Genomic DNA, 115,343 nt, shown 5'->3' with positions numbered 1-115,343 from the left:
AATCACCACATTTTTCTATTTAAGTTCTGGGTTAACTGCGACAATCGACTTCCCCATCTTAGGGGTCGTGTGATTTAGAACTCCTTCAACTTCGTCAAGCTTTAAAATATTATCCTGGAACGGAGTGGTCTTAACGGCACCGGATGCCAGTAAAGCAATCGCATCTTCAAAGGCATGGGGATTAATAATCGATCCCTTAATCGTTAACTGTTTCTTAAAGACGTTGTAAGTATTCATTGAGAAGGTCTGATCAGGTTTACCGACTCCAAACATCAGCACTTGAGCACCCTTGTTGGTGTGCTCAGCAGCTTCTTCTTGAGTCTCAGGACGACCAACGGCTTCAACCACAAAGTCATAATTTTCTTTAATCGGGGTCTTCGTCGTGTTAATCACGTTGTCTAACTTTAATTCAGACTTCAAACGGTCAAGCACCGAGTCGTCTAGAATCCCAGCTAAATCAATTCGTTGAATCCCATAGTCACGCAGGATTTGAGCGAACAGACGAGCCATGAAACCATCACCAATGATTAAAGCGTGTTGGTAAGGGGTAATGTTCTCGGTAATCTTCATTGCGTGAACCACACAAGAGATTGGTTCAAGTGAACATGCAGCTTGAAGTGAGACTGAATCTGGTAATTTGTAAACCACTTTTTCAGGTGCTGTAAAGTATTGAGCAAGTCCACCATTACGAGTTACTCCAATGGCTGACAAGTTGTCACAAAGTTCATAACGACCAGTTCGACAATAGAAACACTTGTCACAATAAATATTGGGGTCAACGGCGACTCGATCACCCTTTTTAAATTCTTGGACGTTTTTACCAACGGCGGCAACAATCCCAGAATTTTCGTGACCTAACACGATTGGCGGGGTAGCGTCAGTGGAGCCAGGTAACCCATTGAACAGCCCATTATCAGTCCCACAGATTCCGGCATAGGCCGTTTCAACCAAAACTTCATCGTCTTTAGGAGTTGGAGTGTCAATCTGCTCCATCTTCATCTTTTGTTTGGCAGTCATTACTAAAGCATTCATTTTATCGTTCATAATAAATAGCCTCTTTTTATCATGTTAAATTTAGTATTAATTAATAGTAAGTAAAATAAGCGCTTGTTTTTATTTACACATTCAATATATACTCGGAATTTTAATAATGCAACCGCTTACACTATTGGCATGGCAATAAATAATAACTTCACAAGCACTTCTGAATCAGCAAATATACTAAGATCAATATTTCAAATCATTTTGATTCTCATTTTATTCTGAAATAAATTAACATAAATAATAATTTCACAATAATTGTTTTGATAAAACGAAATAAAAATGAAAATCACACGAATTGTTCGGAAATAAAATCATCCCCACACCACTAGAAGATGTAGCAGTGGTCAAGGAATGATTATCAAATGAAGCTCTTTAGATTAACTACATGATCAAAGTACTGTAGTTCAGACTTATTATGAACGACCGAAATAATGGTACTGTTTTTTAAATATTTTCTCATTAATCCATAAAATATATTAACCGATTGTGGATCAAGTCCACTACTACTTTCATCAAACAAAACCACCGATGGGTCTTGAATAAAAGTTCGCAAAATTAGGATTTTCTGTTGCTCACCGCCAGAAAAATGACTCTTAAATTCTTTGGTAGAATAATTTTTCAAAGCATCATCTTTTGAAATTTTCCCTAATCCGATTTCGTCAAAAAGTTGATTAATTAAGTCAAACGATGTCCTCTGATTTCCTGGATACGTTAAATTATCGTATAACGATCGGTTAAATAACGGTGTATCCTGACCAAGATAAACAACATCAGTTGGACCTTCCGCTGGAATTATAATTTCACCCCTTTGTGGCACTATCAGTCCACCAATTATTTTTAACAACGTACTTTTCCCTAAGCCATTATCACCAACAATCGCCGTCTTTTCACCCTTATGAATGTTTAATGACAAATGGCTAAAAATGTTTTTGCTATTACGATAACTAAATTTAATTTTTTTAACCCTCAACCAATCACTACCTGGGGCAAAAATTCTGCCTTCATGAACCGAACCCAAAACAGGATAGTGTAAATCGTCTAATCCTGACCGGATACGATCAAAAAGCTCAATCATCTCCAGATACTCGGACCCAAATTGACTCAAACTAATGATTGAATACACTAAAATTAAAAGTCCAGAAATACTGTAATCCTTGTTCTTACCAACAATGCTGATAAATACAATAATTCCGAAAGCCATCACCACAATGAATAACTGCTGGATAATCGCAGATCCATTAATTTTATTTTGTAATTTATAATAGATTCTTCTCTCATTATTTAGTAGGTTATTAAAAATACCGTTTTCGTAGCTTAAACTTCTTAGTGAATAAATTGTTTCTTTATTATTATAAAAATCCAAGATGTATTCATTCACTTTGGAAGTTTTACTTAAAGAGTCGCGGACATATTGCCGATTTTTTCCCGATAATTTAACGGAAAGTAAAATATAGAGGAGAAAGACAATTAAATATGAAATCCCAATCATTAAATTCATTTTAGCCAAAATGACGGTATACAAAGAAAGTAAGGCAACTCCCTTAATTCCTGCTGGCATCACCTCTTGAACCAACTTACGACATGAAAATGATACCTCATCAACGTAACTTTGAAGTTTGCCCACTTTTTCTGCTTGAAAGTACTTGTAACCACCCTTTTCGATGTTTGACCAGATCTCCTGTTTAGAATACTTACGGGTAGCTTGTAAAAAATAATTACTAACATAAGTGGTAATCGAAGGAATCATTAGCGTTAAAAACAATAAACAACTCGTAAAGATGACTTTTTTACCATTTGAATTAATGATGTTACTCAATAAATACGGCTGCAAATAGAAGATGGCGTACGATACAAATAAAAATAAAAGATAAATGATAATCTTCAAAATACCAATTCGTTTAATCAAATGTTTAGCAAAATATTTCATCGACCTGCTCCCAATAATTGTCGTTAATCTTCATGTGATTCAAATAAATTGAGACAATCATAGCACCACCAAAAAAAGATGTTGAACTTAATGTTCAACATCTAAAACAAATCATTTATAAAATCTATTCATTCTGAATCTCTTCATTTTTCCTCAAAATATTGATTATCATAGATCCGATGAAGAAAATTAACACAACTACATTTAAAACCATCATTAAATTACTATTCGATACAAAAGCAGCAATAAACCACAAAGTGAGAGCGGCAACAATCATTGATAAGAACTCCATGATAGAAATAAAAGTGGACATCATCTTACTATTAACGTAATGCTGAAATTCAATATTAAGTTGATATGAATAGACATTGAACGGAATCTGTAAGAGCGTCAAAAAGACGACGGGCATAAAATCAAGCCTGAACACATTACACAATGCAAATAAAATCAGAATAAGTATTAGATTAATAACATAAGATATCTTTGAAATTTTGATGTGTTTTAACATCATATTTCCAATAATTGAAAAGAGTTGAAACAACACATACACAATTCCAAAGTAAGCTTTAGAGATATGGTCTTGTAACAAGATAAATTGCCAATATTGATAGAACACTTGGGCAAACATCTGCAGAAAGCACATCAGTACAATGATTACTGATAATTTACTGTTATCTTTAAGACTTTTAAGTCCGCCTACCATTTGACTTAAGGTGATCCGATCTTCCATCTTGATGTTTACTTTTGGAATTAAGCCTTGAATTAGTATAAAGGCAAGCACAAATCCTAATAAAGACACAATGTATATGTTAATTCCGATGTAGTTATAAATGGTTGCACCTAGTCCGCCACCAATTAATCCACTAAACAAAATCGCATAGTTGTTTTTCACGTTGAATTTTTTGATACTACCGTCATGATTTTTAATGGTTTTCACAAAATAGGTGTCTAAAGACCCTGTCATGCCCGCTGATGACATCCCATACAAAAACCATGCCACGCTGATTAGCAGAAATGATTTGGTCATAAAAGTTAAAAAATAAGAAATAAAAATCAAAATTAGGGAAAGTTGGTACATGTTCTTCTCTGAAATAATATCTGAAACAATACCAGATGGAATCTCCATTATGAGAGCTGCAACCATAAAAATACTTTGAATGATAGATATTTGACTGATAGAAAATCCCTTATCCAACAGAATTACGGATAAGATCGCATGCGGGAGGACCCTGGAAAAATTATACATAAAGTTTCCGGTTAAAAAGCTTTTTATTTGAGTACTTAAAGCATCGATGGGATCTCCTCCAATCAATCAGATTCTAAAAAAGGGAAGAATAGTTCTTCCCTTTTTTACTATTAAGTTAGCTCTATTAAACAACTTCCATTCTTATTGTTCAAACACTTTTACTATTTATCGCCCCCACAAGCTCCTTTGCCACCGCTTTCGGTGATTGCGGATTTTGTCCCGTAATTAAGCGTCCGTCTCTTACGACATGGCTTTTAAATGGTCGTACTTTTTCAAAATGAGCGCCGTGTTTGTTGGCAACCTTCTCATTTAAGAACGGCACCCTTTTATAGTTGCCACTTAAAACTTCCTCAGCAGTCGTAAAACCAGTAATCTTTTTATTAGAAATCAGATATTTCCCATCTGGCAGCTTAATGTTAAGGATTCCAGCAATGCCATGACACACCGAACAGATGTATCCACCGTTATTGTAGATTTCCAAACTGATTTTCTGTAACTGCGGGTCATCGGGGAAATCCCACATTACTCCGTGGCCACCAGTATAGTAAATCGCCAAATAGTCTTCGGGGTTGATGTCGACTGGTTTCAGAGTGTTAGCCAATCCATGATTCTGATAGTCGCGATCTTGATACATCCTTAGAGTATCAGCATCAACGTACGACGACTTCATACTTCTTGGATCAATCGGAACGTACCTTCCCTTCGGACTAAGATAATCCACGTCGTATCCAGCCCTTTGAACTTCCGCCACAAACTCAACTGATTCACCCAACCACAGACCAGTCAGTCGATTACTATTAGGGAAATTAGTCGTGTTAGTCTCGACCACTAAAATTTTTTTCATCGCAGCATCCTCCTATTTATCTTGACTCAGATATGGCATTAAAATCGCCTTCACTCTCTTAGCCAGTTCACCCTTATCAACCTGTTCATCTGATAAAACTAGCTCTTCGATGATGCCATCAATCCCGTAGCAAATGAAGTCTAGTTCCGTTTTACTGATGTCTTTAGTGACAAACGCCAGCTGTTCCCTGGTAAAATCGTTGAATTCTTTTCTGAACTGATACGAATCTTGACTTTTTAATAGATTACGAAAGAAGTTACGGTCCTGAGTGAAGAAATTAATCCAAAGTTCAATCTTTTCTTGGACTTTCGTGTCGTCGACATTCTGACAGGTCAACCTCAACTCTTTGAAATATGAATTCATAAAGTCCAAAACCAGCGCCGACTTGTCAGAATAGTGGTCGTAAAAGGCTTTTCTCGTAATGTCGGCTTGATCGCAAATCATTTTCACCGAAATTTGATCTAAACTAGGCTTCTCCTGCAATAGTTCACGAAAGCTGTCTTGAATGGCTTTCTGGGTCTTTCGAACTCTTCTGTCAATCTTTTTTTCCATTAATAATCACCTTTTTTGAGTTCATAGTTGCAAACGCAACAGTTGTATTATAATATACTCGTGTAACTTAATCAACGAAACTTATATCATTTAGGAGGTAACTAATGAAAACAATCTTAATCACAGGAGCTAGCTCCGGAATGGGATATCAAACCGCTAAACTGTTGGCAAACTCCGGCTATCAAGTTTTTGGAGCTGCCAGAAACACGGACGCAATGGAACCCTTAAGGGCTTTTGGGGTTACTCCAATTAGCATGGACGTTACCGACCAAGATTCGATGCAAAAAGGTGTTCATCAAGTTATTCAAACCGCCCGTAAGATTGACGTCTTAATTAACGGGGCTGGTTATGGTTCTTTTGGCGCCATCGAAAACGTCAGCACTGAGGAAGCCAAACGCCAATTTGACGTCAACGTCTTCGGGTTAGTTACCCTAACCAAACTGGTTCTACCCTACATGGAAAAACAACACGCGGGCAAAATCATCAATATTTCTTCAATGGCGGGCCGGTTCAGTAGCCCACTCGCCGGCTGGTACTTCGCATCCAAACATGCACTTGAAACCTTAAGTGATTCACTTCGAATGGAAGTAAGAAGGTTTGGCATCCAGGTGGTCCTAATTGAACCGGGGGTCGTTAAAAGTAACTGGTCCAACATCGCTATGAACAAGCTGGTTAATTCCTCTAAAGGAACCAAGTACGAAGCAGCCGCGAAAGAAATGGCCAAGAAAACTAATAAAATTTATGCCTCGAAATTAGCGTCACAACCCACTCTGATTGCCAAAACAATTCAAAAAGTCGTTTTAGCCAGAAATCCCAGACCACGATATCTCATTGGGTTCGGTGCGAAACCAACTGCGTTCTTCAATGCCGTTTTACCAACGAGACTGATGGATCGCCTGATCCCCAAATTTATGTAAGAGGTGCCTAATATGACTAACATCCCCAAACAAATGACCGCGCTGCAACTGCTGAAATACCGAACGCCCTTTGTAAAAGACACCATTCCCGTTCCTCAAATCAATGACAACGAGGTCTTAGTGTCAATTGCGGCCTCGTCACTCAACCCAATCGACTATACGATTCAATCTGGTAAAGTAAAAATCATCATGCCTTACAAATTACCGATCACCGTTGGTAATGACTTTTCCGGAACGGTGGTCAAAGTCGGCAAAAAGGTAACTAAATTCCAACTGGGTGACCAGGTGTACGGGCGTCCTGATGATTATCAAAGTGGCACTCTAACCGAATTCATCGCGATTGACGAGAACGACATCGCTAAAACGCCAAGTAACTTGAGTCTAGTAGACGCCAGTGCCGTTCCCCTAACCGGATTAACGAGCTACCAGGCCTTAATTGAAATTGGCAAACTGAAAAAGGGCCAAAAAGTCTTCATTCAGGCCGGGTCTGGTGGCGTTGGTACCATGGCAATTCAGATTGCCAAAGCGCGAGGTGCCTTCGTTGCGACAACCACGAGTCAAAAGAACGTGGCGTTAATGCGCTCTTTAGGTGCCGATCAAGTGATTGATTATCATACGACGGATTTTTCCGAGGTGTTAAGTGATTACGACATTGCTTTTGACAGTCGTGGCGGCAAAACCCTCAAAGATACCTTTAAAATCTTGAAATCAGGCGGCAAGCTAATCACAATCAATGGAATTCCAACCTTTAAATTTGGAATGGAACACCATCTTGGCTGGTTTAAATCAATTTTGTTTGGAATCGCTAGTGGTCCCCTGCGATTTTTAGCTAAAAAACATCACGTTGAATACACCTTTTTCATCATGCATCCCAGTGGACCTCAATTGGATATTTTAACCCAGATGATTGAAGACCAGCAGTTAAGGCCGATTATTGACAAGGTCTTCCCGTTTAGTGACGTGCTAGCGGGATATAAACTACTGGAATCACACCACGCTACTGGCAAGATAGTGATTGAAATGAAGTAAAACTATTTAATAAAAACCGTAAAAATAAAATGAAGTGCCAGATAAAGTTAAAATTCTATGTCTGGCACTTCATTTAATTTATTTAAATACATCAACAATTTCAGGAACAAACCATCCTATAAATCCTCCAAAAACGAACAACAGCCACCAATAATGAGAAATAAAATACCAAAAATTCAAAACCAATTAAGAGGTTCTAAATATATTAAAAAGTTTAATTAACAATAAAAAAAGAAAAACTATGTACTCTTATGTTCTTCAGTGTTACATGTGATACAATGTAATTGAGGAGATGATGTTGATGGAAAAAGTTAAAATCAGAAAACGTGGAAACTCAATTGGTATTAACTTCAATAGTGAGACTCAAAAAGAATATGGATTAGCTTTGGGACAAGAATACTTTCTAACTAAAGATCAACAGGGAGCACTTATGTTGGTCCCAAAAATAAAACAAATTTATGGCGACAAAAAATATGCCAACGGAAAACTTTACCAGTCTCCCATTAATAATAAAAGTCAACTAGAGGGACGTGAAATGATTTGAATAATCAATCGTATTGTCCAAATCAAGGAGACGTTGTTTGGATTGATTTTGATCCCAGTAGAGGAAACGAAATTAAAAAAAGACGTCCTGGCCTAGTAATCAGTACCAAAGCCTTTAATGACGCAACTCGTTTTGTTGTTGTTTGTCCAATTACGAGTACAATTCGGAACTATGCTGGTAATTTTAATTTAAATGGATACAAAACACATGGTCAGGTTATAACTAGTCAACTAGCAAGTTATGATTGGTCTAGTAACAGTGATAGAAATATTAAATTCATTGAAAAATTAACTCAATACGACTTACTAATCATAGAACAACTAGTAGGTCAGATCTTTAATTTCCCTAGCCAGGGATAAAACAAATAGTAATAAAAAACTGATACGCCACAAAAAGCCTCTAACTATCGCATTAGTTAGGGGCTTTGGTATCTACATTGTTAATACTCACAGTTTTATTATCTCAAATCATTCCACGTTTCAAAAACGCTAAAACCAATTTTACTCTTAGTCATGCCGCTTAATTGGTTTGGCCGGATCGCCTACGTAAGTTGAATTGGCAGGAACATTCTTATTGACAACCGAGCCAGCACCGATAATGGCATTCTCACCAATGGTAACACCTGGAAGAACAATGACACCAGTTCCAAGCCAAGCATTTTTGTGAATGTGAATGGCACCAGTAGTAATCAAATTCCGGTGGTCTGGTCGCGTATCGTGGTTAAGCGTAATCAGTGAAACTCGTGGTCCAATCAAAACGTTTTCGTCGAGATAAATTCCACCAGCATCGTCAAACAGACAATCAATGTTGATTAAGACTCCTGATTTTAAGAAAATGTTGCGACCAAAATCAGTCTGAAGTGGTGGAAAGACAATCACGTTTTCCGGTACTTCTCTGCCAGTAATCTTAGCCAAGATTTCCTGTTGCTTAACTGGATCTGGTTCACTGTTAAACTGTTTCAATAATTCAGCATTTTTAAAATGAATATCAAAGATTGGTTTAAACGACGGGTCACGAAAGTCAAACGTTCCACCGTTTAAGGCGGCCTTTAAAAGATCATCTTCTTTTGACATAGATATCTACCTCGATTTTTGTTTTTTAGAGTTATAAAGGCTCCTGTGACAATTGTATCATCATTATAATGAGAAACAGAAAATCACATAAATGCCTACCTATAATATCTAATAGCACTTTTTCTAATTTCGATACCATGCAGTTTTAGGCCAATTGTGATGTCGTTTCTTTTGACTCTCCATGATGAGCAATCTTTGACCCCATATCCATGCTCATTAAGTCCTTGCTAAAAATATTAATTGGATTTGAATTAATATTACTAAAAGCAACCAAAAACACCGAGAAAATTGAAATTACAACAAATAAAATCAGCTCATCCGTTTTCATAGGTGTTATGTTACATAAATAATATTTCGTGATAAAATATTATCACTAAAAATAATAAATTGAGGGGACTACAAAATGAAAGCTAAAACAATTCTTATATCAACATCACTCATTATCATTTTATCGATTGGTTTTCTTGCTTTTGACCTTTTATTTGCTGACCATGCAGCAGTAAGCATTCAAATGAGAGCAATAACTTTATCAAATACTAAAATTAAAAAGTTTAGCAAGAATTTAGCCACTTATAACTACATAAAACGCCATAAATATGAGACATTAAAAAATTTATCAGATGATCAAGGGTCAGGAAACTTAGATTATTACGTAGGATCGTTAGGGCAAAAAAACATTGGTGTTTACGGAAGACTCAATTATTCAGGTATTAGGATTTTATTCCCACAATTTCAAGTGAAGTATATAGAGCTAGAATAATCAAACTGAATAGACAATATTAACAATGTTAGTTTTAAAATGAAAAAAATAAAATCAAAAACGTGGTAATTCAATTGGCATTAGCTTCGATAGTAAGACAAAAAAGAGCCCACCAGCTTTAGCTGATAAGCTCAATCATCAGTTCACCACAAACTGGTGACTTGTGTATCTCTTACTGTTTTAATTATATCTAATATTATTATTTAGTCAATGATACACTAATTAAGGCGAGTATTTACACCACAATACTAACTATACTCGTCGGTGATTTGATGTATCTCTTACTATCAGTCATTATTCCAGTAATAATTAATTTATTAACTCATTTGATTGAAAAATTAATTGACTTTTTACTTAACTATTTTTCTGGAACTAAAGACTAGAGAAAAGCTCCTTTCACTTTAGGAAGGAGCTTTTTTACTTAATAGGCAAGCTACATAAAATTATTTTCTTTCATGTTATCCTAGCGATTAATCGCATCACAATCAATCCGTTCCTTATGCTCGCTCAGGTCTAGTCCCTTAGCCTCTTCTTCTGGAGTAACTCGCATCTTCGTAACGTGCTTTAGCACTAACACAATCAAGAAAACCATGACGGTCACAAACACGATACTGAAACCAGTTGCCAGCAGCTGAATCCAAAACTGATGAAGTGAACCACCAGCAAAGATGCCACTAAACTTCACCTGCGGATTAATTGCCTTACTAGCGAACAGTCCGGTCAAAAGACTACCAACAATTCCAGATACCCCATGACAACCGAACGCATCTAACGTATCGTCGACGTGCAAGCGGGGCTTTAAGTATTTAATGAAGGTGTAACTACATAACGTGGCAATGATGCCAATCGCAATCGCACTTCCAATTCCAACAAACCCACAGGCCGGAGTGATGGCAACCAGGCCACACAAAGTTCCGGTACATGCGCCCATCAGGGATGGTGCGCCTAGGATGAAGACGTCCAAAATAATCCACGTTAACATCGAGGTTGCCGTAGCAATCGTGGTCGTCAGCATCGCCTGAAACGCAATGTGATTAATGGCGAGTGCCGACCCACAGTTAAAACCGTACCAACCAAGCCACAAGATGACCGTTCCCAAAAAGACCCAGGTCAGGTTATAAGCCTTGTCGTTTTTGCCGCGCTTGTGTCGTCCAAGCATGATGGCCAGAACCAGGGCGGTAATCCCAGCGTTAATGTGAATGACCGTTCCACCAGCAAAGTCCAAGACTCCCATCTGTTGTAAAAATCCCCCACCCCATACGATGTGAACGAGTGGATAGTAAATCAAGATACACCAGGCAATCGTGAACAGGATTAGGAACTTAAACTTCATCCGGCCAACGATTCCACCAATCCAAAGGGCTGGCGTAATGATGGCAAACATCATCTGAAACAGCATGTATGAACCGTTGGAGATGGGACCGGCAGTTGCTGGGGCGGTAAAGTTGAAATTATGTAACATGAAATCATGCATCCCACCGATAACGTTGAAGTAGTTCCCCGAAAACGAGAGCGAGTAGCCAATGATGACCCACAAAAGAACGGGGATGCTGCACATGATGAAAACCGACATCAGGGTGTTCACCACGTTTTTTCTTGAAACCATCCCGGCGTAGAAAAACGCCAGTCCTGGTGTCATGAAGAACACCAAAATCGTACAAATAAATACAAAAACCTCGTTTGCTGCCATGTAAGTCACGCCCGTTCATCAATTTAGTATACCAATAGTCTAGGCTTTAATTCTCATTTGAACAGGTTTCATGTCTCAATATGTGACATGAAAGACGGAAAAGTTTCATCAAGTCGCCTTTCTTGACGTTTACGCCATATGAGGGTTTACCCTTTACCTGTATTAAGAAGGGAGTTGTTATGATGTCTGTTAAAGATAAAGTAGTTGTCATCACCGGTGGCTCTTCTGGAATGGGAGAAGCAACCGCTAAGTTGGCCCTTACACGAGGTGCCAAAGTGGTCGTTGGATCACGAAATGAAGAAAAATTAGAACGAATGGCCGATGAAGTTGACCATCCCGAAAACTTTGCCTACCAACAAACTGACGTTACGAAAAAAGACGAGGTGCAATCCTTAGTCGATTTAGCCATCAAAAAGTTTGGCAAGCTCGACGTAATTTATAACAACGCTGGCATCATGCCGCAGGGAATGGTTGACGATCCAGCTAAATTGAGCGAATGGCAGGATATTTTAAATACCAATATTATGGGAGTATTGAACGGCATTGTGTCCGCGGTTCCTCAAATGAAGAAGCAAGGTCATGGTTTAATCATGGCCACCGACTCGGTCGCTGGTCACGTGGTTTACCCTGGGTCAGCCGTCTACAATGGTTCCAAGTACGCCGTCAAAGCCATCATGGAAGGGTTGCGTCAGGAACAACACCAAAACGGCATCAAGACCGGGATTGTGTCACCCGGCGCTGTTGATACCAACCTGATGTCAACCGTTCACGACGATAAAATCCAAAGGAGTATTGAACAAAATAACAACACCAAGTATGGCTGGTTAGAACCTGACGACATCGCAGAAATTGCCGTCTTCATGATGAGTCAACCAGAAAATGTTGACATTAACGAAGTCCTGGTTCGCCCAACCGACCAAAACATCTAATAAAACTTTGATTTGACTCCTACTCAATGAGTAGGAGTTTTTTGTCACAGAATCTTAATCAATTTTGAAACCCATTTACTTGAATCAGGACTAAATTTAGCGTTAAATGATCTCGTATTGGAAGTCATAAGTTGGAAGAGGGGTTTTATTATGACAATCGAAAATAAAGTTGTAGTTATCACCGGTGGTAGTTCTGGGATGGGAGCTGCCACCGCCAAGTTAGCTTTGTCTCGGGGAGCCAAAGTGGTCGTCGGTGCTAGAAACGAGGAACAACTTGAAGAGCTTTCCACCGAAGTTGATAATCCAAAAAACTTTTCTTACAAAATTACGGATGTTACTAAGAAAGAAGACGTTCAGGAACTGACCGGCATGGCAATCGACAAGTACGGCCAGCTAGACGTCATGTATAACAACGCTGGCATTATGCCACAGGGACCTGTCGATGACCCGGATCGTTTAGCCGATTGGAAAAAAGCCATTGACACCAACATCATGGGCGTTTTAAACGGGATTATGGCGGCGGTCCCACAAATGAAACAACAGGGTCAAGGTTTAATCATGGCCACCGATTCCGTCGCTGGTCACGTAGTTTACCCTAATTCCGCCGTTTATAACGGTTCCAAGTACGCCGTCAAAGCCATCATGGAAGGTCTCCGTCAGGAACAACACCAAAATGGAATTCGGACTGGGATTGTCTCACCCGGCTTTGTCGACACGAACCTGATGAACACCATCAACGATGACAAGATTAAAAAACAGATTGAAGCTGACAAGCATGGCTGGTTGAGTCCCGAAAACATCGCGGAAATCGCGGTCTTCATGATGAGTCAACCAGAAAACGTTGATATTAACGAAGTCTTGGTTCGTCCAACCGACCAGGATGTGTAAGTGAATAGAGGGTCCTCACTAGTTAGTGAGGACCCTCTTGTTTTGTTATTCAGCAACTCTTTTAAAGAAACCACGGTAAAAGAAAAGAATCAAAAACGTTGAAATCAGTGTAATTGCGAGAAATACAAATGCATAAGCAAGTGAGCTGGACAGGATGTGACCCATGATGAAACTCCCCACCGGCATCGCAATGTTCAAGCAGAAAAACAAGACCGAAAAGACCTTGCCAATTAGTTCCTTATCAACGTTAATTTGAATAAACGTTTGACTAATCACGCCATAGCGCAAAAGAACGACGTTTGCGAAGAACGACAACGCATAAACCGAATAAATATTCTGGAAAATAAAATTCTCAATTAAAATTAGAAGCAAGATAAATATCAGGAAGAATTCACTTTTAAGATTATTAGTCGATTTGAAGAATTTAAGCGAAAAAGCTCCGAATATCCCACCAATCGCCTCAGCACTAATCACCGTTCCGTAGAGTGATTGAAGATCCAAGTTCTTTGACACAAAGACGGGAAAGAAAACGTTTAGTTCCGATGAAAAGAGAGACAGTAAAATACCAAGTAAAACAATAATTTGTAAATTAGAATTATTTAACAAATATTTGAGAGCAATGGCGTATCTGTTCTTGGTATGACCAGAAGCTTGATAGTGAACCAATTTCAATAAACACAAAAATGCGATTACAAAGGATGCTGCATTGATAGCAAGCGCGCCAATGATGTTTAAATACGAATGGGTAAATAAGTATGTACTAACAGCTGGAACAACCACCGTCGCAACCTGTCCCGCAATTGAAATGGATTGATTAAACCTAGGAATCCGATCGGTTTGAATGTACTGACTGATCGCTTTCTTCATCAACGGCGACAATAAAAATCCGTTAAAGTTCAGGACAAACAAAAACAAATTAACAACCCAAATGCTAGGCTTGACTCCACCAAGCGAAGAAAGGTACACAATGTTTAAAACCGAAAATAGAAAAGAAAGTAATTCGGACACTAATATTGCTTTTCCCATGTACTTTGAATCCGCTATGTAACCACCAAAGAAACTGGCCACAAAGTTCGCCGTGCTGGCAATTGCCAGACTAGTTCCTAACGTGGCAGACGAGTGAAATACATTCAAAATCCACAGATCAATCAGGGTATTAAAAACCAAATCGCCAATTTGAGAAAAAAGTCTTGAAAAAAACAATTTAAATTCCAAGATAATTCACTCCTATCTTTTTAATTTGTGTTATGATACGAAAAATCAAAATTATGTTGGCCCCATGTTACATTTTTAATTTAAAATTGCAAGAACAAATGTGAAGTCGATAGCATTTTAAAGGATAGTGAAACCAATGAACGTAGTAATCTTAGCGCCAATTAGTAATCAATTTATGAACTACTTTGATGCCGTTAAAAACGATCAAGATAATCAATATTTAATTTTTATTTTGAAACGCCATCGCAATAATTATCCAGCACAGTTGCCCAATAACATCAAAATTATCGAATTAACTAACTGGAACGAAACGTACATTGATTACGAAATACAACAGCACTTTAAAAATCAAATTGATGTCATCTTTGCTTACTCTGAAGAAGAAATTGAATTTGCTGCAAAGATGAGAAAGAAATATAACGTGCCAGGACAGACCGTCAGGAGTGCTAAGGAATTTAGAGATAAACTAATGATGATCGAAACGGCGCAAAAATCTGGGGTCAAAGTTCCAAGTTTTAAACCAATCAATTCGGTCAATGACTTAATTAATGCTTCAAACCAATTCGGTTTTCCTTTTATCGTGAAGCCACGTGATGGCATGGGATCGATGAAGTCTTACAAAATTCAAAACAAACAACAGTTGATGAAAATTGCCAAAGAACAGAACCTTACTAACTTTATTGCGGAAAAATATATCGACTGGGATTTGTATCACGTGGACGGAATGATATTGAATAATAAACTCGTTTATTTAATTCCATCTAAATACTTTCACAATTTACTCGAATTTCATCACGGAACTTCAACTGGTAGTGTACAGATTGATCCCAATACCAACATCTATCGACAAATTCATGATTTTACCGTTCAACTATTGAGTGCCTTTGAAAAACCAAACAATTTTCTGTTTCATCTAGAGGTTTTTGCCAATAGGAAAGATGTCTGCTTTCTTGAAATTGGTTCCCGCCTAGGTGGAGGACGCATTCTTCCAGAAATTCAAAACGAGTTTCACTTTAATCCAATTCAAGAACTGCTTAAGGCTGATATTTCTGAAGATCATACTCACGTTATTAACCACTCATTTACCACCAAAAACATCAGGGGATTTGTCTTAACCAGTCCTGAAAGCGGCAAGTTACTGCAATATCCTCAAAAAATTCCATTTAAAAACGTTTATGACGTTATCCCCTTCGGCAAAATCGGCCGGATTTATGACAACGCTCATAGTAGTGTTGATGCCATCGTTGGTGTATCAGTCGTTGGAAAAAATCCAGAAGATGTTCAAAGGGAACTGACTAAAATCGATCAGTGGGTTAAACAAAATACGCTTTATCAAAAATAATCACTCATCTACTAAATGAGTGATTTTTCATATAAAAAAAGAAGTAACCATCAAGTTACTTCTTTTAAATAATTATTTAGGTTCAATCTGCACCGTGGCACTCACCGGTCCGTCCGCTAACATTGGTGGCATGTACGGACTTCCAGCGTACTTTCGTTTATATTCGTCACTAACGGCATTTTTGATTTTGTCACTGTCATCAGCTTTAACGAAATTAACCTCGTAATCTTGGTTCGCTAGGTGAATCCGTCCAGCACCCTGCTTCATGGCTGACTTGTACCAGCTGGAATTCTGACCGTTAGCGGCCCGAACGTATAACTTTCCGTTTACCACAACCGACCAAATCCAGGTTGGCGTTCCGTAGGTCACCCCATCATCATAAAACGGTGAAACGTGCATATCATCAGCTTTTGAAAATGCATCTAATTGTTCTTTCGTCCAATCTTTTGCCATTCTTAAGCCTCCTCAACTAATCATTATCAACAATCAATAACGATTTAATGGCTTCCCGCTTATCCATGGCAGCGTAAGCATCCTTGACGTGATCTAAATCAAATTCCTTGGTAAAGACTTTTCCGGGATTAATCTTGCCGTCAAGAACCGCCTTCAGTAATACATCACGGTCGTAGGTGGTAACGGGCGCAATGCCACCACGTAAACCGGTATTGTTATAGAACAAGTTGTTGGTGTTCATCTCGGCCTTTTGCGGAATTCCTACTCGGCCAACGATGGCACCCGGTCTAGCAACCTTAGTTGCCGTATCCACCGACTGCTCGGTTCCAACACATTCAAGGATGGCATCAGCGCCAGCACCGTCGGTTAGCTCCATCACATGCTTAACCGCTTCATCCCCACGTTCTGGGACAATGTCAGTGGCGCCAAACTCCTTGGCTAACTTTTGGCGGTCCTCGTGACGACTCATGGCAATGATTCGTTTTGCGCCACGCAACTTGGCCGCAATTACACCACAAAGGCCGACGGCACCATCACCCATGACGACAACGGTGTCACCATCTTTCACTTCGGCGCTAGCAGCGGCGTGATAACCAGTTGCCATAACGTCAGAGAGGGTAACCAGTGACTTCAACATTTCATCCGAATAGTCCGATGGTTGACCGGGAATCTTGACGAGCCCCCAGTTAGCGTTGATGTATCTGAAGTACTGAGCTTGATAACCAATGTTGGCGCCTTTCTCCTGGTTCATACAGTTACCGTCAAATCCCGCCAAACAAGCGGCACAGTGACCACAACCATGGGTAAATGGGGCAATCACAAAGTCACCGGGTTGAACGTCCTTGACGTCGGACCCAACTGAATCGACAATCCCGATGGCTTCGTGACCAACAAAGGTATCGCGTTTTCGTTCGTCAATGCCACGATACCACCAGAGGTCGGATCCACAAACGCTGGCCCGTACCACCTTGATAATGGCATCGGTTGGTTTTTCAATCTTGGGTTTGGGCGTGTCAACGAGTTCAACATCGCCCGGTTTGATAAATTCCGTTGCTTTCATTTCAATTCCTCACATTCATTTAACTAAGCTTTTCGATTAATTCCTAAACTTTCTCTTACATCCAGCTGGTCATCTTGAAGCAGGCGCGTCGCTAGGTCAGCAATACTGGCAACGGCTACCCGATTACCGCTAACATCTTGACCTTTATACGTAATTTCGTATTCACCACTGCCGTTATCAAACCATCCCGGTCGAATTAACGTGTAATCTAAATCAGAACCTTCAATCACATCGGCCGCCTCTCGATACGGTGCCAGTCGTGGATTGTTCTTCAGGTTCCCACTTGCCGAGATTTCTTCAGGGACTTCATTATAAATACCCATTGACGTAATGAAGACCAGGCGTTTGACGTTTTCATCATCCATGGCGGCCACAATGTTCCTGGCCATTTCCGGTAAGTTGCCACTAAGCGCCACAAACACTTCGTCCTGACCATGCACAACTTTTTCAAGGTCAGATAAGTCATTTACGTTGCCGCTCTCGGCCCGCTCTCGACTGTCATCACTAAACTTTTGACCTGCACTTCTTGAGAAAAGGGTCAGAAAGTCATCGGTTTTTTCCAACAGGTTCTTTCTGACCTCTTGACCGACGTTTCCGGTCGCTCCAATAATTAAAATTTTCTTCATAAATTATGCCTTTCGCATTCTCATTACTTAACGAAATTTTGAATGGTCTTTGGATCACGGTGGTCAAAGAATTGGCTTTCACCCTTGTCTAACTTGGCGATCTCCTTCATATCATCGTCACTTAATTCAAAGTCGAAGATATCGATGTTTTCTTCCATCCGATTCTTATGAGTTGATTTAGCCAGGGTCACGATTCCACGTTGAAATTCCCAACGTAAGATGACCTGACCAACACTCTTTTTGTACTTAGCACCAATTGCTTTCAGGGTTTCGTTGTTAAAGATGGCGTGTTTGCCTTCCGCAAATGGAGCCCAAGCTTCAGGACGAACGTCAAATGATTCCAGATAGTCAACGGCCGTCTTTTGTTGTTCCCAAGGATTAATCTCAATCTGATTAATGGCGGGTTTAACGTCGTTAAATAGTGCCAAATTGGTAATCTGATCATCGTAGAAGTTGGAAACCCCAATGGACTTAATTTTGCCCGCTTTTTGAAGATCTTCAAGGGCCCGCCATGAACCGAAGGTGTCGCCGTAAGGCTGGTGAATCAGGTATAAATCAAGGTAATCCAGTCCCAATTTTTTGAGGCTGGTCTCAAACATTTTCATGGTTTTGTCGTAACCACTGTCAGTGAACCAGACCTTAGAAGTGACAAACAAATCCTCGCGTTTTACGCCAGACTTCTTCAACCCCCGACCCACGGCTTCTTCGTTTCGGTAGTATTGAGCCGTATCGATTAAACGATAACCCGATGCGATGGCGTCGATGACCGATTGTTCAGCCTCTTCTGGGTTGGTGATTTGAAAGGTCCCAAACCCAGTTGCGGGCATCTGGTTGCCGTCATTTAATGTAAAGTATTCCATGATAACTCTCCTTATTTGTTATTTATTGACTACCCATAATTTACACCTTTACTTGGACTTGAATGCAAGTAAAGCGTTTTGTCGAAAAGAAAAAACAACCAAAGATTGGCTGTCTTAAACCGATTCATCTTCAAATTTTGCCATCCAGTACACGTCATGGTAACTTCCGTTGACGTAAAACTGGTCTTTTAAGGTTCCCTCAATCTTAAACCCAAACTTTTCGTAAATATGAACGGCGGGCTTGTTTTGCACGTCAACGTACAAGAAAATCTTGTGGAGGTTTAACGTCTCAAATCCATAGTTCACACAAGCGTCAAACGCCGCCTGGGCAATGCCGTTGCCAACGAATTCGTCACCAAGCGCAATCTCAATCTCAGCGTTTCGATCGCGTGGATTAATATCAATCAATGCCACGATTCCAGCAAACTTGCCCTTGACGTCAATCGCAAAATTGCGAACGGCCGGATCATTGTTCTCACGTTCGTATCTTTCGTTAAGGGACGACATAGAAAGATACGGTTCGGTGAACCAGTAGTCCATGGCTCGTTTATCATTAAACAGTTCATGGAGTTTAGGTAAATCGGTTTTCTCTAAAGCACGTAATTTCATTAATTATTCCTCAGTTGTCTTTTAATTAGTGCCTAAATCTTATCAATCTTTAGCTACTTTGACAATTTATGAAGAAGAAACAGAAGTAAAACAAATGAACCCATAAAATCGACTTTTGGTCTACCTCTATGAGTTCATTCTGTTTCTAATTGTTAATATTGATTATCATTTTGCTTTATCAGGGTGTCCCTGCAAGTAGATGGTGTGGGTATTTAAGAATTCATCAATTCCATGTTTACCATCGTCACCACCAATTCCAGATTCTTTCCAACCAGAATGTGAACCATTAATGGCTTCAAAGTTGTAACGGTTAATGTAGGTTTCACCGTCTTCGAGTTCGTTTGCGGCTCGATGAGCGTTATCCAGATTCTCGGTAAAGATTGATGAAGTAAGTCCAAAGTCACTATCGTTAGCCATCTTGATGGCATCACTTAAGGTCTTGAAGGTCACAATTGGGAGAACTGGTCCAAAGATTTCATCTTGAATAATCTCAGAATCCTGTTTGACGTTCGTGATGACCGTTGGTTCGTAGTAAAAGCCACCTTCGATGTTCAACTTGTGACCACCAGCGGTAACCTTACCGCCAGCTTCAACGGCTCGGTCAACCATTTTCGAAACTTTATCCAAAGCTCCTTGGTTAATCAGTGGACCCATCTCAACGTTTTCGTCCTTCATCGGATCGCCAACCGTGATTTCTGACATTTTCTTCGATAATTTCTTGATAAATTCGTCGGCCACGTCTTCTTGGACGTATACTCGTTCACAGTTATTACAGATCTGACCGTTATTATCAACTCGGGAATCAATGATGGATTGAACCGCCAAGTCAATATCAGCGTCTTTACATACAATGGCGGGAGCTTTTCCACCAAGTTCAAGTGACACTTTGGCCAAATGGGTAGCGGCACTCGTCATGACTCGTTTCCCTGACTCAACCGAACCAGTCAGACTGATAATGCCAACCTTTTTGTTCTTTGATAATTCGTCGCCAACGACCGAACCTGGTCCCGTGACAATGTTAACAACGCCCTTAGGAATGCCAACTTTTTCAACGATCTTAGCGAATTCAAGCGCTAAGTTAGGGGTGTCAGAACTTGGTTTCATCACAATGGTATTCCCGGTGACTAGTGCTGGACCCATCTTTCTGGCAATTAAGAAGAACGGGAAGTTCCATGGTAAGATGCCGGCCGCAACGCCAATTGGCTGCTTTTCAATCATGATACTTTCGTCTTCGTTATCAGATTGAAGGATTTCTCCCTCATAGGTTCGACTGGCACTTCCCATGTAGTCAAAGTAATCGGCTGAGAATAGGATCTCAGTGGTGGCAAGTGACTTAATCTTGCCCTGTTCTTCTTGAAGCATGTAAATCAAATGGTCTTTTTGTTTACGAACTTCGTTTGCGACCGCGTGCAAATACTGACCACGAGTGGCAGCTGGAACCTTCTTCCATGATTCTTCGGCTTTAGCTGCGGCATCGATGGCTTGTTTAGTCTCTTCCTTACTAGCACTAGGAACGGTTGAGATTGCCTGTCCCGTCGCTGGATTGAGCACCGTTAATACTTTTCCTGAATCTGAATCTTTAAATTCTCCGTTAATGTACATTTGGTAATGTTTTAATTCAGCCATAATATGATGCTTCCTTTCAATAACATTTAATTTCAACAATCATGTTAAAGTGATTTAATCAACCTTATTTTCCGGGTTGGTAGTCCTTATCAATTACTAGTACCGGTTTAATCGTCTTTCCGCTGATGGAATCAGCATTGGCTTCGTTGATTTCATCAAATGGGTAGAACTTCTCGGTCTTATCAAAGTCGAACATGCCTAATTGGTAAAAACGAATTAAACGGGGAACGTCGACTTGCGGGATCGAATCACCCATGTTAACACCGACAACCTTGCGATCACTGGTACAAAGGTCGTTCCAAGTATCCAAGTTAATGTGCTGATCGGTTACGGCAATCGTAGCCGTTGTTCCACCTTGAGCCAAGGCTTGAATCGAACTTTCCATGACCTGTTTAACGCCAGTCGTATCAACGGCATAGTCGACTCCGTGCCCATTAGTTAATTTCTTGATGGCTTCAACGGGATCCTCGTCTTTACTGTTGATGGCATCAGTGGCGCCAAGTTCCTTGGCCAACTTTAAACGGGATGGAACGATGTCAACGGCAATCACACTGGTACATCCGGAAATGCGACCAGCCATCATGGCAGCTAACCCAACGGCTCCAGTCCCAAAGACCGCAATCGTTGAGCCGGGCTCGGGCTTTAAAGTATTAAAGACCGTTCCGCTACCAGTCACGTAACCACAACCTAATGGTCCTAACTTTCTCAAATCGAGGTCCTTTGAGACCTTAACGGCGTTTCGTTCACGAACCACCGTGGTCGTGGTAAACGATGATTGGTCAAACATGTCGGCAACATCGTGCCCATTTTCGGTAAAGTGCGCACTGCCGTCGGGACGAACCCCCGATAGGTTATTGGCCGCATAGTTTAAACATTGAGTGGGAATTCCCCTTAAACAGTTAATGCAGTTTCCACAACCATAAAATGACAGAACGACGTGATCGCCGGGCTTAAAGTCTTTTACTTCCGAACCAACCTTTTCGACAATCCCAGAACCTTCATGACCCAGAATAATTGGATAACCAATCTCGGCCGTGCCCTTTCTTAAAGCTTCATCTGAGTGACAAATTCCGGTTGCAACCATGTGAACTTGTAAATCATCTGGTTGCATTTTGGCTAATTCGACATCATCTTTAATTTCGAACTTGCCATTTTTCTTATTAACGACCGCTGCTTCAATCTTCATAAGTAAACCCTCCCATAATGTAAAATTGTTAATTATTGAGCAATTATGATCAAAGAAAAAGCTGATTTCATTAATCAACAATTGATTTTTTAAACTCTTTTCTATAAAACAGGATTGGAATTTTCGAAATGATTGGTTTGATCTGTAACCGCTTACAGATTGTTATACTCGTCTTCTAAAAAAATTCAAGTTATAACACATCAAAATCATAATTATCTAAGAAATTATTCTTCCAAACCCTTGTGTTTCTAGTAGAGTCAAAAGCCAAAAAAATCCCCCAATATTGTGATGGAATAAACTTTAATTATGTATAAAAAAGAGAACCCAAATAAATGGATTCCCCCTTACTTAATTATTTAATTTTTGCTGGATTCAAGATTGGCTTCTCCCAGAAATCAAGCGCACAAATCGAGTTGATAATGTAATAGATGTATTTGCCAACGTTTGCGAAGTTGCCCTGCACGATGGCCTTTAATAACTGGATCAGATTATAGACGAACCAGTATTTCCACTGAACGGTCAGTTTCATGGCGTTTAAAATGTTCGCAGTCAGCGACAAATCAAACGCAATCACAACAATCCAGAATAACAAATGCGTGTAACCATTAGGCCAACCAACCAGATTGGCTCCAAACGAAAATACCAGACTCAAAAGTAAAATGCTGGTCATGACGACCCACTTCTCGATTCCCGTATACGGTTTGGTCGCCTTGTACTTGGCGGTCTTCATCCACTTGTTAATCGCAAAGGTGTAGATGATAAACGTCACCGGATAGGTCACAACCGCCGCTTTATTACCTAAGACATAGTCAATAAAGCCGGACAACACTACGTTAATGATACCAATCACATTGCCGAGGTTATTCATTCTACCGGTCAGACGCGTTGAATAAATGGAGAGGACGGCGTTTACGATCGAAATAATTCCAAACGGAACAAAGACCGCCCATGATCCCCAGTGCGTGACGTCTGCCAGATTCTCCGTCAGATAACCACTCGCAATCGACGCAATCACCACGATTGCGACTCCAACTAGGTCAAACCATCGACTTTTTGCTAATGCATGTAACATTATGAACATCTCCTCATTGTTTTTAGCGAGGCGTATCGGAAGCAACCCTCGTTATTTAGTTTTTTGTTACAAACAATTGAACGGCTTGATTATAACACCATTATCATTACCAGAAGCCAAATTTTGAACGTAAAAAAAGACAACCCGGATGGATTGCCTAATTAATCTAGTTCGATTTGCTTTGACTATCTTTCGCTGTTTCTTGATGCTTAGTCTTAGAACTATCTTTATTCGTAAAATGATTAATGACCATGTGTAAAACAATAATAAACAGGATGGCACCAACTAGGACGCCGACAATTCGCTTTAAACTACCGTTAATGATGTACATCCCACCGACGATATAAATAATTGACTGTGGAATTGACCCAATCACGACCGCTAGGACCAGTAGTTTGCGTGATATTTTGAACCGTGAAGCCGCGTAACTAATTAAATAAACGGGGAAGAACGGGATGGCATAACCAATACACAGAATGATAAAGGGATGCTTAACGTTACTAAAACTCAATTCTTTATCTCGATAATTACTTGCGATATTACGGACGGACTTGATCAACTTAACACTGCATAGTCCACCAAGGGTTAACCCAATTAAATTAATAAAAAAGCCCAAAACGTTCCCGAAACAAATACCGGCTAGCACACAGATTACTTGATAAGGAACAAACGGTAACAGCGTCGCAAACGTTAAAACAATTAAAAACAGAGCCGCATCAATGACCCCATGCTCATGAATTTCTTTGACGGCCACGCCCCTCTGACTCGGATCAAAAAACATCCGAATCTGTGGAAAATAATCTTTAAACAGAATCACTAATCCAATAACAACGATAATCGCTAAAAGACAGTATACGATTTTCTTGTTTTCTAATTTTTTTATGATGATAAACTTCCCCTAACATTAATTGAATAGGGAGATTCTAACACATGTCACGAAACGATAAAACCGATTTTACAAAATTAAATTCGATAATACCATTTCTTTTCTAACTTTCACCACTAGTCTATAATCAATCCTAATAGTCACATTCAAGGAGGTTTTTACTTTGCACATTGATACAAAATTAATTCACGGAGGGATCACTGGTGACAAGGAAACGGGAGCCGTTTCCGTCCCGGTCTATCGCGCCTCAACTTTCAAACAAACTAAGCTGGGCGGCAATCCACGCTGGGAATACTCACGGACGGGCAATCCGACCCGTTACGCCTTTGAAACCCAAATGGCAGAACTTGAAAACGGAACCGCTGGTTTTGCCTTTAGTTCGGGGACCGCTGCCATCAATACCATCTTTTCGATGTATTCCAAGGGTGACCACATCATTGTCGGCCAAGACCTATACGGCGGGACGATTCGTCTAATTAATCAAGTGATGAAACGTTTTGGACTAGAATTCACGGCCGTTGACATGCAAGATGTAGACGCCGTCAAGGCTGCTTTTCAGCCCAACACCAAGGCCATTTACTTTGAGACTCCTACGAACCCACTGCTGACGGTAGCCGACATTCACAAATTATCCGAAATGGCGAAAAAACACGGTGCCAAAACCATCGTTGATAACACCTTTGCGACCCCTTATAATCAGAACCCATTGGATTTGGGCGCTGACGTGGTGGTTCACTCCGCCACGAAGTATCTCGGCGGACACAGTGACGTCGTGGCGGGCGTTGCCGTTACTAACGACGACCAGATTGCCGAACAGTTGGCCTTTCTGCAAAATTCCATCGGTAGTACCCTTGGTCCCGATGACAGTTGGCTGGTTCAACGTGGTATTAAGACGCTTGGTGCTCGCATGCGGGTTCACCAAGACAACACCAATGCGATTCTTGATTTTCTCAAAAATGAACCCAAAGTAGCGAAAGTTTACTATCCTGGTGACCCTGACAATCCGAACTACGAAGTGGCAAAGAAACAGATGCGTAACTTTGGCCCCATGATTTCGTTTGAACTGCAACAAGGACTTTCAGCGAAGACGTTTGTCGAAAGTTTGAAAATTATCACCCTGGCTGAAAGCCTTGGTGGCGTGGAAAGCTTGATTGAGGTTCCGGCGGTCATGACCCATGGTTCCGTTCCAAGAGCAGAACGTTTAAAGGACGGAATTGCTGACGGTCTGATTCGTTTGTCAGTTGGGATTGAGGATAAGGAAGATTTACTAGACGATTTGAAAAAGGCGTTTGATAAAATTTAGGAAACAAAGAACTAGCATATTTAGATACGAATATGCTAGTTCTTTTATTTTGACGAATAATATTTTTTAATCATAAGGTACCAAATTAACTGACAAATAAGTAGAATTACATATGGAACTAACAAGATCCCAAAAGTAATCCATTTTAGTTTAGTGTTTTGAACTACACCCGTCGCATCAACTTTTCTAACAAAAATTAGTGTTGTAAATACAACAAACATTAATGCTTCAAAAATGGATACTCCAGCCCATAATTTCATATGTAAAGTCTTCCAATAATTCTAATAATATTATTTTCACATGATTATACACATTATTCGTAAGGTCGTCTATAATTGTCTAAATGAGCCAATTCCATTGAAGGAGCACCTATCATGAACAATGTTAATCACGCATCAAAAATAATGGGACGCAACATCATGATAGAGAGAAAAAGACACGACTTATCTCAATCTGAACTAGCAAACGGAATCTGTTCACAGTCTATGATTAGTAGTATCGAAATGGGAAATTATATCCCCAATGCCATTCTTCTATCACAAATCTGCCACAAATTAGACATTTCCATTGATAGTGTGCTACTAGCCGACTACTTTGAAATCGGCTCATTCAAAGACATTACGAAAAAAATCGAAAATTTATGTAATCAACATGAATATCGTAAATTGATCGACCTGCTGGACCATTCAGATGTCATCAATCAACTTCACTACGACAAAGATTTTCAGAAATATTACTATTATTATGGTTGTGCGGTATTTCAACTAAAGCAGGATCCAAAGGAATCTGCCAAAATTCTTAAAATGGCATTGCAATACACCTATAATCCAAAAGCTAAGCGAAATTTATCGTCGATTGAAATTCTTCTACTTAGTGCCATTGATTTTATTAATTCCAAATCATCAAAACTTAATAACAAGCAATTCAACTCTTTAATCAATAAAATTAAAAATGGTGACTTCAAAGATTATAGTGAAAATTTGAACGTTGTTTTTTATCAATACGCTTTAGCTCTATACGACCACCAAAAATATAACGATGCAATTAATACTATTTCAGATGGAATTATTTGGATCACAAAAAGCAATTCTAACTATATGTTGTCTGATTTATACTTCTTACTATCAAAATGCTACGAAAAATTGCGTGATAAAGATAATGAAAATAAATCTAGAAAAAATGCCAATGTTTTATCAGATGTATTCAACCAAAAAATTAACAGAAAACTATAAACTTTAGACGGTTTCATAACCTTTTTCTTAGCCAAAGTAAGATAATCAATTTAATAAAAAATAATACAAAGAATATTGCGTAAACTACCAATGCTGTAGTAAGTAAAGATACAGAAAAAACTTCACTAATTAACAGACTGATAAAGAAAAGTACAATCAATTGCCACAACATAAGCATCCCTCCTTTAACTAAATATAAGAGTAATTGAGCTTACTAAAAAACGATAATTAGAATACTAATTATCGTTTTTCTATCTACTTATTTAAAATTAACTCATAAAAAATAAGGGAGAAATTAATATGAAAGCAATTGTTCAAACCAACTATGATGGGATTGACGGACTGATAGCTAAAGAAATATCACAACCAAGAACATTACCATTATCCAGTTTAGTCAAAGTGGAGTACGTACCAGTTTTACCATGGGATATTTATAGTGAAAATGGATTACTAGGAAGTTTAAACTCAAAGGTACTTCCTAATGTTATTGGATATAGTTTTTCCGGTACCATCCAAAATTCGGGATTATTAAAAAACAGCAAAAATATCAACCAAAATGTGATTGGAGTTTCAACCACTGGAAGCTATGCCGAATATGTTTCACCAAAAATACCATTTTATACATTTCAATTACCTAACGGAGTCTCTTTGAAACAAGGTGCTACCATTTTTGGCGGTGCAGATACTGCTCTAATGATGATCCAAGAATCAAAAATCAATCACAATGATAAAGTCCTTTTAATAGGAGCATCCGGTGGTGTCGGAACTTACCTAATTCAAATGTTAAATTTGTTAGGAATCGATACAGTAATTTTTTCCTCTAAAATCGATCAAAAGTTCTTATCTAGTAATTTTAAAAATAATATTGTGACCGATAAAAATGAGTTGTCTAACAACCAGTTCAACTATGTTTTAGACACAACTGGAAATGTACAAATATTGCACAGTTTAGAGGTCAAATTATGTAAGAACGGAACCATTTTTTCGTCAGCATTACCTAACTTTATTCCCATTCGGAAAGAGATTAATTATCTGTTTAAAAATAAACCAATTGCTCCTCAAAAATTCAACAAAATTATCCAAATGCTAAATGATGGTTCTTTAAAATCCTATATTGACTCAATCTATGATTTTAATCATGTCAAAGAAGCCCAAAAACATTTAAGTGATCATGGAAAACAAGGAAGAATTTTAGTAAAGATAAATTAACGCCAGAAAATTTCATACTTAGTTTAACGGTAACTTTTATTCCAAAAAATTTAAAAAGTTTTTCCTTCATTATATCAACGATTAAACCACACAATATTACTTAAGGAGTTAAGTGTTTTGAACTGTTTTATCCTGTAAAATTGATATACAGGCTCAAATGCCTCAGCGTACAGATGTGTTACATCGCTTCCCAAAACATCCTGAATAAGGAGGAGCATGATGAACAGATCGGGAGGTGTGCGTTATTTGGATATTATTAGCATATGCCACGTCACAGATAGTAATGACAATTTCAAAAGCCATTTTCTACCTTGCCAAAGCATATGCGATAATAAAAAAGCTAATCATCACTGATTAGCTTACCCAAATTAACGCACCTGAAATACGCGTTTGGAAGAGATGCGCAGTATCTTTTCCTTTTTTATTACACTATTATTGTATGTGATAAACGCATAAATGTCAATCCAACTTTTTTTACTCCCAATCAACCTCAATCTGTTAAACTGAAACCAAATAATCAATGGGAGGCATATTATGACTAGAAAAATTGGAATCATTGGTGACGGTCACGTTGGATCAACGGTGGCAAACTACATCGTCGTAAGTGGGTTCGCCGATGACTTAGTAATGATTGATAAAAACGACGCCAAGGTCAACGCTGACGCAATTGATTTTCGGGAGGGGATGCCTAATCTACCTTTTCACACCAATATCATTGTGAATGATTACGACGCCTTAAAGGACGCCGACGTTGTTATCTCGGCCCTTGGTAAGATTAAACTATCAAATAACGACAGCGACAATCGTTTTGCCGAATTATCCTACAACATCGAACAAGTCAAAGAGGTCGCACCCAAGATTCGTGACTCCGGTTTTAATGGCGTTCTAATTGCCATTACCAACCCAGTGGACGTGATTACCCAGTTGTACCAACAAATTACTGGTTTACCAAAAAAGCACGTCATTGGAACGGGAACACTCCTAGATTCCGCCAGAATGAAACGTGCCGTTGGTGAAAAACTAGGGATTGATTCACGCTCGGTCACTGGTTACAACCTTGGTGAACACGGTAATTCTCAGTTTACTGCATGGTCGACCGTTCGAGCTCTTGACCAACCAATCGAAAAATTAGCCAAAAGTCGTCATCTTGACCTCGACACTTTAGACCAGGAAGCGCGCCACGGCGGTTTTAGAGTAATGCAAGGTAAGGGTTACACCAGTTACGGAGTTGCCAGTGCCGCAGTGCGACTCGCAAATACCGTTCTCTCTGATGCCCGCACCGTTTTACCAGTCTCAAACTACCGTTCCGACTATGGCGTATACTTCTCCTATCCAGTTGTAGTTGGAAGAGACGGCGTAATCGAAGATGTCCCACTTGATTTAACCGATGAAGAGAAAGATAAACTCCAGGCTTCCGCCAACTTTATCAAAAAGAACGTTGAAAAATACAGTTAAAACACAAACACACCATAACCACTAGTCTTCTAGCAGTTATGGTGTGTTTTAATACTGTCAGCAATTAAAATCGCCACAGCAGACGTAATAATAAAAAAGCCAATCATAGTGGACTAACTCACCTATGATAATCGCATCCAACTTGCGATGAGAAAAAAGTTAGAGATTTCTTCTCGTTTTTATTATATGGAATAAATGGTTGGGTGTCAATTTAAATAAACTCACTAAATCGTGGCACTATAATCGTTCAAATCAATTACTTTATCGTATCTAGCTAAATCCTTCTGACTATAATGGTGAATAATTTCTATCAGGGTTTTATCCGACTTCAATAAGATATCATGTACCTCAGCGGCTGTCTTTTGATCTAATGCCGAACTAATTTCGTCCGCCAGAATCACAGGACGATCTGTGTATAAAGCTCTTGCGATTCCGATCCTTTGCTTTTCACCACCCGATAGATTAATTCCATTACTACCAAGTTTAAAATTCATTCCATACTTTTTTACCACATTAGTCAGACCAGCTTTAGAAATAACTTCATTTATATTAGTTTTTGATTTTTTTCCAAAGGTAATGTTGTACAGGAAACTATCGTCAAAAATATAAGTATCCTGGCTAATATACCCAAACAAATCTTGAAATTTACGTATGTTAAGAAGATTGATCAAACAATTATTAATAGAATATTCTCCATGAGATTGAAATTGATCATTTAAAATTAATTTAAATAAAGAAGACTTCCCCGAACCAGATTCACCAATAATAGCTACCTTTTCACCATTTTGAACGTTAAACGTGAGATTCCTTAAAATCAACTTATTATCAATCGATAAAGTAACGTTGTTCATCGCCAGTTCATAAAAACGTTTTTCACCGTTTAGACTGTCAACTTCAACTGGTTTCATCATACTTTCGACTTTTGATTTAATGTCTTTAGTCGAAATAATCTGATTTCTTAGCTGAATGATATCCATACTTGGCGCTGTAATCGTGTTCGATAACTGAACTATAGCAAAGAAAGTTGCTAATTGAAGATGACCGCTAATAACTAATGCAATTCCAAAAACAAACGGAATAACTAGACTAAATATCATCCCAGCAAATTCAACGATCGTGTTGGCATTATTGGTGGTGAAATTAAGACTAAAAAGTGATTTTTCAAGTGTATGAGTATCACCTTGATTCTTTTTTGTTGCATTCTGCTCACCATTGTAAATCTGTAAAGTATCTCTACCATCGATTAAGTTCTTTATGTTATTTAAATAATTTTTACTAGCTGAAGACCACGACATAGAAGCTCTTTTGATACCATTTTGTGTAAAATGAGAAATAATCATGGGCATCAAGGCCCCGATGACAAATAAAAGAGTGATTTCCCAACTTAAGAGTAAAGACGATATAGCTGAAAAAATGATTGAATAACTATATTTCATGATTTGCAGCTCGGAATTAATCCCATTAGTTTCTAACAATTTATAATCATTTGTCAAAAAACTAAGATATTTATCACTATTCTCATGAGAGTAAAGCATGATATTAAATAATCTGGATCTTACATTTTCATTAATTTGTTGCTTAGATTTGGACTCAAAATAATTTCGACAAATCGTCGCAATAAACACAATAATGGCAAACACAGTTGCGCTGATAGCAAATCTTGGAACACTATCTAAGTTTCTTTTAGTGGCAAATGAAATCAGAGAACTAATTATGTAAGCAATGATAATATTATCAAAGCTTCCAATCATGGCAGTGATGTTTAACAATATTAAGTTAGCTTTAGATTCGTAACGTAACATGAAGACGACCTTCCTTATTAATGTAAAAGGTGTGTAAAATATTTATTCTAAATAAAATTAATTCCAATATGCTTAAGCCAACCTGATGATTTAAATATCATTGCTAGATTTGTTTTAAAAACATTAAAGCTACTAACATCACATAATGACGTATATAATATCAATAAAACTAAAGCAAAAATGACAAACAAAATAATGATTTTAAATTCACTGATTTTCATATTAATATTCCTCCAATTATTTATTAATTATTAGTAGAAAAGAGATTAACAATGGAACTCTCTAAAAAATTAAAACATGCTCGCATGAAAAATAATTTAACCCAAGATTACGTTGCCAAAAAATTAAATGTTTCTAGAAAAACCGTTTCAAGCTGGGAAACTGGACGTCATTATCCTGATGCCGAAACTTTAGTTGATCTTAGTGACCTTTATCATGTATCAGTCGATAATTTATTAAAAGATAACGTAAAAACTACTAATAATCAGGCAGTTTCAAAAAAGCATTTTAATATTTCCACTATTTTTTATTACGCAAACATCTTATTTTTGCTGTTAAGCATAATGAACTTGTTTAGGCCCTTTCATCTTCACTTTGAATGGGTAACTCCATTCTTAGTAATCAACCTTTGTTGTTACATTGTTACTTATCATAACTGGATAACAACCATTAAAAATAAACATAATCTAATGAAAATTGTTCTAGTTTCAATCATCTTCTTTTCAATTACTCTTTTAGTCGGGATGATTTCCATCGAGCCTGGACTATCAACCAAATATGCAATTCCAGATACAATCGGCGTCTTCATCCATATCTTTACAATGACAATTAGCTTTATCGTAGCGTTATATTTTAATTAGTTTTTTCATAACATTATTTAGAAGTTAGTTCATTGTATAATTATCTGAGAATAAATTACCTAAAAATTTGGTTTTTGGCATTTCTAACAAATCATCTATTATCATCTTTGGTATAGCAAATGCACTTAAAAATCCATTTAATATGGAGCCCGAATTCTCACTAATATAATTCTTAGTAATAATTGAATTTCTATCTTTAATTGCATCATTAATGAGTTCATTATAATTATTTTTTGTTATCAAATCATCGGTATGGAGTAAGAATGAATAGCCACCATATGTCATTTTCATTGATGGATAATTTAAAAACAAAGACTTCATTAAACTTATTTGTAATTCAAAATCATCTGCACAATTAATAAAAAAATCAATATTCGACAAATCGACTAGTTTAGCCAATTGATTATATGAAAATATTTTTTTATTAATTGTATTTATATTTACTTTATTGCAGTATTTTTCATCAATCACATTAACTTTATATTTTCCAACATCATCTAAAGAATAGTTTTGCGCTTCAATATTTTTTTCTTCTATCTTGTCTCCATCCACCAATATAAAGTTATTAAAACCTAGTTTAGATAAAGTTTCTAGAAGATAACTACCACCTGTACCTAACCCTAAAATTAGTATCGATACATTTGATACAATTCTTTTATAATCTGCAAAAGTAACCCCAGGATAAGAATCAATAAACCTACTTAATCTAATATCATTAGTTGATATTTTACATGATAGTTTGTATATCCATTTATTATCTACGAAATAATTAAATATATCTTCGAACTCTTTATTAGATAAAAATGTACATTTATCTTTTAATCTTTCTTTGTCCATCGGACAATTAAATGATTCAATGAATTTAAAAATTTTAACGTTATCGTCTGCTATAATTTCTTTTTGCAAATATGGATTGCCATAATAAACAAATAAACGATTATGATTATTTAAATACCAGCCAATCTGTTTCATAAAAAACATAATAATACCCTTTCATTACATAAAAATAATAAATGAGCCTAGAAAAACTTTCCTAGGCTCATTTATACTAGTGTGCAATTAAACACCAGTTTTCACGAATTGCTGATGATGACTTAACAGTTTGAATATGCATTTAAAACACCTCCCATCTTTAGAAGTTATTATTTACTAGAATTATTTGAATTAGAATTCGTCAAATAATTCTCGTTTATCATATTATGTAATTACTAATGAACCAAGCTCCTATCATGTAACACTAGATAATTATTGTCTACTAAAACGTTACATTTATATTAATTAACTCATATAAAATAACTAATTGGTGGTCTAGCATTATAAGACAAGTTACTAACTAAAGATAATAAAAAATAATTGTTCGCTAATTTTCTATTATTAACGAACAATTATTATATTTTATGACCTTTATCATAAATATGATTTTTATTATCTTGAAAAACTATGATCTTTAACTTTCTTTCACGAATATCAATTTTGAAATTTTCTTCAACAATTTTTTTAGTATGATTGGGATTAGTCGTTGAAAATATATTTACTACATCATAATCACTTTTATATATTTTTTTAATTACTTTACTTACCTTTTCAATAAAATTTTTATTATACATTCTAGAACTTATATCTTCATGAGGATTATTTATTTTAACTGTATAAGTATCATACTTTTTCATATTTTTACCTAATTTTCCGTCAAGAGAATAAGTATCTACAAGACATAAATTAACTATTTTCCTGCCCACACCCTCTACAAAATTGACTTGAATTTTGGCTTCAGATCTATCAAGATCTCTTAAATCTACTCCCCAATATGATGATTTATATATCTTAAATTGTACCCAGATAGGTATGTTTTGTGTGTTAATTATATTATATCCACATAAAAATCCCATCAATGTAATTAGCCAGTATGGAAAATTCAAGTATCCAATTCCATTTTTATGAAACACATTATCTTTATTGTGTTTTTTCAAACATAAACAAATTGCACTATTTTCTACTATAAAAAACGCAGGGGCAGAAAACCACTTTGGAAAAATAGCAATAAAATTAACTATATCAACTAATATAACAGGCAGAGCAGTCATAATCTTTAGCCACAAAGTTCTATTAAAAAAACATAATATTAAAATTATAAAGCCTATAAAATAACAAATAATAGGAAGTAAAAGTTCATTCCAAAAAAAATTCCAAAAATCATTTGACATCATTTATTTTTCTTTCCGCTATTATGGTTCAATTCCGTTACCATACCAAACTCCTGTAATAACAAATAGTTCATAAAAATATAACCATTCATATATCCATGGAAGGACATTTTTCGTTAACAATAATTTACAATCGTATTCGTCATCATAATAATATAAGCATAAATTAGCAGCATGCTTTTCAGTATTATAGTGATACATATGTGGACACCTTTCATTACTATATGGATATTCTTTAATTCCATATGCCCAGACTTCAAACTTACCACCAATTTTATAAAAAAAACTAATTTTATATGAATTACTACTTAAAGTAGGTTTAATATTGAATATTAATTTAAAGTCTTTTTTCTTATAATTTGAATTTATATATCCTTTTCCATTAGTAAATTTTTTTAAATCTTTGAATTTAGTTATCATGCTAGCTAAAGTTTCTTTTTTATTTTTAATCATCTATTAATTCCCATAAAAAGTATTTTTAGGAACATTCTTATTCCTTGGATCGCCCAATTTTATACCATTTTCTTTGCTAAAAGATATATTACCTCTGGATTGTTGTAATTTATCATTCTCACCCATTCGTTTCAATGCTTCTTGAGCAGGCACCCCAATTAACTTAATAAGTCTACTAGCAAATTCTATTTTGGTCTCAGACTCACTTTGCTTTATCAAATCTTCGTATAACTTTTTTGTCCAGTCAATAAATGCTTGTTCACGATCAGGATGTTCAATCCATTTGTCTGTAAAATTTTCATCACTTTCAACCGGATTACAGATACGATAATTGCCATTACTATCTTTGTGATCATACAGATAAATAGGAATTTGCATAACAATATTTTTAATAGAGGAAAATAAATCTTCATTTCCGTCATACAAATCTGCAGCAATCGTCGTTATTAACATTGAGATAGGTTTTATTTTATCTGGCATACCTTCAAAGTAAACATCCCTGTGATACTTTAATATTTGAACAACTTTTTGAAGATTATTCCTATATGTATAATCAGGAAGTTCTTCAATACTTGCTGTAAATCTGTCCTCTCCCGATGAAAAATTTTTAGATTGTTTCCCCTTCTCTTTAAACCAATCCTGAAATCCCTTAGGATTACTCTTCAAAAATTCATATTCATTATTACTTTGCTTGTCAGTAATATATACAATTTTAGTTTTAGCAGATATTTTCCTGGCTGGAACAACATCAATATGTGATTTATTATAAGTAATTGTCCATGCCCGTCCTTTTTCATCAATCTTACTATTATATCTATCACTAGCTCTTAATGCTTTGCCAATTGAAAGTTTAATTTTAGATGGGTCACTATCAATATCATTAAATAAAATCACAAAATCAACATCAAAATCATCATTTTCTGCATTTAAAGGTTTTATAGTGGTACCCAAGCTATATGAACCCTGTGGAAACATTTCTACTTTGTAATTACCAAAATAATCATTTAAATATTCGGTTAATGTATTAAATTTTTGTTTAATACTATCTTTGGCTGTCTTCGATAATTGGATCGTATCTGATAAGTTATTATAAAACAATGAAAGTTCTCTAGAATTTGGCATTTTAATATCCCACCTATTAATTATTAATAATTCACATATTAATAATATAACAAAACATAAAACACTTTAATTTGAATATAAAATAATTCACTAATTTTCTTAGTTAAAATACCATAATATAAAAAAATGATTGCCCCACCAGGCAATCATTTTATTTTACATTTATATGAGCAGCCAAGGACTTGAACCTCAATCTCACGAATAAAGAATTCGTTGCTCTAACAAGTTGAGCTAGCCGCTCGCAAGCAAAACTCAATTACATTTACCAGTATAATGCATATTAGCGCGTTCGACAACACTTTTTGCGGTCGATTAATGAAAACTTCATAATTTTAATTACTAGTGACGATGTCGATTAAACTTCCTGATTTGAAGAATTAAGTAGATTAACAACAGAAGGATAACCAGTAATTCAATCGCGCCCATGATCATTTTCATCACATTTACTGGATTAGCTGACTTGTAAACAACGGGGACACTCATGGAACTGTTTGGTAATAAGTCTAATTCATTTTGAGACGCCTGGATGTTAACCGTTCCAACCCTCTCGCCGTTCGTAATTGGAGCAAGTGGCGTTTTGAAAACCCTAGAGTGGTTGGTAGAGACAAAGTCTGTCTTTAATTTTTCACCCTGCGGTAACCAGTACGTTTGAGGTGCCGTCAAGCCAATTTTAGTTTTAGGATTTTGTCCGTTAACAATGTTGACGGTTTTATTTTTAATCACGTTGTCACCAATCGTAATTGGTTCCAGGCTCTGACTGATTTGATTGAGCATTAATTGAGTTTGGGTGAAGCGCTGTTCCTTGGGCGCTCCCAAAACGACGGTAATCACACGGTCGTTGTTGCTGGTACCAGTTCCCACAAAATTCTCACCCGCGGTATTACTGGTCCCCGTCTTTAATCCATCAATCTTGAATGGATTAGTTTGGCCCAGAAGTAAGTTAGTGTTCTTGTGCGTATTTCCATCCCATTCCAACGTGGTCATTGAGGTAGTCTTTAAGATTTGCGGGTATTGAGTAATTAATTTCTGTGCTAATTGAGCTAATTCCTTAGCTGACATCGTATTCTCAGCGTCATCACTTAATTTAGGATTCTTTAGCGCGCCTAAATCGTGATTAGCCAATCCACATGCGTTATAGAATTGCCCGTTCTTAATTCCCAATTTTTTGACTTCTTGATTCATCATTTTACCGAAGTCGTGGTTAGGACCTGCCAAATATTCGCCAAGTGCCATGGCAGCACCGTTAGCAGAACAAACCAGACTCGCGTCGTACAGTTGTTTAACCGTGTACGATTGACCAGCTTTCAACGGAACGTTAGTAAAATCACGTTTCTGACTCAAATTAGCAACCCCAGGGCTAATTTTGACCTTGCTGTCCCACGAGATCTTTTTTGCTTTTATTTGGTTTAACACAATATATGTAGTAATAAGTTTACTAACGGATGCGATCGGCAACTCTTGGTTAGCGTTTTTGCTATAAATGATCTGGCCGCTGGTGGCATCAACGGCAATGGCACTTTTGGCCTTTATGTTAATTTCATTCTGTGAAATGGGCGGCTGTTTGTTACTAGCATCGACCGTACTGGGATTAAAGATGAGCGGCGTGATTAAAAGCACGAGGGACATTATCACACCCAGCGCCAGTAATTGATGTTTTTTACTTTTCAAAATTAAATGACCTCTTTTTATTAAATGATATTTTTTGTAGATAACACTTATACGTCTATTGTACTAAATTAATAAAATAATCAAAATATGCCATTAAAAATAAAAAGCCAATCATCACTGATTAGCTCAATCAAAATATTTCGTTATTCAATATTGATAATTAGTTCCACCACAACATCACATAAACGATGGTGGCAAACGCAAAGAAAATTCCATTAATTACGTACGTTTTCTTGGTTGGATAACACAAGAAATCGATTAAGTTCAGAATTAATAAAATCGGCAGACCAATAATCGTGATGCTACTTACAATTGGATCGATAAACTGTGGCATTTTCATTCCGATCATGATCAAACCAAGCAGCAACGCGGAAACCACATAAATCAGGTTAATGATAAGCATCCCAACTGATGCGTACTTACTGTATTTAGTTGAACTTGGTTTACCCTTTTTAAACAGAACGTTATAAAACAAAGCGTAAACCACGGTGAACACCACCATTCCGTAGATTAAAATAATCAAAAACATGGCGGGACTAAGGGTGAGGCTAGTCTTAATGTTTATAACCGCAAACAATTCTGGAAAACTACCGAAAACAATCAAAGCCGAAAGCAATGGTGCCAAGATAAACTTACCTAATGACTTAAGAAATCGCATGTAGACACTCTTCTCTCAATTAAATTCGTTACTTAGGTAAATTATACTATAAACGAAAAAAATACCAACTAACTCCCATTTGGAATTAGTTGGTATTTTACACTATTAATTAAATTAATTTCCTTCTAATGTATCCGGAACAGCCATCAATCACCATAACCATGATGACAATCCCAAACAGGATGATTCCCACTCTCGGCCAGTTCCGAGTGTTCAACGCCATAATCATTGGCGCCCCGATCCCGCCGGCACCAACTAAACCAAGGATTGAAGCGGAACGAACTGAAATTTCAAAACTGTACAATGTGTACGAAATCAAAGCTGGTAGGATGGTCGGCCACGTTGATAGTGCGAAGACCTGGGGCTTACTGCCACCTGCAGCTACGATGGAGTACTCCGAACTGTGATTCATTTCCTCAATGGATTCTGAAAAGAGTTTCCCTAGCATACCAATTGAATGAATTCCAAGCGCCATGACTCCGGCAAAACTACCGGGTCCCACTGCTTTAATGAACATAATGGCCAAAACGATTTCGGGGAAAGCTCGAATGGCGGTCAAAAGGAAGGTTCCCACCTTAGACGTTACGTTGTATTTGCTACTCTTACTACGAGCGGCGAAGAACGCAAACGGAACACTGATGACAGCGGCAATGATGGTTCCTAAAAAGGCAATGGCAAGCGTCATAATCAGCTGGGAAATCAGGTCTTCTCCACTACCATTGTAGATATAGGACCAATCGGGGTGAATCAGTCCCATGAAGATGGACTTTGAGACCGTGCCAGCGGATTCCTGAATCTGACTAAATTTCATGTCTGAAAAACACCAGCCATAGATCAAAATAATGACGATTGCCCAAATGATCCAGCTGTAGCGATCCCATCGTTTTTGTTTTTCGTTAATTTTTGGAATGGTCACTGTAGTTTCCTCCTCAAGTAATTACTAAGGATGTCAATCACCAGAACCGTTACGAAGGTTGCAAGAATTACAACCGCCGTCTCGGAGTAGTTGAATTCATCGATGGTTTGTTGAAGGTACAGCCCAAGTCCTCCAGCACCAACGTATCCTAAGACGGTTGAAGAACGAACGTTAACTTCCAACGTGTACAGAAAGAAACTACAAAACTGACCCGCAATCTGGGGAATAATGGCCAAACGAATAATTTGAAGGATGCTGGCACCAGAAGCTTTCATGGCTTCAGCCGGCCCCATGTCGACCGTCTCTAGTACTTCATAGAACAGTTTAGAAATCATCCCAAACGAGAAGATGGCAAGGGTAATCGTTCCAGTCGTTGGACCAATCCCAAAAATGGCAACTAAGATAGCTGCCAGTAGCAGTGATGGTAACGTTCTGACGATGTCCAGTACGAACCGAGATGTGCCGTGAATAACCTTACTGTGGTCAAGGTTCCGCGCAGCCAGAAACGCGGCAGGAATCGCAAAGACGGTTCCAATCGTGGTTCCAAGGATTGCCATCTGAACGGTCTGAACCAGTGGGTCCCAGATAAAACTAAAGTACGACCAATCCGGGTTACTCATTTGACCAATCAGAACCCAAAACTGGGCGATGTTCGAGATAAACAAGCTGGGATCAACCCCACAAATTTTCATGGAGTAAATAAACAAAACGATCAAAATGGCAATTACAATGATGCCCTTAACGTGATACTTTTTGACAAAGGACATCTTCGGCATGTCGCTAGTGTGCATTAGCTATTGCCTCCTTCGTAAATCGCCTTCAAATCTTCTGGAGTAGAATCAGCCGCTGGCTTGTCGAATACCAATTTTCCATCCCGAATTCCAACAATTCGGTCCGCAAATTCAAGTGCTAGTTCAACTGAATGGAGGTTCACCAGAACAGTATCGTGATCCTTGACGTTTAAATTCTTCAAATCCTGCATAACTCCGTGACTGGTCTTGGGATCGAGGGAAGCAACGGGTTCATCAGCCAGAACCAAATCAGGTTCTTGCATCATCGTTCGTGCGATGGCGACCCGCTGCATCTGTCCTCCAGAAAGTGAGTCCGCCCGATCGTATAATTTTTTGAGCATGTTAACGTGGTCCAGTGATCGAACCGCTTTCTCTTTGTCTTCTTTAGTGTACAAACCAAGGAGTGTCTTCCAGATTGGATAGTAGCCGACCCTTCCACTTAAGACGTTTTTTTGAACCGTAAGTCGGTTCACGAGGTTGAAGCTCTGAAAAATCATCCCAATTTTTCGGCGAAAGTGGCGGAGCGCTTTCCCCTTCAATTTAGAAATATCAGTCCCGTTGATGATAATCTTGCCGTCACTGATATCTTGCATCCGATTAAGGGAACGAAACAGGGTGCTTTTCCCCGCACCTGAAAGTCCAACGACAGCGATGAATTCACCGCGTTTGACGTTAAAACTAATATCATCTAATCCTTTAATACCACTAGGATAAGTTTTGGTAACATGATTAACTTGTAAAATATCCGAATCGCTCAATTTAATCCCTCTCGCCTATTCTTTGGTTTTACTAATCTTGTTAGCTTGGTCCATGTACGAATGAAGTTGCTTAAATTCTGACTTCTTGTACGGAACGTATCCCTCTTCTTGATAAATCTTGAAGATAACGTCGTGACCCTCTTTGGTCTTTGCCATGTTCTCGTAGGCTTTGGCAATCTTCTTCTGCCATGATTTCGACATATCACTTCGACAAGCAACCACGTCATTTGGAATGGCCTTAGTCGTGTAAATGACCTTGGTATCCTTCATAACGTTCGGATTATCATTTGAGACTAAGGTTTGAGCTCCTTGGAAAGTAAAGGCGGCATCGTTATTTTTGTTTAAAACGGACAGCACGGCCTGATCGTAACCATTAATAACGTCGGTCTTGATGCCATCCTTGTTAATATTAATTCCGTGCTTCATAAGCTCAACGACCGGGTAAATATAACCCGCCGTTGAATTCGTGGTACCAGTGGCAATCTTTTTGCCCTTTAAATCGTTGATGTTGTTGATACCACTATCTTTTCTGACAACAATTGTGGAATAAAAGTGATCTGATGACTTATTAGTGAGTTGCAAAGTCTTGGGATCGCGTGCTTGGCGCGTCGCTTGAACGAGGGGAACCACCTTGTAATTCTTTTGCGCTAAGACAAAGTCCCCAGGATTCATTTCAGAAACATCTAATGTCTTTGAACCCATGGCCTGAATAAGTGAATTCCCGTCAGTTGAAACCTTGACCGTAACCGGGATATGAAGCTGTTTTTCTAACTGTTTGGCGAGTGGCTTGGCTTCTGCATTGGCCTGCCCAGCGTTCACTGACGGCGTAAAACCAACCGTCAATTTCTTTGGTTTGTAGTTACTAGACTGTTTCCCACATCCAACTAATCCAACCGACAAAAATGTAATGGCAGCACCTGCTGTGATCCATTTCAAAGCTTGCTTGAGTTTCATTACGAGTCCCTCCCAAAAAAATTGTTGTACCAGACAAATTAATCATATCATGATACATACAATTTTCAATAAATATCTTTTAATTGTTCGTATTTTATTTAAATACACACTCAATATATTCTTTGTTTTCCAATATATTAATTAATTAACGAATATTAATAATCAGTGTAATTAGAGCAAACAAAAAGGACAACACCAATAAGTACGAGTTGTCCTTAAGAAAATTTTGGTAGATAAAATTATTTTCTGTTTCACGTGAAACTATTTTGATGATGATTTCATGCCAAATAATAAAATAATTGACAGATTTATAAATTAGAAATAGAATTGAAGAGTAATAAAAAAGGAAGAGATGTCGTTACCATCTCTTCCCGCGCAGATTTATGTGTTATTTGGGTAAAAAGCTAATCTTTGCGGTTAGCTTTTTTATTATCGCGTATGCCTTAGCACAATTAATGGTCGCACACGAGATAATAAGAACCACTATTGCTAGTGGTACAATCCCAGTAACCTACTTTCTTCTGTATTCAAGCGACTCACCTCTTCATCACAAGTTGTCTGCCCACTTATCAAAATCATCAATATTTCCAATTTTATTAGTTTTGCCGTTAAGAGCATCATTTCTAGCTTGAATATTTGCTAAAGTATCTTTATCATCGCGTACATTGCTTCTAGCTTTTCTTTTCCTTACCATAATTACATCCCCCTTAGATCAATATTAAGGCATTATGTAAACAATGAAAACATGATATACACATTATTTATTATTAATAATTGAATAAAACTCAAAAAACATCCCCACTTCCAAAAAAGTGAAGATGTTTTTTCGTATCTTATTTTGTGTAGGTTCTAATCTTTGGTGCTGTGTATGTGGTCATAAATTCATAGATTTCAGACAACGAATCCGAAAAAAGTAACTTTTTGCGATCTTCCACCGTCAAAAATTCCTTTTCGGTCATTTCATCAAACATTTGTTTAAGCGGATCGTAGTATCCCTGAACGTTATACAACACACATGGATCATCATTGTCGCCAACTCGAGCCCATGAAAAAGCTTCAGAAATCTCTTCTAGAGTCCCAGGACCACCTGGAAGTGCGATACAACCATCCGATTGAGTCAACATTTTTTGTTTGCGAATATCCATGTTGGGAACTACATCTAAACTAGTAAGGCCGTCCATGCTGGCACCACGGTCAACTAACTCTTTTGGCATGATGCCGTGAACTACTCCACCAAGTTTTAAAACTGTCTTGGCAAGCAATCCCATGAGACCAACACCGCCACCACCATAAACTAACGCTAAGTCATGGTTAACCAACCATTTTGCTAATTTTTTGGTGGCTTCTTGATATGCTGGATCATTACCAGGAGCCGCACCACAAAATACTGCAACTGCTTTCATATTTTTATTTTCCTCATTTCAATTTATTTTTATATTAATAAGTGTACCACGTCACTTCAAGCCAGTAGTGACAGGTGCTTTGACAAATTGTTTCATGTGAAACTATCTTAACTTTGTTTATTTATCATAAATACTGGCATCATATTTAAAGGGATGGTCCTTAAATAACTGACTGTAAAACGCGATTTCAGTAAAAGCCCGATTTAATTTCTTTATGTCCACGGTTTTACCGGGAGCGTCTTTTAAAAAGCTCCCATCGTCAGCAAAATTTTTATCGACCTTTCGAATTAAAGTTGGCTTTGGCAGGGTAAACAAGCCTAGTTGTCCAAGCGTCGGTAATAAGGCCGGATAGGAAGATTGACCACCTCGTGAATTATTAGAATAAGTAATAATCTTGGCCGGTTTGCCCTTGGCTTCAAACGCCAAGAAGTCGAGCGCATTCTTTAGGACGGCTGGAAACGAATGATTATACTCGGGGACCAAAAAGAGATAACCATCCGCTTTCTTCATGTCATCCACCCATTTTTGTTCATTAGGTTTTAAAATCCGGTTTGGGTTGTCCATTGGCGCAACATCTTCATAAAAAAACGGCAAATCGTAGTCCGCCAAACTAATAAAATTGAAATCAGCATCATTAACCCGCTCAAAATCACCCTGTCGATTACATAAGTACTTAAAGATCCGACGTCCCAGACTGGCCTTTCTTGAACTACTCAAAATAACGTTAATTGTCATTAAACATCACCTCAACCCATTTTCTAATCATTATACCTTTAAAATCAAAATAAAAAACCGAACCAGCTTTATCGCTAATCCGGAAATTTACTTATCAACTATTTCTTAGCTTCTTCTTTCGGACGATCAATTACCTTAACCTTATCGCCACCGATAATTAACTGATCACAAATATTTAAGAACAGACCGTGTTCAACAACTCCGGTGTAGTTCTTCAAGTTGTGAGCTAACTTTTGTAAGTCAGCATCTTCTGGAATTGTAATGTCGATTAGGTAGTTTCCTGAGTCAGTTTGAAGAATATCACCGTCATCTCTGAAGCGGAACTCTGGTTTGTATCCGGCTTCATTTAAGTATCGGAAGACACCCATTCCACCGAACGGAATGACTTCAACTGGCAACTTCTGCCCAGCTAAGGTCTTGTGATACTTGGTCGAATCAACGATCCAAACGTTTTTGTCTGACATGGTTGCGACCAACTTCTCAAAGAGTAAGGCAGCTCCGCCACCCTTGATTCCGTTGAGCTTGTCGTCAACGGCGTCGGCGCCATCAACCGTCAAATCCACCCGATCAATGGTATTAACGTCAAGCATCGGCATGCCAAGACTTTCGGCTAATTTCTCGGTGCCAACTGAAGTGGCGACGCATTGAACGTCTAAGCCTTCTTTTTTGATTCGTTCGTTAATGGCTTTGACGAAGTAGGCAGCCGTACTACCAGATCCAAGTCCTAACACAATGTGATTTGGAACTCGAGCAGCGGCGTATTCAGCAGCTTGTTTCTTCTCTTTTTCGATCACTTCTTTAGTCTTGGAAGTCTTGCTGATGACATCCAAGACGTCTTTTTCATAAGGAATGGAGTTCTGTGCTCCAGCCACTTGAACCGTCAGTGATGAGGCGTGGTTAGCGTACAACATCGCATCCTTGATGTTAGCACTGTTTAAATCCAAACGTGATGCCAAGGCTCCGATGAAAGTATCACCAGCAGCGGTTGTGTCAACAGCTTTGACCTTAAAGGCTGGAATGAAGGCATGACTTGCTGGAGTAGCATAGAATGAACCCTTGTCCCCAACGGTGATGATCACCATTCTAATGCCTAGTTTAAAGAAGTACTCCGCGTTCTTCATCATGGAATCATCGTCAATCACCTTAATCCCAGTGAGGGCCTCTGCTTCCGTTTCGTTAGGGGTAATAATGTCAGTCAATTGAAGTAATTCTTCTGGTAACTTCTTGGCTGGTGCTGGGTTCAAAATGGTCTGAACCTCATTTTTCTTCGCAATCTTAAATGCTTCGATAATCGTTGGTACTGGAATTTCTAGTTGTGCAATCGCACGGTCCGCATTCTTAATGGCATCTTCGTGTTGGTCAACGTCTTCTGGTGTCATGGCCATGTTGGCTCCACCATAGACATAGATCGAGTTTTGACCAGTACTATCAACGGTAATGTAGGCCTGCCCAGTTTGTTGCTCCTTCGTAGTAATCACGGAATCAAGGTTCATCCCGTCCTTTTTAAATCCTTCAATCATGAACTTAGCGTCTTCATCATCACCTAGTTTAGTGATAAAAGTCGTATCGGCACCAGATCTTGCCGCAGCAATTGCCTGATTAGCACCCTTTCCGCCACCATGAGATTCTTGGTGATTCTTCACCGCCAGGGTTTCACCAGGTAACGCATATTTGTCAACGTTTAGAACTTTATCAACGTTGGTAGACCCAATCACAACAACTTTTTTACTCATTTTACTGCCTCCCTATTTGCAACCGCTTTCATTATGTATATCATATCATTGCGGGAAATAGTTGTATATAGATTTAGCTAAAATGATGTTTTTTAAACTTGTTTTCAATAGCAAGTTTATAAACATATGAATTTTCACTCATTTAGCCACTTCAACCCTTCACCAGGATTATCAAACTTCTTATAATCATTACTTTTAATTGCTTTAGTTAAACGTTCAATTGGAGCATCAAATTGTTTTTTTGTTTCAGCATCTACTCTAAAACTAATTTGTGACCTACTAATAAACATCATGATTAATCCTCCTTATTTTTAAGGTACCATAAATGTCAATTTACACAAAAAAAGAGACACCCACAGACATCCCTTTAAACAATTTAATTAATTATTTCTTTGATTCGTCCAAAGCCTTTTTAGCTAATACGAAATCACCAAAAGTAGCGGAACCGTTGTGTGGTACGACTGGACGACTAATGTATTCATCAAGTGGACCAACGTCAAGATAGTTATCAAACAACAGATTGAATTGGTCTCTAACCTTTTGCACAAATTGAGGAGTACATACACCTCCACCAAGCACAATTTGGTCGGGACGGAAGTTAACCGTTAAACTGATAACCCCTTGGGCAATGTAGTACGCAATGATGTTCCAAACTGGATCATCTGGCGGGGTATCTTGACCTTTAATGTTGTTTCGAGCTTCAAAAGTAGGACCAGAAGCAACCCCTTCAAGACAGTCACCATGATAAGGACAAATCCCAGGAAAGTTCATGTCATCTTGGTGTCTCTTAACTCGAATGTGACCAAATTCAGGAGTTCCACGAACCCCTAAGAATTCATCTTTGATAACGGTTCCAGCACCAATCCCAGTTCCATCAGTAATGTAACTAACGGCTTCAATATTTTTATTAGCCTGTTTACGTTTGATGTATTCACCGTAAGCTGAACCGTTAACGTCGGTCGTCCAGTAAATCGGAACCCCAAATTCACGTTTCATGGTTCCAACAAAGTTGACGTTACTCCAACCCTTTTTAGGGGTCTTAATAATCCAACCGTATTTGTCAGAGTCTTTTCGAACGTCGATTGGTCCAAATGATGCAATCCCAAATGCATCAATGTGATCAAACTTCTTAAAGTACTCAACGACCTTTGCTAACGTCTCTTCTGGTGTCGTAGTTGGAATGTGAACACTATCAACAATATTGAAATCGTCATCACCAACCGCACAAACGAACTTTGTTCCACCTGCTTCAATACTTCCATATCGCATAAAAATGATCCCCTTTGCCATTTTTTTGTATCGTTTATTGTTAATAGTATAAAGCGCTTACATATTGATTGCAATAGTTTACCACAAAAATTGTTAAAAACTTAACTTAGAAATAACAAAAAGCCGGACTATTCACGTAGTCCAGCTTGATCTTATTTTTTCTTCGCAATTTTTCCCTGCTGAATATACACGGAAAGAATGGCAATGTCAGATGGATTAACCCCACTGATTCGGGCGGCCTGAGCAATTGTCTCGGGTTGGATTTTCTCCAATTTTTGGCGACCCTCAGTCGCGATCCCATCAATTACGGAGTAATCAATGTGATCGGGAATCTTTTTGGATTCCATCTTCTTCATGCGGGCGACCTTATCTTCTTCTTTTTTGATGTAGCCAGCGTACTTCGTTCTAATTTCGACCTGTTCCACCACTTCTGGATCCAGTTTTTTTGCTGGAGCGGGAATAAAATCAAGTAACTTTTCGTAATTTACATACGGCCGACGTAAGAACTGGGCTGCGATGATGCCGTCTTTTAACGGTTTATCACCCTGAGTTTCAACGAACTGGTTGACCTTTTCACTTGGTTTAATCCGTACGGTGTTCAAACGCTTGATTTCATCCTCAACGGCATTACGTTTTTCAACAAACTTGTCATAACGTTCGTCTGAAATCAGACCCAACTGGTGACCAATTGGTGTCAGCCGCATGTCAGCATTGTCGTTTCTAAGCAGGAGTCGATATTCAGCCCGACTCGTCAGGAGACGGTACGGTTCGTTAGTTCCCTTCGTAACCAGGTCATCGATCAAGACGCCAATGTATCCTTGGTCCCGCTGCAAAATCAACGGGTCTTTCCCTTGAATCTTAAGGGCAGCGTTAATTCCAGCGATCAAGCCTTGTCCCGCGGCCTCTTCGTATCCCGAGGTTCCGTTGGTTTGACCCGCGCTAAATAATCCGCTGACTTTCTTGGTTTCAAGCGTCGGCTTCAATTGATATGGTGAGATAATGTCATACTCAATCGCATAACCGGGACGCATCATCTTCGCGTCTTCAAGGCCCTTCACAGAATGTAACATCTGTTGTTGAACCTCTTCTGGAAGGGAGGTCGACATCCCATCGACGTACCACTCTTCGTTGTGGCGTCCTTCTGGTTCCAAGAAGACCTGGTGGCGCTTTTTGTCCGCAAACCGAACGACCTTGTCCTCAATTGATGGACAGTAACGGGGACCGACCCCCTCGATGACCCCAGTAAACATCGGAGCGCGATCCAAATTATCCTTGATAATCTGATGGGTTTCTTCATTAGTGTACGTCAACCAGCACGAAATTTGCTTTGAAACCGGTAAATAATCGGCATACGGAGTGGTGTAACTGAAATGATGGGGCGTTTCGTCGCCCGGTTGCTCCTCCGCTTCATCGTAGTGAATGGTCTCACCGTTGACACGCGGTGGCGTTCCCGTCTTAAATCGTTTTAGTTCAAAGCCCAAATCTTCCAGGTTTTCTGAAAGATGAATGGCTGGAATTGAGTTGTTTGGGCCCGATGAATACATCAGTTCACCAATAATGATCTTACCACGAGCGGCCGTACCAGCACAGATGACCACGGCTTTGGAGTGATATTTGGCACCCGTATTGGTAACCACACCCTCAACCTGACCGTCTTTCACGATCAGACGTTCTACGATTCCCTGGCGGAGCGTCAAATTGGGCTCTTTTTCCAGGGTGTTTTTCATTTCATGGTGGTAGGCGTGCTTATCAGCTTGCGCCCGTAAAGCTCTGACGGCGGGACCTTTCCCGGTGTTTAACATCCGCATCTGAATGTAGGTCTTGTCGATGTTTTTCCCCATCTCACCACCAAGGGCGTCGATTTCTCTTACGACCGTTCCCTTAGCGGGGCCACCAACCGACGGATTACATGGCATAAACGCCACCATATCAAGATTAATTGTCACAAGCAGTGTTTTTTGACCCATGCGGGCAGCGGCTAGTGCGGCTTCACAGCCAGCGTGGCCAGCTCCAACGACAATGACGTCGTAATCGCCACCATTGTAGGTCTGCTTCACTTCTTGCTGTATCATTTTATTCATTTAAAAACCTCCATTGAGTCAAAGTCTTATTTACCCAAACAGAACTGACTAAATAATTGATCCAACAATTCGCTATCGTAACTATCACCAGTAATTTCACCCAGTAAATCCCAAGCGTTCGTCATGTCAATTTGAACTAAATCAACGGGCATCCCGTTATTTAACCCATTTTCAACGGACTGAAGGGAATCACTGGCCTGTTGTAAGAGACTAATATGCCTGGCATTGGTGACCATAACGTCGTTTTGAGAACTCTTAATGCCACCAGTAAAGAACATCTTCGAAATCGTATCCTCTAAGGATTTGGTTCCGTTATCCTTTACGGCTTGGGTCTTAATCACGTTATCAGCATGATAGCGGTTCTTTAACTCATCAACATCAATTTTTTCTGGTAAATCAGTTTTATTCAATAAAATAATTCGTTTACTGTGTTGCGTTAAATCCAAGAGTTCACGATCTTCATCGGTTAGCGGCTCACTAGCGTTTAACACTAATAAAACTAGGTCAGCCTGCTCAATCGCTTTTCTAGAACGATCGACTCCAATTTTTTCAACTTTATCGTTAGTATCACGAATCCCAGCGGTATCCACTAGGTGCAGTGGCACTCCCGAAACGTTCACGTATTCGTCTAAAACATCCCGAGTGGTTCCCGGCACGTCGGTTACAATCGCCTTTTCTTCGTGTAAGAGACGGTTCAATAAACTCGACTTACCCACGTTGGGCCGTCCAATGATGGCGGTGTTTAAACCGTCTCGTAAGACTTTTCCCTGTTTAGCCGTTTTTAGCAATTGATCAATCTGCGCCTTTAGTTCCTTGGACTTATCCATTAAAAGCTTCGACGTCATCGTCTCCACGTCATCGTACTCAGGGTAGTCAATATTGACTTCGACCTGAGCCAGCACGTCTAAGATGTCTTGACGCAGGTGCTTAATTAAATGAGAAAGGTTCCCATCGAGCTGATTTAAAGCCGCTTTCATCGATTCGTCAGTCTTGGCCTCAATCAGATCCATCACGGCTTCCGATTGTGAAAGGTCCAGACGTCCGTTTAAAAAGGCCCGCTTAGTGAATTCACCCGGCTCCGCCATTCTGGCACCGTTACTTAAAGCCAACTGCAAAATCTTGTTGGTTGCCACAATTCCACCGTGACAGTTAATCTCAATAATATCTTCCTTGGTATACGTCTTGGGTGCTCTCATGACCGAGACCATCACTTCATCAACTTCACTGTTGTGATCGGACGGATCAACAATGTGACCATAGTTAATCGTGTTCGATGCCACCTTTTCGAGGTTCTTGCCCCGATAAATCTTTTCAGCCACTTTCATTGCATTCGATCCACTAACCCGGACAATCGAAATGCCACCTTCACCAGGTGGGGTCGAAATTGCCGCAATGGTATCGTAATCAGTCGTTATCAGTGCCATTTTGAAAACTCCTTTCTCATTTTTAATCGCATAAAAAAAGTACTTAAGCCACGCCCGTTGCGTGGATAAAGTACTTTCACTACTTTACCTATTCGAATTTACAATCTTACATATAATAGGACGAAAGTTTTATTTTGTCAATCATTTTACCGTGGAGCTACCACGATTGAACGATGGGGTTCCCGTCCTGCCGAATACGTCATCACGTAGGGGTTATCTTCCAGCGTCACGTGAATCTGTTTGCGCTCAAAAGATGGCATCGGGTCCAGATAGACCGGCTTGCCGGTGGCAGCGACCTCTCTGGCGGTTCGCTCAGCTAGACTAGTAAGGATCTGAAGGCGACGACTACGATAATTAGCCGTATCCAGCTCGACTTCAAGGTAGCTAATCCCCATGTTATTTAGATAAATTCCACTTAACTCCTGGAGAGCGTTGATGGTCCGACCGTGTTTGCCAATCAAAAGTCCCTCTTTGGGCGTATCAAAATTAATGATCACGTGCCGATTGTTGGGCATCTCATAACTTAGTTCGGCCTCAATCCCCATCTGATCAGTAATTGCCTGTAAATATTTAATTAGTCCACTAATAGCTTCAACGTTTCTAGCGTGACGATCCTCTGTTTGAACCGGATTAGCAACCGCCGTGCTCGCTTCTCTTTTAATTTTTAACTTGCCACCTGCTGGTTTTGGGTCTGGAGCAGATGATTTCAATTCCATTTCAACTTCTGCGGGATGTTTAAAAAGTCCGAAAAATCCCTTACTTGCGGTTTTAATAACTTTAATTTCAACATTATTTCGATTAGTATCAAGTGATTTTAAGCCATTTTTAACGGCTTCTTCGATGGTGGCTCCGGTGTATTTCGTCATTATTGTTCTCCTATTTTTGTAAACGTCTAACGCTATTAATCTTAGCACAAATTAAATAGCTGTTGGAATAGGATTTTAGAGATGTAATATTACATTTGTCACAAAAATAAAAAAAGCAGACCAACGTCTGCTTTTTGTTTAGTAATCTATTTGTGATGTTTACTCTGCTTGGCCTTTCGAATGGCCTTTTTCACGGCGCGATCGTGTTGACGCTTTTCACGTTCTTTTTCTTCACGTTCACGATTAATCTTCCAAGGGTTCTGAATCAATAACGTTTGAACTACTTGGAACGCGTTGGTTACCACCCAGTATAATGACAAAGCTGATGGCACGTTTAACGCGGTGAAGAAGATAATGATTGGCATCCCAATCGTCATCATCGTGGTCATTCCGTTTGATTCGGGTTGACCTTTCATTGACAGCCACGAACTAAGGAACGTGAACACGGCGGCCAAAACTGGCAGGATGTAGTACGGATCTGGAGTTCCCAGCTGTAACCACAAGAAGTGACCAGTTCGAAGGATATGAGTTCGCCAGATGGCTTGATACAAGGCGAAGATCACTGGCAACTGGACTACCATTGGCAAACAGCCGGCCCATGGATTAATTCCTGCTTCCTTGTAGAGCTTCTGCTGCTCAGTCTGCAGTTTTTCCATGGTCTCTGAATCTTTACTGGAGTACTTCTTTTGCAGGGCCTTCAATTGGGGCTGAATTTCCTGGGTCTTCTTCATACTCTTGGTCTGATACATCATTAACGGAAGAAGAATAATTCTAACCAGAATGGTGAAGAGGATAATTCCAATTCCATAGTTATCGCCAAAGAACTTTGATAACCAAATAATCACTCTTGAGAAATTCAAGACAACTAAGCCATCCCAAATTCCTTTACTATGACTAGTAATTGGGGCGTTACTACATGCCGTGAGCACCAGACCAATACTGGCAATCGCAAGTGTAGTAGCGATTCGTTTAAGTTTTTTCAATTTTATTCCTCGCTATAATCAGAATCTAGTAAATGAGCTAACTTTAAAACATGAATTAGACTTGCCTTAACGTCTTTTTGTGACATCGCATCCGCTCTCGGTCTTGCAATGATTAAAAAATCAACGTCCGTTTTTAGGTCTGGCTTTAATTCGGTGATCGACTGGCGAATTCTACGTTTAACCCAGTTGCGATGCACGGCATTTCCAATCTTCTTTCCAACGGAAATCCCGATGCGGAAATGTTTTTGTCCCGGCTTTTCCAGTTGATACACGACAAACTGTCGATTAGCAACCGAATCATGTTTTTCGAAAACCTTTTGAAAGTCAGCTTCTTTTTTGACACGGTACGATTTTCTCATGAATAATCTCCAAGTATTTTCAAAAAATAATGAAAAAGACCACTGAATGGTCAGTGGCCTATGCCGATAATACTTTTCTACCTTTTTGACGTCGATGTGCTAACACTTTGCGACCTTTACCAGTGCTCATCCGTTTTCTAAATCCGTGAACGCGGTTTCTACGACGTTTCTTTGGTTGGTAAGTTCTTTTCATTACTAACCCTCCTTACTAATTAATCGCCTATATTAAATTGTTTATTCAATAGCTTTTCTAACTTATAGTATCACAAATCGACCAATCTTCAAATAGAGATTTTAAATTCATAGGTAACACTCCGTTCGATTCAAAAAAGTTTCATAAAATTTACTTGTGGATTATTGTGGATAACTCATCCCGTAATTAACACGAATTCAACACGTTTTTAAACAAAAACACAGCATGTTAACAACGTTAACCACAATCTGTGGATAAAATCAATAATCATGCTGACATCCCCGTCACATTAATAATTAGTTGTCCACATTTTCGTGTTAATTACCTAAAATATTCGCGTGATTTTGATATTTATTAACAATACTGTGGATAAACAGTAAACAGGGTGTGAAACATTTGTCCACACCCTGTTTTTTCTGTGGAAAACTTTTTTTAAAAATGATATTATACATTCATAATTTAAACACAAGGAGTCACTCTCAATGGATCAAAACGAATTATGGAACAAAATTAAAAGTAAATTTAAAGCGGATCCGAAATTTGAGGGAACGACATATGATACATGGATCGCCACCGTGAACCCAATCTCATATGATGGCGATACCCTAACACTCGAATTACCATCCTCGCTTCACCGTGACTACTGGGAGAAAATGCTTAAAAGTCAGCTGGTTGAGTACGCTTATGCCATTACTTACAAGAACATTTCACCAAAATTTGTTCTAGAAGAAGAATTAAAAAAGAAGCAAACCCCAGCTCCTACACCGGAAGACGAGAACGAAAAGTCATATAGTTACACCGACACGCACTTGGAGCCCAATTACACCTTTGAAACCTTCGTGATTGGACAGGGTAACAAGATGGCTCAGGCCGCAGCGCTAGCGGTCAGTGAATCACCCGGAAAATTGTACAATCCACTCTTCTTATATGGTGGAGTTGGTTTAGGTAAGACCCACTTGATGCACGCGATTGGCAACAACATTATCAAACACGACCCGAGTCAGCGGGTGATGTACGTTACAAGTGAGAAATTCGCCAACGACTTTATCGGTGCCATCCAAAACAATAAGATGGATGATTTCAGAAACGTTTACCGAAACGTCGACGTCCTCTTAGTTGATGACATCCAGTTTTTTGGTAATAAAGAAGGAACTCAGGATGAGTTTTTTAACACCTTTCAAGCGTTATATTCCAATCACAAGCAGATTGTGCTAACGTCTGACCGGTTGCCAAACGAAGTGCCAAAACTAAAAGACCGGTTGGTATCACGGTTTGCGTGGGGCCTGTCCGTTGACATTACCGCTCCCGATTTAGAGACACGAACCGCTATCCTTAGGGCCAAGGCCAAAGCTGACAACATGAACATTCCAGCGGACGCATTAGGCTACATTGCGAGTCAAATTGAGTCTAACGTCAGAGAACTAGAGGGGGCGTTATCAAGGGTTCAGGCTTTTTCCAAACTCAATAACGCTCCCATTGATACTGAACTAGTGGCAAACGCCCTAAGGCCACTGAAGTTAGCCAAGGCGCGCTCGGCTCTGACCGTGTCAGACATTATCTCGAAAGTCGCCTCTTACTATCACATTAGTGTAAAGGAAATTAAGGGCACCAAACGGGTCAAGGCCATCGTGGTTCCTAGACAGGTTGCCATGTACCTGTCACGTGAAATGACCGACAATTCGCTTCCAAAAATTGGCGACGAATTTGGTGGTAAGGATCACACTACCGTCATTCACGCCTACGACAAGATTAGTAAAATGGCCGCAAATGACTCTGATCTGAGTAAGCAAATCTCAGACATCAAGACGGAACTCCAGCACTAAGCGTTGCTCGGTTTAAAAATGTTATAATAACGGGTGTGGATAAACGGGAATTTAACCGTTGATTTACCCACAAAGTTATCCACAGTTGATAACTTTTATTCCGTAACTAATCATTGAGTTATCCACAGTATTAACAGTGCCTACTGCTTCTACTGTTTTTTATCTTTTTAATTAAGTAAATAAACATGCACCACATTTTGAGGGGGAAATTTGGCAATGAAATTCGTAATTAACCGTAATGCTTTCATCAAAGCACTAAATACCGTATCAAGAGCAATCTCATCAAAAACGACCATTCCAATTTTGACGGGTTTAAAATTAGACGTATCAGAAAGTGACATTCTACTAACTGGTAGTAACGCTGACGTTTCAATTCAAACTAGCATTCAAGCTTCTAATCCAGATAATGAACTCACGATTAACTCAACTGGTAGCATCGTCTTACCAGCCCGTTTTTTTAGTGAGATCGTTAAAAAGTTACCCGATAAAACCATGTCATTAGAAGTTGGTGACAACTTTCAGACCACGATTAAGTCAGGTAACTCAGAATTTACGATCAACGGTCTTGATGCGAACGGTTACCCACATCTACCTGAAATTGATTCCGACAATACGGTTGATTTAGCGGCTGATATTTTCAGACAGGTTATCGGACAGACGGTCATTGCGGTTTCAAAACAGGAAAGTCGGCCAATCTTGACTGGGGTGCACTTCACGCTTGCTAACAATAAGTTGCTTGCGGTTGCAACCGACAGTCACCGTTTAAGCCAACGAAGAGTTAGTCTTCCAGCTGATGACGACGGTAAGTTTGACGTGGTCATCCCAGGTGACAGTTTAAAAGAACTCTCACACATGCTTGATGGAATCGATCAAAACATCCAGATGAACCTGTCAGAGAATCAGGTTCTCTTTACCCTCGGTGACACCCGGTTCTACTCACGTTTACTTGAGGGCAATTATCCGGATACTTCGCGTCTGATTCCAAAGACCTCAAGTACCAAGATGGAGTTTGCGGCCGGTGACTTGCTCGCCGCAATCGAGCGGGCTTCGCTGTTGTCACATGAATCACGAAATAACGTCATTAAGTTGACGATTAAACCAACCGACCAGGTTGTTACCATTTCGGGGAATTCTCCTGACGTTGGAACCGTTGAAGAGGATTTAAAGCCAAAGACTTCAGAGGGCGATGACCTTGAAATTTCGTTTAACCCCGATTACATGAAGGAAGCTCTCAGAGTTTTTGGGCAAACTGACATTGAGATTGCGTTTACTTCAGCTCTTCGTCCGTTCACGCTGGTTCCAACCGAAAATAAAGAAGATTTCATCCAATTGATTACCCCAGTTCGAACCTTTTAATTAAGAATGATTATCAACGACCTTCATTTTGAGGTCGTTTTTTTATGTCTTTAAAATGAAACCAAATTATATTTACCAAAGACCTCAAAATATTAAAAAAGCTCATATTTCCATTTATTTACGAATATGAGCTTTTTAGATCATTTGAGGCATTTTTGTCTAGAAATGCGTACACGCGCATAAAACGCATAAAATCGCCCGATTTATGTACTTTTACCAAATTTTAGCGTATAATAGAAATAGATTGAAAGTGGGTGAATTCATGAAAAAAGACATTTTCATAACGACTCCGTACATAACTTTAGGGCAACTCTTAAAAGAAGAGAACATTGTTGAATCAGGTGGCAAAGCGAAGTGGTACCTAAAGGAAAATATGGTGTATCTAAACGATGAGCCTGAGAATCGACGTGGCAAGAAACTCTACCAGGGTGATACGGTCTCAATTCCAGACGTAGGGATGTTTTTTATTAAGACAAAGTAGGGTTAAGCATGCAGCTAGAAGAATTGAAATTACGCAATTTTCGTAATTATAAAGATGCTGACGTTCATTTCTCAGATGGAGTGAACGTGTTACTTGGACAAAACGCCCAGGGCAAAACCAATCTACTTGAAGCAATTTACGCGCTCGCACTTACCAAAAGTCATCGGACCACTACCAATCGTGATTTGATTAATTGGGAAGAACACCATGCGCAATTGTGGGGTCGAGTTAAAAAGAACCATACTACCACTGAACTAGAGCTTGATTTTGGTAAAAATGGCAAGCGAGCCAAGGTCAATCACATTGAGCAGCCCAAGCTATCGTCTTACGTCGGGCAGCTGAACGTGATTTTGTTTGCTCCCGAAGATTTGTCGATTGTAAAGGGTTCTCCTCAGATTAGAAGGCACTTTATGGACATGGAGTTTGGCCAGATGAGTAATCGTTACCTATACAACATGACCCAGTACCGTCGAATTTTGAAACAACGAAACGCTTATTTACGTGAACTATTACTTCACAAACAGAGTGATCTGGTCTACCTGGATGTATTGTCAGACCAGCTTTCAGCGTATGCGGCCGAGATTATTTTTCAACGCATCCAACTGATTGCCAAATTACAGAAATGGTCTTCGGCCATCCATTACGAAATTTCACAGCAAAAGGAAACGTTGCGATTTAAATACGTCACTGCGCTAAAAAAGACCGATTTAACGTCGGTGGAACGAATCTATCAGAGTCTGCTGGCTAAATTTAAGGCCAATCGAGATAAAGAAGTGAGGCAAGGAACGACGATCTTTGGGCCGCATCGTGACGATTTACACTTCATGGTTAACGGTAAGGATGTCTCTATATTTGGTTCACAGGGTCAACAGCGAACGGCGGCGTTATCCACGAAGTTGGCCGAGATCGATTTAATGAAAGAAGAAACTGGTGAATACCCGGTTTTACTACTTGATGATGTTTTGTCTGAACTTGATGAAAGTCGGCAGACCCACTTGCTGACTGCCATTCAGGATCGGGTTCAAACCTTTCTAACCACCACAAGTATGAGTGGGGTCGCATCTGATTTAATCAACAATCCCAAGACTTTTCACATTGAAAAGGGAGTCATTGTATCCGAGTAACGTAGTTGAGGAGGAATTGTAGTGACTGATCAAGAAAAAGAAGCAAAAAGAGAACGGGCCGGGGAGTATGACGCTAGTCAAATCCAAGTCCTAAAGGGACTAGAAGCGGTCAGAAAGCGTCCCGGAATGTACATTGGAGCCACTAACGAACAGGGACTCCATCACTTAGTTTGGGAAATTATCGATAACGGAATTGACGAAGCGTTGGCGGGTTTTGCTGACGAAATCAACGTTACCGTGGAAAAGGATAACAGTATTACGGTCGTTGATAATGGTCGTGGGATTCCCGTGGATACCCAAAAAGATACCGGTAAATCGGCACTAGAGACCGTCTTCACCATCCTTCACGCTGGTGGTAAATTCGGCGGTGGCGGATACAAAGTGTCCGGTGGACTTCACGGAGTTGGAGCCTCAGTGGTAAACGCCTTGTCAAAGGAACTAGACGTTGTTGTTACTAAAGGTGGCAAGCGGTACTACATGGACTTTGAAAGGGGTCACGTCAAGACGCCAATGAAAGTCATTGGGGACGCACCCAGGGATGCTCACGGAACTAAGGTTCACTTTGTTCCCGATCCAGACATCTTTACCGAGACCACGACCTTTAACATGAAGACTTTGACCACGCGTGTCAGAGAACTGGCCTTTTTAAACAAGGGGTTAAGAATCACAATTAGAGATGATCGCCCCGAAAAACCCGTGGAACACGATTTCTTCTACGAAGGTGGAATTCGGCACTACGTCGAATTCCTCGATCGGGGTCGCACTCCAATCTTCAAGGATCCCATCTACATTGAGGGTCAGGAAAATGGCATCACGGTCGAAGTTTCAATTCAGTACACTAATGATTATCACAGCACCCTTTTGACGTTTACTAATAACATCAATACCTATGAGGGTGGAACCCACGAAGAAGGGTTCAAGCAGGCTTTAACCCGAATTATCAATAACTACGGGAGAAATAACAATTTAATTAAGGATAGCGAGCCAAACCTTTCTGGTGACGATGTTCGAGAAGGAATGACCGCGGTCGTTTCGGTTAAGCATCCCGATCCTCAATTTGAGGGTCAGACCAAGACCAAACTTGGTAACTCTGATGCGAGAACCGCTACGAACCACATTTTCGGTCAGGAATTTTCCAAGTTCATGATGGAACATCCGCAGATTGCCGAACAGATTGTTGAAAAGGGTTCCGTGGCCTCTAAAGCGCGAGCCGCAGCGAAAAGAGCTCGTGAAGTAACCAGAAAACGAAGCGGACTTGAAATCAACAGTTTACCCGGGAAGTTGGCTAACAACACCAGTAAGGACCCGAAAGTCTCCGAATTGTTTATCGTCGAAGGTGATTCGGCTGGTGGTTCTGCTAAACAGGGTCGTTCTAGACTGACGCAGGCCATCCTGCCAATTCGTGGCAAGATTTTAAACGTTGAAAAGGCCACGATGGAAAAAATTCTGGCTAACGAGGAAATTCGTTCTTTGTTTACCGCGATGGGGACTGGCTTTGGCAGCGACTTCGACATTAGTAAGGTTAACTACCACAAGTTAATCATCATGACCGATGCCGATGTTGATGGGGCCCACATTCAGATTTTGCTTCTAACCTTAATTTATAACTACATGCGTCCAATGATTGATGCTGGATACGTCTACATTGCCCAGCCACCGTTGTACCGAGTTCGTCAAGGAAATAAGTTCCAGCGATACGTTGATTCTGATGAGGAACTTCAGGAGTTGTTAGCTCAACTACCTGCTTCACCAAAACCACAAATTCAACGATACAAAGGTTTAGGCGAAATGGATGCCTCACAGTTGTGGGACACCACCATGAATCCAGATCATCGTCGTTTACTAAGGGTTACTTCTGATGATGCTTCGGCTGCTCAAGAAGCCTTCACCATGTTAATGGGTGAAAAGGTAGCTCCAAGACGGAAGTTTATTGAAGACAACGCAACCTTTGTTGAAAACCTGGATGTATAAATTGTTTCACGTGAAACAATTAGGTTAATTGACTGATTTAACAAGGAATGGAGGCAAAATCTCTTGGTAAATGAAGAAAATAATAAACCAAGTCGAGTTCAAAACATTGAATTATCGAAGAAGATGAGATCATCATTCTTGGATTATGCAATGAGTGTGATTGTGTCCCGTGCGCTTCCTGACGTTCGTGACGGCTTAAAACCGGTTCATCGTCGAATCCTGTACGATATGCACGAACTAGGAGTTACACCGGATAAGCCTTACAAGAAATCCGCGCGAATTGTTGGGGATGTTCTAGGAAAGTTTCATCCTCACGGTGACAGTTCCGTGTATGAGGCCATGGTTCGAATGGCTCAGGAATTTAGTTATCGTTACATGTTAGTTGACGGACACGGAAACTTTGGTTCCGTCGATGGTGATGGTGCCGCTGCCATGCGTTACACCGAGGTACGACTCTCCAAGATTGCGATGGAAATGTTGCGAGACATCAACAAGGACACCGTTGATTTTCAGCCCAACTACGATGGCACCGAACGTGAACCAGTGGTCTTACCGGCTAGAATTCCGAACCTCCTTTTAAATGGAGCTTCTGGGATTGCGGTTGGAATGGCCACTAACATTCCACCTCACAATTTAAGCGAAGTAATTAGTGCAATTCACATTTTGATGAGAAATCCAGACGCTACCACCAATGATCTGATGGAAGCTCTGCCCGGACCTGACTTCCCTACTGGGGGAGTGGTCATGGGTAAATCTGGAATCAGAAGAGCCTACGAAACGGGTCGTGGTAGTATCATTGTTCGGGCTAAGGTTGACATTGAGGAACAAAAAAACGGCAAACAGCGCATTATTGCGACTGAATTGCCGTACATGGTCAACAAGGCTAAGTTAATCGAACGGATTGCTGAACTAGTAAGGGACAAACGAATTGAAGGTATTACCGCCATTAACGATGAGTCCGATAAGGACGGGATGCGGGTTGTGATTGATGTCAAACGGGATGCTTCAGCTGAAGTTATCTTGAACAATTTGTACAAGTTAACCCTGATGCAAACCTCCTTTAGTTTCAACATGCTAGCCATCGTTGATGGTGCGCCGAAAGTCTTGAGTCTGAAACAAATTCTGCAGTACTACCTGGAGTATCAGGTGGAAGTTATTACCAGAAGAACGAAGTTTGACTTACGTAAGGCTCAGGCTCGAGCTCACATTCTGGAAGGGTTACTGGTTGCTCTTGACAACATTGACGCCGTCATCAAGATTATTCGTAATTCCGCGACTGGCGATATCGCCAAAAACGAACTGATTAGCAATTTTGATTTAGACGACAAGCAAGCGCAGGCCATCTTAGACATGCGGCTGGTTCGATTAACCGGACTGGAACGTGGCAAGATTACCGACGAGCATAATAAATTACTGGCTAACATTAAAGATTACAAAGACATTTTAAACAGTCGAGATCGGATCAACGGCATTATTTACGATGAACTCCTTGAGATTCAGAAGAAGTTTGGTGACAAACGGCGGACCGAATTACTGGTTGGTGAAATTACCAGTATTGAGGACGAAGATTTAATTGAAGAGGAAAACGTCGTAATTACTTTGACCCACAACGGTTACATTAAACGACTACCAACCGACGAGTTCAAGGCCCAAAATCGTGGAGGTCGTGGAATTCAAGGAATGGGTGTCAATAAGGACGATTTCATTGAACATCTCCTGTCAACGGCAACCCATGATCGACTCTTGTTCTTCACGAACGCTGGCAAAGTTTATAGTATGAAAGCTTACGAAGTCCCAGAGTACGGACGATCCGCGAAGGGAATTCCAATTGTTAACCTCTTAAACTTGGGTCAAAATGAGAAGATTCAAACGGTTATCAGTATTTCGTCCCAGCATAATGACGAGGACAAGTACCTGTTCTTTACAACGAAACTGGGAACGGTTAAACGAACCCCAGTCTCTGACTTCTTGAACATTCGAAAGAATGGTTTAAAGGCCATTCACTTACACGATAATGATGAAGTGATTGGCGTATCCATCGTGGATAACGGCGACAACATGATCATTGGAACTCATTTGGGATACGCCGTTAGCTTTAGAGCTGATGACGTTCGCTCTATGGGACGTTCGGCTTCAGGAGTGAGAGGAGTTCGACTCAGACCAAATGACTATGTGGTTGGAGCGGCCATCTTGACACCTGACAGTGACGTGTTTGTCATTTCTGAAAATGGATATGGGAAACGCACGAAAGCTTCCGACTACCCGATCAAGGGTCGCGGTGGTAAAGGAATCAAGACGTCAAACGTTACTAAGAAAAATGGTCCCCTAGTGGGATTAAGTACCGTGACTGGTGATGAAGACATCATGTTAATCACTAACATGGGTGTTATGATTCGGTTTGCCGTTTCCAACGTTTCTGAAACCGGCCGTGCCACCCTTGGAGTTCATTTAATCCGAGTCGACGATAATGCTAAGGTTGCTACGATGGCAGTCGTTGCAAAGGATGAAGAAAACGAATCAAAGGTCAATGAACCAGCTTCATCTACTGATCAATCCGAAGAATAATGCTTTAAAATAACACTACGTTAACGGTAGTGCTATTTTTTTGGCTAAATTTATGGTTAACATTCGTAAATTGGCACTTTCATATTGATTAAATGGTGCAATTCGATTATGATATTGGTTGTGTTTGAAACATTTAAACTAAATTTGACAAAATAGTTCGTAAAATAATCAAGGAGAGTTATGAAGATGGACGTGTTTGATTACGAAGATATTCAACTGATTCCGAATAAGTGTGTGGTCAATTCTAGAAGTGAGTGTGATACTTCCGTGGAATTTGGTGGCCGTAAGTTCAAGATCCCGGTCGTACCCGCCAACATGCAAACGGTTATTAATGCTGATTTAGCCGAAAGCCTTGCAAAAAACGGTTATTTTTACGTCATGCACCGTTTTCAACCTGAGAAACGACTTGATTTTGTTAAAAAGATGCACGCTGACGGGGTCTTTGCCTCTATCAGCATTGGGGTCAAGCCTGGCGAGTATGACTTCATTAAAGAGTTGGTCAAAGCCAACCAGCTTCCTGAATACGTTACGATTGACATTGCTCACGGATACTCGGACTCGGTTATCAATATGATTAAATTCGTCAAAGAACAGATGCCTGACACCTTCCTGATTGCTGGAAACGTTGGAACGCCAGAAGCCGTGCGGGCACTTGAAAATGCCGGAGCGGACGCTACCAAGGTTGGAATTGGACCCGGGAAAGCCTGCATTACCAAGATTAAGACCGGCTTTGGAACGGGAGGATGGCAGTTAGCTGCCATTCGGTACTGTGCGAAGGGTGCCAGAAAGCCAATCATCGCTGACGGTGGGATTCGGACCGATGGTGATATTGCGAAATCAATTCGCTTTGGTGCTACAATGTGCATGATTGGATCGATGTTTGCGGGCCACGAAGAGTCGCCCGGTAAAAACGTTGAAAAAGACGGTAAGGAATACAAAGAGTACTTTGGTTCCGCATCGCAATTTCAAAAGGGTGCCTACAAGAACGTTGAGGGTAAAAAGTTGTTGGTTCCGTTTAAGGGCAGTATCTACGACACTTTAAGAGAAATGCAGGAAGATTTACAGTCCTCAATTTCTTATGCTGGTGGAAAATACATCGATGCCATTAGAAAAGTTGATTACGTGGTCGTAAAAAATTCAATTTATAATGGCGATTAAAAAAAGATTTAAAAAAAGCTTCGTATTTAATCATGTATCGCAAGTCAACGTCTCGAATGTCCTGTTGAAGTAAAAAACAATCAATGATATAATCAATCGTTGTGAGTTTAATTAGATTTTAATTGACTCCCCTTGCTCTCCAAATCACTGGAGAGCCGACAGTCCACAAGGAGGTGTAATTCATGGAAAACAAATACGAAATTACTTACATCATCAGACCAGATATCGACGATGCTGCCAAGACTGACTTGGTCAACCGCTTCGATAAGATCTTGACTGATAACGGTGCAAACGTAATCGATTCAAAAGACTGGCAAAAACGTCGTCTTGCTTACGAAATCGGCGGTTACAATGAAGGTACTTACCACATTGTTAACGTTGAAGAAGGCGACAACGACCAAGGTCTAGACGAGTTTGACCGTCTTGCTAAGTTTAACAAAGACATCTTACGTCATATGATCGTAAGAAGAGACGACAAATAATTAGAATGAAAGGAGTTTTTCAGTATGATTAATACAGTAGTTCTTACTGGACGCTTAACACGAGACGTTGATTTGCGATACACCCAAAACGGCGCAGCAGTGGGTACTTTTACGCTAGCTGTTGACCGTCGTTTCACTAACTCAAATGGTGATCGGGAAGCTGACTTCGTCAACTGTGTCATTTGGCGCAAATCAGCTGAAAACTTTGCCAACTTCGTGCATAAGGGTTCCCTGGTTGGAATTGAAGGTCGAATTCAGACCCGAAATTACGAAAACAAGCAGGGTCAACGAGTTTATGTTACCGAAGTAGTCGTTGAGAATTTCACTCTCCTTGAACCACGTTCACAGAACGGAAATGGTCAGGGTCAAGTTAACAACGGTGGCAATCACGCTCCTAGCGAAAATCCATTTGGAACTCCAAAGACGAGTGGTCAGGCCACTCCTAACAATAGTAAAGGTAACGACAATTCGAAGGATCCGTTTGCTAACTCTGGAGACCAGATTGATATTTCCGATGACGATCTTCCATTTTAATGGAACGATTTGATTAATGTTTTAGGAGGGAATTACACATGGCTCAACAAAGAAGAGGTGGCCATCGTCGCCGTAAGGTTGACTTTATCGCCGCTAATCACATTGAATACATTGATTACAAAGACGTTGATTTGTTAAGACGTTTCGTATCAGAACGTGGTAAGATTTTACCTCGTCGAGTTACCGGAACAAGCGCTAAAAACCAACGTAAGTTGACCATTGCGATCAAGCGTGCCCGCATCATGGGCTTAATGCCATTCGTAGTTGGTGACTAATTAAGAATTTGAGACTTAACTAATTTAGTTAGGTCTTTTTTTTATCCGATTATTGGGTTGCCTCAATGTGATAAAATAGAAGCTATAATGGAGCAAAGATGGGAGTTACTATGAAGAAATTCTTTTCACAAATGACGTTGCCGCCATTTTTAAAAAATACACGATTAAGAAAAATTACGATTTTTATTGCAATTTCATTGATTTTGGGACTAGTAATTGCCTTTCTCTACAACTTCTTTATCGGAATCGTTCTTTTACTGATTGCTTGTGTGGGACTCGTCTATACCATTAACACGATGAACCGCGTGGGTGAAGAATCCGATAAGTACATCAACGATTTGTCCTATCAAATCATGCGCGGGCAACAGGAGTCACTGCTTGAGATGCCGATTGGGATCTTAATCCTTGATGATAACCACGTGGTGGAGTGGATTAATCCATATTTACAGCCATACTTTGATAGTACGGAGGTGGTCGGATATCCACTTGACCATTCTGCTCCAGACCTCTTTGACATCATTCAGGCAAACCTTGACCAGACCAAGCCAATTGAGGTCACCTGGCGCGGTCACATGTTCGATATGTTGATTCAAAGAGAGTACAACACCGTCTACATGATGGACATTACCCGCTATGCTGAGATTGAAAAGAAGTACGAAAACGGTAAAATTGCGGTCGGCCAGATTTTTCTGGATAACTTTGACGAAATTACGCAGTCAATGAGCGATCAGGACGTCTCGAACCTTAGAAACTACATCACCAACGAACTGAGCTCGTGGGCGCAGGAATACGGGATTTTTCTAAAGCGAATTGATGCGGATCATTACTTTATCCTGTTGTACGTTTCCGCGTTGAATCAAATTGAGGCGGATAAATTTAATATTTTAGACGTGATTCGAGAGGATACCTCGAAACAGAACCTTCCTTTGACCCTTAGTATCGGGATTTCATACGATGATAATAACCTGAACAACTTAGCCGACCAGGCTCAGAGTAACCTTGATTTAGCTCTTGGTCGTGGTGGCGATCAGGTTGTCGTCAAGGCCAAGGACAAAGAAGCCCGCTACTACGGTGGAAAGACGAACCCAATGGAGAAACGAACGCGGGTCCGGGCGCGAATGATTTCCCACGCTTTACAGGAACTAATGAAAGAATCGGATCAGATCTTCGTTCAGGGTCATGCTCAACCTGACATGGACGCGATGGGAGCCGCCATGGGAATCAGACGGATTGCCCAGATGAACGGGAAGCAGTGTTGGATCGTGATGGATGACGAAGAGCCGCACTCTGACATCAAGCGGTTATTAAACGCGATTGATGATTATCCAGACATTAAGGAATCAATTATTACCCCAGATAAGGCGTTGAAAAAGGCAACTGACAACAGTCTGCTGATTATGGTTGACCATTCAAAGCCTGACATGGGGGTTTCTGGTGACCTGTACAAACGCTTAAAGAACCGCGTGGTTATCATCGATCATCACCGACGTGGTGAAGACTTTCCCGAGAATCCGATCCTGGTTTACATTGAACCATACGCTTCGTCGGCCTGCGAACTGATTACTGAGATGTTTGAGTACCAGTCTCAAGACGCCGATCCAATCAATCAGTTAGAGGCGACCGCCATGCTGAGTGGGATTGTGGTTGACACCCAATCCTTTACGATTAGGACGGGGACGAGAACCTTTGATGCGGCGAGTTATCTGCGGTCAGCTGGTGCCAACGCTGATGAAATGGCTGACTTCATGAAGGAAAGTATCAATAATTACATGGCACGAAACCACCTGATTTCCATGATGGAACAGATTGATGAGAACATGGCCCTAATCACCGCTGAAGATGATAAGGAGTATGATTCTGTCATTGCTGCGCAAGCGGTTGATTCGCTTCTGACAATTGACGGAGTAGAAGCCTCGTTTATCGTCTTTAAGCGAACTAACGGTAACATTGGAATTTCGGCGCGAAGTAATGGTAACATTAACGTTCAGTTGATTATGGAAGCACTCGGTGGGGGTGGCCACTTATCAGCGGGAGCTACGCAAATTCCCGACGAAAGTGTTTCAGAGGTTAAGAAGACACTACTAGGTGCCATTGATAAAATCGTTAATAACGATGATAAAACCGACCAATAGCAGAATTAGTTTAAATCTGTTAAATTATTAGTAAACAAGGAGGGATTTAAAATGAAAGTAATCTTTTTAAGCGATGTTAAAGGCAAGGGCAACCGGGGCGACGTTAAGGACATGCCATCTGGGTATGCTAACAACTTTTTGATTAAGAAGGGCTTGGCTAAAGAAGCTACCAAGCAGGCTATCAGTGAATTAAAGGCTCAACAACACGTTGAACAGGAGCACGAGCAAGAGGAACTAGCAGATTCCAAGAAACTGAAAAAAGAACTTGAAAATGACAAAACCGTCGTTGAACTGAAGGCCAAGGCTGGGTCTGACGGTCGCTTGTTCGGTTCCATTACCAGTAAACAGATTGCCCAGGGACTTTTGGATCAATACAACATTAAACTGGATAAACGGAAGATTGAATTAAGTGAACCAATCAAGACTATGGGGTATACCGATGTTCCCGTTAAGGTTCATCCCCAGGTTTCCGCACAAATTCGGGTTCACGTCAGCGAAAAATAGTCGTAAGTTGCAGTTAGAAAAGAGTCGATAATGAACAACGATACTTTAAATGATCACACGCCACCACAAAATATTGAGGCCGAAAAGGCCGTTTTGGGTTCCATTTTTCTGAGTACCGACGGTTTAGTTGACGCGATGGAATATCTGAATCCAGATGACTTCTATAAGCGAGCGCATCAATTAATTTTTAAGGCGATGTTGGATCTAAATGATGACGATCAGGGCATTGATGCCGTGACCGTGACCGATCTTTTGAAGCAGCGGGACCAACTGGAAGACGTTGGTGGTGTGCCTTACATCATTGATCTGACCAACGCCGTCCCAACGGCCGCTAATTTGGTCTACTACGCGAAAATTGTAAGAAATAAGGCCGTGCTCAGGCGCTTGATTCAGACGGCTACTAACATTGCCACTCAGGGATATGAACAGTCCGAAGACGTCGAAGACCTCTTAGATAATGCCGAACGTGACATTATGAACGTCTCTGAGGACCGTAATCAGTCGGGATTTAAGAACATCAAGGACGTTTTAAACGAATCATTTACAAAGATTGACCAACTTTCTCAAAATGGTGGCGACGACATCACGGGCCTTGCGACTGGTTATCATGAGCTCGACAAGATGACGACCGGACTTCATCCCGGCGAATTGATGATTCTAGCTGCCAGACCGGCCGTTGGTAAAACCGCCTTTGCGCTAAACATTGCGCAAAACGTGGGAACCAAGACCGACAAGACGGTGGCCATTTTCAGTTTGGAAATGAGTGCCGAATCGTTAGTGAACCGAATGTTGTGTGCTGAAGGTAGCATTGATGCCAATCACCTTAGAACGGGTCAGTTGACCGAAGAGGAGTGGCAAAATCTAGTCATTGCGATGGGCAGTCTTTCTAAGGCCCACATTTACATTGATGATACTCCCGGCAATAAAATGGCTGGAATTCGGGCCAACTGTCGTCGTTTGGCAAAACAAACGGGAAACTTAGGGCTAATTGTGGTCGACTACCTCCAGTTAATTGAGGGTGGTAATAAAGAAAACCGGCAACAGGAAGTGTCTGAGATTTCCAGACAACTTAAAAAGCTGGCCAATGAATTACAGGTGCCAGTGATTGCGTTATCTCAGCTTTCGCGTGGGGTGGAACAGCGTCAGGACAAGCGTCCGGTGCTGTCTGACATCCGTGAATCGGGGTCAATCGAACAGGATGCTGACATTGTTGCATTCTTATACCGAGAGGATTATTATGAACACGATTCAGACGATGATGACCAAGATCCACGTTCCGATGTTGAAAATGACGATGATAACGTTGGCGAAGTTGAAGTTATTATCGAAAAGAACCGTTCGGGTCCACGTGGAACGGTTAAATTGCTCTTTATTAAATCGTATAATAAGTTTTCATCGATTTCATACGCTTCAAACGATGGTGTACAGTAAAAGGCCACTTACAGAGTAAGTGGTCTTTTTATTAAAATTAAGAATGATTGAGAGGATTTTCAATGAATAACAATGAAAAGACACAAGGGTTGCCAAAACTTACCACGGCCGCAATCTGGTTTCTATCCTTTGGAATTCTTGGAGTCCAAATGGCGTTTGGCTTAATGAATTCGCAACTGGGAAGAATTTTTCAGACCCTCGGGACTTCTCCGAGTCTTTTAGGGCTTCTGTTTATTATTCCCCCAATTGCTGGATTATTTGTCCAACCGTTAGTGGGAGCGTGGTCCGATCGAACCTGGGTGCCAAAATGGGGAAGAAGAATTCCCTACCTCATTATTGGGACCGTTGCTTCCGCCATTACCCTGTTTCTTTTACCAAACGTTGGTGATTTTGGCTGGCCGAGCATCATTACGATCTCACTGGCCGCCGTCATCACGTTGGTTTTGATGATTGCGTTCAATATGTGTGTGCAACCCTACAAGATGTTGATTGGTGACATGGTTAATCAACGTCAGAGTGGGTTTGCTTACTCAATTCAGAGTTTTTTCTTAAACATTGGGAGTGTGCTAGCGTGTTTATCGCCGTGGGTTTTCACCGAGCTCGGGGTCAGTAACACCGCTAGTAAAGGGATGATTCCTAATTCAGTCATTTTTTCGTTCTACGTTGCGGTGATCGTTTTAATCTTCTGTACGTTTATTACCGTCATGAAGGTTGATGAGTATCCCCCTAAACAGTTTAATGACTATCATGGACTGGAGCAGAATGGCGAACGGGCCAAAAAGAGTACGTGGATGCTTTTAAAAGATGCTCCACGCGTTTTCTGGGTGGTATCCATCATCCAACTTTTTGCCTACATTGGCTTTGCCTACATGTGGATGTACGGGACGAGTATCATTGCCAAAAACGTTTTCAACACAACCAATCCGATGAGCAGTGGTTATCAGTCCGGTGGTAATTTATTTGGAATTTTATCGGCCGTTTATGCTTTATCAGCTGTTATTTTTTCACTTTTACTATCAAGAATCCCCCAACGAAAGTACAAGTTGCTCTTTTCAATTAGTTTGGTAATTGGCGGGGTCGGCTTTTTGATGTCAGCATTCTCCCACACCGTTTTCTTGCAGGTGCTTGCGTTTATTTTGATTGGCATTGGATGGGCTGGCGTTTCGGTCTACCCGTTGACTTTTGTAACCCGTGAGATTCCAGGAAAGTACATTGGTGTGTACATGGGACTGTTTAACGTTCAAATTTGTATTCCCCAAATTGTGGCTTCACTTGCCAGTCCACTAGTTGTGATGGCAATTGGATCCATTGCTAACATCTTTGCGATTGCGGCGGTTACCATGGTTTTGGCGGCAATCTCAGTATGGATCTTAAACGACATTAAGGACTAGTTGGAGGTGAGAACGTGCAGGTAATTAATGTAGGTGGTTTTCGGGGGCATCCACTGACCGTTAGTTTCGATGGGTTGAACGTCTATTTTGACTACTTAGATGTAATTAATTTATTGAAGCTCAAAATGGTTTCACTTTCAGACAGTGAACTAGTGACTGATGAAAATGGAGTTAACCAATTAACCGTTTTAGGAACGTGTCGTCTTGCTTCCCTTAGTAATTATCCACGTGCTGACCGACTAATGCGCTGGATTCAGCAGCAGGTAAAACCAATCGTGTTGCGTTACGGAAATAGTTTAAAGCAGAATCAGATCACTAAATCAATTGATGACGTTTACGGTGAGTTACACGTAAGTGGGATGGAAATGACGAAACGTGAGTTTTACCAGTTCTTAAGAGCCCATCACTACACCATCAAATGGCTCAAGGGAAATAATAGCCCCAGTAACCTGAGTATTAAAAAACGGTTAATGGTACCAAAAATTGGTCATTTTAACTTGCCTCAACCATGTGGAGCGGATAAACTATACGTAAACGCGGCTTTTACCACCAAAGGTGTCCAAGTTGTAATTAATCAGTTGAAAAAATTAGATGAAGTTGCCTATCAACAGGTTTCATTGTTTTAAATGATAATTGTTCCACGTGAAACAATTGATGTAATCCCATGGTGTTTAAGGATTAGAGGTGTTAAGCGTGAAGAAGCAACATGTCCTATCGTTAATCTTGGCCTTTTTGGCGGCAATGTTTTTGATTCTCGTTCCGTTTATTGAGGATCAAAGCTTGATTTGGATTGGTCTGGCGATGGCCGGTTTTTGTGCTGTTTTAGCAATTTTAACCGAGATTTTAGCAATTAAAAAATAAAAAAGGAAGGATCCTTCGCAATTAACGAAGATGGTCTTTCCTTTTTTAGTGAAATTAATGATATAAAAAAAGATCATGGCGTTAACCATGATCATGATATGTGATGGGCAGTCAGGGGATCGAACCCTGGACCCACGGATTAAGAGTCCGTTGCTCTGCCAGCTGAGCTAACTGCCCAAATCAAAAGTACATTCATTATAATAGCATACCGCAAAACCCCATGCAACACTAATTTACAAAAAAGGCGAAATTGCAGATACGGAAGAAATACTGAAAAGAGCTGTTATTAATTAACAACAGTTGTTGAATAACGTGAAGCGAGTAATTTGATGTGTTACAATTTAACTAGGATTGAGCGTAAAATAAGCCTTGATCCCAAACTTGATTGATATAGGGACTGCCAGCAGTTCAAAGGAGACAAATAATATTATGAAGAAAAAAATTCTAGTTGTCGATGATGAAAAACCAATTACGGACATTGAAAAATTTAGTTTAACCAAAGAGGGATTTGACGTCGACGTCGCACACGATGGGCAAGAGGCCCTTGATAAGGTTGATAGTAACACGCCTGACCTCATTATTCTTGATCTCATGTTGCCAAAGGTCGATGGCTTAGAAGTTGCCAAGGAAGTTCGAAAGACCCACAACATGCCAATTATCATGGTGACTGCCAAGGATTCTGAACTTGACAAGGTGCTCGGTCTAGAGCTCGGTGCCGATGACTACGTTACTAAGCCATTTTCCAACCGTGAATTAGTGGCACGGGTCAAGGCCAACTTGAGACGGCAGAACATCACTGGTTCAGCTGGGGAGGGAAAAGACGATAATCACGATATCGAAATCGGTGACCTGGTGATTCATCCTGACTCTTACTCCGTTACTAAACGTGGGAAGGGTGTGGATCTTACCCACCGAGAATTCGAACTTCTTCATTACCTAGCCCAACACATTGGTCAAGTGATGACCAGAGAGCACTTGCTTCAGACGGTTTGGGGCTACGATTACTTCGGTGACGTTCGAACCGTCGACGTGACCGTACGTCGTTTACGAGAAAAAATTGAAGATGATTCAAGTCACCCCAAGTGGTTAGTAACCAGACGTGGGGTCGGTTATTACCTGCGGGATTCCGAAAAAGAAGAATAACCCAAATTGATTAGTTTAGAGGTATTCATGTAATGAAGAAGAAAAGACGTTGGCACTTTTTAAGGTCCATTCATTTTAAGATTGCGTTAGTTTTCGCCTTAATGATGATCATTACCTTGGAAGTAGTGGGTGCCGTTTTTGTGCGTCAACTCGAGTACCAAAATTTGAATACGTTTAAGGACTCCATCCAACTGAAGCCCTACGTTAATACATCCCTTAAAAAGCAGTTAGCCAAAAAGAACCAAACCAAGGCTAATAAGCAGATTCAGACGATCCTTGAAGACGTTGATACCAACAATTCTGATGATATTCTGGTGGTGGATTCCAGGGGAAACATCCGTGGAACCAATCAGAGTAGCGACCAGTCGTTAGTGGGGCAAAAGACCACCGACAATGACATCAAGAACGCTTTAAATAACGGTAAAACCATCGAGAAAAACACATACAGTGATGGGAACCGTTACTACACCATGATTACACCCTTGATTAACAGTCAGGGCAACGAAAACAACATGGAAGGGGTCGTCTACGTTCGGGCTAATCTGAATCCGGTTTACCAAAACATCAACAGTATCACCTTAATCTACCTGTTTGCGGCGATCGTCGCCATCATCTTGGGCTTGCTTCTAACGTTCATTATTTCTCGGGCCATTACGAAGCCAATCGACGCAATGAAGAAGCAGACGGAACAGATTGCTCGCGGTAATTATTCGGGGCACGTTAAGGTCTACGGAAATGACGAGTTGGGTCAACTAGCGAAGGCCGTCAATAACCTGTCAGTACGGGTGGAAGAGTCTCAGGAGTCAACCGAGTCAGAGCGAAGGCGTCTGGATTCGGTCTTAGATAACATGACCGACGGTGTGGTTGCCACGGATCGTCGCGGAAACGTCATCATCATCAACGATGAGGCGCTTAGTTTTCTAGGCGTTAGTAAGCAACAGGTCATCGGTAAGTCCATCCTAGATGTTTTGCATTTACGCGACCGGTTCACCCTTAAAAACTTGATTGAAGACCCAGGACAGGTCAACTTGGACTTTTCTGATCACGACCATAAGCTGATTTTATCAGCTCATTTTTCGTTGATTCAGCGTGAATCCGGCTTTATTAATGGGCTTGTTTGCGTGTTCCATGACATCACCTTGCAACAAAAGATTGATGACGATCGAAAGCAGTTTGTATCCAATGTTTCACACGAACTACGAACGCCCTTAACCAGTGTGCATTCCTACATTGAAGCCTTGCAGGACGGCGCTTGGAAGGATAAAAAGTTGGCACCCAAATTTTTGAAGGTCACTCAGGACGAGACCGACCGAATGATTCGAATGATTAACGACCTTTTGACACTATCGCGGATGGATTCTGGGACCCAGAAGTATGATACGGAACTAGTTAACATCAACAAGCTCTTTAACTACATCTTGGATCGTTTTGACATGATCATTAAGACCGATGACGATCCGAAAAAGAAGAATTATTCCATTAAACGAGACTTTACTAAGCAGGATCTGTGGGCTGACATCGATACCGACCGTTTTACCCAGGTCATTGATAACATTATGAATAATGCGATCAAATATTCACCAGACGGTGGCGTCATTACCTGTCGGCTGTACGAACAGAACAACCGCATCATCATGAGTATTTCTGATCAGGGATTAGGAATGCCACGAAAAGCCATTAAACATATTTTCGATCGTTTCTATCGAGTCGATAAAGCTCGTTCACGGGCTCAAGGTGGAAGTGGACTTGGGCTCGCAATCTCTAAGGAAATTGTGGAAGCCTTTGGCGGCCATATTTGGGTCGATAGTATTGAAGGAAAGGGTTCAACGTTCTATATTTCACTACCAAACGAACCAGTCGAGGAGGATCTTTGGGATGAAGGAGAAGCTTAAACCTTATATTTTACCGGTTTCACTGTGTATTGCCGTACTAGTCAGTTTGGTGCTCATCGTGGCACTACTGGTCAATCCAGCTCGCTTTGGGAGTCGAATGCATCAGGATAAATCAGCTACGCTTAAAAGCGAAGTTTCTTCGAAGAATCGTTATGATATCTATTCTCCCACCGAGGTTATTACTACCACTAGGAGTGGGAAACAGAAGTCGCTCACAAGTGAGACCACGAGTTTGACCGGTGAAATCGTCAAAAACATTAAGACCTATCAGGTCAAGTCAATCAAAGAGGTCTCAAAGGATAACCAAAAGCGGTATATCGATACCCTTAACTCTGAAAATTCGCTGATGTTGAATTATGGTGGCGAAGTTCCAGTTAATTTGTTAAGTAAGATTTTTAATCACAAGGTGAAAAAGAATGATTTCAACGTTGATCGCATGGTCATTCCACTAAACGACAGTACCCACTTTTACCTGTTGGGCGATGACGGTTACCACGTGTACCAGGTCACCACTAAAAAGCGGAACTTAGCCAAGTTACAGAACATTCTTACTACGAAAGTTCAAAGTGTGGACGTTCAGATGCGGACGTTAAACGATCGCCCGTTTCTCTTCTACCCAAGCCAGGTCAAGATGCGTAATTACGGGTATTTACTCGCAGAACAGTCCCAGACGGCTTACATTAATCGGGTACTAGGTAATACGACGGATACCAGCGTTAAGCACCGAAAGAAGAGTACGACCTACAGTAGTCGGGACCAGTCATTAAACTTTGACAATGAGGACAACGTTATTTATCAGGACTACCAGCAAAGTAAGCGGGGCCACAGTTACGAGGAAGTGTTGAACTCGGCTTATCGCTACGCTACTAAGCTGGGAATTCCACTGGATAATGCTCGTTTTGACAGCTATAATCCGGTCAAAAACACCGTCACCTACCGAACGTTTGTTGAGGGTTATCCCGTCTTCAATCAGAAGCGACTGGGAACGTGTTCGTTTAAGATGGGAAATGGTGGAGCCAATCGTTATGAATTTTCACTTTTAAGTTTTCAAATCCCAATTCCAACGAACGCCGAAAGTACTACCCTTCCAAGTACTGGAACAATCTTAAACCAACTATCCGCTCAGGGAATTGACATGAAGAAGGTCAGATCCATCACCCTTGGTTACCAAGTTGTTCCCGAAAAGAACAATAAGCAGTTAATCACCTTGCAGCCATCATGGTTCGTTAATTACGACGGCACCTGGATTAACTCCCAGTTAATTGGCAATGGTACCGGAAAGGAGAGCTTCTAATGAATTTTAAGCGAATTCAAGAGATCTTCTTGCTGGCTTTCATTATTTTGGACGTCTTTTTGGTCCTAATGATTGTTCAAAACCAAAACATGCAGTCTGAGAACACGAGTCAAAACAGTGCGAACTCCACCATTATCAAAGAGATGCGCAGGGATGAAATTTCCGTTGGGAAGCTCTCTAATAAGCGCTCTAACGGTTACTACATTTCTGCTTCTAATGATGGTAATCTTGCAAATGAGATGGGTAACTTGAAAAATCAGGACGCGCGCTTTGAAAACGGAGCGGTCGTAAGTACGTTGCGGACGCCAATTGACATTGATAATCGGAACCCACAGAACACACTGGATCCACTCATGAAAAGAAAGAGTTTTGTGATTAACGGTGAGGATTATGAGTACGACCAAAACCAGTCCAATTCAAGTAAGATTGTCTACATTCAGAAGGCGCTGACGAGTAATTTGATGGACAATAATGCCAGAATCATCTTCTATTTAGATGACGACGGGAATATTAAGAGTTATACGCAAACGGCGCTTAATAACATCAAGATTTTACACGAGAGTTCTGAGACCATTTCGGAAGAACGGGCACTGATCTGGCTCTACCAGTACAATGAGATTCCCAACAACTCCAGGGTGCTTTGGACCAGAAGATCATACACTAAATTGTTAAACATTAATAATAATGGGGTCTATATCCCTACTTGGGTCATTGCCATCCAGACCCGCAACTCCAAGGACGTTTCCATAAGGCGGATTAACGCCTTCACTGGGTCGGTCTTAAAGACCGAAAACGTTCAGGAGAACTTTAAAAATAAAATCACAAGTGGGACAGAAGATAATTAGAAAGCTGGGAATAAGTTGAGCAAAGATCCGATGAAAATCAGTGTATTGTCGAGCGGAAGTGGCGGCAACGTTACTTATATTGAGACGAACCAGCACAAGGTCTTACTTGATGCCGGACTGTCGGGCAAAAAGATTGAGAACCTCATGAATTCAATTGGACGAAGTTTGACCGACGTTGATAAGTTATTTGTGACCCACGAACATACCGATCATGCCAAATCAGTGGGAATCTTGGCGCGTAAGTATGACATGCAGGTCTACGCGAACGAGAAGACCTGGAACGCGATGGGTAACAAGATCGGAAAATTTCCTGAGGAACAAAAGTTTATTTTTGATCCCGATACCACTAAGTCATTTGGGGACCTGGACGTTGAAAGTTTCAGTGTGTCCCATGATGCTGCCGACGCCCAGTTCTACAATTTTCACGACGGCGATAAGAGTTTTGTGGTGTTGACTGATACGGGCTACGTCTCTGATCACATTGAAGGGGTCATAAGAGACGCCAACGCTTACGTTTTAGAGTGTAATCATGACGTGGAAATGCTGAGAAACGGCGACTATTCGTGGCCAACCAAGCAACGCATCATGAGTGATGAGGGTCATTTGTCAAATGAAGACGGGGCGGACGCCATGATGAAAATCATCGGACGTGACACCAAGAACATCTTCATCGGGCACCGCAGTCATCATAACAACATGAAGTCTTTGGCTCATCTCACCGTCGCTTCCATGCTTGAAAACGAAGACTTTGGGGTTGGTCATGACTTCAATTTGTTTGACACCGATGTCGAAAAACCATCCGATTTAATAACTCTTTGAGAATAATTGATACTTTTTTAAAAACTATTTGATAGAATAATATTAAATGGGGTGTAAATATGAAGAGAACACATCCGCTACTAACAGTTGCCATCGTGGCACTAGTAGCCGGTCTATTGGGCGGTGGAATTGCCTATGGTGGGATTTCGTGGTATAACGGCGGAATGTCTCTAGGAACTCAATCCGTCCCTGCGGGTTCCAATCGTGGTGGAACCGCAAAAGTTGAGAATGTAAGGGTAAATGCCTCTAATCAGGCGGAAAAAGTCTTTAAGGACAACAAGGATACCGTCGTTTCGGTCATTAACACCGAGAAGACCAAGTCCAGTGACTCTGATCCACTTCAGGGTATGTTTGGTGGCGTGTTCGGAGGAAATGGTGGAGACAATGGCGGTCAAGACCAAAAGGATCAGCAACAGATTAGTGAGGGTTCTGGAGTTGTCTACAATAAGGATAACGGCTCAGCGTACATTGTGACCAACAATCACGTGGTGTCTGGTTCGTCCAACCTGGAAGTTATCTTGAGTAACGGCCAGAAGAAGGAAGCTAAGCTAATTGGCCATGATGCCGTAACCGACCTTGCCGTTCTTAAGATTAACGGCGATGGTGTCAATAAGGTGGCTAACTTCGGTAATTCTGACGACATCAAGGTGGGTCAAACCGCCCTTGCAATCGGATCACCACTTGGTTCTGAGTACGCTTCGTCTCTGACTGAGGGAATCATTTCCGCAAAGAAGCGGGAAGTTCCGCAGGCTAGCACTGAGAATGGGCAACAGAATGCCAGTGCTGGTGACGCAACGGTTATTCAGACCGATGCCGCCATTAATCCCGGAAACTCAGGTGGCCCACTCCTAAATAGTGCCGGACAGGTCGTTGGGATTAACTCCATGAAACTGTCGAAGGATAGTTCCGGTACCAGTGTTGAAGGGATGGGTTTTGCCATTCCAAGTAACGAGGTCGTACGGATTATCAACCAGCTCATTAAGAACGGAAAGGTAATTCGTCCCGAACTAGGCATTAAGTACGTGGACCTAGCTAATATCTCGGTTAAGCAGCAGAAATCGATTTTAAAGCTCCCTTCAAACGTTACCAACGGAGTTGTGGTGATGGACGTTAGGGGTGGCTCACCAGCCGCTAATGCGGGTCTCAAGAAAAATGACGTAATTACCAAGTTGGCTGGAAAAGACATTACCAATCAGGGTAAGTTGCGTGACATCCTGTATGAGCATAACGTTGGCGACAAGATTTCCGTTACCTATTATCATAATGGACAAATGAAAACGTCTGAGATTACGCTAGATCAGCAAGCAAAACAGCAGTAATTTAAAAAATGTTCGTCGTAGAGTAGATGCGGCGAACATTTTTTGTTTGAAAAGAGTGAACTGACATTCGGATAGCTTAATGCGATAATTGAAGCAATTGTCCGTCTGAGGCCTGAATTTTAGTTGTGATGATTGTAACGATACTTATGAATTCCGTGATAGAGGGATTGACGGTAAACTCCGAACAAAATTGGTTTAAAAAAAATTAATAATCAGAAAATACGTGGTTGGAAATGTCAAGTGGTAAAAGTCTGTGTATAACTTTGGGGATAAACTCATTGTGAAAACACAAAAGCTGTAATTTAGGCTTTAGATGATAGTGGAAAAGTATCAAGAAGTTATCCACAGGCAGTGTGCATAAGTTTATGTAACAAAATTTTATTAAAAAAAGAACGCGATAAACGTTGATATCACAACAACGAAAATTGCGTTAACGAACATATGTCTTGTTTATTTCTGTGGATAAATAAAAATGTTGTTGACAAAATCGAAATATTAACAGGTCTTTAAATTCTCCAGAAACGTGATAGTTTGTGAAGGTACCTGTGGATAACTTTGTGGATAGTCTGTTTAAAGGAGTCGACTTATGAACATTAAATTGGTGGTAGTTGGAAAATTGAAGGAAAAATACTTCAAAGACGGAATTAATGAGTATGTCAAACGACTTTCTCGTTTTTGCAAGTTTAAGATTGTTCAGGTTCCCGACGAAAAGGCGCCTGAGAACCTTAGTCAAGCGGAAATGGACGTGGTGATGGAGCAAGAAGGAGCACGAATTTTGGCTAAAATTAAGGACCGTGAGTATGTGATTGCTTTGGCAATTCAAGGCGATGAACTGACCTCTGAAGCCTTTGCGAAGAAAATCAAGGATCTCGCAACGTACGGTCACTCGGACATTACCTTTGTGATTGGTGGGTCGTTGGGACTTGCTCCTAAGGTCTTGAAGCGGGCTAACTTTGAACTGTCATTTGGTCGTTTTACGCTACCGCACCAGCTGATGCGCTTGGTGTTAACCGAACAAATATATCGGGCTTTCATGATTAATAGCGGGAGTCCGTACCATAAATAGGAAACAGGCTGATTAGCTTTTTTATTATTTTATTTGTAAAATATGGATATTTGCTTCAATTACACGTACACGCCGAAAGGATGTCATTAATAATGAAAATTTTAAATTCGCATCGGATGCTGCGTTTTCTGGTTCAAGTTCTAATTACCGCTATTGGAACGGCGATTATCGCTTTGGGAATGACCCTGATGCGAAAGGAAAACCTCGGAATGGACGCCTTTACCGCGTTAAGTGTCGGATTATCGCATCATTTACCGCTTGGCTTGGGTAACATCCAGTTCATCGACTACATGATTCTGTTAGTCATCGTGCTGATTTTGGATTACCATCAGATTGGCTTTGGGACTTTGATTAACATGCTGGTGGGTTACGGGGTTCAGTATTTCACGCTCTGGTTCGGTGCCTACTTGGTGTTCGATAACTTTTGGTTGAAATTGTTGTTTGCTGTCCTTGGATTCCTGATATTCACGGTAGGAATTGCCGTGTACATGTCGGCCAAGTTCGGGGTGTCCTCGTATGACGCGATTGCTCCCATTTTCTCTCAAAGATTGCACATGCCGTACTGGTCAGTGCGGGTGATTCAGGATGTGCTTTTCATGTTTTTGGCGTTTCTCGTCTCTGGTCCAATTGGAATTATGACGGTCATCATTTCGTTGTGTTCGGGTCCATTTGTGGAACTCTGGGGCAGACACCTCCATCTGATTAAATAAAAAACGGTCCGCTGGATTTTTCCAACGGACCGTTTAGTTTAACTAATTTTTATTATCATTTGGGTCAACGCTGCAGCTTCCGCCTTCACAGTTAGCACCCTTTTGCTGGTCATCATCGCCACCAACCATTTCAATTGGTTGAAAGCTAGCCCAAGCCTTGTCTAAAGCAGACTTGAAGACTTTTACTGGTTGAGCACCTGAAACGGCGTACTTCTTGTTGAAGATGTAGAACGGAACCCCGTTAATTCCAACTTGTTGAGCGGCGGCTTCGTCAGCTCTGACGTCGTCTTTGAATTTGTCACTATCGATGACAGATTTGACTTCGTCTTGATTTAAACCAACGCTCATGGCAAGATCAACTAAAACGGAGTTGTCGTCAACGTTTAGACCGTCGGCGAAGTAAGCCTCGAATAACTTGTCCATCAGTTCGGATTCTTTGCCCTTGGTTCCCGCAAAGTGAAGCAAGCGGTGTGCTTTTAAAGTATTAACCACCTTAATCTTTCCGGTATCCATCTTTAAACCAGCTTCGTTTGCCAGTTCGGTGATGGTTGATAGAAACTCAGAAACTTTTTCCTTTGACATTCCCTTTTCCTTACTCATATGGTCAGCCATGGTTTCTGGTTCACCAGATGCGTTTGGATCAAGTTCAAAACTATTGTAATGAACCTCAACGTCGTCCTTATGGTCAAAATCACTTAGTGCGGACTTGAAGTGGGCTCGTCCGATGTAACAGAACGGACATGCAATATCGGACCAAACTTGGACTTCCATTTTTTTCGTCATTTTAGTACCTCCTACAAATTATCTACTAACTAAAGTATAGTGTTCAACTGAATCAATCACAATCATCTTGCTTAAGAATCACTTATCAATGGCGTTGCTTGTTCCAAGTAACTTATCATTTTTGATTTGTTTTGGATCTTGGTTTTGTTCAGTGGTTTGCTTACTATCACTGTTTTTTGCTTCATTTGGAGTGTTTTGATTTTTATTCTCGGCATGATCCGATGACTTCTTGTCAGAATCGCCACGGACTGATTTGAGAATCTTATTAAGCCAATTCTTCATGTTACTTCCCCCTCATCTACTTCTCACCTTATTATAGTATAGTGAGTTTTGATTGTAATGAAAGTTAACTAATTTATAAAGAATTGTGATAGGCCAACTACGAAGCGGGCTTTTTGCTTGCTTTTGTTTCGGAAATTAAATAGAATTAAAGTACGTATTAACTTACTTTTTGTGAGTAAAGGGAGAGAGATTAAATGAAAACAGTTGACGTAATTTTAGGTAGTGCCCGATCCAATTCTAGTGGTGCCGGAATTTTTAACTTTTTAAAGAAGAACGCAAAAGAACTTGAGTCTGATAACGAGGTCAAGTTGAACTTTATTGACATTGGTGATTTAGACTTACCAATCTTCAATGAACCACTCCCACCAATGGGTGATCCTGACCGGAAACTAACGGGGGCCCCCAAGAAGTGGATTGATAACATCAAGGCTGGAGACGGTTATCTATTTATTGAACCAGTCTATGACAACGGTCTTTCTGGCGCGTTTAAGAACGCCCTTGATTACATCGGCTTTGAAACGGCTGACAAGCCTGCCCGAATTGTTTCGTATTCTAGCAGTGCCTTGTCTGGTCAAGCTTCAGCTTTAGGCATTCTTCCCACTTTATCCATGTTGGGAATGGTAATGTTGCCACACATGACCATGATTGGTCACATTGATGATAACTTTGAAAAGGATGGCAATTTTGTAAGTAATGCGCCATCAGAAGAGTACTATTCCAAACAGTTAAAGGATGCCGTAGGTGACATTGCTTCTTACACCAAGCTTTTAGGTAATTAGGTCTATAAGTAAATACGCAAAAGGAGCACTTCATTTTTTTGAAGTGCTCCTTTTTTTTATTGAAAAATCATCTGCAGGACGATCAGGATAATCGAGATCAAGAAGACCGCTGTGATTATGTACTTGAAGAGTTTGTTAATCTTATTACTTCCCTCGGGGAAGAGCCACAAGATTAAGATTAAAAGGACGTTTAGGCCAATTCCTACCCAAGGATTGGGATGAAAAAAGGTTAAGACCATCAGTAACACCAAAATCACTAGTTCAAGTAGTTCCTTAAAGACTGTCAATTCAAGTAACCTCCCTTCTGTTTTACTAAAAACACCAAATCCGAGTAGACGTGGAGGTCTCTCAATAGATTTGGTGCACAGGTATGTTTTTAAAATGGCAAAAGAGATTGATTGGTACTTCTCATTACCGAACTAATTATACCATTGCGTTAAAACAAAAGCGAGATTATTTTTAATTATTTTAGATGGTTGACAAGCACTAGCGATTAAGGCTGATTTAAAGGGGCTAAGTATCAACTAATAATGGATTATCATTAATCAGTACATTCAACAAAGTTAATTAATTAAGAGCCAAGTTATATTACGTTCGAGGATTTTTCTGGTGCGACGATTGTTAAACATGTAACTATTAAAAAGTTAGTTAAAATTTGGCAAAAACGTTTAGATTTCCCATTGTATCAACACATATCCACTTTTACAAATTATCAACCTTTGAATGATTTGACAAAATTTGTGAAACAGTTATCATTATTGACGTACGACTAGGAAACTTTTTCTAGTCGGTTAAAATGCTTGTTATAAATTGCGAAACCCCGTACGATATGGGTGGTTAAATCGTTTAACCATAAGCATGAATAACAATCTTAAGGAGGATTATTATGAAATCTGCAATTGAAGTGAACTCTGAAATTGGGCAGCTGAAGTCTGTCTTAATGCACAGGCCCGGAAAAGAGATTGAAAATGTCATTCCGGATACCATGAAGCAGATGTTGTTTGATGACATCCCGTATCAAAAAATCGCTGACAAAGAGCACGATTATTTCACCAATCTACTCCGTGATCATGGAGTGGAGGTTGTGTACATCGAGGATTTGTTGGAAGACATCTTAAAAAAGGATGACGTAAGGGATGATTTTGAGTCAACTTACCTAAATGAACACTACTACACGGGTAGTTCGGCAGAGGACATCAAACGCTACTTTGAGAGTCTCTCGATTCACGACTTGGTCAGTACGATTTATGCCGGCCTAAGACGAGATAAAATTCATTTTACTCACCCAAGTTTGCACGACGTGGCCGGGACGAACGCTTTTGATCCCTTCCTACTGGATCCACTACCAAATGCGTACTTTACCAGGGATCCGCAAGCTTCGATGGGATCTGGTTTAACGATTAACCACATGACTTTTGAGGCGCGGCGTCCGGAGTCACTCATCACGGAGTACGTGATGAAGTATCATCCACGGTTTGCCGGAAAAGTTGACGTTTGGCTGGACCGCTATAATGATGCTCGGATTGAGGGTGGTGACGAACTCGTTTTAAACGATCACGTCATGGCAATTGGTTGCTCGCAACGAACCTCAACTCGTTCGATTGAAAAACTGGCTCACAAACTTTTTGAAGATCCGAAGTCACATTTTGACACAATCGTGGCGGTTCAAATTCCGCATAACCATGCCATGATGCATCTAGATACGGTCTTCACCATGGTCAACTACGACCAATTTACCGTATATCCAGGGATCATGAACGGTGGTAAGATGAATATTAACATCCTTCATCCCGGAAAAAACAATACCATCAACATGGAACATCGTGAAAGTCTGCCGGATACACTCAAGGAAGTTCTTGGATTATCTGAGATTGACATGATGGAGACCGGTAATGGTGACCCAGTTGCCGCTCCACGTGAACAGTGGAACGATGGGTCAAATAACCTGGCAATTGCCCCTGGGGAAGTGGTCACATACGATCGCAACACGGTCACGATTGATGTGATGCGGAAACACGGTATTACCGTTTACGAGATTTTGTCTTCAGAACTATCGCGTGGCCGTGGTGGAGCTCGTTGTATGTCACAACCAATCATTCGTGAACCACTTGATAAAAATAATTAGAGGGGGAGCAAATTAAATGAGTACATTACTAGAGGAATTAAAATCAATGCAGGGACGTTCTTTTTTAAAGGAGTCTGATTTTACACCAGCCCAGATTGAAGCTTTGATTGATTTTGCCATTAACTTGAAAAACGAACACAAGAAGTATGGCAAGGTGACCAAGTATTTACACGACAAGGACCTGGTGCTCTTGTTTCAAAAGACTTCGACCAGAACCAGACTTTCGTTTGAACTTGGTGGTGACGACTTAGGTGGAAACACGGCCTACATTGATCCAACCTCAAGTCAGTTCGGCAAAAAGGAATCGGTGGAAGACTCCGCGCGAGTCTTTGGCGAACTGGCTGACGGAATTGAGTACCGGGGCTTTGAACAATCCGACATGGAAATCATGGCCAAGTACTCGGGAGTTCCCGTTTGGAACGGTCTTTCAAACGAGTGGCATCCCACTCAAATGATTGCTGACTTCATGACCGTGAAGGAAAACTTCGGTCACTTAAAGGGGCTCACGTTGACCTTTGTTGGTGACGGACGAAATAACGTGGCTAATTCTTTACTAGTGACTGGTTCGATGCTGGGTGTGAACGTTCACATCGTTGCTCCAGACGAACTGCACCCTGAAAAAGCGGTGGTCGACTTAGCGGAAAAGTACGCTAAGCAATCTGGGGCCCACTTCATGATTACCTCTGATATCGACAAAGGGGTCAAAGGATCTAACATCATCTACACCGACGTCTGGGTGTCAATGGGTGAAAACAACTGGCAACAACGAATTGACCAACTACTACCATACCAAGTCAACATGGACTTAATGAAGAAGACGGGCACCCCTGACGATGAATTGATTTTCATGCACTGTCTGCCAGCCTTTCATGACGGCAACACCACCACTGCTAAAGAGGCAGTTAAAAAATACAAGGGCCTAAACAGTCCCGAAATGGAAGTAACCGACGAGGTCTTTAGAAGTCCTTACGGGCGCCAGTTCGTTGAAGCTGGCAACCGCAAGCACTCAATCATGGCAATTATGGCCGCCACTTTAGGCGACTTAAGTATGTACAACGAAAATTAAATTTTACTAAAGCATAAATAGGATTATCAATGATACAATCATGTCCTAAATTAGGATTTGAGAGGATTGCGTAAATTATATGGGAAATAAAAAGGGAGTTTCATTATTTGGATTAATCATGCTGGTCATTAGTTCCGCGATTGGCGCTGGAATTTATAATGCCAGTGAACAGATTGCGGCAGCGGCCACTCCGGGACCCGCGCTCGTTGCGTGGATTATTACTGGAGTCGGAATTTTTGCACTAGCAATGAGTTTGAAGTCTCTAAGTGAGGATAAACCAGAACTGACTGGAATTTCCGATTTTGCCAGAGATGGATTTGGTGATTTTGCTGGATTTCTATCGGGCTGGGGATACTGGCTATCGGCATGGCTTGGTAACATTGCGTTTGCCACCATGATGATGTCAGCGATCGGTTATTTCTTTCCGGTTTTTCGATCAGGCAACTCAATTCAAGCGGTAATCATTGCGTCGGTATTCACGTGGCTACTCACGTGGTTAGTAACGATGGGGATTGAGAACGCGGCTTTCATCAATACCATTATCACCGTAATAAAAATAATTCCCTTGGTTGCTTTCGCAATCTTAGGAATTGTCTTATTCAAAGCTAACGTTTTCACCGCCCACTTCTGGGCTAATTTTAGTACTAACTTCACGTATAGTCCGGCGACGGCAATGGGGGTATTTGATCAAGTCAAGGGCTGTATCATCACCACCATGTGGATCTTCATCGGGATTGAAGGAGCCACGATGATGGCAGGACGCGCTAAGAAGCGTTCTGATGCGGCCAAGGCGACCATTATTGGCACCATCTCACTCTTGATCATCAACATCGTGATTGCGATGCTACCATATGGTTACTTACCCCAAGCCAAACTAGCTAAGTTGAGTAACCCGGCCCTAACCTACGTTGTTAAAGATATGATTGGACCAATAGGTGCAGCTTTTGTCAGTATCTCACTTATAATCACCATGGTCGGTGCCCTCCTGTCATGGACCATGCTTCCGGTTGAAGCGACGTCACAACTAGCTGATCAGAAGCTACTACCCCGGTGGTTCGGTTACTTAAACAAGCACAATTCACCTTCACACTCATTGTGGTTAACTCAGATTTTGGTACAAATTGTTTTGATTTCGTTACTATTTACCGATCAGGCGTACAACCTGGCAATTTCGTTGTGTACGGCAGCGATTGTGATTTGTTACGCGCTGGTTGGTGCCGATCAAATTAAGGCTGGGCTGCAGGCTCATTCGGTCAAGAAAATGATGCCGGGCATCCTAGCTCTATTGTTTGAAGTTGTCGGAATCGCAGTGGCGGGACTACAATTCTTGTGGTTATGCTCAATTGCATACGTTCTAGGCTTTGGTTTCTACATCAAGGCAATCAAGAATCAAGGACGTAAAATCACACCCTTTGAATGGATCATGATGGCATTGATAACGATTGCTGCCATTGGGGCGGTCATTGCTCTATTTATGGGAAAGATAGGAGTGTCGTAAATGAAGAGAATCGTGATAGCTCTAGGTGGCAATGCGATTTTAACCGATGATCCAACTGCGAAAGGGCAAAGAGAAGCTTTAAAAAAAACCACGAAAAAAATCGTGAAGTTCGTGCGTAATTCGACTGAGAACCTTCAGTTAGTGATTACCCACGGCAATGGCCCGCAAGTTGGAAACTTGTTACTCCAAGAACTAAACGGTAGCACGAAGGAAAATCCGCCAATGCCACTTGACGTGGTTGGAGCGATGACTCAAGGTGAGTTAGGACTGTGGATTGGGGATGCCCTTTCAGACAATGATATGACTAGTTCAACCATTGTCACGCGGGTATTAGTCAATCCCAATGATCCAGCGTTTAAGGATCCAACCAAGCCCATCGGTCCGTTTTACGCGGACGTTAATTCCGTCTTAATGAAACATCCGGACTGGAAATTTGCCGAAGATGCCGGTCGCGGATTCAGGCGGGTCGTTCCATCGCCTCATCCCATCAGCATTTTAGAGGCGAAGCAAATTAGCACCCTGGTTGACAGTGGGTTCACTGTCATTGCTGGTGGTGGTGGCGGCGTTCCGGTCGTCATGACCGATGACGGGGACGTCGAAGGCGTGGAAGCCGTGATTGATAAAGACTTTACGGCTTCACTAATCGGCCAAATGGTGAACGCCGACCAGTTAATTATCCTGACGGGCATTGACCAGGCGGCCATTAATTTCGGACGGCCTAATCAAAGAGAACTGGGACACGTGTCGCTTGACGAACTGGACATGTATCTAAAACAAGGTCAGTTTGGTAAGGGTTCAATGGAACCCAAGATTCAAGCGGCGATGCAGTTTGTGAAAAACACCGGCAAGGAAGCCGTGATTACGTCATTAGATAACGTTGCCGATTTTGAGGAAAATGGTCAAGCAACGATCATTAAAAAATAACGACTGAAGAAATCACCCGATGACTATGAACTAGTCTTTGGGTGATTTTTAGTTGTTATTAAGTGGTCCGCGGGACTATAACCATTTTTCCAATTTGATATTAGCATTTAAGAACGAAATGTCAAAGATTATTCTTATCTAGTTAGAGGTAATCCAATGTCATGATTAGTCTTTAAAACAAAAAGTTCCCTTGCAACTATCAAAAATAGTTGCAAGGGAACTTCATGGTACTTGTGGGTCATAACCATCAAATAGAAAGGAGTAGTGCATCTTGTTTGAAAACTACCGCCTACGCGGTACAAACATAGTATATCATACATGATAAAAATGTCTATCTTTATTTATTTTATGTGATTGAACGGTGGCACGATTAACGCTGGCTTTAACATAAACTTCACATGCATATCGCTATTAACGTTTAGTTGAATTTGTTATGCTTTAGACGTATATAGGAGGTTTCAATTATGAAGATTATGATTATTGGTGGAACCGGAAGAGTCGGTTCTGACCTAGTAAAACAATTTCAAAAAAACACTGACGATTCGGTTACCATTGCGGCTCGTCATCCTGAAGAAGTCAAGTTTGTGGACACCGTTGAGGAACGTCCCAAAATTAACACCATGAAGTTTAGCATCGTCGACATGAGTGTTAACGAAATGGCCGACGCAATGAAGGGCTTTGATGCCATCTACTTCACCGCTGGATCCGGTGGACACAACGTGGTCCTAGTTGACAGTTACGGAGCCATCAAGACCATGCAGGCCGCCGAAAAAGCCGGCGTCAAACGTTACATCATGCTCAGTTCAGCCTTTGCGCTTCAACCAGACCAGTGGGAGGGAAAGAAACACTACGCCAAGTTGCAGGACTACCAGGCTGCTAAGTTCATGGCCGACCACTGGCTAATTCACGATACTGACCTGAACTACACCATTTTACAACCGGGATCCTTGCTTGAGACTCCTGGAACCGGCGAAGTAACCTTTAATGATGAACAACCTGGTTCGAACTCAATCAACGACGTTTCGCAAGTCTTGTTTGACGTTTTAGATAACCAGCATGCTTTTGATAAAGTCATCGTCATGCACAGTGGCGACATGAGTATCGAAACCGCACTTAACAATTTAAAATAGTTAGGGAGAATTAAGATGGCTGTTAAAGATAAAGTAGTTGTAATTACGGGAGCTTCTAGTGGAATTGGTGAAGCGACCGCCAAGTTGTTGGCAAAAAACGGCGCCAAGGTCGTGCTGGGTGCTAGAAGAGAGGACCGCTTACGTGCGATTCAGGAAGATATCGAAGCTGATGGTGGCGTGGCTGCCGTTCAGAAGACCGATGTCACCAAACTCGATGAGGTTAGAAACCTGGCGTCCGCTGCGGTTGACCAGTTTGGTCGCATCGACGTTTGGATGAACAATGCGGGTGTGATGCCCCAATCACCACTGATTAAGGGTGACGTCAAAGGTTGGAATCTCATGATTGACGTCAATATCAGGGGTGTTTTATACGGGATTACTGCTTCCCTTGATACGATGCGTGGTCAAGGTGGTGGCCAGTACATCAACACCGCTTCGGTGGCGGCTCACACTTCTGGAATTAACAGTGGGGTGTACAGTGCCACAAAGGCGGCCGTTAAGATGATTAGTGATTCATTACGAGAAGAAGAAGCCAAGGCCAAGTCTGGCATTCGGGTTACCATGATTTCACCCGGTGCGGTAGCTACGGAATTGCCTAATCACATTACCGATCCAGACATCAAGAAGCAGTTTGAGTCATACGATTTGACGCCTCTTAGTCCCAAACGGATTGCGCAATCCATCCTGTACGCCATTGACATGCCAAAGGATGCCTCTGTCAACGAAATCGTGATTCGACCAACCGATCAGATTTAGGACTGACGCATATGAAATTAGATGTATCGAAGCACGTCTTAAGGGATGGTTCGTTTTTAATCATCGCCATCCTGTCAATCATGCAGTTTGCGCGCTACGTCTACACCCAGGAGTATCTGCGTTCGGCTAAATACCTGGTGCTGTTTTTGATTACCGTTTTAATGTACGGACTAGTTCCAGATCAAGTCCTGCAGTCGATTGTCAATCTGATTATGATTGGGCTGCTCCTGATTTTTACGTGGTACGACGAACGCATTGATAAACGACGAGAAAAGAAATAAATTAATTAGACTAGTTGTTGGTTTTAACCGATAATTAGTCTTTTTTTACGGGAAAATTAACCAATCCGTGAACCATTTCCGCGATGAAGGTTGAAATTGTTAATGTTTAATACTATTATTATAAAAAACAGGTTGTTCGAATTTTGTTATCTGATAATATCCGAACATTGCATATAAAATGGAGGAGAAAGTTCGATGAATTACTATCTAATCATTAACATCATTGGGGTCGCCGTGTTCCTCGGAATTGCCTTTTTGTTTTCCAAGGATCACAAGCACGTCAACTGGCGATCGGTTATCGTCGTTTTAGTCTTAAACCTCGTCATCGCGTTTCTCCTTACTCGCTTTAGTTGGGGTCGAGATGCCGTCAAGGGGGCCGCTGAAGGATTCAACTGGATCGTGCAGGTTGCTTACACTGGGATTGCCTTTGCGCTGCCAAACTGGGTTCACGTCAAACAGATGAACTTTGTGACTTCAGCACTGCTTCCAATCTTAATGATTGTTCCGTTATTTGATATCCTTACATACTTTGGGATCTTGCCATTTATCATTAAATGGATCGGAATTGCGTTATCAAAGGTCACGGGACAACCAAAGTTCGAATCATTTTACGCCGTTGAAATGATGTTCCTTGGAAACACGGAAGCCCTAGCCGTTTCTAGTCTGCAACTCAAGAAATTATCCAGTGAACGACTCTTGACGGTTGCCATGATGTCGATGTCGTGTATCACCGCTGCGATCGTTGGTTCTTACACCCAGATGATTCCGGGTCAATACGTTTTAACCGCAATCCCACTTAACATCTTGAACGCCATCATCGTGACTTCACTACTGAACCCCGTTCACGTTACGCCTGAAGAAGACACAATTGCGACGATGACGGAACCCTCAGAGCAGGTTGCTGAAGAGACGGTTGCTGACAAGCCGGAAAAACCCAAGAAAGAACCGTTCTTCTCATTTTTGGGTGACTCAATCTTAGGTGCCGGTAAACTGGTATTAATCATCGCTGCTAACGTCATTGCCTTCGTGGCCCTTGCTAACTTAATTAGTAAGTTACTAGGACTCATTAATCCTTGGTTGTCACTTCAACACTTACTTGGAATCGTAATGTTCCCATTTGCATGGCTGATGGGGATGGACGTTAACCACGCATTCCAGTTTGCTCAATACATGGGCACCAAGTTAGTGACCAACGAATTTGTGGTCATGGGTGCCATCGCTCCCCATATTAACAACTTACACATCTTCCCAGCTCACTATCAAGCCCAACTCTGTGTCTTTTTAACTTCCTTTGCCAACTTCAGTACCGTTGGCATGGTCATTGGATGTCTGAAGGGCTTAGTCAGCCGTGAAAAGAACGACGTTATTTCCAGAAACGTTGGATACTTAATCCTATCCGGAATCTTGGTATCACTACTCTCGGCCGGAATTGTCGGGCTATTCGTTTGGTAATTATTAAATAAAATTCATGACACTTCTGATTGAATTCAGAGGTGTTTTTTGTTGTCTAGCTATAAATACGTAAGTTTAGCGAAACTTAATTTTAGTATGATACACTGAACGTAAATAATTAGGGGATGAGAATTTGAAACGAATCCATCCAAAGCTAAAGATTCGTTGGCTCGCCATCGTCTTGGTGCTAATCTCGGGAATCGTCGCCGTGACCTTCACCCATTTCGACGCACCAATGTACAAACAGACGGTGGCTCGAGTCGTAAACGTGCACAACTATGGTCGCACTAGTCAAACTGATGAATTTAAGAATCATGATTACCAAGAGAATCAGAAACTGACGCTGAAAGTTTTAAACGGGGAGTACAAGGGCAAGACGATTACCGCCAACAACCAGTATTCTGGTGCCGGGGCGACCGACATGAAATATCATGCCGGCCAACAGGTCTTTATCCACGTCGCCAACAAGAACTTAAAGCCTTCGTCGATTCTGATCAACGGTTTTAAGCGGGACACCGCGGTCGTCTTCTTAATCTGGCTGACGATAATGCTGTTGCTGGTGATTCTGAAGTTTAGTGGCTCCATGGCGCTTTTAAGTATTATCATCAACGCCGTCCTGTTCTTTTTGGCGGTCTCAATTGACGTGGGGACGAGCTTCAATCCGTTCATCTTGTTTGCCATCTTGTCGGTCATTTTCACGATTGTCACCGCCATCCTGATTTTTGGGGTGTCAAAGGAGACGGTCGTGACGATTTCGTCCACGATTCTAGGGACCGCGGTCGCGATTCTGATTGCGTTCATTGTCCTGTCGGTCACGCACGAGCGGGGCATGAACTTTGAGATGATGGACTACGTGACCCAAAAACGACTGCCAATCTACTTCGTTGGTTGTATGATTGGGTCACTAGGAGCCATCATGGACCTCTCAGCCGATATTACGTCCAGCCTGTTTGCGGTTTACGAGGAAGACCATAGTCTCTCATTCTTGAAGCTCTTAAAGAACGGGCAAAACATCGGGCGGTCAATCATGGGACCGCTGATTAACGTTTTGTTCCTCATCTTCGTGGCTGGCACTTTTCCGATGATGGTGCTGTTTTTAAGAAACGGCAATAGCTGGGGCTACTCGTTCTCAATGATTATGTCACTTGGAATCATTCAAAGTTTGATTAGCGCAATTGGAATCACACTGACGGTGCCGATTACCAGCCTGATTGCGAGTGCACTTTGTGAAATGAAGGTGATTAAATGAGTACCATGACCGTCTTATTAATCATTCTCTTTTTCGCAATGCTGCTGGCAGGTGGCTCCAAAGGTTTCGTGGCCTTTATTGGTCTTTTGTGTAACTTTGGTTTGGTCTTCATGTCCGTCGTTTTGATTGCGTTTGGCATTCCGTACCTCTGGGTCACACTGGTTAACGCCGTCATCATTCTGGTCATCACGATTTACTTCGGTAATGAGCAAGGACGAAACGCCGACGTAGCGTTTGTGACCTCGTTAATCGTGGTGGCAATCGTAATTGCATTGATCATTCCAGTGGAACATTGGGCGCAGGTGCAAGGCTTTGGACCCGAAAATACCGAAGATTTGGAAGGAATGTCGCTCTTAATTGGCGTGAAATTCCTAAACGTTTCGTGCGCAATGACGATTCTGAGTTGTTTGGGAGCGGTGGCCGAAGCTGCTGTTGCGATGGCCACCGGTTTAGTTGAGATTCAGGACCACAACATCAAGATTTCTGATAAGGACTTCAGTTATATCGGGGTTTCGATTGGAAAAGAAATTGTTGGAACGGCCTTTAACACCCTGTTCTTTAGTTTCTACGGGGAGCTAGTTGGTTTGTTCATCTGGTTTGCGCGCCTGCACTACAGTATCGGTATGGTCATGAACGACAAGATTTTTGCGTCAGAATTGATCATGACGTTGATTTCGGCAATTGGAGTGGTATTGACCATTCCCGTGACCATCGCGGTGATGCTGTATCTGAAACATCGCAAGTTGAAGAAAGCTAACAAAGCATAATATGCAAAAGGATCCTCACACATGTGAGGATCCTTTTAATTTGAAAAGTTATATTTTTATCGATAAATAATGATAAAATGATAAGATGAAGTTAGCTAGAGTTTAATGCGTAGTATATTTAGGAGGTAATCTTTATGTATAAATATTTTAAGATAACTTCAAATGCTGCTAAAAATCTTAAATATGCTTCACTTCATTTATTGGCACCATTTATGAAAGAAGTAAAAGTCTTTATAGCAATCTTTCCGAATCAAAATCAATTTCAGACGATTGGAAAAAAGTTGGAAATGATATTAGAAAGGGAATTTTGAAGTATGACCGATCAGTTCCCAAGTGATTTGTGAACTTTATCCTTTACAACTCGCGATTTCTGTGGTTAAATTAATGCAAAATAAGAAAGGGATGAAACCAAATGACAATGATTACTACGAACTATCAAAATACTTGCTGTTGCTGTACTTGTTACATGTAGGTCAGCGTTCGTAGTTTTAGATGCGGGTGTTGATCAAACGCCTGTATCTAAGTGTAGTAATTTTTGTGCTCAGTTAGATACAACATTTTGTTAGTCTAACTGAGATTGGTGAATTCCAACTCAATCGAATATACTAATCTACTCTATTTACGTGGAGAAAAAGGATCAGTTAGGCTAACTTTATGGATAGTCTAACTGATTTTTTTAATTGTTTCGTTTAACGAGGTTTTGGCAGAACTAGGATTACTTAGTTGAAAGGGAGAAATAGGATGAAGAAAAGATATTGGATTACCGCTTTAGTCGCAATTATCGTGATTTTATTTGGATATACGTTTGTGTATCGGCCGTATCAGAAGGCACATGCACCACAGTCAAACAAAAAGACGATCACTTTAGCAAGTTCGCCTGGTCCTTACAGTGACCTATTTATGAAGGGCATCAAACCCATTCTTGAAAAAGACGGGTACAAGGTAAAAAATAAGTCATTCTCCGTCTTGCTGAATGCCGATATGGCATTAAACCAGGGTCAGGTTGACTTAAACGTTGAACAACACGGAGCCTACATGAATAACTTTAACAAGGAAAATCATGGTAATTTGGTTGCCTTGACTAAGGTGCCAACCATTCCAACTGGGATTTATCCGGCCAAAAAGCACAGCTTAAAGGACGTCAAGAAGGGTGACACAGTTGCCATTCCAAACGATCCATCCAACATGTCACGGGCTTTTCTAGTAATGGAAAAAGCCGGTTGGATTAAGCTGAAGAAAGGCGTGGATCCCATCAAGGCCACTAAAAATGACATCATCGACAACAAGTATGACCTGAAATTTGATGAAATGGATTCGGCCAACGAACCACGTTCCAGAAACAGCGTGGACTACGCCATTATTCCTGGTTCTGACACTTACGGGGCTAAGATTCCGGCAAGTTCAATGCTGTTGCGTGAAAATCCACAGAGTCAGTACATGTTGCTAGCCGTTGTAAACAAGAAGAATGAGCACACCAAGTGGGCTCAAGACGTCAAGAAGGCTTACAACTCCAAGCAGTTCATGAACTACATGAAGAAACACAATCAGGACCAGGAGTGGGAAATTCCTGAGAAATAATTGAACACTGTGTCTAAAAATACGATAAAAACCTCCAAATGTTTGGAGGTTTTTTTGTTTCACGTGAAACTTATTCCACACAAAAACAGGCCAACCTCACAGTTAACCTGTTTTTTCTAAGTATTGCCAATCCTACTTGTTATCTTTGTTCAAAGCGATGTTCTTAAGGGCTTCAAAAGCATCGATGTCGATTTCTTCAGTAGTATTGTTGTTGAAAGTAACTTGGTATGAAATGATGTTACCTTCTGATTCGCGGGGATGGATTGAGTTCACGTTGTTCACGTTAATCAAACGACCATCGCCAGTTTCAACTAATCCAGAAAAGTTCATGTTTTTCACCTCCTTACTAGTATTATTACATATGACGCGCCAAAAGATAACTAATAACACGCTCAAATTGCCGTTAAATTGGGAATTTATTGCCTTTTGTTAATTTCGTGATTTACATTAAAAAGACTTAATAAATTAAGCAAGCGTTTTTATTGCAACCGTTTTCATATGGGAGTATATTAGGGTCAACAAAAGAATTAAGTACTTTTGGGAGGAAGAAATTATGACAGATGTAAAGAAAATTCCTGCAGCAGTAGCAATGCTTAAAGTTATTGAATCATATGGCGTTAAGGACGTTTATGGATACCCTGGTGGTTCCATTAACTCAACGCTTGCTGCGCTCGATCAAGAAAAAGATAACATTAATTACGTACAAATTCGACACGAACAGGTTGGGGCATTAACGGCCGCTGCTCACGCTAAACTAACTGGTAAAGTCGGAGTTGCCTTTGGATCAGCTGGTCCTGGTGCGGTCAACTTATTAAACGGCTTGTATGACGCTAAAGAAGACCACGCTCCAGTACTTGCCATCGTTGGCCAAGTTGGTCATGACAACATGAACTACAATTACTTCCAAGAATTTCCAGAGACCCCAATGTTCTCTGATGTTTCGGTTTATGACCGTATTGTAATGACTCCTGAAAGCTTGCCACACGTTGTTGACCGTGCGATTCACGAAGCATACGCTAACAAGGGTGTTGCCGTAGTTGTCATTCCAAATGACTTCGGTTTTGACGAAATTCCAGATGTTCCGTACAGTTCTGCATCAAAGACTTACGACAAGCCAGCTCCAGAACCAGTCGCAACTGATGACGAAGTAAGTCAAGCCCTTAAGATGATTAAGAACGCTAAACGTCCAGTGCTTCACGTTGGTCGTGGAATCAAGGGCAACGGCGACAAGTTAATCGAACTTTCAAAGAAACTCCAGATTCCAGTTATTATGGACGGATTAGCTTTAGGCTACGTTGACGCCAACTACGAAGCTAACCTAGGAACCGCCAACCGTGCCGCATCAAAGGCCGCTGACGAAATCTTAAGTACCGCTGACCTAGTTATCGCCATTGGTGGTGACTTCCCATTCGCTAAATCAGTTTATGCAAGTCACAAATTCGCTTACATCCAAGTTGATGACTCTCAAATCCAACTTGGTCGTCACCACGAAGTTGACCTCCCAATCTGGTCTGACGCGGGCTCATTTGTTGACAAGGCATTGGCTCAAAGTGAAAAAGTTGCTCCAAGTCCATTCTACAAGGCTGCCGTTGCTGACCAAGCTAACTGGATGGAGTACATTCACAAGATGTTAAACATTGGTAGTGACGAGACCGATGAGAGTAATGGTAGTTTCATGGAAGAATTCAAGGACTTTGGTAAGCACTTGAAGGACACCATGACTAACGCTAACTCAACCATGCCAGTTGCCCCAATCTACAAACAAATTAACCGAGTAGCCGACAAAGATGCTGTCTTCTCAATCGACGTTGGTGACAACATCATCAACAGTTTCAGATACTTGGACATTCAACCAACTAACAAGTGGGTCATTTCCGCATTGTTTGCAACGATGGGTTCTGGACTTCCTGGTGCCATTGCTGCTCAGAAGGCTTACCCAGATCGTCAAGTCTTTAACATTGCTGGTGACGGTGCCCTTTCAATGGTTATCCAAGACTTAGTAACTTTGACGAAGTATCAACTTCCAGTTATTAACGTGGTTACTTCAAACGAAGACTTAGGCTTCATCGAAGGTGAACAAGAAGACTTACCAATGCAATTCTTCGGCCTTCAACTTCAAGGTCAAAGCTTTGAATTGATCGCTAAGGGAATGGGAATTGACGCTACGACTGTTCACAACGTTTCTGAACTTCCAGCTGCTTTTGACAAAGCCGTTAAGGTTACCAAAGCCGGTCACCCATTCTTGATTGACGCAAAGATTAACCAAGACCGTGGACTTCCAGTTGAAGATTTGATTGTTAAGATTGAAAATGGTCAAATCGTTGAAACCATCAGTCCAAACTACAAGAAAGACAAGAATGACAATAAGACTTACACATTACCAGAATTCTTCGCAGAATATGGTGGCGAAGGCTTGTTACCACTTAAGGACTTCTTCGATAAATACGATGTTCAACTTTAATAAGTAAGAAAAAGAGCTCTCATTGAGAGCTCTTTTTTGTGGGCAAATAGAGGATGTAAAAACTTGAGCAAATTCCTCAGCTCACGGCGATTTAATGGTATGATGAAAGTAATCACAAGAGGATATCGGAGATGAAATATAATGAGTTTTAAAAGATTTGTTAATTGGTTTTTAGTTGTTTTTTGGATCGTGACTTTCGTAGTGTTAGCCATGGGTTTCAGTATGGTCTCAATGTATATGATGGTGATCGGAATGCTGATTCATAGTTTAAATTGTGTCGTAGGAGATAAAATTTAAAGGAGGAATTAGATGTTTAAACCAATTTTATTGATTATCGCAGTGATTGCCTTAATCATTGCCTGTTATTTATATTGGACGAATCGCGGTCGAGCTGACGATAAAAGTTATATCAAGAGCTGGACGTACTGCTTCTTTGTTGTATGTATGCTGGTTGCTGTTGTAACTTTTGCTGTCGCCACCAGAAACATTTTGTCGGTTGCTGGCTTTGTGATTGCCTTCATCCTGTTTATCTACTACCTGGTTCGCTACTTTATGGCTGCTTTAGGTAAAGGATACAGCTGGGATCAGACCGTTTTTCTGAAATACTTTAGAAGAGCTGTGTACGCACTGCTTGCAACCCTAATCTTCTTCATTGCGTTCTACTGTTCATCAAACAACCAGTTGGATATGTTGCATCATCGAGAAATTACTTCACATCTCCAGATGAAGCATAAGAAGACGCATAAGGAAAAGATGAGAATGGAGAAGAAGGATAAGAAAGCGGAAATGAAATAGTTGAGGGAAGCCCTGTAGTGGGGCTTTTTGTGTATTAAATTATATGAAGGGTCTTGTGTATTTAATGGATATTAGTTATAAAGATTCAGAATTGACTAATTTAATAAAAAATATAAGTAATTTATTAGATAATGGTAAATATGATAATGTTTTTGATAAAATGCGTGAAATAGCTAATGGATTAAACGATCAAAACGCTAAAGATGTTGTAGATAGTTCAATAGTGGAAGATAGTAGTTCTTTGGATTCTGCTAGAGGAAGGGAATTACCTTACCTTTTAGGGATAGAAAGTCCTAATCTAAATTATACTTATGAATTAAAGGAAAGGATAAAATTAAGATCATCAACTACGCCAGTTTTGGTATATCCATATAGAAAAGATAGATTAGATTATTCAGTAAAAACATTTGATCCTAGAGTAATAGAATATAATGATTTTACTTATCTTTATCCCTTGAATTTGGTAAATGTTGTAAGCGGTAAAAATCATTATATTTATTGTCTAATTTATAAAAAAATACCGTTTTACATCCCTGTAAATCAAATTGCTAATTATGATTATTTATATGATTTACAATATTTTGATGGATATTCTTTTAGAAAAATGAATAATCATAAATTATTCAATATTTTCCCAGATAAAAAGATAAAAAACAAAAATTGGAAGAAAAAATATAGAAGATATGGTTATTTGTTTGAAATAGGAAGAAAGCTTAAGGAACATCGTGATGTTTTTCCTACTAGGGTTAATAAAGTTATTGATAATCATGGAGAATATTTGAAAGACAAAAAGCTTTCACCAAAAGAATTAATGATAGAACAAAATCAAAATTTGATTACAGAAATTCTCAGTAAATATGGCAATACAGGGTATATTTTATTCACGCATAAAAACTTAGAAGATGTTGATACGGAGATTGATAATATATGGCATGGTACATTTTTACATTTGAACAATAATAATAATATTAATTGTTCGATGGATGATTTAAGAATTAAAAATAGATCTCTTAGGGATTTAAGAAATGAAATGCATAAACTTTTCATTAAGGATAAGGAAAAGTAACAAATATTAGTTAGAGTTAATCTCTGTGGGTGATATTTATATTGAAAAAAGACTCTTTAATCAAAATAGTTACATTTATTTCTAAACCAGAAAATTGCGTTATTTTAATAGCTGCTTTTTTAACATCAATAGTAATTTTATTATTAAATTTACTTCCATTTTCATTAAAAAAAACATTAGGTATTAATAATATGTTATTAAAATATAATTTTTGGATAATTCTTGTATTTCTAATATCACTTTTTTTGTTGATTTGTCAGATTGCATCGTTTTTAATAAGATGTTGGAATAATAAAAGAGACAACGAAAGGGTAGATAAGTCTTGCATGAATTTAACAAATGATCCTTATTGTTGGAAAATACTTTTAAAGTTATATGATGCACATGGAGGAGCCATATTGTTAAACGAATACAATCAAAATGTTTTAAAGTTGAAAAATGCTAAGCTTATCACAAGAATTAGCGGTCAAACTATATCTTCTCTATATAATTGGCAAAGTGCTAACTTTCTGTATGTGTTAAACCCCAATGCAGAAAAATATATTAAAGCTAAACTGAACAGTGAAATGAAAAATGATTATTAAATAAATATGATTTTTCATACAAGTTTTCTTTAAATTACTTTATTTCCTATGGTAAAATTATTATCGTGAAAAATTTCATTTTTACGTACTTTACTGTGCGTACGATAATATTCTACTTGGAGGTTAACGTTCATGAACGTTATGCAAGCAATTGAGAAGACCGTCACTAATGCGGGAATCATTAGTTCGATCACCTCAACAATTTTCATTATTTTACTTGGTTTCTTTTTACGTAAGAAGAACATTTTTACCGACAAATTCGGGAAGATGTTGTCAAAGGTCGTACTGACCGTCGCCATTCCAGCTTTGGCACTGAACTCATTCATGCAGCCAATCAACGATGATACCTTGAAAGAAGGAATGAATGTCCTATTATGGGGTTTCATCATTTACATCATCTTGATTTTCGTTGCGCCACTGCTTTATCCCAAACAAGACAAGGATAAAAAAGAAGTGATGGGAATTTTAACGACGTTTGGTTCCACGACTTTCTTTGGAATTCCGATCGTTGGTGCAGTCTTTGGACCCAAAGGAATTATGTACAGTTCCATTTTCAACATTGGTTACCGGGTTTTCCTTTATTCATACGCCTACATCAGAATGTCAGGTTTGAAGATGGAAATGAAAAACATCAAGAAAATGTTTCTAAATCCGGTTGTAATTGCAACTTTCCTCGGGCTTTTTCTGTGGCTAGGACAAAACTATGTTCCACATGTAACAGTCCAAACGATGTTAAATGGAATTCCTGGCAAAGGTACGAGTAGTGTGGCCTTCTATCGAATTGACCAAACCGCCTTGTGGCTCTGGAAACCGTTGAACTACTTAGCGCAACTATCCTCTCCACTTGCTTGGTTATCAATCGGTGTTACGCTTGGTTCCATTTCATTCAAGCAGGCCGCTTCCAACAAGCTTTCTTGGTACTACAGTTGGAACAAGGTTATCATTGTGCCATTGTTCAACCTGATTGCTTTGACTGCACTTTCAATGCTGGGCATCATGCCAATGAGCTACGTGGCCATTGCAACGATTGTCATCATGATGGCAACCCCAACTGCCACGGTTGCTTCAGCATACGCAATTAGTTTCAATCGGGATCCAGTCTTGGCTTCCAACGCATCGTTCTTGTCGACTATTCTGTCAGTGATCATGATGCCAATTTGGATTGCGCTGCTGGAAGTCATTAATAACTCCGGGATTATCAAATAATGGGTGATAAAATGTTCAAAATTACTGCGTACGGGGTGCGTCCCGTTGAAGTCAGTTACTTCAAAGATTTGAATAAATACGATTATGAATTGAACCTGGTTTCAGAAATGTTAAATCGCGACAACGCCATTGATTCCAAAGGGTCAAAAGGGGTGTTAGTTCGTGGAAATTGTCTGACTGACCGGGAAAATTTACAGAAATTTGCCGACTGGGGTATTAAGTATGTCTTCACACGCACGGTTGGATACGACCATATTGACATGAAGGCTGCCAAGGAACTGGGTATCAAGGTCGCTCGCGTTCCTGGATATTCGCCGTACGCTGTGGCTGAATTGGCGATGACCCTTGGAATGAGTCTATTTCGTAAAGTAGCTTCCGAAATCAACGCCACTCACGCTGGCAATTTTATCGTCAATGATTCGTACTTTAGTCGTGAGATTCATTCTAGTACCGTTGGAATTATCGGTGCGGGCCGCATTGGTCGTGCTGAAGCTAGTTTGTACAGTGGAATGGGTGCAACCGTGCTCGCTAACGACGGTCACAAGGTTAACGCTCCTGAAATCGATGAATACGTCCCCATTGATGAACTATTGAAGCGGTCTGACATTGTTTCACTGCACGTTCCCTACATTAAAGGTGAAACTGATAACTTAATCAGTACCGCCCAAATCAATTTAATGAAAGACGATGCCATTTTGGTTAATACGGCTCGTGGTCAAGTGGTTGACTTAAAAGCCGTCGATAATGCTCTTGCGTCCGGCACATTAGGTGGATATGGTTCTGACGTGTTAATTGATGAAGCTAACATTTTTGGTCACGAATTCAAAGGGATCGACAATATTAAGAACCAGGAAGTCGTTAACCTAATGAAAAAGTATCCAAACGCAATTGTGACGCCGCACGTTGGTTCGTTTACGGAACCGGCTTTGACGGACATGATTACCGTTAGTTACGACAATTTTCATGAAATGTTGACGACGGGTAAGTCGAAGAACGAGATTTAAGATTAAAAGAGAATATTAATTTTAGTCAGCGTTTAACAATTATTGAGAGTGTCTTTTTTAAAGACATTCTTTTTAGTTTTACTTTTTATTCTATATGGTATAATCATCACTATAAAAAATTTCATTTTTACGTACGAAGAGAGATGATACTACATGAAAGTGGTTAATTGTAATAATTTCAAAGTGAACTTTGAAACGTACATGGATCAAGCTATGAAGGACGATGAAGAGATTACCATTCATTGTGAGAATGGTGATTCGGCGGTGCTCGTTTCAAAAAAGAAATATGATAGCATGATCGAGAATCTGTTTGTCTTAGGAAATGGTGAGAATTTGAAGTTCTTGGAACATTCAAAGAAGCAATTGAAAAATGGAAAAACGAATTATTTGAAATGATTATGTTGTATAATAATAAATGTAAATAACACATGGTCACCAATTTTTGGTAGGATTGATGAGTAATAGTTCGTTAGCTTGTTGCTGATGAATTCGTTTGTTTTTAGCATTAAAAAATGCAGCTTCCATTGAGGAAGCTGCACTTTTTAATTATTATGACTGTTTAAGTAATCAAATATCATATCTATTAAACGAATGATTAAGTTAAGTTATAATAATAGATGTAAATAGTTCATGGGATCATCGATTTTTAGTAGGATTGATGATCGAGAGTTCATCGGCTTGTCGCTGATGAGCTCTTTTTTTATCCATCAAAACACGTGAAAAGGCTGAAACCCCCAATTGGTTTCAGCCTTTTTGGTACTATAGGTCTCGCTAATGTGGAGACATTGACAAGATGGTGCCATTCCCACTAACGCAGGGAGCCTCGTTACCTCTATGATACCATTTCAATTTAATTAAATAAATGCCGTAATGGCGGAAGCAAAGACAATGAGAACTAACCCAAGGTAGGTCAGAGTCATTTCCTTTGGCGTCTTCTTCTGGTGCAGGAAGTAAATCCCGGTCAAAGTAGAAACCAAGACGGCTAGTTGACCCAGAACGTTGGCGGTTGCCAATCCGTTCATGTCAGGTTGAGCTGAGATTAAGTACATTAACATACCAAAGCCTTGCGATAATCCAGCAAGAATGTTTTTGTATGAAACGGATTGAATGAAGACATTTTCGTCTTTTAAGTTCCACAAATCGTAAATCACGGCACATAGTACCATTCCGATGGCCTGGGGAAGAAACGCATGGTTCCCGTCCATGGCTTGCATGTTTGGCAATAAAGCCTTCATTGATGGCATGATGACCACCTGTGGAGCGGCTGAGTAAACTAAGTATCCAAGGGCACCAATCAGCTGAAAGATCGTAGCTTTCTTTAAAGCACCCTTATTGGTGGATTCTGGGTTTTGGACCCAAGCGGTGAGAGTCGCACCAAGGATTACGATAACTAGGGCAGTAAATCCTAAGACTTTTCCGATAATGCCAGTCCAGTCTCCTAGAACAAAGACTCCCCAAAGCGACGTCAGAATCAGCTGAAAGGCCGTGGTAATCGGCATTACTCGTGATGATCCAACTAACTTAAAACCCTTGAACTGCATGATCTGACCAAAGCCCCAGCCAAGTCCAGAAATAATTCCAAAAGTGGTACTGATCCAACCAGGAAGGGCTAATCCTTCAATGAAAAACAGGACGACCGCAAAGACTAAGGTTCCAAGGGTAGCACCTAAGATTTGGTTGGCGGGTTTTCCACCAACCTTTGAAGCAATCGTTGGGAAAAGTCCCCAACCGACCATCGGTCCTAAACCAATTAATATCGCTAGCCAATTCATAATAATAACCTCCTAAAGTGTGTGAATGAATTTTTGAAACGCCGCGGTTCCCTGATCATCAAGCTTGAAGACCCCGGCGTTTTCCAAGACGTGCATAAAGGTAATCCCGACTTCTTTGTCAATCACGTCCTGGACGTTATCGGGATTGAGTTGGTAACTTTGTTTGATCTGGTTGGCCCAGGCAACGTGATAATCCGCGATGTCGTTAGGTTGACCAAGTAGATACTTCTTGACCTCGGCCAGTTCGGATTTCAGACGAGCGGGTAGAATGGCCCGTCCCATCACCTCAATCAGGCCAATGTTTTCCTTTTTGATGTGTTGATATTCGGCGTGGGGATGAAAAATGCCATCGGGATACTTCTTGGACGTCTGGTTATCACGCAGAACCACGTAGACCTCAAATTGCCCCTGCTTGTTCATGCGGACGATGGGCGTTACCGTGTGATGTGGTGTCCCATTCGTTTCGGCACGGACGTCAACGGACGGGTCCGAATACTTGCGCCATTCATTTAAGATGTGGGTCGCAAAATCAATCAGTTCCTGTTTATCGGTCCCGGTCAGGCGAATCGTCGACATCGGCCAGTTTAAGACCTCGGCCTTAACGTCTGGATACTGGTCCAGGTCAAAGGTGAACCGGGTCTGTGCTTTCATCATTGGGAAGGTGTGATAGCCGCCCTGGTAGTGTTCGTGGCTCAGAATTGAACCACCCACGATTGGTAGGTCCGCATTACTCCCCATAAAGTACGCAGGGAACATCGAAACAATTTCAGTTAGATTGAAAAACGTCTGCGCGCTAATTTTCATCGGCTCGTGAACATCATCCAAAAAGATGCAGTGCTGATCAAAGTAGGAGTACGGTGAATACTGAAAGCCCCACGGTTTCCCGCCGACTAAAACATCAATGATGCGGTGATTAACCCGCACCGGAATTTGCGAATTACCGTAGTAACCCTCGGTTTGAGCGCACAGGTTGCACTCTGGATAACCAAAGTGGGTGTTTTGACCGGCCTTGGCAATGTCCTTGGGGTCCTTCTCCGGTTTCGACAGGTTAATCGTGATTTCCAGATCCCCAAACTTGGTGTCAATGTCCCAGAGCAGGTTCTTCTTGATGCGAGCGGTTTTAATGTAGTTATTTTGTTGGCTTAAATTGTAAAAATAGTTTGTGGCCCGGTCGGGGGCTTGCTGATACAGGTTCCAGAACTTGTCGTTGACGACGCTTGGAAGCGGGGTGTAGAGATTGGTCAGTTCCGCTTCTAACAGTTCACGGTTTTTGAGGGTATCGTCAATTTGACCATTCTTAACGGCCACGTCGATTAGCTGGTCGACCGTTGCCAATAATTGGTCAGATAAGTTCGAATTGGACACGTTCTTTTCACCAACCAGATGGTAAAGATAATTTATGAGATACGTGCGATCCGTTGGTCGGTACGTTTGTCCGGTATCAATGACCTGGTCCGCGTAGTGTTCAACTAGATTTTCCATGTTGTTCACCTCACCTAAATCTGGATTTCTTTCGGGCCATCCGAGATGTTGGCGATGTAGAAGTCAGCGTCGTAGCCGAACTGGTATTTGTAGGTGTCACCAACGTTTTTGGTGAAGCTTGCAACTTGGTCGGATGGAACAATCGCAATCGCACACCCACCAAAACCAGCACCAATCATTCGTGATCCAACGGCACCGTTCTTCCAAGCTTCATGAACTAGCGTATCCAAGTTCGGACCAGTGACTTCGTAATCGTATTCAAGGGAAATGTGAGAAGCGTTCACCAGTCGACCAAATTCAGCAATAGCGTTGTTACGTAAAGCCTTCACGGCTCTTAAGGTTCGTTGATTTTCGGAAACCGCATGACGGGCTCGTTTCAACAACGTTGCGTCATTAATGGTGTAGGTGTACTCGTCGAATTCATCATTTGACATGGCACCAAACGAGGAGAAATCGGCCACCTTGTTGACGAGTTTTAAGGCGTCCTCACACTGTTGGCGGCGCTCGTTGTACTTGGAATCTTTGAGGCCCCGTTTCTTGTTGGTATTCATGATGACGATTTTATCGTTTCCGAGTTTAATCGGAACGAACTCGCTCTTCATCGTGTTGGTGTCCAGCAGAATGGCCGTATCTTTTTTGCCCATCTCAACGGCGTACTGGTCCATGATGCCGGAATTCACACCGATATCGTTGTTTTCCACATGTTGTCCGAGTTTGGATAGTTCTGGTCCCGAGAAGACGTCGTTAAACTGGTCGTTTAAAATCTTGCCAAACAACATCTCAATGGAAGCAGATGATGATAGTCCTGACTCATCCGGTAAAGTGCCATAAATTAGAATGTTGAAACCATGATCCAGCTTGTGACCCTTGTCATAAAAGGCCTTAAACATGCCTTTGGGGTAGTTAATCCAGCCATCATCGTGGTTAATTGTTAGGTCGTCGATTTGAAAAGAGTTGACTCCCGTATCCGGGAAGTTCTCCGAATAGATGTTGACCTGTTTGTCGTTACTTGGGGTCGCCACGGCGTACGTCCCAAGGCTAATGGCACACGGGAAGACGTGACCACCGTTGTAATCGGTGTGCTCGCCAATTAGGTTGATTCGGCCGGGCGCAAAGTACGCCTTGGTCGGTTCTTGTTGATACAAGTCTTGAAATTTATCCTTTAAATTACTAATAATTTTGTTAGTTGAAGTTATTTTCTCGGTCATTTAAAACATCTCCTTAGAAATCATTTCATTTGTAGTGATTTCTATTTTGAGAGTAAGCGTTTTCATATGGTAAGTCAAGATTTTTTATCTTATAAAATAAATTGTGTAAATGGCCCAAATCCTTAATTTGTTGCGTATGTAAGCGCTTTACATAGTCAAACAATTCGTTATACTGAAATTGTGATCACATTGAATTTGTTAAAAAGCAACAATTTAAGCAATAGGAGGATGGTTATGGATAAATCAAAATCAAAACCTAAGAAGGACACCCTTCCGCGGTTAAGTTTGTATACAATTTTTGCGATGACGTTTGGCTTCTTTGGAGTCAGTATGGCATTTTCGCTTCAAAGTTCACAGATGGGACGGATCTTTCAGACCATTGGTGCCGATCCAACTAAATTAGGATTCTTTTTCCTACTACCACCGTTGGCTGGAATGATTATACAGCCCTTAATTGGGAAATATTCAGATGTCACTTGGAATCGGTTTGGTAGAAGAATGCCATACTTACTAGTGGGAGCTCCAGTAGCAGCCATCGTGTTGGTATTATTGCCAAACGCTGGATCCTTTGGATTTGGTTACGGATCGTTTGCCGCTTTACTTTTTGGTGCTATCACAATTGCTGTGATGGATGTTTCGTCAAATGCATGTATGCAACCTTCCAAGATGATTGTTGGTGACATGGTAAATGAAGATCAAAAGGATTTGACCTGGTCATGGCAGCAGTCCTATGCCAATCTAGGTGGAGTGTTTGCGACGTTATTACCATTTATTTTAACGGCAATTGGAATTTCTAACGTTGCTCCAAAAGGTGTGGTTCCGTTATCGGTTAAGATGTCCTTTTACATCGCCGCCGCAGTTCTTTTAATCATGTCATTGTATACGGTATTATCGGTTCACGAATACAGTCCGACGGTCTACGCTAAATATCATGGGATTGACGTTAACAGTCAAAAAACTAAGAGTAGTTTAATTAAATTGTTAAGAACTGCTCCTCGCCCGTTTTGGGAAGTTTCGTTCGTCCAATTCTTTAGTTGGTTTGCTTTTCAATACTTATGGACTTACGGAACGGGTTCAATCGCCAAGACGATTTGGCATGTCACTGATCCAACTTCTGCTGCATACCAAGCAGCCGGGAACTGGTTTGGAATTTTGTCAGGAATTGAGGGACTGGCCGCTGCTATCTTTGGTTTCTTGGTTCTGTCACAAACTAAACCCAATTCACGTAAAATGTGGTACCGAATTGGATTGTTTGCCGGTGGGGTTGGATTTGTTTGGTTGTCATTTATTCATTCCCAAGCTCTTTCAGTGGTAGCCTTTGTTTTAATCGGAATTTCCTTTTTGGCAATGCAATCTGAGTCTTTGTCAATCGTTACTGGGGCTTTAAACGGTGAGGACGAAGGTGCTTACTTAGGACTCTTTAATATCAGTATCTGTATGCCACAGATCATCGCATCGTTGGCCAGCTTTGTGATTTTACCATTAATTGGTAAATCAATGCCGGGGATGATTTTGGTAGCTGGAATTATGATGCTGATTGGAGTATTAGCCGTTAGTGCTATTCACGTGAAACCAATTGTAACTTCAAAATAAGATTTAATTTAGAAGTTTGTTATGAAAAATTATCAATGGTGGAAAATGCAAAAGAAATCCGTCAGAATTATAATGATATCGAAAGTGAGTTGCGCACTTATGAAACAAGAATTTATTTAAGTAAATAAAAATGGGCTCATCAAACCATACCTTGATGAGCCTATTCTTGGTGAAAATTGATTTGAGAGGTGGAAATGATGAAAGACAAACAATGGTGGAAAAATGCAGTGGTGTACCAAGTTTACCCACAAAGTTTTCAAGACAGTAACGGTGACGGAGTCGGCGATTTAAATGGCATTAGAGAACGGTTGCCGTACATCAAAAAGCTTGGTGCCAACGTGATTTGGTTGAATCCAATCTATGAATCACCAGAAGAAGATAATGGTTATGATATCGCCGATTATCGCAAAATTAATCCGAAGTATGGCGACATGGAGTCATTTCAAAAATTGTTAGACCGGGCTCATGAATTGGGAATTAAAATTGTGATGGATTTAGTTGTTAATCACACTTCCGATCAGCATAAATGGTTTCAGGAAAGTAGGAAATCAAAAGACAATCCGTACCGTGATTATTACTACTGGAAAGATCCGGTTGACGGACATGAACCGAACGACTGGGGTTCCTTTTTCAACGGTTCAACGTGGAAGTATGATAAATCAACTGATCAGTACTACTTACACCTTTTCGCGGATGGGCAACCCGATTTGAACTGGGAGAATCCAAAAGTCAGAGAAGAAGTTAAGAGATTGATGAAGTTTTGGTTGGATAAGGGGGTTGATGGTTTTCGAATGGACGCCATTAACCTAATTTCAAAGCCAAAAGGACTACCCAACATGCCTAAACCCGAGAATGCGAAATACTCAGCTCCTGGTGCTGGGGTTTTGAACGGACCACGGTTGAATGAGTTTTTGCGTGAATTGAATACCGATGTCTTATCAAAATATGACATCATGACGGTCGGTGAAATGTCAGGAACTAATCCAGAACAGGCACTGGAATACACTGGTTTTGACGCGCATGAACTTAACATGGTTTTTCAATTTGAACACGTTGAATTGACACCCAATCCTGATCCAAGACTGGGAAAGTGGAACGATCAACCAATTAAGTTAACTGAACTAAAGCAAGTCTTTAATAACTGGCAAACGAAGCTAAATGGTAAGGGTTGGAATTCACTTTACTGGAGTAATCATGACCAACCTCGTGCCGTGAGTCGGTTTGCCACCGATGATCCCAAGTATCGTGTTTTAGCTGCCAAAATGCTTGGCACCACACTTCACATGATGCAAGGGACGCCATACATCTTTGAGGGTGAAGAGCTAGGGATGACGAACGCTCATAAAGAGGATTTGAGTCAGTACGAAGATATTGAAACAATTAATGCTTACGACCAATTTGTTAAAAAAGAGAAAATTGTTTCACCAACAAAAATGATGAGTTATCTGGCTCATATGTCTCGTGATAATGCACGAACTCCGATGCAGTGGGATGTCTCCAAGAATGCTGGCTTTACCACTGGAACACCGTGGTTTGCGGCGAACAAGAACTATAAGGAAATTAACGCGAAGAATGAGGTTGACGATCCAAATTCGGTCTTTGCTTACTATCAGAAGTTAATTGAATTGCGTAAGAATAATCCAATTATCATTGAAGGGGATTTTGAACTGCTAGACCCAGACGATGAGGAAGTCTTTGCCTACAAGCGTCATTATCAAGGTAAAACTTTGTTGGTTATCAGTAATTTCACTGATCATGAGGTAGAACGTGATTATGACGTGCCTGATGGTGCGGAAGAATTGATTGGTAATTACGCTGATGATGCAGGTAAGAAGTTGAGGGCGTATGAGAGTAAAGTGTATAAGATATAAAAGTAATAAATGGTCCTATAATTAAGTTAATTATAGGACCATTTATTATATAGTATTTTGCTAGTTGTTTTTATTAATGATAAAATTCACATTGTATATGCAATTTTTTAAAATCACGAGGTGGTAACTTTCATATGAAATCAGAACTAGGATTTGAAGATGAATTAATTGATCATTTAACTAAAATTGGAAACGATAAACAGTGGCAATATGATCCTAATATTAAAACGACTGAGCAGTTATGGAATAATTTCAAAGCGATTCTTGAACAACATAATCAAGATAAATTAGATAAGCCATTAAGTAATAATGAGTTTTCTCAAGTTAAACGGCAAATTGAGGATCTTCATACTCCGTACATGGCAGGTCGTTTTTTGTATGGTTTTAACGGCCAGTCAGAAGTAAGTGTTGATCTAGATAATGGAAAACAGGCTATTTTAACTGTTTTTAAACAGGATCAAATTGGTGCCGGAGACAATATTTATCAAATCGTTAACCAAATTGAGAGACCTGCAAAGATCTCTGGAAGAAGAGATCGTCGTTTTGACGTCACCATGTTGATTAATGGCCTTCCTATTATCCAAATTGAAGAAAAACGAGCTGATCATCCAGTTAAAGAAGCATTTAATCAAATGCAACAGTATATCGATGAAGGTCAGTATACTGATATTTTTTCGACGCTTCAAATCCTAGTGGGAATGACACCGAATGAAACACGATATATGGCTAATACTCCGTACGATGATTTTAATACGGATTTTGCTTTTCAGTGGGAGAAAGAAAGTAATAATGAGCCAGTATTAAACTGGCGTGATTTTATTAATCGAGTACTATCAATTCCCATGGCTCATGAAATGGCAACCAACTACATGATTTTAGACGGATCTAGAGGTCATCAAAGTATTAAAGTAATGCGTCCTTATCAAGTTTATGCCACAAAACGTGTCATCAATAAGTTAAAAACGGCAACTTTTGAAAAAGCGGACCAAAAATTAGGTTATATTTGGCACACTACTGGCTCAGGTAAGACCATTAGTAGTTTTAAAACAGCTTGGTTAGCTTCACGTCTTCCTAATGTTGATAAAGTTGTCTTTATCGTTGATCGTAGAGCTTTAACGCAACAAACAGCTGAAAGTTATTCCGCTTATGATCCTGATAGTGATGATAATAATAAAAATGGGGTAGTGGATAATACTGCCAACGTCAAAGATTTAGCTAAAAAGTTAAAAAGTAACGGTAATGGAATTGTTGTAACATCGATTCAAAAGCTAGATAAATTAGTTCAAAGAAAAACCAAATTACCAGATAAAAACATTTTGTTTATCGTCGATGAAGCCCATCGTTCCACTAGTGGAGATATGTTGCAACGTGCTAAAGATGCATTTCCACATTCTGAATGGGTTGGATATACAGGAACACCGAAATTTGCTGATAAAAATGGTAAAAGTGATGGACCCACGACTCGAGAAATTTTTGGTGATTTGCTTCATGCTTATACCATTCGTCAGGCAATTGCCGACCATAATGTGCTTGGATTTAAAGTGGACTTCAACACTACCTTGCCAGAATCAATTTTAAGGACTCAGTATTTACCTGAATTTTATCGACAGAAGTATCCCAAATGGTCGCAAGAAAAAATTAATAATAAGATCAATAATCTTACTCAGGCCGACATGGACGACCAAGTGTCAAGTAGTGTCTATGATTATAATGAAGACCATATTAATAAAGTAGTTGATGATATTCTTTTAAAGTGGAAGAATCGATCTGTTGATTACCGATATAGTGCCATCTTGACGACTCATGTTGGTGGGATGGCTTCATCATCTAAAATGGCTAAAATGTATTATGATGCAATTACTAAGAAAACAGCCAATTCTGATCATCCATTAAAAGTCGCGGTAACTTTTAGTAACGATAATTCCAACAAAGACAATATGGGAGAAACTAATCGGAATTTACGTGATGCCATAAAACAATATAATCAAACGTTTGGGACAAATTTTGATGATACCACTTTTAAAGAATACCGCGAAGATGTGATGGCAAGACTTAATCGTAGTGCTTCAGATGGTAATTATCTTGAGCTAGTAATTGTAGTGGATCAACTTTTAACTGGATTTGACGCCCCGACATTAAATACGTTATATGTCGATCGAACTTTGCGTGGAGCTAATTTAATTCAGGCTTATTCCAGAACTAATCGGATTCAAGACTCCAACTATAAACGATTTGGTCGTATTGTTAATTATCGATGGCCGAAATTATCTGAAGATTTGATGAATGATGCTTTGGCTGTATATGCCAACAAAGATTCTGCTAATTATCAAACCAAACTTCCAATGGATGAAGAAGCAGATGAGGCTGTAATCCTCCCTGATTATAAGGACATGATCACTGAAACGTCTGATGTAGTTGATAAGTTAGATACCTTAACCAATGGATTTCAATATATTTCACCTAGTCGTGATGAGGATAAAGAGACCTTGAAGTTACTACGCACATACAATAATAATGTTGTAGCTTTGAAACAGTACGACGAGTACGATTATGATCATCCAAATGATTTATTAAATCAGCTTGGTATTTCTGAAGACGAGGAGGTTGCATTAACCACTAAGATCCAACGGGAATTAAAGAATACATTTAAAAAAGATGATCCTGATTTTGAGATTGACTTTAAAATGGAACATATTAATGAAATTGATGTTGATTACGATTACCTCAGAGAACTATTGGCTAAACTTGCCAATCAAGTCAACGATCAAGACGAAGATGGTGCTGTAGAAACATATAACAAATTGAACGATCTCGCCAATCAAGTTGATGAAAAATATGCTCAAAAAATCAAACGAACTGCTGAAGCAATTAAAAATGATGAAATCGATAAATCTAAACTTGGTGATTATCCCTTAAACGGTGATGACATGAAAGATTTAATGGATAATCAGGAATACCTATCACGACGAAGTGAGATCTTAAAATTTCGCCAAAAGTATGGATTTGTTGATGCTGATGGAACTAAGGATTTATTTAATAAGATCTTGGATCGTCACATCTATGGGAATGATGACCTTGATAACAATGGAGAATTAAAAAAGATTATTAATTTAGCTCAAAATTATTATCAGCAAGATGCCATTGATCCGGAAGTTAAGTCACTTTCAAGGATTAAATACAGAATTAACTTACGTAAAGCAGTAGAAAAATTCGCAGATAATTTAACTCAAGAATATTAAAAATAGAGAAGGAACTAAATAATGGCTGAAAAACAAACAAAAGAAGCACAAGATATAACTTCCGAATTATGGGCAATGGCGAATGAACTTCGTGGGAATATGGATGCTAGTGAATACCGGAACTACATTCTGGGTTTTATGTTCTACCGTTACTTATCTGAACGTCAGGAACAATATCAAAAAAATGCTGATTTATTTGATTTACAAGATGGTGAAACCACTAATGACGCATATGTAAAAGCTGTAAAGGAAGATCCTGATAGCTTAAAGGATTATTTGGAAGACGCAGCCGATTCACTTGGATATGCTATTGCACCTCAATATGCCTGGGCTACGATTAATCAAAAAGTTGAAGATGGCACTATTACCGCTACTGACTTTCAAGAAATGTTTGATGATTTTAATCGAAACGCTCAGATCAATAAGGAAGCTCGCCAAGATTTCAGTGGCATCTTTACTGATATGAACCTTAACAATTCTCGTCTAGGGAATAACATGAGTTCTAGAGCCCGCGCACTTAACAATATCGTTAAAATGGTTAATAAATTTAACTATAACGATGCTGATGGACATGATATTCTTGGGGATGTTTATGAGTATTTAATCGCTAAATTCGCTAGTAGTTCAGGTAAAAAAGCGGGTGAATTCTATACTCCTCATGAAGTTTCTAAATTGTTGGCAGAATTAGCTACTTCTGATTTTAATGGAATTGATCATCAGTTTACGGTTTATGATCCTGCCATGGGTTCTGGTTCACTTCTTTTGACCGTTCAAGATGTGTTAAAACATAAGGGTTATGAAGGTCGAGTTAGTTTCTTTGGACAAGAATTAAACACGACAACCTATAACTTGGCACGAATGAATCTTATGATGCATGGTGTGGAGTACCAAAATATGGATCTACGAAACGCTGATACACTAGAAATGGATTGGCCAGACGGAATGGACAGTGATGGTGTCGATCATCCGCGAAACTTTGATGCTGTGGTTGCTAATCCACCTTATTCTGCCCATTGGGACAATAATGAACGTAAGATGAAAGATCCACGGTTCAGGGATTTTGGACGTCTAGCACCTAAATCTAAAGCTGACTTTGCCTTTGTTTTGCATGCGATTTATCACTTATCCAACGAAGGTAAAATGGCCATTGTCTTACCACACGGTGTTTTATTCCGCGGAGGAGCTGAAGGAACCATTAGAAAAACGTTGATTGAAAAGAATTATTTAGATGCTGTTGTTGGACTTCCAGCAAAGCTTTTCTATTCAACTTCAATTCCAACGGTTGTCTTGGTGTTCTCTAAGCACCGTACTAATAAAGATATCTTTTTTATTGACGCCTCAAGTGATTTTGAAAAGGGTAAGAATCAAAACGTTTTACGTCGACAAGACATTGATAAAATTGTTGAAACTTACAAAAAACGGGAAGACGTAGATAAATACGCGCATAAAGCTGATTTAGATGAAATCAAGGAGAATGAATTTAACCTTAATATTCCTCGCTACGTTGATACCTTTGAGGAAGAACCTCCTGTCGATGTCGATAAATTAGTATCAGACATTCAATCTACTGATAAGGAAATTAGTGGTTTAGAGACTGATATATCAAGGATGTTGGACGATCTTGTGGGTCAGGATGCTGTCGCTCAACAGCAGCTTGAGAAGATTAAGGAGTTATTTAAATGAAAAATGAAGAAATGACTCCAAAAATTAGATTTAAGGGATTTACTGACCCTTGGGAGCAGCGTAAGTTAAAAGACATTGCTGTAAGAGTTAATGGTAATAATGGGGAACAAGATCTTCCAGTGTTAACAATTTCAGCTTCTAAAGGATTAATAACTCAAAAAAGTAGATTTAGTAAAGTTATAGCAGGAACTGAATTAAAAAAATATACTTTATTGAATAAGGGAGATTTAACATACAATCATGGTAATTCAAAGTTAGCTGAATATGGTGCAGTGTTTAGCTTAAAGGATTTAAATAGCGCACTTGTACCACATGTTTATCATAGTTTTAGAACAAACAGTGACATTTCACCTGATTTTATTGAATATACATTTGCCACTAAAATTCCTAATAGATATCTAAGAAAATTAATTTCTTCTGGCGCAAGAATGGATGGGTTATTGAACATCAAATTTGATGAATTTTTTGGTGTTCCTTTATCCTTACCTTCTTTACAAGAACAAGAAAAAATCAGCAATATCTTAAACCAATCTAATGCTATTATCGCTGCCAATGAACGTAAATTAAAACAGTTAAAACAACTAAAAAAGTTGTTAATGCAACGAATTTTTAGTCAAAATTGGAGATTTAAAGGCTTTACTGACCCTTGGGAGCAGCGTAAGTTAAAAAACATATCAACGTATAGACGAGGATCTTTTCCCCAACCTTATGGAAAAAAAGAATG

At 40.3% G+C, this 115,343-nt stretch carries 111 protein-coding genes and 2 tRNA genes; 62 read left to right on the top strand and 51 right to left on the bottom strand.

All coding sequences use genetic code 11. The features are described 5' to 3' along the window. Positions 1 to 15: 15 nt before the first annotated feature. From AC6UDB_RS05360 to AC6UDB_RS05340, 5 genes are all read right to left on the bottom strand, one after another. Positions 16 to 1,032, bottom strand: a complete 1,017-nt coding sequence (locus AC6UDB_RS05360; RefSeq protein WP_500696010.1) for a zinc-dependent alcohol dehydrogenase family protein — start codon at positions 1,030 to 1,032, stop codon at positions 16 to 18. A gap of 370 nt (positions 1,033 to 1,402) precedes the next feature. Continuing rightward, positions 1,403 to 2,971: an ATP-binding cassette domain-containing protein gene (locus AC6UDB_RS05355; RefSeq protein ID WP_500709357.1), complete on the bottom strand. Its 1,569-nt coding sequence runs from the start codon at positions 2,969 to 2,971 to the stop codon at positions 1,403 to 1,405. A 124-nt stretch (positions 2,972 to 3,095) separates the two neighbouring features. Continuing rightward, the gene (locus AC6UDB_RS05350) at positions 3,096 to 4,217 is read right to left on the bottom strand and encodes an MFS transporter (RefSeq protein ID WP_500709392.1); all 1,122 of its coding nucleotides are present in this window, start codon (positions 4,215 to 4,217) and stop codon (positions 3,096 to 3,098) included. Between the two features lie 148 nt (positions 4,218 to 4,365). Then, positions 4,366 to 5,061 carry a type 1 glutamine amidotransferase domain-containing protein gene (locus tag AC6UDB_RS05345; RefSeq protein WP_500709356.1) on the bottom strand — a complete coding sequence of 232 codons (696 nt, stop codon included), beginning with the start codon at positions 5,059 to 5,061 and terminating at the stop codon, positions 4,366 to 4,368. A 12-nt stretch (positions 5,062 to 5,073) separates the two neighbouring features. Continuing rightward, positions 5,074 to 5,613, bottom strand: a complete 540-nt coding sequence (locus AC6UDB_RS05340) for a TetR/AcrR family transcriptional regulator (RefSeq protein ID WP_500709355.1) — start codon at positions 5,611 to 5,613, stop codon at positions 5,074 to 5,076. Positions 5,614 to 5,717: 104 nt separating this feature from the next. On the opposite strand from AC6UDB_RS05340, the gene AC6UDB_RS05335 reads away from it, so the two are divergent. The 4 genes from AC6UDB_RS05335 (at position 5,718) to AC6UDB_RS05320 (ending at position 8,462) form a co-directional block, all read left to right on the top strand. Continuing rightward, positions 5,718 to 6,530, top strand: a complete 813-nt coding sequence (locus AC6UDB_RS05335) for an oxidoreductase (protein WP_500709354.1) — start codon at positions 5,718 to 5,720, stop codon at positions 6,528 to 6,530. A 12-nt stretch (positions 6,531 to 6,542) separates the two neighbouring features. Continuing rightward, positions 6,543 to 7,559, top strand: coding sequence for an NADP-dependent oxidoreductase (locus tag AC6UDB_RS05330; RefSeq protein WP_500709353.1), 1,017 nt, complete (start codon positions 6,543 to 6,545; stop codon positions 7,557 to 7,559). A gap of 301 nt (positions 7,560 to 7,860) precedes the next feature. Beyond that, a complete protein-coding gene (locus tag AC6UDB_RS05325) occupies positions 7,861 to 8,103 on the top strand; it encodes a hypothetical protein (RefSeq protein WP_500694239.1) in 243 nt (80 codons plus the stop codon). Then, positions 8,100 to 8,462: a type II toxin-antitoxin system PemK/MazF family toxin gene (locus tag AC6UDB_RS05320; protein ID WP_500699733.1), complete on the top strand. Its 363-nt coding sequence runs from the start codon at positions 8,100 to 8,102 to the stop codon at positions 8,460 to 8,462. Before AC6UDB_RS05325 ends, AC6UDB_RS05320 begins: the two co-directional genes overlap by 4 nt. 147 nt (positions 8,463 to 8,609) lie before the next feature. On the opposite strand, the gene AC6UDB_RS05315 is transcribed toward AC6UDB_RS05320, so the two are convergent. Beyond that, positions 8,610 to 9,176: an LbetaH domain-containing protein gene (locus AC6UDB_RS05315; protein WP_500707544.1), complete on the bottom strand. Its 567-nt coding sequence runs from the start codon at positions 9,174 to 9,176 to the stop codon at positions 8,610 to 8,612. A 403-nt stretch (positions 9,177 to 9,579) separates the two neighbouring features. Between AC6UDB_RS05315 and AC6UDB_RS05310 the strand changes: the two genes are divergently transcribed. Further along, positions 9,580 to 9,936 carry a hypothetical protein gene (locus AC6UDB_RS05310; RefSeq protein WP_500699731.1) on the top strand — a complete coding sequence of 119 codons (357 nt, stop codon included), beginning with the start codon at positions 9,580 to 9,582 and terminating at the stop codon, positions 9,934 to 9,936. Positions 9,937 to 10,399: 463 nt separating this feature from the next. On the opposite strand, the gene AC6UDB_RS05305 is transcribed toward AC6UDB_RS05310, so the two are convergent. Further along, positions 10,400 to 11,626 (bottom strand): ammonium transporter, encoded by a 1,227-nt coding sequence (locus AC6UDB_RS05305; RefSeq protein WP_500695913.1) that lies wholly within the window; start codon positions 11,624 to 11,626, stop codon positions 10,400 to 10,402. Positions 11,627 to 11,808: 182 nt separating this feature from the next. On the opposite strand from AC6UDB_RS05305, the gene AC6UDB_RS05300 reads away from it, so the two are divergent. Together AC6UDB_RS05300 and AC6UDB_RS05295 are read left to right on the top strand one after the other, a co-directional pair. Beyond that, a complete protein-coding gene (locus AC6UDB_RS05300) occupies positions 11,809 to 12,555 on the top strand; it encodes an SDR family oxidoreductase (RefSeq protein WP_500709391.1) in 747 nt (248 codons plus the stop codon). 150 nt (positions 12,556 to 12,705) lie between these two features. Then, positions 12,706 to 13,443 (top strand): SDR family oxidoreductase, encoded by a 738-nt coding sequence (locus AC6UDB_RS05295; protein ID WP_500709352.1) that lies wholly within the window; start codon positions 12,706 to 12,708, stop codon positions 13,441 to 13,443. Between the two features lie 45 nt (positions 13,444 to 13,488). On the opposite strand, the gene AC6UDB_RS05290 is transcribed toward AC6UDB_RS05295, so the two are convergent. Then, positions 13,489 to 14,658 (bottom strand): MFS transporter, encoded by a 1,170-nt coding sequence (locus tag AC6UDB_RS05290; RefSeq protein WP_500709351.1) that lies wholly within the window; start codon positions 14,656 to 14,658, stop codon positions 13,489 to 13,491. A gap of 136 nt (positions 14,659 to 14,794) precedes the next feature. On the opposite strand from AC6UDB_RS05290, the gene AC6UDB_RS05285 reads away from it, so the two are divergent. Then, positions 14,795 to 16,000 (top strand): ATP-grasp domain-containing protein, encoded by a 1,206-nt coding sequence (locus tag AC6UDB_RS05285; protein ID WP_500709350.1) that lies wholly within the window; start codon positions 14,795 to 14,797, stop codon positions 15,998 to 16,000. Positions 16,001 to 16,072: 72 nt separating this feature from the next. Here AC6UDB_RS05285 and AC6UDB_RS05280 read toward each other — a convergent pair whose 3' ends face one another. From AC6UDB_RS05280 to AC6UDB_RS05240, 9 genes are all read right to left on the bottom strand, one after another. Beyond that, positions 16,073 to 16,453, bottom strand: a complete 381-nt coding sequence (locus AC6UDB_RS05280) for a DUF2255 family protein (protein ID WP_500709349.1) — start codon at positions 16,451 to 16,453, stop codon at positions 16,073 to 16,075. Positions 16,454 to 16,469: 16 nt separating this feature from the next. Next, on the bottom strand, positions 16,470 to 17,513 hold the full coding sequence (locus AC6UDB_RS05275; protein ID WP_500709347.1) for a zinc-dependent alcohol dehydrogenase family protein: 1,044 nt from the start codon (positions 17,511 to 17,513) through the stop codon (positions 16,470 to 16,472). A gap of 23 nt (positions 17,514 to 17,536) precedes the next feature. Then, on the bottom strand, positions 17,537 to 18,139 hold the full coding sequence (locus tag AC6UDB_RS05270; protein WP_500709346.1) for an NAD(P)H-binding protein: 603 nt from the start codon (positions 18,137 to 18,139) through the stop codon (positions 17,537 to 17,539). Positions 18,140 to 18,162: 23 nt separating this feature from the next. Beyond that, positions 18,163 to 18,999: an aldo/keto reductase gene (locus tag AC6UDB_RS05265; protein ID WP_500709344.1), complete on the bottom strand. Its 837-nt coding sequence runs from the start codon at positions 18,997 to 18,999 to the stop codon at positions 18,163 to 18,165. Positions 19,000 to 19,113: 114 nt separating this feature from the next. Then, positions 19,114 to 19,608, bottom strand: a complete 495-nt coding sequence (locus tag AC6UDB_RS05260; RefSeq protein ID WP_500709343.1) for a GNAT family N-acetyltransferase — start codon at positions 19,606 to 19,608, stop codon at positions 19,114 to 19,116. A 165-nt stretch (positions 19,609 to 19,773) separates the two neighbouring features. Next, positions 19,774 to 21,234, bottom strand: coding sequence for an aldehyde dehydrogenase (gene aldA / locus AC6UDB_RS05255; protein WP_500709342.1), 1,461 nt, complete (start codon positions 21,232 to 21,234; stop codon positions 19,774 to 19,776). A 64-nt stretch (positions 21,235 to 21,298) separates the two neighbouring features. Next, the gene (locus AC6UDB_RS05250; protein WP_500694228.1) at positions 21,299 to 22,420 is read right to left on the bottom strand and encodes an NAD(P)-dependent alcohol dehydrogenase; all 1,122 of its coding nucleotides are present in this window, start codon (positions 22,418 to 22,420) and stop codon (positions 21,299 to 21,301) included. 352 nt (positions 22,421 to 22,772) lie between these two features. Next, positions 22,773 to 23,492 carry a nicotinamide mononucleotide transporter gene (locus AC6UDB_RS05245; protein WP_500709341.1) on the bottom strand — a complete coding sequence of 240 codons (720 nt, stop codon included), beginning with the start codon at positions 23,490 to 23,492 and terminating at the stop codon, positions 22,773 to 22,775. Positions 23,493 to 23,658: 166 nt separating this feature from the next. Next, positions 23,659 to 24,309, bottom strand: a complete 651-nt coding sequence (locus AC6UDB_RS05240) for a TVP38/TMEM64 family protein (RefSeq protein ID WP_500701453.1) — start codon at positions 24,307 to 24,309, stop codon at positions 23,659 to 23,661. Positions 24,310 to 24,541: 232 nt separating this feature from the next. Between AC6UDB_RS05240 and AC6UDB_RS05235 the strand changes: the two genes are divergently transcribed. Further along, on the top strand, positions 24,542 to 25,681 hold the full coding sequence (locus AC6UDB_RS05235; RefSeq protein WP_500709339.1) for a trans-sulfuration enzyme family protein: 1,140 nt from the start codon (positions 24,542 to 24,544) through the stop codon (positions 25,679 to 25,681). Positions 25,682 to 25,725: 44 nt separating this feature from the next. Here the strand turns inward: AC6UDB_RS05235 and AC6UDB_RS05230 are convergent, their stop codons facing one another. Then, positions 25,726 to 25,941 (bottom strand): DUF3923 family protein, encoded by a 216-nt coding sequence (locus AC6UDB_RS05230; protein WP_500709338.1) that lies wholly within the window; start codon positions 25,939 to 25,941, stop codon positions 25,726 to 25,728. Positions 25,942 to 26,100: 159 nt separating this feature from the next. Between AC6UDB_RS05230 and AC6UDB_RS05225 the strand changes: the two genes are divergently transcribed. The 3 genes from AC6UDB_RS05225 (at position 26,101) to AC6UDB_RS05215 (ending at position 29,577) form a co-directional block, all read left to right on the top strand. Further along, entirely contained in the window at positions 26,101 to 26,913 is an 813-nt protein-coding gene (locus tag AC6UDB_RS05225) for a helix-turn-helix transcriptional regulator (protein WP_500709337.1), read from the top strand. Between the two features lie 300 nt (positions 26,914 to 27,213). Further along, the gene (locus AC6UDB_RS05220; protein WP_500709336.1) at positions 27,214 to 28,122 is read left to right on the top strand and encodes a zinc-binding dehydrogenase; all 909 of its coding nucleotides are present in this window, start codon (positions 27,214 to 27,216) and stop codon (positions 28,120 to 28,122) included. A 534-nt stretch (positions 28,123 to 28,656) separates the two neighbouring features. Next, positions 28,657 to 29,577: an L-lactate dehydrogenase gene (locus AC6UDB_RS05215; protein ID WP_500709334.1), complete on the top strand. Its 921-nt coding sequence runs from the start codon at positions 28,657 to 28,659 to the stop codon at positions 29,575 to 29,577. 224 nt (positions 29,578 to 29,801) lie between these two features. On the opposite strand, the gene AC6UDB_RS05210 is transcribed toward AC6UDB_RS05215, so the two are convergent. Both AC6UDB_RS05210 and AC6UDB_RS05205 read right to left on the bottom strand, forming a co-directional pair. Further along, positions 29,802 to 31,379: an ATP-binding cassette domain-containing protein gene (locus AC6UDB_RS05210; RefSeq protein WP_500709333.1), complete on the bottom strand. Its 1,578-nt coding sequence runs from the start codon at positions 31,377 to 31,379 to the stop codon at positions 29,802 to 29,804. A gap of 47 nt (positions 31,380 to 31,426) precedes the next feature. Continuing rightward, positions 31,427 to 31,600: a hypothetical protein gene (locus AC6UDB_RS05205; protein WP_500706058.1), complete on the bottom strand. Its 174-nt coding sequence runs from the start codon at positions 31,598 to 31,600 to the stop codon at positions 31,427 to 31,429. A 51-nt stretch (positions 31,601 to 31,651) separates the two neighbouring features. Here AC6UDB_RS05205 and AC6UDB_RS05200 point away from each other — a divergent pair, with 51 nt between their 5' ends. Continuing rightward, positions 31,652 to 32,239 carry a helix-turn-helix transcriptional regulator gene (locus tag AC6UDB_RS05200; RefSeq protein ID WP_500706059.1) on the top strand — a complete coding sequence of 196 codons (588 nt, stop codon included), beginning with the start codon at positions 31,652 to 31,654 and terminating at the stop codon, positions 32,237 to 32,239. A 24-nt stretch (positions 32,240 to 32,263) separates the two neighbouring features. Here AC6UDB_RS05200 and AC6UDB_RS05195 read toward each other — a convergent pair whose 3' ends face one another. From AC6UDB_RS05195 to rpmH, 23 genes are all read right to left on the bottom strand, one after another. Then, positions 32,264 to 33,211, bottom strand: a complete 948-nt coding sequence (locus AC6UDB_RS05195; protein WP_500709332.1) for a ThiF family adenylyltransferase — start codon at positions 33,209 to 33,211, stop codon at positions 32,264 to 32,266. Positions 33,212 to 33,627: 416 nt separating this feature from the next. Then, positions 33,628 to 34,446 (bottom strand): hypothetical protein, encoded by an 819-nt coding sequence (locus AC6UDB_RS05190; RefSeq protein WP_500706061.1) that lies wholly within the window; start codon positions 34,444 to 34,446, stop codon positions 33,628 to 33,630. Positions 34,447 to 34,464: 18 nt separating this feature from the next. Continuing rightward, on the bottom strand, positions 34,465 to 34,896 hold the full coding sequence (locus AC6UDB_RS05185; RefSeq protein ID WP_500706062.1) for a type II CBASS E2 protein: 432 nt from the start codon (positions 34,894 to 34,896) through the stop codon (positions 34,465 to 34,467). Positions 34,897 to 34,899: 3 nt separating this feature from the next. Beyond that, complete coding sequence (locus AC6UDB_RS05180; RefSeq protein WP_500706063.1) at positions 34,900 to 36,018, bottom strand: nucleotidyltransferase domain-containing protein; 1,119 nt, start codon at positions 36,016 to 36,018, stop codon at positions 34,900 to 34,902. Between the two features lie 167 nt (positions 36,019 to 36,185). Next, positions 36,186 to 36,259 (bottom strand) — tRNA-Lys (locus AC6UDB_RS05175). A gap of 98 nt (positions 36,260 to 36,357) precedes the next feature. Continuing rightward, positions 36,358 to 37,686 (bottom strand): D-alanyl-D-alanine carboxypeptidase family protein, encoded by a 1,329-nt coding sequence (locus AC6UDB_RS05170; protein WP_500709331.1) that lies wholly within the window; start codon positions 37,684 to 37,686, stop codon positions 36,358 to 36,360. A 160-nt stretch (positions 37,687 to 37,846) separates the two neighbouring features. Continuing rightward, positions 37,847 to 38,344 carry a hypothetical protein gene (locus AC6UDB_RS05165; protein WP_500709330.1) on the bottom strand — a complete coding sequence of 166 codons (498 nt, stop codon included), beginning with the start codon at positions 38,342 to 38,344 and terminating at the stop codon, positions 37,847 to 37,849. A gap of 109 nt (positions 38,345 to 38,453) precedes the next feature. Further along, positions 38,454 to 39,260, bottom strand: coding sequence for a phosphonate ABC transporter, permease protein PhnE (phnE, locus tag AC6UDB_RS05160; RefSeq protein ID WP_500709329.1), 807 nt, complete (start codon positions 39,258 to 39,260; stop codon positions 38,454 to 38,456). Next, positions 39,257 to 40,051 carry a phosphonate ABC transporter, permease protein PhnE gene (gene phnE, locus AC6UDB_RS05155; RefSeq protein WP_500709328.1) on the bottom strand — a complete coding sequence of 265 codons (795 nt, stop codon included), beginning with the start codon at positions 40,049 to 40,051 and terminating at the stop codon, positions 39,257 to 39,259. Before phnE (AC6UDB_RS05155) ends, phnE (AC6UDB_RS05160) begins: the two co-directional genes overlap by 4 nt. Then, on the bottom strand, positions 40,051 to 40,815 hold the full coding sequence (gene phnC / locus AC6UDB_RS05150; RefSeq protein ID WP_500709390.1) for a phosphonate ABC transporter ATP-binding protein: 765 nt from the start codon (positions 40,813 to 40,815) through the stop codon (positions 40,051 to 40,053). The genes phnE (AC6UDB_RS05155) and phnC overlap by 1 nt, the downstream gene beginning before the upstream one ends. A 9-nt stretch (positions 40,816 to 40,824) precedes the next feature. Beyond that, the gene (locus tag AC6UDB_RS05145) at positions 40,825 to 41,763 is read right to left on the bottom strand and encodes a phosphate/phosphite/phosphonate ABC transporter substrate-binding protein (protein ID WP_500709327.1); all 939 of its coding nucleotides are present in this window, start codon (positions 41,761 to 41,763) and stop codon (positions 40,825 to 40,827) included. A 547-nt stretch (positions 41,764 to 42,310) separates the two neighbouring features. Then, entirely contained in the window at positions 42,311 to 42,457 is a 147-nt protein-coding gene (locus tag AC6UDB_RS05140) for a hypothetical protein (RefSeq protein ID WP_500699711.1), read from the bottom strand. 139 nt (positions 42,458 to 42,596) lie between these two features. Beyond that, positions 42,597 to 43,166, bottom strand: coding sequence for an LOG family protein (locus tag AC6UDB_RS05135; protein ID WP_500709326.1), 570 nt, complete (start codon positions 43,164 to 43,166; stop codon positions 42,597 to 42,599). A gap of 117 nt (positions 43,167 to 43,283) precedes the next feature. After that, positions 43,284 to 43,901 (bottom strand): NADPH-dependent FMN reductase, encoded by a 618-nt coding sequence (locus tag AC6UDB_RS05130; protein ID WP_500709325.1) that lies wholly within the window; start codon positions 43,899 to 43,901, stop codon positions 43,284 to 43,286. Between the two features lie 98 nt (positions 43,902 to 43,999). Further along, a complete protein-coding gene (rbsK, locus tag AC6UDB_RS05125; protein WP_500709324.1) occupies positions 44,000 to 45,634 on the bottom strand; it encodes a ribokinase in 1,635 nt (544 codons plus the stop codon). Between the two features lie 134 nt (positions 45,635 to 45,768). Further along, complete coding sequence (locus AC6UDB_RS05120; RefSeq protein ID WP_500707526.1) at positions 45,769 to 45,927, bottom strand: hypothetical protein; 159 nt, start codon at positions 45,925 to 45,927, stop codon at positions 45,769 to 45,771. 91 nt (positions 45,928 to 46,018) lie between these two features. Further along, positions 46,019 to 46,903: an ROK family protein gene (locus tag AC6UDB_RS05115; RefSeq protein ID WP_500694214.1), complete on the bottom strand. Its 885-nt coding sequence runs from the start codon at positions 46,901 to 46,903 to the stop codon at positions 46,019 to 46,021. 152 nt (positions 46,904 to 47,055) lie between these two features. Then, on the bottom strand, positions 47,056 to 48,984 hold the full coding sequence (gene mnmG / locus AC6UDB_RS05110; protein ID WP_500709323.1) for a tRNA uridine-5-carboxymethylaminomethyl(34) synthesis enzyme MnmG: 1,929 nt from the start codon (positions 48,982 to 48,984) through the stop codon (positions 47,056 to 47,058). Between the two features lie 26 nt (positions 48,985 to 49,010). Beyond that, positions 49,011 to 50,408 (bottom strand): tRNA uridine-5-carboxymethylaminomethyl(34) synthesis GTPase MnmE, encoded by a 1,398-nt coding sequence (gene mnmE, locus AC6UDB_RS05105; RefSeq protein ID WP_500709321.1) that lies wholly within the window; start codon positions 50,406 to 50,408, stop codon positions 49,011 to 49,013. Between the two features lie 146 nt (positions 50,409 to 50,554). Continuing rightward, entirely contained in the window at positions 50,555 to 51,274 is a 720-nt protein-coding gene (gene jag / locus AC6UDB_RS05100) for an RNA-binding cell elongation regulator Jag/EloR (protein ID WP_500694211.1), read from the bottom strand. Between the two features lie 146 nt (positions 51,275 to 51,420). Then, a complete protein-coding gene (locus AC6UDB_RS05095; RefSeq protein WP_500696254.1) occupies positions 51,421 to 52,257 on the bottom strand; it encodes a YidC/Oxa1 family membrane protein insertase in 837 nt (278 codons plus the stop codon). A gap of 2 nt (positions 52,258 to 52,259) precedes the next feature. After that, positions 52,260 to 52,616, bottom strand: a complete 357-nt coding sequence (rnpA, locus tag AC6UDB_RS05090; protein WP_500695946.1) for a ribonuclease P protein component — start codon at positions 52,614 to 52,616, stop codon at positions 52,260 to 52,262. A gap of 58 nt (positions 52,617 to 52,674) precedes the next feature. Next, the gene (gene rpmH / locus AC6UDB_RS05085) at positions 52,675 to 52,809 is read right to left on the bottom strand and encodes a 50S ribosomal protein L34 (protein ID WP_500694208.1); all 135 of its coding nucleotides are present in this window, start codon (positions 52,807 to 52,809) and stop codon (positions 52,675 to 52,677) included. Between the two features lie 482 nt (positions 52,810 to 53,291). Here rpmH and dnaA point away from each other — a divergent pair, with 482 nt between their 5' ends. The 16 genes from dnaA (at position 53,292) to AC6UDB_RS05005 (ending at position 70,897) form a co-directional block, all read left to right on the top strand. Then, on the top strand, positions 53,292 to 54,632 hold the full coding sequence (gene dnaA / locus AC6UDB_RS05080) for a chromosomal replication initiator protein DnaA (protein ID WP_500701431.1): 1,341 nt from the start codon (positions 53,292 to 53,294) through the stop codon (positions 54,630 to 54,632). 216 nt (positions 54,633 to 54,848) lie between these two features. Further along, positions 54,849 to 55,988 (top strand): DNA polymerase III subunit beta, encoded by a 1,140-nt coding sequence (gene dnaN / locus AC6UDB_RS05075; protein WP_500709320.1) that lies wholly within the window; start codon positions 54,849 to 54,851, stop codon positions 55,986 to 55,988. 262 nt (positions 55,989 to 56,250) lie between these two features. Then, entirely contained in the window at positions 56,251 to 56,469 is a 219-nt protein-coding gene (gene yaaA / locus AC6UDB_RS05070; protein ID WP_500694205.1) for a S4 domain-containing protein YaaA, read from the top strand. Between the two features lie 8 nt (positions 56,470 to 56,477). Beyond that, complete coding sequence (gene recF, locus AC6UDB_RS05065; protein WP_500709318.1) at positions 56,478 to 57,593, top strand: DNA replication/repair protein RecF; 1,116 nt, start codon at positions 56,478 to 56,480, stop codon at positions 57,591 to 57,593. 21 nt (positions 57,594 to 57,614) lie between these two features. Continuing rightward, positions 57,615 to 59,564 (top strand): DNA topoisomerase (ATP-hydrolyzing) subunit B, encoded by a 1,950-nt coding sequence (gene gyrB, locus AC6UDB_RS05060; RefSeq protein ID WP_500694202.1) that lies wholly within the window; start codon positions 57,615 to 57,617, stop codon positions 59,562 to 59,564. A gap of 123 nt (positions 59,565 to 59,687) precedes the next feature. After that, complete coding sequence (gyrA, locus tag AC6UDB_RS05055; RefSeq protein ID WP_500699763.1) at positions 59,688 to 62,129, top strand: DNA gyrase subunit A; 2,442 nt, start codon at positions 59,688 to 59,690, stop codon at positions 62,127 to 62,129. 186 nt (positions 62,130 to 62,315) lie between these two features. Then, a complete protein-coding gene (locus AC6UDB_RS05050) occupies positions 62,316 to 63,287 on the top strand; it encodes a GMP reductase (RefSeq protein WP_500709317.1) in 972 nt (323 codons plus the stop codon). Positions 63,288 to 63,469: 182 nt separating this feature from the next. After that, positions 63,470 to 63,769 carry a 30S ribosomal protein S6 gene (gene rpsF / locus AC6UDB_RS05045; protein WP_500694200.1) on the top strand — a complete coding sequence of 100 codons (300 nt, stop codon included), beginning with the start codon at positions 63,470 to 63,472 and terminating at the stop codon, positions 63,767 to 63,769. A gap of 24 nt (positions 63,770 to 63,793) precedes the next feature. Further along, positions 63,794 to 64,303: a single-stranded DNA-binding protein gene (ssb, locus tag AC6UDB_RS05040; RefSeq protein ID WP_500694199.1), complete on the top strand. Its 510-nt coding sequence runs from the start codon at positions 63,794 to 63,796 to the stop codon at positions 64,301 to 64,303. 38 nt (positions 64,304 to 64,341) lie between these two features. Next, positions 64,342 to 64,578, top strand: a complete 237-nt coding sequence (rpsR, locus tag AC6UDB_RS05035) for a 30S ribosomal protein S18 (protein WP_010022194.1) — start codon at positions 64,342 to 64,344, stop codon at positions 64,576 to 64,578. A gap of 110 nt (positions 64,579 to 64,688) precedes the next feature. Next, positions 64,689 to 66,710, top strand: coding sequence for a DHH family phosphoesterase (locus AC6UDB_RS05030; protein WP_500709316.1), 2,022 nt, complete (start codon positions 64,689 to 64,691; stop codon positions 66,708 to 66,710). Between the two features lie 51 nt (positions 66,711 to 66,761). Then, on the top strand, positions 66,762 to 67,214 hold the full coding sequence (gene rplI, locus AC6UDB_RS05025; RefSeq protein WP_500694197.1) for a 50S ribosomal protein L9: 453 nt from the start codon (positions 66,762 to 66,764) through the stop codon (positions 67,212 to 67,214). A 30-nt stretch (positions 67,215 to 67,244) separates the two neighbouring features. Next, the gene (gene dnaB, locus AC6UDB_RS05020; protein ID WP_500695952.1) at positions 67,245 to 68,645 is read left to right on the top strand and encodes a replicative DNA helicase; all 1,401 of its coding nucleotides are present in this window, start codon (positions 67,245 to 67,247) and stop codon (positions 68,643 to 68,645) included. A gap of 62 nt (positions 68,646 to 68,707) precedes the next feature. Further along, positions 68,708 to 70,036 (top strand): MFS transporter, encoded by a 1,329-nt coding sequence (locus AC6UDB_RS05015; protein WP_500706082.1) that lies wholly within the window; start codon positions 68,708 to 68,710, stop codon positions 70,034 to 70,036. A 14-nt stretch (positions 70,037 to 70,050) separates the two neighbouring features. Next, the gene (locus AC6UDB_RS05010) at positions 70,051 to 70,662 is read left to right on the top strand and encodes a hypothetical protein (protein ID WP_500709314.1); all 612 of its coding nucleotides are present in this window, start codon (positions 70,051 to 70,053) and stop codon (positions 70,660 to 70,662) included. A 67-nt stretch (positions 70,663 to 70,729) separates the two neighbouring features. Then, entirely contained in the window at positions 70,730 to 70,897 is a 168-nt protein-coding gene (locus tag AC6UDB_RS05005) for a hypothetical protein (protein ID WP_500695955.1), read from the top strand. Positions 70,898 to 71,001: 104 nt separating this feature from the next. Here the strand turns inward: AC6UDB_RS05005 and AC6UDB_RS05000 are convergent. Continuing rightward, positions 71,002 to 71,074 (bottom strand) — tRNA-Lys (locus tag AC6UDB_RS05000). A gap of 252 nt (positions 71,075 to 71,326) precedes the next feature. On the opposite strand from AC6UDB_RS05000, the gene yycF reads away from it, so the two are divergent. The 8 genes from yycF to AC6UDB_RS04960 all read left to right on the top strand — a co-directional run bounded on the left by yycF (position 71,327) and on the right by AC6UDB_RS04960 (position 79,985). Beyond that, on the top strand, positions 71,327 to 72,040 hold the full coding sequence (gene yycF / locus AC6UDB_RS04995) for a response regulator YycF (protein ID WP_039143559.1): 714 nt from the start codon (positions 71,327 to 71,329) through the stop codon (positions 72,038 to 72,040). Between the two features lie 32 nt (positions 72,041 to 72,072). After that, positions 72,073 to 73,932 carry a cell wall metabolism sensor histidine kinase WalK gene (walK, locus tag AC6UDB_RS04990; protein ID WP_500694192.1) on the top strand — a complete coding sequence of 620 codons (1,860 nt, stop codon included), beginning with the start codon at positions 72,073 to 72,075 and terminating at the stop codon, positions 73,930 to 73,932. Continuing rightward, a complete protein-coding gene (locus tag AC6UDB_RS04985; protein WP_500696263.1) occupies positions 73,916 to 75,226 on the top strand; it encodes a YycH family regulatory protein in 1,311 nt (436 codons plus the stop codon). Before walK ends, AC6UDB_RS04985 begins: the two co-directional genes overlap by 17 nt. Continuing rightward, positions 75,226 to 76,071 carry a two-component system regulatory protein YycI gene (locus AC6UDB_RS04980; protein ID WP_500694190.1) on the top strand — a complete coding sequence of 282 codons (846 nt, stop codon included), beginning with the start codon at positions 75,226 to 75,228 and terminating at the stop codon, positions 76,069 to 76,071. The genes AC6UDB_RS04985 and AC6UDB_RS04980 overlap by 1 nt, the downstream gene beginning before the upstream one ends. 30 nt (positions 76,072 to 76,101) lie before the next feature. Next, on the top strand, positions 76,102 to 76,890 hold the full coding sequence (locus AC6UDB_RS04975; protein ID WP_500701423.1) for an MBL fold metallo-hydrolase: 789 nt from the start codon (positions 76,102 to 76,104) through the stop codon (positions 76,888 to 76,890). A 59-nt stretch (positions 76,891 to 76,949) separates the two neighbouring features. Then, positions 76,950 to 78,209: a S1C family serine protease gene (locus AC6UDB_RS04970; RefSeq protein ID WP_500706088.1), complete on the top strand. Its 1,260-nt coding sequence runs from the start codon at positions 76,950 to 76,952 to the stop codon at positions 78,207 to 78,209. Between the two features lie 586 nt (positions 78,210 to 78,795). Continuing rightward, on the top strand, positions 78,796 to 79,275 hold the full coding sequence (rlmH, locus tag AC6UDB_RS04965; protein ID WP_500709313.1) for a 23S rRNA (pseudouridine(1915)-N(3))-methyltransferase RlmH: 480 nt from the start codon (positions 78,796 to 78,798) through the stop codon (positions 79,273 to 79,275). 92 nt (positions 79,276 to 79,367) lie between these two features. Next, positions 79,368 to 79,985, top strand: a complete 618-nt coding sequence (locus tag AC6UDB_RS04960; RefSeq protein ID WP_500707991.1) for a YczE/YyaS/YitT family protein — start codon at positions 79,368 to 79,370, stop codon at positions 79,983 to 79,985. A gap of 42 nt (positions 79,986 to 80,027) precedes the next feature. Here the strand turns inward: AC6UDB_RS04960 and AC6UDB_RS04955 are convergent, their stop codons facing one another. Together AC6UDB_RS04955 and AC6UDB_RS04950 are read right to left on the bottom strand one after the other, a co-directional pair. Then, entirely contained in the window at positions 80,028 to 80,768 is a 741-nt protein-coding gene (locus AC6UDB_RS04955) for a DsbA family oxidoreductase (RefSeq protein ID WP_500709312.1), read from the bottom strand. Positions 80,769 to 80,846: 78 nt separating this feature from the next. After that, positions 80,847 to 81,050, bottom strand: a complete 204-nt coding sequence (locus AC6UDB_RS04950) for a hypothetical protein (protein ID WP_500709311.1) — start codon at positions 81,048 to 81,050, stop codon at positions 80,847 to 80,849. 194 nt (positions 81,051 to 81,244) lie between these two features. Here AC6UDB_RS04950 and AC6UDB_RS04945 point away from each other — a divergent pair, with 194 nt between their 5' ends. Further along, positions 81,245 to 81,829 carry an NADPH-dependent FMN reductase gene (locus AC6UDB_RS04945; protein WP_500695964.1) on the top strand — a complete coding sequence of 195 codons (585 nt, stop codon included), beginning with the start codon at positions 81,245 to 81,247 and terminating at the stop codon, positions 81,827 to 81,829. 56 nt (positions 81,830 to 81,885) lie between these two features. Here the strand turns inward: AC6UDB_RS04945 and AC6UDB_RS04940 are convergent, their stop codons facing one another. Then, complete coding sequence (locus tag AC6UDB_RS04940; protein WP_500694182.1) at positions 81,886 to 82,116, bottom strand: hypothetical protein; 231 nt, start codon at positions 82,114 to 82,116, stop codon at positions 81,886 to 81,888. 599 nt (positions 82,117 to 82,715) lie between these two features. Here AC6UDB_RS04940 and AC6UDB_RS04935 point away from each other — a divergent pair. The 12 genes from AC6UDB_RS04935 to AC6UDB_RS04880 all read left to right on the top strand — a co-directional run bounded on the left by AC6UDB_RS04935 (position 82,716) and on the right by AC6UDB_RS04880 (position 94,655). Continuing rightward, positions 82,716 to 83,954: an arginine deiminase gene (locus AC6UDB_RS04935; RefSeq protein WP_500709310.1), complete on the top strand. Its 1,239-nt coding sequence runs from the start codon at positions 82,716 to 82,718 to the stop codon at positions 83,952 to 83,954. A 16-nt stretch (positions 83,955 to 83,970) separates the two neighbouring features. Further along, the gene (argF, locus tag AC6UDB_RS04930) at positions 83,971 to 85,020 is read left to right on the top strand and encodes an ornithine carbamoyltransferase (RefSeq protein WP_500701418.1); all 1,050 of its coding nucleotides are present in this window, start codon (positions 83,971 to 83,973) and stop codon (positions 85,018 to 85,020) included. A 79-nt stretch (positions 85,021 to 85,099) separates the two neighbouring features. After that, positions 85,100 to 86,518, top strand: a complete 1,419-nt coding sequence (locus tag AC6UDB_RS04925) for a basic amino acid/polyamine antiporter (protein WP_500699689.1) — start codon at positions 85,100 to 85,102, stop codon at positions 86,516 to 86,518. Next, positions 86,519 to 87,442 carry a carbamate kinase gene (gene arcC / locus AC6UDB_RS04920; protein WP_500709309.1) on the top strand — a complete coding sequence of 308 codons (924 nt, stop codon included), beginning with the start codon at positions 86,519 to 86,521 and terminating at the stop codon, positions 87,440 to 87,442. It abuts the gene before it with no gap. 464 nt (positions 87,443 to 87,906) lie between these two features. After that, on the top strand, positions 87,907 to 88,572 hold the full coding sequence (locus tag AC6UDB_RS04915; RefSeq protein WP_500709308.1) for an SDR family oxidoreductase: 666 nt from the start codon (positions 87,907 to 87,909) through the stop codon (positions 88,570 to 88,572). Between the two features lie 15 nt (positions 88,573 to 88,587). Then, positions 88,588 to 89,328, top strand: coding sequence for an SDR family oxidoreductase (locus AC6UDB_RS04910; RefSeq protein ID WP_500709307.1), 741 nt, complete (start codon positions 88,588 to 88,590; stop codon positions 89,326 to 89,328). Between the two features lie 11 nt (positions 89,329 to 89,339). Next, the gene (locus AC6UDB_RS04905) at positions 89,340 to 89,609 is read left to right on the top strand and encodes a hypothetical protein (RefSeq protein WP_500695971.1); all 270 of its coding nucleotides are present in this window, start codon (positions 89,340 to 89,342) and stop codon (positions 89,607 to 89,609) included. Between the two features lie 195 nt (positions 89,610 to 89,804). After that, positions 89,805 to 91,061 (top strand): NupC/NupG family nucleoside CNT transporter, encoded by a 1,257-nt coding sequence (locus AC6UDB_RS04900; RefSeq protein WP_500695972.1) that lies wholly within the window; start codon positions 89,805 to 89,807, stop codon positions 91,059 to 91,061. A gap of 133 nt (positions 91,062 to 91,194) precedes the next feature. Then, positions 91,195 to 92,310 (top strand): YibE/F family protein, encoded by a 1,116-nt coding sequence (locus AC6UDB_RS04895; RefSeq protein WP_500709306.1) that lies wholly within the window; start codon positions 91,195 to 91,197, stop codon positions 92,308 to 92,310. Further along, positions 92,307 to 93,077 (top strand): YibE/F family protein, encoded by a 771-nt coding sequence (locus AC6UDB_RS04890; RefSeq protein WP_500699683.1) that lies wholly within the window; start codon positions 92,307 to 92,309, stop codon positions 93,075 to 93,077. Before AC6UDB_RS04895 ends, AC6UDB_RS04890 begins: the two co-directional genes overlap by 4 nt. 134 nt (positions 93,078 to 93,211) lie before the next feature. Next, positions 93,212 to 93,388: a hypothetical protein gene (locus AC6UDB_RS04885; RefSeq protein WP_500709305.1), complete on the top strand. Its 177-nt coding sequence runs from the start codon at positions 93,212 to 93,214 to the stop codon at positions 93,386 to 93,388. 430 nt (positions 93,389 to 93,818) lie between these two features. Next, entirely contained in the window at positions 93,819 to 94,655 is an 837-nt protein-coding gene (locus tag AC6UDB_RS04880) for a MetQ/NlpA family ABC transporter substrate-binding protein (RefSeq protein WP_500709303.1), read from the top strand. A gap of 132 nt (positions 94,656 to 94,787) precedes the next feature. Here the strand turns inward: AC6UDB_RS04880 and AC6UDB_RS04875 are convergent, their stop codons facing one another. Further along, positions 94,788 to 94,985 (bottom strand): hypothetical protein, encoded by a 198-nt coding sequence (locus AC6UDB_RS04875; protein WP_500694170.1) that lies wholly within the window; start codon positions 94,983 to 94,985, stop codon positions 94,788 to 94,790. A 223-nt stretch (positions 94,986 to 95,208) separates the two neighbouring features. Here AC6UDB_RS04875 and AC6UDB_RS04870 point away from each other — a divergent pair, with 223 nt between their 5' ends. From AC6UDB_RS04870 to AC6UDB_RS04840, 7 genes are all read left to right on the top strand, one after another. Then, complete coding sequence (locus AC6UDB_RS04870) at positions 95,209 to 97,116, top strand: thiamine pyrophosphate-dependent enzyme (RefSeq protein ID WP_500709302.1); 1,908 nt, start codon at positions 95,209 to 95,211, stop codon at positions 97,114 to 97,116. 309 nt (positions 97,117 to 97,425) lie between these two features. After that, a complete protein-coding gene (locus AC6UDB_RS04865; RefSeq protein WP_500709301.1) occupies positions 97,426 to 97,911 on the top strand; it encodes a hypothetical protein in 486 nt (161 codons plus the stop codon). A 64-nt stretch (positions 97,912 to 97,975) separates the two neighbouring features. Next, entirely contained in the window at positions 97,976 to 98,977 is a 1,002-nt protein-coding gene (locus AC6UDB_RS04860) for a DUF6710 family protein (RefSeq protein WP_500701408.1), read from the top strand. Between the two features lie 41 nt (positions 98,978 to 99,018). Next, positions 99,019 to 99,561 carry a super-infection exclusion protein B gene (locus tag AC6UDB_RS04855; RefSeq protein WP_500709300.1) on the top strand — a complete coding sequence of 181 codons (543 nt, stop codon included), beginning with the start codon at positions 99,019 to 99,021 and terminating at the stop codon, positions 99,559 to 99,561. Between the two features lie 132 nt (positions 99,562 to 99,693). Further along, positions 99,694 to 100,767 carry an AEC family transporter gene (locus AC6UDB_RS04850; protein ID WP_500701406.1) on the top strand — a complete coding sequence of 358 codons (1,074 nt, stop codon included), beginning with the start codon at positions 99,694 to 99,696 and terminating at the stop codon, positions 100,765 to 100,767. An 11-nt stretch (positions 100,768 to 100,778) separates the two neighbouring features. Beyond that, a complete protein-coding gene (locus AC6UDB_RS04845) occupies positions 100,779 to 101,771 on the top strand; it encodes an NAD(P)-dependent oxidoreductase (protein ID WP_500709389.1) in 993 nt (330 codons plus the stop codon). A 153-nt stretch (positions 101,772 to 101,924) separates the two neighbouring features. Next, positions 101,925 to 102,167, top strand: coding sequence for a type II toxin-antitoxin system Phd/YefM family antitoxin (locus tag AC6UDB_RS04840; protein ID WP_500709299.1), 243 nt, complete (start codon positions 101,925 to 101,927; stop codon positions 102,165 to 102,167). A 458-nt stretch (positions 102,168 to 102,625) separates the two neighbouring features. On the opposite strand, the gene rbsU is transcribed toward AC6UDB_RS04840, so the two are convergent. The 3 genes from rbsU to AC6UDB_RS04825 are packed head-to-tail and all read right to left on the bottom strand — an operon-like array spanning position 102,626 to position 106,233. Continuing rightward, on the bottom strand, positions 102,626 to 103,543 hold the full coding sequence (gene rbsU, locus AC6UDB_RS04835; RefSeq protein WP_500695984.1) for a ribose/proton symporter RbsU: 918 nt from the start codon (positions 103,541 to 103,543) through the stop codon (positions 102,626 to 102,628). 12 nt (positions 103,544 to 103,555) lie between these two features. Further along, on the bottom strand, positions 103,556 to 105,025 hold the full coding sequence (galT, locus tag AC6UDB_RS04830; RefSeq protein WP_500709298.1) for a UDP-glucose--hexose-1-phosphate uridylyltransferase: 1,470 nt from the start codon (positions 105,023 to 105,025) through the stop codon (positions 103,556 to 103,558). 14 nt (positions 105,026 to 105,039) lie between these two features. Further along, positions 105,040 to 106,233 carry a galactokinase gene (locus AC6UDB_RS04825; RefSeq protein ID WP_500709297.1) on the bottom strand — a complete coding sequence of 398 codons (1,194 nt, stop codon included), beginning with the start codon at positions 106,231 to 106,233 and terminating at the stop codon, positions 105,040 to 105,042. 234 nt (positions 106,234 to 106,467) lie between these two features. Here AC6UDB_RS04825 and AC6UDB_RS04820 point away from each other — a divergent pair, with 234 nt between their 5' ends. The 5 genes from AC6UDB_RS04820 to AC6UDB_RS04800 form a co-directional block, all read left to right on the top strand. Beyond that, positions 106,468 to 107,826, top strand: coding sequence for an SLC45 family MFS transporter (locus AC6UDB_RS04820; protein WP_500709296.1), 1,359 nt, complete (start codon positions 106,468 to 106,470; stop codon positions 107,824 to 107,826). Positions 107,827 to 108,023: 197 nt separating this feature from the next. Beyond that, positions 108,024 to 109,697 carry a glycoside hydrolase family 13 protein gene (locus tag AC6UDB_RS04815; RefSeq protein ID WP_500709295.1) on the top strand — a complete coding sequence of 558 codons (1,674 nt, stop codon included), beginning with the start codon at positions 108,024 to 108,026 and terminating at the stop codon, positions 109,695 to 109,697. A gap of 134 nt (positions 109,698 to 109,831) precedes the next feature. After that, positions 109,832 to 112,936 (top strand): type I restriction endonuclease subunit R, encoded by a 3,105-nt coding sequence (locus AC6UDB_RS04810; protein WP_500709294.1) that lies wholly within the window; start codon positions 109,832 to 109,834, stop codon positions 112,934 to 112,936. A gap of 21 nt (positions 112,937 to 112,957) precedes the next feature. Further along, the gene (locus AC6UDB_RS04805) at positions 112,958 to 114,619 is read left to right on the top strand and encodes a type I restriction-modification system subunit M (protein WP_500709293.1); all 1,662 of its coding nucleotides are present in this window, start codon (positions 112,958 to 112,960) and stop codon (positions 114,617 to 114,619) included. Beyond that, on the top strand, positions 114,616 to 115,343 hold a 728-nt coding region (locus tag AC6UDB_RS04800; RefSeq protein ID WP_500709292.1), incomplete at its 3' end, for a restriction endonuclease subunit S. The genes AC6UDB_RS04805 and AC6UDB_RS04800, both read left to right, overlap by 4 nt.

The organism is Fructilactobacillus sp. X3R2C1, assembly GCF_059901235.1.
This window is presented reverse-complemented; position numbering and strand designations above follow the sequence as displayed.

Coding starts and splice junctions, on each gene's coding strand:
- AC6UDB_RS05360 (WP_500696010.1), bottom strand. CDS start 1,032: ATGAATGCTTTAGTAATGACTGCCAAACAAAAGATGAAGATGGAGCAG.
- AC6UDB_RS05355 (WP_500709357.1), bottom strand. CDS start 2,971: ATGAAATATTTTGCTAAACATTTGATTAAACGAATTGGTATTTTGAAG.
- AC6UDB_RS05350 (WP_500709392.1), bottom strand. CDS start 4,217: ATGTATAATTTTTCCAGGGTCCTCCCGCATGCGATCTTATCCGTAATT.
- AC6UDB_RS05345 (WP_500709356.1), bottom strand. CDS start 5,061: ATGAAAAAAATTTTAGTGGTCGAGACTAACACGACTAATTTCCCTAAT.
- AC6UDB_RS05340 (WP_500709355.1), bottom strand. CDS start 5,613: ATGGAAAAAAAGATTGACAGAAGAGTTCGAAAGACCCAGAAAGCCATT.
- AC6UDB_RS05335 (WP_500709354.1), top strand. CDS start 5,718: ATGAAAACAATCTTAATCACAGGAGCTAGCTCCGGAATGGGATATCAA.
- AC6UDB_RS05330 (WP_500709353.1), top strand. CDS start 6,543: ATGACTAACATCCCCAAACAAATGACCGCGCTGCAACTGCTGAAATAC.
- AC6UDB_RS05325 (WP_500694239.1), top strand. CDS start 7,861: ATGGAAAAAGTTAAAATCAGAAAACGTGGAAACTCAATTGGTATTAAC.
- AC6UDB_RS05315 (WP_500707544.1), bottom strand. CDS start 9,176: ATGTCAAAAGAAGATGATCTTTTAAAGGCCGCCTTAAACGGTGGAACG.
- AC6UDB_RS05310 (WP_500699731.1), top strand. CDS start 9,580: ATGAAAGCTAAAACAATTCTTATATCAACATCACTCATTATCATTTTA.
- AC6UDB_RS05305 (WP_500695913.1), bottom strand. CDS start 11,626: ATGGCAGCAAACGAGGTTTTTGTATTTATTTGTACGATTTTGGTGTTC.
- AC6UDB_RS05300 (WP_500709391.1), top strand. CDS start 11,809: ATGTCTGTTAAAGATAAAGTAGTTGTCATCACCGGTGGCTCTTCTGGA.
- AC6UDB_RS05295 (WP_500709352.1), top strand. CDS start 12,706: ATGACAATCGAAAATAAAGTTGTAGTTATCACCGGTGGTAGTTCTGGG.
- AC6UDB_RS05285 (WP_500709350.1), top strand. CDS start 14,795: ATGAACGTAGTAATCTTAGCGCCAATTAGTAATCAATTTATGAACTAC.
- AC6UDB_RS05280 (WP_500709349.1), bottom strand. CDS start 16,453: ATGGCAAAAGATTGGACGAAAGAACAATTAGATGCATTTTCAAAAGCT.
- AC6UDB_RS05275 (WP_500709347.1), bottom strand. CDS start 17,513: ATGAAAGCAACGGAATTTATCAAACCGGGCGATGTTGAACTCGTTGAC.
- AC6UDB_RS05270 (WP_500709346.1), bottom strand. CDS start 18,139: ATGAAGAAAATTTTAATTATTGGAGCGACCGGAAACGTCGGTCAAGAG.
- AC6UDB_RS05265 (WP_500709344.1), bottom strand. CDS start 18,999: ATGGAATACTTTACATTAAATGACGGCAACCAGATGCCCGCAACTGGG.
- AC6UDB_RS05260 (WP_500709343.1), bottom strand. CDS start 19,608: ATGAAATTACGTGCTTTAGAGAAAACCGATTTACCTAAACTCCATGAA.
- aldA (WP_500709342.1), bottom strand. CDS start 21,234: ATGGCTGAATTAAAACATTACCAAATGTACATTAACGGAGAATTTAAA.
- AC6UDB_RS05250 (WP_500694228.1), bottom strand. CDS start 22,420: ATGAAGATTGAAGCAGCGGTCGTTAATAAGAAAAATGGCAAGTTCGAA.
- AC6UDB_RS05245 (WP_500709341.1), bottom strand. CDS start 23,492: ATGTTACATGCATTAGCAAAAAGTCGATGGTTTGACCTAGTTGGAGTC.
- AC6UDB_RS05230 (WP_500709338.1), bottom strand. CDS start 25,941: ATGAAATTATGGGCTGGAGTATCCATTTTTGAAGCATTAATGTTTGTT.
- AC6UDB_RS05225 (WP_500709337.1), top strand. CDS start 26,101: ATGATAGAGAGAAAAAGACACGACTTATCTCAATCTGAACTAGCAAAC.
- AC6UDB_RS05220 (WP_500709336.1), top strand. CDS start 27,214: ATGAAAGCAATTGTTCAAACCAACTATGATGGGATTGACGGACTGATA.
- AC6UDB_RS05215 (WP_500709334.1), top strand. CDS start 28,657: ATGACTAGAAAAATTGGAATCATTGGTGACGGTCACGTTGGATCAACG.
- AC6UDB_RS05210 (WP_500709333.1), bottom strand. CDS start 31,379: ATGTTACGTTACGAATCTAAAGCTAACTTAATATTGTTAAACATCACT.
- AC6UDB_RS05205 (WP_500706058.1), bottom strand. CDS start 31,600: ATGAAAATCAGTGAATTTAAAATCATTATTTTGTTTGTCATTTTTGCT.
- AC6UDB_RS05200 (WP_500706059.1), top strand. CDS start 31,652: ATGGAACTCTCTAAAAAATTAAAACATGCTCGCATGAAAAATAATTTA.
- AC6UDB_RS05195 (WP_500709332.1), bottom strand. CDS start 33,211: ATGAAACAGATTGGCTGGTATTTAAATAATCATAATCGTTTATTTGTT.
- AC6UDB_RS05190 (WP_500706061.1), bottom strand. CDS start 34,446: ATGATGTCAAATGATTTTTGGAATTTTTTTTGGAATGAACTTTTACTT.
- AC6UDB_RS05185 (WP_500706062.1), bottom strand. CDS start 34,896: ATGATTAAAAATAAAAAAGAAACTTTAGCTAGCATGATAACTAAATTC.
- AC6UDB_RS05180 (WP_500706063.1), bottom strand. CDS start 36,018: ATGCCAAATTCTAGAGAACTTTCATTGTTTTATAATAACTTATCAGAT.
- AC6UDB_RS05165 (WP_500709330.1), bottom strand. CDS start 38,344: ATGCGATTTCTTAAGTCATTAGGTAAGTTTATCTTGGCACCATTGCTT.
- phnE (WP_500709328.1), bottom strand. CDS start 40,051: ATGCACACTAGCGACATGCCGAAGATGTCCTTTGTCAAAAAGTATCAC.
- AC6UDB_RS05145 (WP_500709327.1), bottom strand. CDS start 41,763: ATGAAACTCAAGCAAGCTTTGAAATGGATCACAGCAGGTGCTGCCATT.
- AC6UDB_RS05140 (WP_500699711.1), bottom strand. CDS start 42,457: ATGGTAAGGAAAAGAAAAGCTAGAAGCAATGTACGCGATGATAAAGAT.
- AC6UDB_RS05135 (WP_500709326.1), bottom strand. CDS start 43,166: ATGAAAGCAGTTGCAGTATTTTGTGGTGCGGCTCCTGGTAATGATCCA.
- AC6UDB_RS05130 (WP_500709325.1), bottom strand. CDS start 43,901: ATGACAATTAACGTTATTTTGAGTAGTTCAAGAAAGGCCAGTCTGGGA.
- rbsK (WP_500709324.1), bottom strand. CDS start 45,634: ATGAGTAAAAAAGTTGTTGTGATTGGGTCTACCAACGTTGATAAAGTT.
- AC6UDB_RS05120 (WP_500707526.1), bottom strand. CDS start 45,927: ATGATGTTTATTAGTAGGTCACAAATTAGTTTTAGAGTAGATGCTGAA.
- AC6UDB_RS05115 (WP_500694214.1), bottom strand. CDS start 46,903: ATGCGATATGGAAGTATTGAAGCAGGTGGAACAAAGTTCGTTTGTGCG.
- mnmG (WP_500709323.1), bottom strand. CDS start 48,984: ATGAATAAAATGATACAGCAAGAAGTGAAGCAGACCTACAATGGTGGC.
- mnmE (WP_500709321.1), bottom strand. CDS start 50,408: ATGGCACTGATAACGACTGATTACGATACCATTGCGGCAATTTCGACC.
- jag (WP_500694211.1), bottom strand. CDS start 51,274: ATGACGAAATACACCGGAGCCACCATCGAAGAAGCCGTTAAAAATGGC.
- rnpA (WP_500695946.1), bottom strand. CDS start 52,616: ATGAGAAAATCGTACCGTGTCAAAAAAGAAGCTGACTTTCAAAAGGTT.
- rpmH (WP_500694208.1), bottom strand. CDS start 52,809: ATGAAAAGAACTTACCAACCAAAGAAACGTCGTAGAAACCGCGTTCAC.
- dnaA (WP_500701431.1), top strand. CDS start 53,292: ATGGATCAAAACGAATTATGGAACAAAATTAAAAGTAAATTTAAAGCG.
- dnaN (WP_500709320.1), top strand. CDS start 54,849: ATGAAATTCGTAATTAACCGTAATGCTTTCATCAAAGCACTAAATACC.
- yaaA (WP_500694205.1), top strand. CDS start 56,251: ATGAAAAAAGACATTTTCATAACGACTCCGTACATAACTTTAGGGCAA.
- recF (WP_500709318.1), top strand. CDS start 56,478: ATGCAGCTAGAAGAATTGAAATTACGCAATTTTCGTAATTATAAAGAT.
- gyrA (WP_500699763.1), top strand. CDS start 59,688: ATGAGATCATCATTCTTGGATTATGCAATGAGTGTGATTGTGTCCCGT.
- AC6UDB_RS05050 (WP_500709317.1), top strand. CDS start 62,316: ATGGACGTGTTTGATTACGAAGATATTCAACTGATTCCGAATAAGTGT.
- rpsF (WP_500694200.1), top strand. CDS start 63,470: ATGGAAAACAAATACGAAATTACTTACATCATCAGACCAGATATCGAC.
- ssb (WP_500694199.1), top strand. CDS start 63,794: ATGATTAATACAGTAGTTCTTACTGGACGCTTAACACGAGACGTTGAT.
- rpsR (WP_010022194.1), top strand. CDS start 64,342: ATGGCTCAACAAAGAAGAGGTGGCCATCGTCGCCGTAAGGTTGACTTT.
- AC6UDB_RS05030 (WP_500709316.1), top strand. CDS start 64,689: ATGAAGAAATTCTTTTCACAAATGACGTTGCCGCCATTTTTAAAAAAT.
- rplI (WP_500694197.1), top strand. CDS start 66,762: ATGAAAGTAATCTTTTTAAGCGATGTTAAAGGCAAGGGCAACCGGGGC.
- dnaB (WP_500695952.1), top strand. CDS start 67,245: ATGAACAACGATACTTTAAATGATCACACGCCACCACAAAATATTGAG.
- AC6UDB_RS05015 (WP_500706082.1), top strand. CDS start 68,708: ATGAATAACAATGAAAAGACACAAGGGTTGCCAAAACTTACCACGGCC.
- yycF (WP_039143559.1), top strand. CDS start 71,327: ATGAAGAAAAAAATTCTAGTTGTCGATGATGAAAAACCAATTACGGAC.
- walK (WP_500694192.1), top strand. CDS start 72,073: ATGAAGAAGAAAAGACGTTGGCACTTTTTAAGGTCCATTCATTTTAAG.
- AC6UDB_RS04985 (WP_500696263.1), top strand. CDS start 73,916: ATGAAGGAGAAGCTTAAACCTTATATTTTACCGGTTTCACTGTGTATT.
- AC6UDB_RS04980 (WP_500694190.1), top strand. CDS start 75,226: ATGAATTTTAAGCGAATTCAAGAGATCTTCTTGCTGGCTTTCATTATT.
- AC6UDB_RS04975 (WP_500701423.1), top strand. CDS start 76,102: ATGAAAATCAGTGTATTGTCGAGCGGAAGTGGCGGCAACGTTACTTAT.
- AC6UDB_RS04970 (WP_500706088.1), top strand. CDS start 76,950: ATGAAGAGAACACATCCGCTACTAACAGTTGCCATCGTGGCACTAGTA.
- rlmH (WP_500709313.1), top strand. CDS start 78,796: ATGAACATTAAATTGGTGGTAGTTGGAAAATTGAAGGAAAAATACTTC.
- AC6UDB_RS04960 (WP_500707991.1), top strand. CDS start 79,368: ATGAAAATTTTAAATTCGCATCGGATGCTGCGTTTTCTGGTTCAAGTT.
- AC6UDB_RS04955 (WP_500709312.1), bottom strand. CDS start 80,768: ATGACGAAAAAAATGGAAGTCCAAGTTTGGTCCGATATTGCATGTCCG.
- AC6UDB_RS04950 (WP_500709311.1), bottom strand. CDS start 81,050: ATGAAGAATTGGCTTAATAAGATTCTCAAATCAGTCCGTGGCGATTCT.
- AC6UDB_RS04945 (WP_500695964.1), top strand. CDS start 81,245: ATGAAAACAGTTGACGTAATTTTAGGTAGTGCCCGATCCAATTCTAGT.
- AC6UDB_RS04935 (WP_500709310.1), top strand. CDS start 82,716: ATGAAATCTGCAATTGAAGTGAACTCTGAAATTGGGCAGCTGAAGTCT.
- argF (WP_500701418.1), top strand. CDS start 83,971: ATGAGTACATTACTAGAGGAATTAAAATCAATGCAGGGACGTTCTTTT.
- AC6UDB_RS04925 (WP_500699689.1), top strand. CDS start 85,100: ATGGGAAATAAAAAGGGAGTTTCATTATTTGGATTAATCATGCTGGTC.
- arcC (WP_500709309.1), top strand. CDS start 86,519: ATGAAGAGAATCGTGATAGCTCTAGGTGGCAATGCGATTTTAACCGAT.
- AC6UDB_RS04915 (WP_500709308.1), top strand. CDS start 87,907: ATGAAGATTATGATTATTGGTGGAACCGGAAGAGTCGGTTCTGACCTA.
- AC6UDB_RS04910 (WP_500709307.1), top strand. CDS start 88,588: ATGGCTGTTAAAGATAAAGTAGTTGTAATTACGGGAGCTTCTAGTGGA.
- AC6UDB_RS04905 (WP_500695971.1), top strand. CDS start 89,340: ATGAAATTAGATGTATCGAAGCACGTCTTAAGGGATGGTTCGTTTTTA.
- AC6UDB_RS04900 (WP_500695972.1), top strand. CDS start 89,805: ATGAATTACTATCTAATCATTAACATCATTGGGGTCGCCGTGTTCCTC.
- AC6UDB_RS04890 (WP_500699683.1), top strand. CDS start 92,307: ATGAGTACCATGACCGTCTTATTAATCATTCTCTTTTTCGCAATGCTG.
- AC6UDB_RS04885 (WP_500709305.1), top strand. CDS start 93,212: ATGTATAAATATTTTAAGATAACTTCAAATGCTGCTAAAAATCTTAAA.
- AC6UDB_RS04880 (WP_500709303.1), top strand. CDS start 93,819: ATGAAGAAAAGATATTGGATTACCGCTTTAGTCGCAATTATCGTGATT.
- AC6UDB_RS04875 (WP_500694170.1), bottom strand. CDS start 94,985: ATGAACTTTTCTGGATTAGTTGAAACTGGCGATGGTCGTTTGATTAAC.
- AC6UDB_RS04870 (WP_500709302.1), top strand. CDS start 95,209: ATGACAGATGTAAAGAAAATTCCTGCAGCAGTAGCAATGCTTAAAGTT.
- AC6UDB_RS04865 (WP_500709301.1), top strand. CDS start 97,426: ATGTTTAAACCAATTTTATTGATTATCGCAGTGATTGCCTTAATCATT.
- AC6UDB_RS04860 (WP_500701408.1), top strand. CDS start 97,976: ATGGATATTAGTTATAAAGATTCAGAATTGACTAATTTAATAAAAAAT.
- AC6UDB_RS04850 (WP_500701406.1), top strand. CDS start 99,694: ATGAACGTTATGCAAGCAATTGAGAAGACCGTCACTAATGCGGGAATC.
- AC6UDB_RS04845 (WP_500709389.1), top strand. CDS start 100,779: ATGTTCAAAATTACTGCGTACGGGGTGCGTCCCGTTGAAGTCAGTTAC.
- AC6UDB_RS04840 (WP_500709299.1), top strand. CDS start 101,925: ATGAAAGTGGTTAATTGTAATAATTTCAAAGTGAACTTTGAAACGTAC.
- rbsU (WP_500695984.1), bottom strand. CDS start 103,543: ATGAATTGGCTAGCGATATTAATTGGTTTAGGACCGATGGTCGGTTGG.
- galT (WP_500709298.1), bottom strand. CDS start 105,025: ATGGAAAATCTAGTTGAACACTACGCGGACCAGGTCATTGATACCGGA.
- AC6UDB_RS04825 (WP_500709297.1), bottom strand. CDS start 106,233: ATGACCGAGAAAATAACTTCAACTAACAAAATTATTAGTAATTTAAAG.
- AC6UDB_RS04820 (WP_500709296.1), top strand. CDS start 106,468: ATGGATAAATCAAAATCAAAACCTAAGAAGGACACCCTTCCGCGGTTA.
- AC6UDB_RS04815 (WP_500709295.1), top strand. CDS start 108,024: ATGAAAGACAAACAATGGTGGAAAAATGCAGTGGTGTACCAAGTTTAC.
- AC6UDB_RS04810 (WP_500709294.1), top strand. CDS start 109,832: ATGAAATCAGAACTAGGATTTGAAGATGAATTAATTGATCATTTAACT.
- AC6UDB_RS04805 (WP_500709293.1), top strand. CDS start 112,958: ATGGCTGAAAAACAAACAAAAGAAGCACAAGATATAACTTCCGAATTA.